The sequence below is a fragment of the Mesorhizobium sp. C264A genome (assembly GCF_040324515.1).
Lineage (GTDB): Bacteria > Pseudomonadota > Alphaproteobacteria > Rhizobiales > Rhizobiaceae > Mesorhizobium.
In genome coordinates this window covers 1188287-1301086 of sequence record NZ_JAMYVY010000001.1, presented here as the reverse complement: position 1 = coordinate 1301086, position 112800 = coordinate 1188287, and the positions used below count along the sequence as shown (strand labels likewise).

Here is a 112800-nt window from a genome sequence, read left to right as displayed (position 1 = left end):
TGGACAAGCCGGTCACCGACAGGCCGAGCGAAGCCGAGGTCGAGGCCGCCGTGCGCACGCTGTTGCGCTGGACCGGCGACAATCCGGACCGCGAGGGCCTGATCGACACGCCCAAGCGCGTCACCAAGGCCTTTCTCGAAATGTTCAACGGCTATGACATGTGCCCGGCCGAAGAGCTCGGCCGCACTTTCGAGGAAGTCGCCGGCTATGACGATCTCGTCATCGTCAGGGACATCCAGTTCCACTCGCATTGCGAGCACCACATGGTGCCGATCATCGGCAAGGCGCATGTCGGCTACCTCCCGGATGGCAAGGTCGTCGGCCTGTCCAAGATCGCCCGTGTGGTCGATATCTTCGCCCATCGCCTGCAGACTCAGGAGGCCATGACCGCACAGATCGCCGGCGTCATCCAGGACGTGCTCAATCCGCGCGGTGTCGCCGTCATGATCGAGGCCGAGCATATGTGCATGGCCATGCGCGGCATCCGCAAGCAGGGCTCCACCACGCTGACCTCGACCTTCACCGGCGTGTTCAAGGACACGCCCGAGGAACAGGTCCGTTTCGTCACCATGGTGCGCGGCCTCGGGGCGTAAGCCTCTCGCCGGCATCGCTAGATCAAGGACCGGCGATGTCGGCACTAACATTTCCCAAGGCTCCATCAGACAAGAAGGCTCTCGAAGAAGGCGCGGTGTTTTCCCCGCGCTTCGATGCTGCCGGGCTGGTCACCGTCGTCGTCACCGACGCCGCTGACGGTATGCTGCTGATGGTCGCGCATATGAATGCCGAGGCGCTGGCGCTGACGCTCGAAACCGGCATCGCGCACTACTGGTCGCGCTCGCGCAGCACGCTGTGGAAGAAGGGCGAAACATCAGGCAATTTTCAGACCGTCGTCGAGATGCTCACGGATTGTGACCAGGACGCCATATGGTTGCGCGTCAAAGTGTTGGGCCACGACGCAACTTGTCACACCGGCCGGCGTTCATGTTTTTATCGGACGGTGGGGCTAATCGGCGGCAAGGCAACGCTTGCCGACGATGGCAGCACGCCGCTGTTCGATGCGGAAAAAACCTATCGGAAGCCCGCGTGAACCATTCAACAGTCGCAAACCACTCATATTCACTATTCTCAAACGTCCTTCCTGTAGAACGGACGCGGGACAAGGGAGATCATGATGCTCGAGTGGGCGTCATTGCGTAGCAGACCGGACGTGCGGGAGGCCAATGGCCCCTCATCGTCCGGCGGGGTGCCTGACCCGCAACCCGCGGGCAAGACAGGCATTTCGCTCGCGCTGGGCGGCGGCTGCGCACGCGGCTGGGCGCACATTGGCGTGCTGCGCGCGCTCGACGAAGCCGGCATCGAAGTCTCAATGATCGCCGGCACCTCGATCGGCGCGCTGGTTGGCGGCTGCTATCTCGCCGGCAAGCTGGACGAACTCGAGGAGTTCGCCCGCAGCCTGACCAAGCGGCGCATCTTCGGCCTGCTCGATCTCAATCTGCGCGGCAGCGGCCTGTTCGGCGGCATGAAACTGGACGTCAGGCTGCGCGAGCACATGGCAGGCATCCGCTTCGAGGATCTGACGAAACCCTTCGTCGCCGTTGGCGCCGAAATTCGCACCGGCCATGAGATCTGGCTGTCCAGCGGTTCGCTGATCACCGCGATGCGGGCTTCCTATGCGCTGCCCGGCGTGTTCGAACCGGTGAATTGCAACGGCCGCATTCTGGTCGACGGCGCGCTGGTCAACCCGGTTCCGGTTTCGGTCTGCCGCGCCTACGAGCAGCCGCTGGTCGTCGCGGTCAACCTTCACTACGATCTGTTCGGCCGCGCCGCCGTCATCAAGCACAGCGCCGGCGAACTGCTCATCGAGAAGGACGCGCCCCGGCCAGGCCAGGCCAGCCCCGACCACCAGCCGCACCAGAGCCGTCTCGGCATCACCGGCGTCATGGTCGAAGCTTTCAACATCATCCAGGACCGGATTTCACGCGCAAGGCTGGCGGGCGATCCGCCCGACATGTCGCTGCAACCGAAACTCAGCCATATCGGCTTGACCGAATTCCACCGCGCGGATGAGGCGATCAGCGTCGGTTACCAGGCGACGATGGCGCAGATCAGCGAGTTGAAGCGGCTGCAGACGGTTCTCGCTTAAACCAATTCGGCAATGTCAGGCTTTGGCCGCATCGGTGATGCGGAACTGCACCGTGCGGTTGCCGTTCCAATAATTCCCCGACAGCGAGCCGGCTACATGGATCGTGTTGCCCCTGTTCTTGAACAGGAATTCGCCCAGCGCGGTATCGACGGATCGAAAGGCGATGCCCTGGATGCGGCCGCCGCTTTCCGACTGCAGATCGGCCCGGATGTGGTTGGTGCCGACGGCCCGCGCGTCGGCCAGCCGATGGCGCGGCAGCGCGAACACCGGCGCGACATGGCCGGCGCCGAAAGGCCCGGCCTTTTCCAGTGCATCGAGCAAAGCAATCGTCGCGCCCTCGGCGGCGAGCGCGCCGTCGACGGCCAGACTTTCTTCGTCCTGCAGCCGGAACACTTCGGCCGCCGCGCGCTCCTCGAAGAAAGCACGGAGTTCGCCGAGCTTGGCGCGTTCCACCGTGATGCCGGCGGCCATGCCGTGGCCGCCGCCCTTGACGATCAGCCCGGCATCGGCGGCTGCGCGCACCAGCCGTCCGAGATCGAAGCCCGACACCGAACGGCCGGATCCGGTGCCGATGCCATTGGCGTTGAAGGCGATGGCGAAGGCCGGCCGCCGCGCATGGTCCTTCAGCCGCGAGGCGATCAAGCCGACAATGCCGGGATGCCAATTGGTGCTGGCGGTGACGATGATGGCCGGCCCGTTGCCGCCGGCAAGTTCGGCGTCAGCCTCGGCGCGCGCCGCTGCCAGCATCTCCAGCTCCATCTGCTGGCGTTCCTGGTTGAGCCGGTCGAGTGTCTCGGCAATGGTCCTGGCCTCAACCGGATCGTCGGTGGCGAGCAGCCGGCTGCCAAGTGCTGCATCGCCGATGCGGCCGCCGGCATTGATGCGCGGCCCAATCAGATAGGCGAGATGAAAGGTGCTTATCGGCTCACCAATGCGGGACACCCGCGCCAGTGTGGCGAGCCCCTCATTCTTCTGCTGCCGCGCCATCTGTAGTCCCTTGACGACGAAAGCGCGGTTCACGCCGATGAGCGGCACCACATCGCAAACCGTGGCCAGCGCCGCCAAGTCGAGCAACGACAACAGGTCCGGTGGCGCTGCGTCGGGCAATCGGCTGCGCAGGACCCTCGCCGTCTGCACCAGAGTGAGGAAGACGACACCGGCGGCGCACAGATGGCCTTGCCCGGAAAGGTCGTCCTCGCGATTGGGATTGACGACCGCGGTCGCCTCCGGCAGCGGGCCGCCGACCTGATGGTGGTCGAGCACCACCACATCGGCGCCTGCGGCCTTGGCGGCATCAATGGAGACAGCGCTGTTGGTGCCGCAATCGACGGTGACGATCAGCGTCGCGCCGCGCGAGACCAGTTCGCGCATAGCCTCCGGATTGGGGCCGTAGCCCTCGAAGATGCGGTCGGGAATGTAGATCTCCGAAGGCACCAAGAAATGCGTCAGGAAGCGTTTGAGCAACGCCGAAGAGGCGGCGCCGTCGACATCGTAGTCGCCGAAGATTGCCACCTTCTCCTTGGCCATGACCGCTTCGGCGATGCGGGTCGCAGCCTTGCCCATGTCGGTCAGCGAAGCCGGATCCGGCAACAGATTGCGGATCGTCGGATCGAGGAAGCGCTCGGCCTGGTCCGCGGTCACGCCGCGCCCGGCGAGCACGCGCGCCACAATGTCGGGCACGCCGTGGCCCTGCGCTATGGCGAGCGCAGTCATGTCCTGCCGCTCGCTCAACCGGTGTTCCCAGGAAACACCGGTCGCCGACTGCCTGACATCGAGGAAGAAGCGTTTGTCGCCCGTCATAGGAGGCGTAATCTATAGATTGTCATTTCCGGCAATATGCGACGGCTAAACACGAAAGTCTCAAAACTTTTCCACATCCTGGTGACGCCTTGATCTCGCGACTCACGCCTCCGCCAGAGCCCGATGATGATTGGTGGGTTCGACCTGAAATCTCAATCCGGCTCCAAATCAAAGAGATAGAGCATTATGGCGTCTGAAACCACTTTTCAGCAGCAGCATCAATCGGTTAAAGGAGAAAAATGACTTGGCCTAGCCCGCACGCTCGATGCGGATAACCTGCGGCTTGTCTGTGAGGTGGCCGTCCTTGGTGATGCCGTCGACAGCCTTGCGCACCGCTGCTTCCGTCGTCTCGTGGGTGACCAGGATCACCGTCTTTTGCGCGTCGGTCTCACCGCTGACGGCATGCTGGACGATCGATTCCAGCGAAATGTCGTTGTCGGCCATGCGCTTGGCGATCGCGGCAAAGACGCCGATGCGATCATGCACGGTCAGTCGGATGAAATAGCCGCCGGCATGGCTGCGCATCTGCGCCTTCTTGTAGGGCCGCAGTTCCTTGGCCGGCAGGCCGAACACCGGACCGTGCTGGAAGCCCGGCCGGCTCTTGGCAATGTCGGCGATATCGCCGACCACGGCGGACGCGGTGGCGTTGCCGCCGGCGCCGGGGCCGGAGAGCAGCAGCTCGCCCAGAATGTCGGTTTCGATGGCCACCGCATTGGTCACGCCATGCACCTGTGCGATCACCGACGCGGTCGGCACCATGGTCGGGTGCACACGCTGTTCGATGCCGCTGTCGGTGCGCTGCGCGACGCCGAGCAATTTTATCCGGTAGCCAAGGTCGCCCGCGGCGCGGATATCGGCCTGGCTGATATTGGAAATGCCTTCCATGTAGATGTCGTTGGCGGCGATCCTGGTGCCGAAGGCCAGGCTGGTCAGGATCGACAATTTATGCGCCGTGTCATGGCCCTCGATATCGAAAGTCGGATCGGCTTCGGCGTAGCCCAGCCGTTGCGCGTCCTTCAGGCACTCGTCGAAGGAGATGCCCTCGGCCTCCATGCGGGTCAGGATGTAGTTGCAGGTGCCGTTGAGGATGCCGAAAACGCGGGTGACCGAATTGCCGGCCATCGCCTCGCGCATCGTCTTGATGACCGGGATGCCGCCGGCAACTGCCGCCTCGTAGTTGAGCAGCACGCCCCTCTTCTCGGCGATTTCGGCAAGCGCCACGCCGTGCTTGGCCAACAGCGCCTTGTTGGCGGTGACGACATGACGTCCGGCTTCAAGTGCTGCCTTGACCGACGCGCGCGCTGCCCCTTCGTCGCCGCCGATCAGTTCGACGAAGACGTCGATATCGGCGGCCTGCGCCATCTTGATCGGATCGTCGAACCATTTGGCGGCGCTGAGGTCGACGCCACGGTCGCGCTTGGGATCGCGCGCGGAAACGGTCGTGACGATGACATCGCGTCCGCACTGGCGCGTCAGCTCCGCTGCCTTGTCGCGCAGCACGCGCGCCACCGAGGCGCCGACCGTACCCAGACCCGCAATTCCAACACGCAACGCTTCAGCCATGCCCGGCGACGCCCCTCAAAAAATCTACTCGAATAAGATGTGCGGCGACTTTAGCGATGCGCGGCGAGCGGCACCACATTGTTCGGCTGCTTGGCGCTGGACGCCAGGAAGCGCTTGATGTTGCGCGCCGCCTGCCGGATCCGGTGCTCGTTCTCGACCAGCGCGATGCGGACGTGATCGTCGCCATGCTCGCCAAAGCCGATGCCCGGCGCCACCGCCACGTCGGCGTGCTCGATCAGGAGCTTGGAAAACTCAAGCGAGCCGAGATGCTTGAACGGCTCCGGGATCGGCGCCCAGGCGAACATCGAGGCAGCCGGTGCCGGAATGGTCCAGCCGGCGCGGCTGAAGGCATCGACCATGACGTCGCGGCGCTTCAAATAGACCTCGCGCACTTCGGCGATGTCGGCGCCGTCGCCATTCAGCGCATGCGCCGCCGCCACCTGGATCGGCGTGAAGGCGCCGTAGTCGAGATAGGACTTCACCCGCGTCAACGCCGAGATCAGCCGCTCATTGCCGACGGCAAAGCCCATGCGCCAGCCGGGCATGGAGAAGGTCTTCGACATCGAGGTGAACTCGACGCAGACATCGATGGCGCCCGGCACTTGCAGCACCGAAGGCGGCGGATTGCCGTCGAAATAGATCTCCGAATAGGCAAGGTCCGACAGGATGATGATGTCGTTCTTCTTGGCGAAGGCGACCACGTCCTTGTAGAAATCGAGCGAGGCGACCAGCGCCGTCGGGTTAGACGGATAGTTGAGGATCAATGCCAGTGGCTTCGGGATCGAATGACGGACACCGCGCTCGAGCGCCGGGATGAAGCCGTCATCCGGCTCGACCTGCAGCGAACGGATGACGCCGCCCGACATGATGAAGCCGAAAGCATGGATCGGATAGGTCGGGTTGGGGCACAGGATCACGTCGCCCGGCGCGGTGATCGCCTGCGCCATATTGGCGAAGCCTTCCTTCGAACCGAGCGTCGCCACCACCTGCGTGTCGGGATTGAGCTTCACGCCGAAACGGCGCTGATAATAGGCGGCCTGGGCGCGGCGCAGACCTGGGATGCCGCGCGAGGAGGAATAGCGATGCGTGCGCGGATCGCGCACCACTTCGCACAATTTGTCGACGATCGCCTTCGGAGTCGGCAGGTCGGGATTGCCCATGCCAAGGTCGATAATGTCAGCGCCGCGCGAACGGGCGCTGGCCTTCAGCCGGTTGACCTGCTCGAACACGTAGGGCGGAAGCCGGCGGACCTTGTGAAATTCTTCCATGTCAGTTCCAGACGATTTAAGATTGGCTTCAGCACAGTTGGCTTGGCTAGGCGCCCTTGGCAAAGACCGCTTTCGGCGCGCGATATAGCCTTATTTGCAGGTAGGGTCGAGGGCGGGATCGCATTTGGCTTCGATCTGCTTCAGCGTGTCCTTGCCATGGTTCTTCGCCAGCGAATTCAGCGCCGCCGGGCTGGTGGACGGGGCACCGCCGCCGCCCTTGGCCACTTGCCCCTGCTGTTCGCCCTTCAACTGGGCAAGCTTGGCCTGCGTCTCCTCAGGGGTGAGTTGCTTTGCCGCCACCTGCGGTGGGATGTTGAGATTGGGATAAGAGCCGGTGTCCTGCGCGCCCTGGGTCAGGCCGACATTCATCCCGTTGCCGGTGTTGGCGCTCGTGCAGCCACTTGCCGCCAGCAGCCCTGGCGCCAGACAGGCGATTGCAACCGCGATGCGGCAAAAGCGGCCTGCCCCCGAAAAAATGGTCTCGCCGGTGTTAATCGTCATATTGTTTTCCTGGCAGCCGGGGTACAGCGCATTGGACCCGGTCAGATGTCCCATGATAATATGTCAAGAAAACGCCTCGGGAGGAACCCCGCGAGCCATGTCCAAAACACCTGATTCGAGCAAAGCGGAAGATGATCAATCTTCGACCGTCGAGCAATATCTGGTGAAAGACCCGGAACGCTTCGCGTTGAACATGGCGCGCATGGTCGAGCAGGCCGGCAAAGCCGCCTCCGCCTGGGCCGAGCCGCGCGAAAAGGGCGAGGTGCGCGATCATGTCGCCGAACCCGTGGTCGACATGGTAAAAACCTTTTCCAAGCTCAGCGAATATTGGCTGGCCGACCCGCAACGCGCGCTGGAAGCGCAGACGCGACTGTTCGCCGGCTACATGACGGTCTGGGGCAACGCCATCCAGAAGGTTAGCCCGAATGCCGAGGCGCCCGAAGATGCGGTCAAGCCCGAGCGCGGCGACAAGCGTTTTCAAGACCCCGAATGGGGTCGCAACGCTTTCTTCGATTTCCTCAAACAGGCCTATCTCGTCACCTCGCGCTGGGCGGCCGACCTGGTCGAGCACGCCGAAGGCCTCGACGATCACACCCGCCATAAGGCCAGCTTCTACGTCAAGCAGGTGTCCAATGCCATCTCGCCGTCGAACTTCATCCTGACCAATCCGGAGCTGTTTCGAGAAACCGTTGCCTCGAATGGCGAAAACCTGGTGCGCGGCATGAAGATGCTGGCCGAAGACATCGCCGCCGGCAAGGGCGACCTGAAGCTGAGACAAGCTGACTATTCGCCCTTCGAGATCGGCAAGAACGTCGCGACATCTCCCGGCAAGGTGGTCGGGCGCAGCGATGTCGCCGAAATCATCCAGTACGATCCGACGACGGAGACGGTGCTCAAGCGCCCGCTGCTGATCTGCCCGCCCTGGATCAACAAGTTCTACATCCTCGATCTCAACCCGCAAAAGTCCTTCATCCGCTGGGCGATCGAGCAAGGCCATACCGTGTTCGTCATCTCCTGGATCAATCCCGACGAGCGGCACGGCGCCAAGGGCTGGGAAGCTTACATACGGGAAGGCCTGCAATACGGCCTCGACACGATCGAGAAGGCGACCGGCGAGAAAGAGGTCAACGCCATCGGCTATTGCGTCGGCGGCACGCTGCTGGCGGCCGCACTCGCACTGCTGGCACAGGAAGGCGACAACCGCATCAAATCGGCGACCTTCTTCACCACGCAGGTCGACTTCACCCATGCCGGCGACCTGAAAGTCTTCGTCGACGAGGACCAGGTGGCAGCGGTCGAGAAATCGATGAACGAAAAGGGCTACCTCGACGGCACCAAGATGGCGACCGCCTTCAACATGCTGCGCTCGGGCGACCTGATCTGGCCTTATGTCATCAACAATTACATGCGCGGCAAGGATCCCCTTCCCTTCGACCTGCTCTACTGGAACGCCGATTCCACCCGCATGGCGGCCGCCAACCACTCCTTCTACCTGCGCAACTGTTATCTCGAGAACAATCTGACGCGTGGCGTGATGGAACTCGCCGGCCGCACTTTGTCGCTGGCCGACGTCACCATCCCGGTTTACAACCTGGCGTCGAAGGAAGATCACATCGCGCCGGCCCTTTCGGTGTTTCTCGGCTCGCAATATTTCGGCGGCGACGTCGAGTTTGTGATGGCTGGTTCCGGCCACATTGCCGGTGTCGTCAACCCGCCGGCAGCCAAGAAATACCAGTACTGGACCGGCGGCAAACCGACAGGCGATTTTGACCAGTGGCTCGCCTCGGCGGTGGAGCATCCCGGCTCCTGGTGGACGCACTGGCAGCACTGGATCGAAACCCAGGACGACACCCTCGTTCCGGCCCGCAAACCGGGCAAGCATATGAAAACCCTGGGTGATGCCCCCGGCACCTATGTGAAGGTCCGCGTGTAACGGCCGGCACCTTTTGCAGGTGCCTGTGTGTAACGGAATGTAATGTCTGGTGAGTTGACGGGCCGGCAAAACGGGGCGAAATGGTGTCGTCAACCTTCAAGAAGCCTCAATTGGCCTCCAACGAGCAAATAATTCAGAGGCTTGCAGAATTGACACAAGTCTCGTTTCCGGTTTGGGAACACAAGGTTATTGGATGTGAACGTTTCAACGCCGCACCAATAGCAGGCCGACCGGACACCGAGGGGGAATTTAGTTTTGAAATCAGTAGGATCGCGTCTCGCGGGGAGAGAAGGTCGCACTATAGCGGCAGCGCTTTTCTCCGTGCTTCTGGCGTCCTGCACCTCCGCTGGCGACCCCACAATGTCCGCCGGCATGCCTGGCTACAACGCGACCGCTTCTGACATCGCCGCGGCTTCCGGCGCCAGCCCTGCGGCGCCGGGCGATTCGACCGTGCAGGTCACATCCACCGGGCCGCAGATGATGATGACGGCAGCGGGCGATGCGACACTGCCCGAGCAGGTCGCCTATGTGCCGGTGGCCAAGCCCGGCACCGGCTTCCCGGTCAATGTTCCCGCCGGCTCCGAAACCATTGTCGGCCAGACGCCGCAGTCGCTGCAGCAGTCAGCACAGACCGCGGCCGCAACGGACGCCGTGGCGCAGAAGATCGCCGCCGCCGATGCCGGCGTGACCGCACCGAAAGCGACGGCAGCGGCACCCGCGACCAACGAGGTCTACGTGACCGCCGCGCCCCAGCAGATCGACACGCCGAAGAAGGGCTTCCTGGCCTCACTGTTCAGCACCACGCCAACCTCGGCGGCACCTGCTCCGCTGGTCAACTCGCGCTCGGGCGAACAGCCTGCGGTTGCTTCCCAGAAGGCCGTCCCGGCAAAGCCGATCATCACGCTAGCGTCAGCCAATTCCGCCGACAAGCCCTTGCAGCTTGCCTCGCTTGGCAACGAGAGCAACCACATCACCGGCAGCGATGCCTTGCCCGGCGTGCGCCAGACGGCGCTGTTCGAGATCAAGCGCAAATCCGGCCTCGACGATGAAAGCGACGTCGACCTGAACGAGGACGAGGGTTCGGGCGGCGCCTATCAGGTGGCTTCCGCCGCCGGCCTCGCCCGGCTGGCGCCCAATGGCCTGTTGAAGCAAAACGAGAGCGTCGACGTCGCCTGCCTGAAGCCGTCGCTGGTGCGTGTGCTGAAGACCATCGAAGGCCATTACGGCCGCAAGATGATGGTTACATCAGGCTACCGCGACCCGGCCCGCAACCGGCGCGCCAACGGCGCCAAGAATTCGCTGCACATGTATTGCGCCGCCGCCGACATCCAGGTTCCCGGCGTCTCCAAATGGGAACTGGCGAGCTACATCCGAACCATGCCCGGCCGCGGCGGCGTCGGCACCTACTGCCATACCGAATCCGTTCACGTCGACGTCGGCCCCGAGCGCGACTGGAACTGGCGCTGCCGCCGGCGGGGTTAGCATCCCCATTCGACAAACGGGCCGAGGGGCCGTTAGCAGCCTGCCGTTTTTCCCGATTAGCTATCAGCGACGTTCGAGATTAGCCGAGGCACCCGCGACTTCGTCATCCTATGGCGAAGCAAGGCGCGCAGCGACGCAGCGCAGACCATAGGATGACGACTGCGCGGGGCGTTCAGGCTAATCTCCAAAGATGTGCAATGACGCGAGGGCAGAAAACCTGGGCTGGCTCACCAAACTGGCCCTTTTCGCCCCTCTTGAAAAAAGTTTCCGCATCTGGCGGCTGATGGGTTGCCGGTTGGCAACAACGCAATTATAAGCCGCTTCGTCTGAGCGCGCCCATCGTCTAGCGGTTAGGACACCGCCCTTTCACGGCGGTAACAGGGGTTCGATTCCCCTTGGGCGTACCAGATATTTCAAGCACTTAGCAGCAGACCTGCCGAATTCGTTGTCGAATTCGTTGATCGCACAGACCGGCCCCGGCGTCGTTTTGGCTTCATCGAGATTCGCAATGTGCTAAGATGAGCCCGGACAAACATGCGGACGGCATCGATTTGCGGCCAATTCTCAAAACAAAACGCACCAAGACGGGCAAACTGTCGGGTCGTCCGGTCAAGGCGCTCGAGCCTGACGACGGCGTGCGCGACATTCCTTCGAAAGAGCGTAGGCGCCGGGGCTCCAAACAGAGTGCCACCCTTGGCATCGTATACCGCGTTGTTGCCAAAAGAGCCGGCGACTCGCCGACGTCACGATCGGCGTGGTTGGTGATGAACGACCACGAACGGTTTCCGACATCGGCGGACAAATCGGCGGGATCCGTGGACAGGATGAAGCGCTTTCTGGTCGATCCAACTCGGTCGAAACCTCCTTCTGCAAATCGACCAAAGTAGGGATACTTTCGGCCAATTCTCTCGCTGTTTCAAAGCCTTGGGCTTGCCCTGGCAATTGATGGCGGTGACCCAATCTCACGCCGTATCATAAAGGCCTCAATCAGTCGCGAGGCCACTCAATGTCATCTAAGAACCCCACGCCAGTCACTCAGGCCGTCTTTTCGGTTGAGGAACTGGCCGACTATTTCCGCATCTCCCGTGCTGGTGTCTGGCGGCTGCTTCAAGACGGCCGGCTACCGAAAACGAAGATCGGCGGCCGGACCCTTATCCGGCGCATTGATGCCGACGCTTTTCTTGCCAGCTGCGTGAGCGCCGCGTGAGGTCCCATAGTCTCTCCGAACCGGAGCCTCGGTTTCGCGCCCGGTATCCGTTGCGATACGACGATCCCTGCTCATCGAGCTTGCTCGGTTTCCTAATCGAGAGCTTTCGCATCATCGGCGAAGCACCGAGCCTCTCGCCGTTCGGCGGGCATGCTGCTGTCGACCCTTCATACTCCCTACCGGTCCAGAACATGCTCAATGACCACAACTCGTTGGTCGCGGCCGTCGAGAGTTCGCTGCGGAGGCGAGCAACTGAACTGGTGACTGCCGCCGGGGTCGAAGTGGGCGCCGCCGGTGAGCCGCTGGTGGCCGAACTGGTGAGGGCGTGGCGAAATGAGAGCCTGGCGGTCGAGTTGCTGTCTGCCGAGCGAGTGCGCCACGATCTGACGTCTCCGGCCGCGCGCGCCATTGCAGGCGCATGCATCTTGCTCCGCGGTGAGTTGGATCCGATCCGGGATACCCCACTATACGCAGAAGTCGCGAAGCTGGTGAACCGAGGCGCAGCGACATCGTCGTTTCTAGCTGGCCGGCATATGCGCGCCGGCGCGAACCGATGGCGAGCAGACCTCGTGAGTGGTTTGCAGAGGCCGCGACGTGTTGCAATTCCTGTCGAAGAGCTGATGCGGTTCGAAGTCGACTACACAACACAGTTCACGCGTGCGCTCTTGGTGTTGTGGTCGCAAGCGCCCGGCGTCGACCGCCTCAAAAGCTATCGCGGCGCCGCCCTCGCCCAAGCGATCGACGATCAGGACGGCTTGATTTATCGGATTGGAAAAGCACACGATCAGCCGCTGAGCTTGCGACAGCTATACGATTTCCGGCGCTGAAATCGCACTCGCATCGTACGGCATCTCTCATCACAATTGCCCGACGACCAACCTCCCAGGAAAGAGAACCATGCGCAAATTGTCAGCAGTCGACCGCCCTGAATTCATCACTGTTCGCCAGGCAGCAATTCTGGCCCAACGATCGCCGTCATGGATCCGCGAGTGGGTGGCTTGCGGCCGGCTGGCGGCTGAGAGGCGCGACCGGCTGATCTTCGTTGATCAGGCAGATGTCGACGCCTTGATCGCCAAAACCATCAGGCGGCGCCCTGCGCGCCGGGGCGTGCCGCATCTGCGGCTCGTCGTCGACAACACTTAAAAGGAAAAGGCCGCCCGCCCCTGGCAGAGCGCGACGGCCGGAAAGTAAAGTGAACAGCTTGAATATACACCACACGCCGGACGGCCCGCAAGCTGGCAAGGCCCGTTGGGAGCAAGTCCGCGACCGCGCTCGAGCTACGCCAGCGACATCCGCCGCTACGATCGTGAAGTCGTCGGCGAGCACTTCGCCATTAGGAGAAGTGGCGTCGGCGATGGTGGCCGCCGGCTATCTACCTTTCCTACGGCCATGCCTGCCCGTCAAAGTCAGTTTCACGAGATGGGATCGGACGACGAAGCTTCTCGTCGAGAAGATATCGGATGGCAAAGTGCCGGGCGAGTTCGCCAACGGAAAGTGGAGGGCGATGGCGAACTGGCCGAACCGAACGCCAACCGAGACGGACGTTGCTGAGTGGCGCACTTGGCCAGACGCAGGGCTGTGTCTCGCCACCGGGACCGTGGCTGCGCTAGACATCGATGTCAAGATCGGGACAGCGGAAACGGGGCGTGAAGCCGATCGCGGCCGGACGCTGGTCGATGCAATCAAACGGCTGGCCGCCGATGCATTGAGCGTGCCCATCGCGCGCCTTCCGCTACGCTGGCGCGAAAACTCGACCAGCTGCATGGTCTTGGTGAAGCTCGCCGCGCCGCGGTCTAGACGGCAGCTGCATCTCGTCGACAACGAGACCGGGCGAGAACATGCGGTCGAGTTCTTGGCGAAGGGTCAGCAAATTGTCGTCGCCGGAATGCACGCATCCGGCGCCCGCGTTCAATCGTCGTTGCCACATGTTCCGTTTGATGCTTTGCCTACTCTGGACAGCGCCAAACTAGACGAACTCATTCCCGCCATCGTCGAAACTGCGCGGTCTTTGGGCTTTAGCCTGGCGGCATCCAAAGGCAGCTCTGGCCGGGAAATGAAACCGCCCTACCCGCCCGCCGTTGCGGTGCGCCGCGCAGTCATGGCACGACGCGCAGAGTGGGTGCCGCAAATCGTCCCGTGCACGCCAACCTCCGATCACGAATGGCGCGTCACGTCGGCAGAGTTCGACCGCGACCTCGAGGAAGATCTTGCAATATTTTCGGACGGAATTGAGGACTACGGAACGGAGCGAACCCACACGCCCGCCTCGCTGATCCAAGAGTTCGGGTCGTTCGCCGGCGACGGCGTAATACACTTCGGAGGGAGCCCTCTCTACGGGCCTAGGGATGGTCAGGCCTTCGCCGTAGTCGGCGAGCCAGATCGGTCGATTCGACGCCCTACTGGAGCTGAGGCGTTGACGTGGCTTTGCCGGACACTGGCGGGCGACCATTTCCCCGCGTTTGCCGAGGGCGCTACCTGGTCGTCCTCGCTGCCAACAATTGCTCGCGCCGTCGGGCTTCGCTGGCAGTCCTTGGTAACAGCCCGCTGGTTTGAATTTGCTGAAGACAACCGGCCCTGGTCCTGGCCGCCGGACGTGCTGAGCGAGAAGGCAGACGTTCTGGTCGCGTTGGAGGCGATTGATCCGGTTGACTTTGCACGAATCGAATTCGCGAATGAGATGAGACCCGACCCAGCAAACCTGCGGAAAACCATCGACGATCGACGGGCAGTCGTGGCCGCCACGTCACCTGAGCAAGGAGCCGCCGCTGTTGATTACGGTGGGGAACCGGAGCCCGTCGACATCTTCGCCCAAGACGACCCCGCCGAGCTCTCTGCACTGCCGGCAGATTGCCTGCCCCCGATGCTCCACCGATGGGTGCGAAGCGAAGCACGACGCAAAGGGGCGCCGGAGAGCTTCGCCGCCTTGGCCGCCGTTGCTGTCGCCTCCGCCGCTGTGGGAGCGTCGCTGCGGATTCAACCGAAGGCGCGCGACACCGACTTTGTGCAGCCGGCTGCTTTGTGGGCTGCAATCGTCGCCGAGCCAGGCCGTGGCAAATCACCAGTCATCAGCGCCGCTGAAAAGCCGCTACGGGAGCTCGACGCGGAATGGTACGCAGCAGGTAAAGATCGGCATGATCGCTGGGCGGCTGCGAGGGATGCGCACCGGAAGAGCCGAAGGAAAATCCCGACCCTGGCTCGGAGCCGATTATACGCCGCATTGTGGTCGACGACATTACGCTTGAGCAGCAAGTCCGCGTACACGCCCAAAATCCCCGAGGCCTGATGCGAGCGCCAGACGAGTTGCTGGGCTTTTTCGGTTCTCTTGGCCAATATAAAAAAGGTGCTGAAGGTGACAGGAGCCAGGCGCTGCGCCTTTTCGAAGGTCGCCCCATCACGGTGGACAGAGTCGGCAGCGGTTCTGTCCGCGCCGATCAGGCCCTGATGGGAGTGATCGCCGGAACGCAGCCGCAGAAGCTGACAGAGATCGCGCGCAACCTCGGCGCAGATGGAATGCTCCAGCGGTTCCTTTTCGTCGTCGATGACGGTGCGGAACGAGAGGCCGTTGACGAAGAGCCGGACGCAGAGGCGCTCGGCGCATACCGTCGCGCGCTCCGCAAGTTGGCGGCAACAGAGTTCCCGCACTCAGTGCCATTGAAGATGGCTCCCAGCGCACAAAAGGACTTTAGGGAAGCTATGGCTTCAATCTCCCGCCTAAGGAACGTGCCCGGCGGTTCCGTCGCGTGGCGCGGCCACCTGGACAAATGGGGGCTGTTCCTGCCGCGCATCGTGCTCACCTTCCACGCCCTGCAATTTGCCTTCGCGCTGGACGACGCCGATTTCAATGCGAACATTGAGGCGCCTACCGTTCGGCGTGCCGTCAATTTCGCCAGGTTCCTTCTGCGCCACGGGCTTCGGATTTACCAATCGTTTTTCGCTCCCGACCCCGCAGCCACCGAGGCAAGGGCGATCGCAGGCTATCTGCTGACGCGACCGGATCTCGAGACGCTGTCACCGCGGACCGTCTCGGACGCTCGGAAGGATCTTCGTTCCGACCGCCGAAAGCTTTTGGCGGCCATGGCGGAGCTTGAAGAAGCCGCTTGGTGTGTCGTGGCTGAACGCAACGCCGATGGGCCGGCTCGCTGGCGGGTCAACCCAAAGGTCCATGTTCGTTTTCAGGCCCAGGCCGCGAGGGAAACATCGGAGCGCTCGCGAAAGCGGCAAGCTATTGCGGAAGCCGGCGAGGCGCGAAAGTGGGTCAACACGGACAGATTGTCCGACGGAGGCAGCGATGAAGGTTGAAGGCGCGGCAAACGCGGCTTGCGTACGCGAAGAGATAGTTTGCATACCACCCTATTTTTACCAGTCTCCCTATCTGGTTTTGAAAATGTATCTCACACGCGCACAAGCCGCGTTTGCCGCAGTGGGCTCGGTCGGACAATTTGTCATCGATACGGGGCGGTGCCGATCAGGTGAGCTGACCGATTCGGGGGCGGCAAGAGTTGGAATAGCGATAACTCATAAGCGCCTTTCATGGGAGTGGCTGTGAGACGCGCCGGCACGCCCACGCCGCCCGACGGATGGCGGGGCAGCGCGGCTCAGATCGCTGTCGGGCGCGCGGCGATCAGGGCATATAACAAGCGGCGACATCTGGTGCCAAAATGCGGGGCCAAAGCTAAGAGCCATGGTGGCCCCTGCGGCCAGATCGCCATGGCCAATGGCCGCTGTTATTTACACGGCGGGCGGGTTCCAGCCGGTGACGGGTACCATCTGCCGGTGTGGCCAGACGGCAAGGCACCTGGCGCCGTAGCGAAGCTGAATCGCAAATTGAACGACCTCGACCGCGCCGCGGCGAAGCGAGCAAAGCGCGTTGCGGCGATGAGCGCGGACGAGCGCGCCGCTTACGAGGAGTGGAAGAAGACGCACAAGCCCGGCCCGGCGGCCGCACGGACTAGAGCGCGGCGGGCGCTGGAGCAGGCGAAGGCTCAGCGCGAGCTGATCGAAACCTTTCCTCCACGGCAGGTGCCGTCTGCGGAGTCAGCGGAGCTTGCACACGAAATCGAGGCGCTGCGCGCAGAGCTTAAGCGGCGGCGAGACGACGCACAAAAACCGAAGCCTATCGGAGCATTCGCATGAGCGACAACGACCGCAACGAACCAGACGATTTCGATGGCGACGAACGACTTCGGGCTGACATCATCAGGCAGGCGCGGACGGTGGGGATCCAGGTGGCGTTTGAAAGCGCCCTAGCGGTGTGCCGGGATCCCGAAGCGCCGGCAGCGGCAAAGGCATCGAGTCAGCGCACCTTGCTTATGGTGGGCGGACTTCTCGATCGCAACGACCGCAACGCCAGCGTAGAGAAGGCACCGTCGGAAATGGATGGCGCCGAACTCGAGAAGGCGACCCAGGACCTTATGCGCAGGCAGCGCCGCCCTACGACGGCTAAGCCGATCGGCGACGCTTTCGATTGAAGAAGGCGGCCCTGCTGGGCCCTACTTCGACACGACAACCTTCGCCTTGCCGGTCTTGGCTGCTATCACCGGCTCGCCCGCCCTCGCCTGCGCACTTTGCGGCTCAGGGATGCCGTCGAGCCTGTCTAGCATGCGCTTGATCGACATTGGCTTTAGGTTTGCGCGGCCCATCAACTGGTCGGCAATACCGCGATATGAACGCCCTTCGTCGCGCATTGCTTTCATATCCGCGAGAATTGCCTGCTGCTCGACGTTCACGACAAGTCGGTCGTCGGCCTTGTCATAACCGAAGGGAATTTTGCCGCCTCCATAGACGCCCTTTGCAGCAAGGTGGCGTTTGACTTCGCGGATGCGCTCACGGATGCGGTCGCGCTCATTCTCGGCGACGGCTGACAGAATGGTGAATACGAGTTTCGATATGCCGTTGCCGGTGACATCGCCGCCCAGGTCAATCATCACCAGGCCCGTGCCTTGCCCCTTCATCTCCTCGAGAGTACCCAGCGCGTCAGATGCGCTGCGAAACATGCGATCGAGTTTCGGCGTGATGATCATGTCGCCCTTGCCGACGGCAGCTAGCAGGCGCTCGCCTTGCGGCCGATCGGCGAGCGGCACCGAACCGGAAACGCCGGCCTCAACGAAGACTTCATCTACCGCCCAGCCCTGCATCATGGCGTAGCCGACGATCTTCGCCTTCTGTGTTTCGAGGCTGTCGCCGTTCGTTGCCTGCTCGGCGGTCGACACTCGCACGTAGCCAAAAACCTTCATTTCATCGGTCCTTTTGTAACCGTGCTTTAGCAATGTTACATTGTAGGCAATGTTACGCCATGAAAGCAAGGTAAAAAGTAGACGCAACGGGGCAGGCATCAGCAGCCGGCCCCTGCCCCCGGGCAACGACCCGGGGGCCGGTGGCACCCCCCGGTACGGTCCGAACAGCCCGGGCCGAGCGCCGGCGAACGCCGAAACAAAGTCGCCCCATTTTCAAACTTTTGGTCCCCATTTTGTTCGATTTAGCGGCTTTTAGAGGCCGTTGGTTCGTTCAACAGAAGCGGGCAAAATAGGTGCACTGAAACAACTGGACCCGCCCTGATGCCGAACGAATTCATTCCCTTCGCCACCGATGGCCATGAAGAAGGCGATCCGCCCACCCAGGGAGAAATCGCCTTCGATGGGCAAGTCGACAGCATTGGGTTTGGGCTGTGGAAGTCGACATTGCTGCACGTCAATATCGCCTTTGAATTGCCGCTCACGTTGGAGTCGATCCGAAAATTCAAGCCCGTCTACCAACTCGACGCAAAGCGTCGCGACCAGTTGGTTCTCGACGCGGCTGACGCCATGGCCTCCGCGGCAAGGCGCCTGCCCCCAAATTACAGCCGTGGCCAAATCGTCACTTCAATGTCGGCAGCGATAACCGTTATCCGCTCCTGGGCGGAAGATGACGTTGAAAAAGCTGCCCATCATCCGCATCGACTGACCGACGCCAAGGTGTGGATAAAGCTGTTTGAACGCGACCTGCGCAATCTTTCGGACTTCCAGTGGTTGCAGCAGCGAAAGGCTCAACGGCGCGAAGAAATCGTCGCAAGCATGCTCATTGGGAGCTCCATGGTTCCCGCCCTCGCCGGGGCTGCGTGATGCTGGCCTTTTCGATCCAAATTTCGTATAGTGATAGCGCTGGAACCGCGCGGGACTCGAGCATCCGCAAATCGCCGCAAGCAGTGCTTGCCAACTTCAACCCTTTCACAGCCATCAATTTGCGAAGCTCGCGCTTCGTCGCTGTTGATTTCGGGGTGATGCGATGACGGAACCCACGCTGCCAATCTCCCCACCTTCCGCCGAAGCTGTTCGTTCTCGACTGGAACGTGCAGCTGGCTACCTGGCCAACGTCACAGAGCCAGGCAAGACCGTACTCAACGCCTTGAGCGGCGTGCGCGAGATACTGTTCGCGGCATGCGAAACCGGCGATCTGCCCGGCGAATTTCCCGACCTGGTGCCAAGGCTCTCGCAGCTGATCGCCGACGCTTGCCCTATCCTCGCCAAAGATGGCGCCATGTCGCCGGAACGGGCCTATTGGGGCTTGGGTCGAACGAACGATCTCTTGCATCCCTGCAAGGCCGACGCCAAGACGGCCGGCATCAGTTACGTGGCCATATTCGTAGGGGAACTTTCGATCGCGTTCCATCGGACGCAGCTTTTGGCCGCCGGTTTCGAAATATTCGAAGACATCTTTGCCAAACGACTGCCGATCGACACCGGCAGCGCTGCACTCCACTGAGGGACCGCCGTGAGCATGAAATCGAGCCCCTACTTTAACTCGCCCCAGTTTGCCCAAGCGGCGAGCAACCTTTCCTCGCTGTTCGAACCGCCGAGCGGCGCGGATGCCGCCGGCTGGGCTGACGCGAATGCCAAGAAAGCTGCAGCTTCGCGGATCCAGCAGCTTTTCGATTACCGCAATTCGCCGGATTTCGATCAGCAGTCGTTCGATCGAGGCAACATCGCGGTCGGCAACTACGCTCCGACTAGCTCGTTTCAGGCGCTGGACATGAACGACGCGACCAAGCGTCGGGGTGACGACATCACGGCGGCCACGTCGCGCGCCAACAATGCCGCGGATAATGTCGGGGCGATGGATCGGACCCGATTGAGCGAGCTCGGCAATCTGTTCGTGCCGCTGAGTGAAGGCCAGGTGCGCCCCGAATTGCCATCCGATATCGCTGGCCAGTTCGGTGTGACGCACGATCTGCCTGCGGCGCAGGGCCGCGAGAAGCCGCTGACGGAAACCGAATTCAACGCCCACACCCTGGCCGGCATGTCGCCGGAGATGCAGCAGGCCGCAGCGTTCGGCAGCACGCCGATCGAGCCCGTTGTCACGCCAGACGGCCCACGCAACGTTACGCGCCCGAACGCGCTCGGCCAGGACCCATACGACAAACCGACGGCCGGCCTTTCCGTGTCGATGGATAAGGACGGCAACGTCACTTACACGCAGGGCGGATCCGGAGGGAAGACGACAGAATTCCAAGGAAAGCAGAATGCGTATGTGACCCGCATGCGCGGGATGGCGCCGATCATCGACACGCTCGGCAACGAACTGACCGACTTCAAACAGGCCGCCTACGACGCTCTTCCGACGGTAGGAACGATCAAAACCGGCAATGGCATGCTGAGCGAAAACTATCAGAAAGCCAACAACGCCGGCCGTGTGTTCCTTCAGTCAGTCCTTCGCCTGGACAGCGGCGCCGCGATCCCGCCCGCAGAAGAAGCGCAGTATGGCGACGTCTTCCTGCCGCGGCCTGGCGACAAGCCGGGAACCATCGCGCAGAAGAAACAGGCCCGCGACCTAGCCTTGAACGGTGTGGAAGCTGGGATGACGCCGGAACAGGTTCTGGCAACCGGCAGGGCCGTGCTGGCGTCTGGCGGTGACCCGAACGCGACAAGCGCCCCTTCAGCGCGAGCTCAGCAGCAAGGCGCGGCGGGTGGCCGCCCCTCGCAGAAGGCTGCCGATTTTCTGAGGTCCAATCCCGGTGCAGCGCAGCAGTTCGACGCGAAGTATGGCGCCGGTGCCGCTGCGGCCATTCTAGGAGGCCAGTGACTTGGCGAACATCTTCGATCAATTCGACGAACCGGCTCCGCTCCAGGGGCCGCCGCTGCTGCGTCCATTCAAGGCCGACGAGAAGCGGCCGAATGCCGATGGCTCTTATTCGACCGAGATCAGCACCACATGGCAGCAGCCCGATGGTCAATGGGTGAACATCCCCTCGCTTTGGATGAGCCCGCAAGGACCGAAGCAGTTCGAAGCCGGCGATGAAGATGGGATCAACACGGCCGCCAATAATTTCGAGCAGATCAACGGACCGACATTCCAGCGATTCCCCGATCTGGCATCCGCCGAGCAGGCCGCGAAGCTTCGGTCTTCCGAAGGCGGTGCTGCGGCGCCGGCCGGAAACGTCTTTGACCAGTTCGACGAGCCGGCCAATCCCGCATCCTCTGCGCCCGGCAACAACATCGAAAGCCTGATTCGCGGCACCGAGCCGGCTCCAGCGGCCCCGGAGATTTCAACAGCGAAGGACGTCGGCCTATCTGCATTGTCCGGCGTTCCGCGCGGCCTCGCTGAGACGGCCATGTTTCCGGTCACGTTGAGCCGCATGGTCGAAGGCGCAGGCAACTATCTCTACAACAAAGCCGAGAATGGTGTGCGCTACGTGGTTGGCGCCGACCCGCTCTCCGACGAGGAACTGGCTCGCCGGGCAGAGCCGATGGGCATCAACGGTTATCTCTACGACGCCCAGGACGCAGCGCGCCGCGGGATGGACAAGGTCTTGCACAAGCCAGTGACGACGCCCGGTAAGTTCGCCGGCACGATCGCTGAATTCGCTGCGCCTGGCGGCCTGCCGAGCAAGGGTGTTCGGCTCGCGGAGACGGGCATGGGCGCACTTCGCAAGTACGGTTCCGAACTGGTCGGGAACGTCGTTGCGCCGGCTGTGGCGTCGGAAGGCGCAGGGCAGTTGGCGGAAGGCACACCATACGAGGGCTTGATGCGCTTCCTTGGCGCGGCCTTCGGCAACGCAGGTGTGGCGGCTACTCGCTCCTACAACGCCCCGGGGGCGGCTGTTCGCCGTGCCACCGAAGGCACTACGGACGCAGAGTGGGCCGCAGCAAAGGCTCTTCAAGACAACAACACCGGCATTGCGCTTTCCGGCCCGGAGGCCCACGCCCAGGCCCGCGACGGCGCCAGCAAGCTTCTTGATCTCCAACGTGTCGTCGAAGGCTCGACCACGGCCGGCAACAAGACGGGGCCGTTCTATGCCCAGCGCCCTGCCCAAGTCGATGCTGCCGTCGGCAGGGAGCTGGATGAGATCGCCCCGCAGAGCCCGGATCCTTATGCTCTCGGGCCGCGAGCGGCCGAAGCTGCCGGGAATGTGATCGACAAGACGCGCCAGAACATCAATGCGCAGACTCGGCCGCTCTACGATGCCGCACAGCCGCAGCAGATCGCCACGGCAGAATTTGCGCCGATCGCCGCCGATCCTCGATTCGTCGCGGGGTTGAAGCGGTTGCGTGAAAACAAGGAACTAGCTCCCGATTACGCCAACATGCCCGACAATTCGGTCGGCGTCGTCGATGCGGTGACGAAAGACATGGCCGCCCGTGGCGAAGCTCTCAGCATCGTTGCCAATCCGCTCTATGGCCCGAGCTCGCAAGCAAGAGCACCGCGGGCGCAGCCAACGCGCGCAACATTGCGACGCAGGAGTCTCCGGAATACGCCCAGGCTCTGGCAGAACAAGAGGCCCTGCGTCGAACTCAGTTGAACCCGCTCGAGCAAGGCCCGGTCGGCAGTGTGGCAAAGGCAACGGACACCAGGACGGCCGGCGAGGCCATTCTGCCCCGCGACCCGCTCGCCGGCGCGGCGCCGTCGAACGCCGATGCGGTCAAGCGGCTCGCTGCTGAAGATCCGGAGACCACAGCCGCGCTTGTTCGGCAAAACCTCGCCGATCGCTATTCTGCGGCTCAGACTGAGACGCAGAGCGGCAGCCGCGAGACCGCCGGAGCGAAATTCCATAAGAGCGTGGCTGGCAATGACGAGCGTAGCGCGCTCCTCGACGCGGTGCTGCGCGCCCTGCCGAACAATCAAGCGTCGGTGACGATGCCCGAGCTTCTCGATGTCTTGCAGGCCACCATGAGGCGGCAGGGACCAGGCAGTGCCACAGAACCGAACCGCATGATCACGTCGGAACTCAGCGCCGCCTCTCCGGCAGCGGCCGTGTTCGATATCGTGAAGTCGGTCGGCGGCAGCATCATCAACAAGGCCGGCGACGCGACGAAGCGTGCGGCGCTGCGCGACGGACTGGAAACGCTCGCCGACATGTTCATCGCGCCCAATTCGATCGATCTCATCCGCAACGCTAGGAACAACAGCGGGGGTCGGATCGCGGGTACGGCAGCGGCTCGCACCGCGGCAGAAGCTGGCGGGACGTGGTTCGACCCGCGTGGGGCGCGCTAATTAGCTGGTTGCCAAGTCGAAATCTCTTGCATTGTTCGAGTCAACGGCCCGGCACTAACTTCGTATTATGACCTATCAACGCAGGCACCCCAGCGGCGCCGGCCGTATCTAATGCCACTGAGTGCGCGAGAGAATTCTTCGATCGCCTCCAGCTTGCTGGAATTTTGTTCGCGCCGAATGCTTCTTCGCCAAATCTTATGAACGGACGCTCTACATAGCGCTCAGAGAGTTGTGACAACGGGATCGTTATCGCCGTAACAACAGCTCCAAAAAACACACCGAAGACACCGTAGTTTGTTCCGATCCAGTCCCAGCCAAAGATCGTGACGACAAGAGGCAAAAGCGCCGACAACACCACCGGATGGATCAGATAAATTCCAAAGCTGATGCGGCCTAAGCTCGTCATTATCGGGTTGGCGAATGCGCGGTTGCTTTCGCCTCCACGGAAAAGAACCGAGACCGCTAAGAAAGAGAGAGCCAACTCAGCTATCAGAGCCTTGATATCTGCGACCGGGAATGCGAACCGGATACAAATCATCGCAAACAACGCCACGAGCACGACCCAACCCGGGAGCTTTCTCGGATCGTCGCTGATTGTCAGCGGAACGAGCATCCCCAGTGCAAAAGATGGTAGGGCTACGTTCATCAGAGCCGGCGCAAAAGGCGCACCGAGAAACAGACAGCTGGTAGCCCAAAACAGAAACAGGACCGAAGCGATGTTGCCAAACACCGATCGTCCGAACGCGGTCAACAAGATGAAAGGCACCATCAGCATTTCGGTTTGTAAGGTCCATGTGGCCCCATTGACATGGTTGGTAATGAGCAAGCTATTTTCGACGAGCTGTCGAATGGTGAACGGGCCAGGCGAATGGCTTGGCGGATACACCCAACTCAGCAGCCCGAACCCGACGACCATGACGATAAGGGCGGGGTAAATCCGAAGTATCCTCCGCGCCGTGAAGCTTACAGCAGTCCAAAAACTGAAAGTCGTTTCTCGCTGAAGCGACGCCATGAGAACGGCTCCGCTAAGGACGAAAAAGAGGTTCACCGCCATCCCGCCGGCAAATACAGAAAGCAAAGCTCTGCCAGCAATGTCCCCGGCAGGCAATGCGCTCAAAGGTGCGTTCAAGACGCGGGGAACGAGATGCGGGTCGGCGATATGGATACAATGATGGAATACAACGCACACCGCCGCGACACCGCGCAGGCTGTCTAGCTGAAGATTGCGATTTGACATGCGGAACAGTCCTTTGGGCGGCTCTCGCGAGTACGCTACCCGCCTTGAGCTTTATTAAGGAGACGGGCAGGAGTTCCAATGTACACACCAGATGCCGTGATGTGGTCGACTACGGTCGCTCCAGCCCCGATCATCACGTCATCGCAGATTGCGATTTTGTCGATAATGGTGGCGCCGGCCCCCACGAATACGTTCGACCCGAGGTGTGTACGGCCGGCGACCGTTGAATTTACGGAGATGTGACAAAAGTCTCCTACCCGGCACTCGTGTTCGACAATTGCCCCGGTATTTATGATCACGCCGCGGCCGACTACCGCTGCTGGCCCTACGTGCGCATGATGACCTACTAGCGTCCCCGCGCCCAGCTCAGCCAGGACGCCGATTGTGGCGTTTGGAGATATCAGTTTCGCGATTGGTGCAATTTGTTGATTGTACACTGCCTTTCGGCTGAGATTGTCTCCTATGGCAGGAAAGATGCTCCATCCTGGGGCCAACCTCACAGGCAAAGCGGTGATCGCCGGAAAGCCGGCGAAGGTCTCGGACGGTCGGGCTTGCACATCCACAAAAATTAGATTCTTCACTCCGGCTGCCAAGGCAACATCGGCTACGCTACGGGCATGACCACCAAAACCTAGAACGTAGATACCCGTTTCTGATGTCACTTTGCCGCCACCATCTCTCGGGCAGCCAGTCCGTCAAGGATCTCCAGATGCTCTCCGACTACATTCGCCCAAGACCGCTTTGCCAGCACATCGTCATAGAATCTCCGTTGTTGTTGGTAGAGCAACGAGCGGTTCTGAATGGCCCATTCTAATTTTTCGCCCAAAGCCTTCCAATCATAGGGATCGAAAAGAGACGCTTCGCGGAGTGCCGGGTCCTTTATTATTTCGCGGGTTACATCAATATCGGCCAAAATCGCCGGAGTGCCGACCGACAGCGCTTCTGTGAAGGTGAAAGGCATCCCGCCCTCAGAAAGGCTGGGACTCACCGCCACATCCGCGAGCTTATAGCAGGCGGCTAATTCCGGTTCGGTCAGTCCGTGAACGCACAACACATCCGAGCGTAAGTTGTGTTGGTCCAAGAAAATCCTGACGCTCTCGTAGTGGCTGAAGCCAGTCAAAATCAGTTTGTGACCTATCCGTCTCTTTCGGAGAAGCCACTCATAGGCGCGAAGCAGTGTGATCACGTTCTTAGATGGACGAAACTGGCTGGCATAGAAAAGAAACTTCACCTGCGGGTTGCTAAAAGTACTGGCATACCGCTCATTGCTGGCCTTCCGGACAGCGCCGAGCAGCAACATCTCGGCGTAAGCGCGCGCGGTTGCTTCGTTGTCGACAAAACCGGTGATCGAGATGGGACGACTTAGGTCGTTCGGGGCATGGGGTATAGTCCGGATTGCATCGGGATCGACGCCGAATTTTTCAACGAGGATCCTCTGTTTGATATGATCACTGTAAGTGACGAAATTCTTATTCCGGCGAATTGTGCTGGCCACCGTCTGGTATGCGTGCTGCATGGGAACGCCGCCGTGTCTCGCAAAGCCTACGGGGAATTCGGCGAGAACGACGTCAGGAACGCAGGTCAGCACAGGCGCCTTCAAATCCGATACTCTTGGCCAGAAGGCGGCTGGGGTGTACCAGGCGCTAATATCACTCTGTCTGTTCCCACTTTGGATCATCAGAGCGGTTTCCCGTTCCAGCATAACTTCGTAGAGTCTGAAACGGACGGTTGAGGGCGACACCAAGCTAAGCGAAGTAATGCTTTGCCATAGTACTCCAGCAGTATGCTTCAACCCGTGACGGGCTAGGGTCCGGCTCCTCCTTACGAGCCGTGTCCCGAGAACGATGGCGGCTAGGGGAACCGACAAGGACACGCAATACAAGGCGAAGGCCGTCAGGGCCGTAAGGCTTCTCGTACTTGCAATACGGCCCTTCAGCCATTCGGCATGGGCAAACGCCACAGGATAAAGTCTATCCCGGATCGCCTGAAAGCGCTTGCGGCGCTTCTTCGTCTCTCTGCCACGCTGGAAAAGTTGATAAACCCGATACAACAGCGGGGTTTCATCGGGGCCGACAAAACTGAAAGCCTGGGTGGGGATATCGGCTTCCTTGCATAGCTTTACTAGGGCTTCTCGAGACCAACTCGGGCAAAGAATCGCGAAATGAGCATCACCCCGGGCCGTGGCCGCCTTGAGAAACGAGGACAAATACCGCCCTAGCCCCTCTGTCCGAAGGTCAATAGTCGGGGCGTATGCGATGAAAATGCCGTACTTTCTCATATGAGTTCGCGTACGACGCGCCAGTAGCTAGACGCTAGGTGTTCCACACCTTGCTCTTCGAGATGTTTCTCGGTTGCCAAAGAGTGCCTTCGCTCCGCCAGATTGAGTTCCATTTCGTGCAACTGAGCAGCCATGTCTTCAGGATCTTCCTGATCCATGAAAGATAGGCCGAGCTGAAATTGACCATCCATCTCACGCATTGCCGGATAGTCGCTCGAGAGAGACGGAACACCGTAGTGCGCGGCCTCAATGACACTAAACGTACCGTTGTCCAATTCTGTCGGGTGCCATAGGAATGCGGCCGCAGCGAGTTCCCTTCGGTAGGCTTCGTCAGACAGCTCGCCCAGAAATCTCACTTTCTGCCGAAGCGCACGGCTACCGGCAACGACCCGGTTAAGGCCTTCAAGGTGTGGCAACTGGCTTTTAAGGATTTCGCTAGAGCCGAAACCCGTCACGTGACAGCTCAGTTTGCCTTGGTAGGTCTCATAGTAGAGCTGCAAAGCGGCCAGAGCTCTACGGTGGTTCTTGTGTGCCGCCAGATTGGTTGTCCAGATGAAGTGTGTACCTTCGTCACCCTCGTTTCGCTGCCGCGTAGCCTGGCCCCTTCCGGGCACCAGCATTGGCACTTTGGTGACACGGCGGGATCGATGCCCGCATATTGGAGAGCGTCCTGCCTGGTAAACTCTGTCGTGACCAGTACGTGTTTGGCCAACCGGTTAGCCAGCAAAATCTGCTCATCAAGATCAGAGACTCGATAGTGGCGCTGTAAATAGTCGAAGACAGTCAGCATCACAGGTCGCATGGGCAATATCGGCAATGACAGCCGATCCGAAATCACTACCCACAGGTCGCAGTCGCCAAGTTGCATTATTCCATCGTCGACCACCAGATATTTCTCATAGACCGGATTCCAGTCAGAGTGGCCGTCGAACATCATTGCCGTCTTTGCTTCGGCCTTGTCCAAGACCCACCAGTTGAAGGTCCTGGTGGTCACAGACGGAGGCAAATCAGACCAATCCTTTGCGGAATACGCGGAAGGTTGATCGAGATGGAGCAACACGACTTCCGCAGATTCCCCGGCTTGCTCGGAACCGCGCGAAACCGCCTCCGCGAGGAGCTTGGCAGCACGCAACGTTCCGCCGCGATAAACGATAGGTAATATAATCGCGATCCGCTTCTTTCGTGTCCGTACAGCGATTTGCGAAGCGCTGGAAACCTGCAACCGCTCAACGACGTGGGTTAGGTTTCTCCGCCATGTGTCCTCGAGTTTCTCCGGCCGCATAGGGTCTAGCAGCACGTGCTGACTTGTTCGGATCTCCTCAATCAGGCGATCGTCTCCCTGTAGCAGCCTCTGGATCTTGGACCTTGCCTCATCTCCTGTCCGCGCCCGGCCAGGGAGGCCAACGCCTCCGAGCTTGTCGAGCATACCGCCGGCCATAAAAACCAATGGCATGCCGGCTCGTACCGCCTCAAATGGATGATAGTGAATATGACGCGGCTCGCGGGAGTGATAGTACATCACCCGCATTTCCCGCATGTTGCGTTCGTGCTCCTCCTTGGAGACAAAGCCGAGGACATTTGGATCGGCGACAGTTATGGGTTGGCTCCCACCGACCGCATAGGGCAAACCGGCAAAATCACGACTGAATTCTTCGAAGATCCCTCGATAGTAGGGATTGAAACCGATGTCTGGGCAGACGAAAAAGACGCGACGATCCCTGCCCGTCCACCCATTTATTACGTCCGTCGCGGGTAGACCGAGCGGCAGGTAGACGGCTCGCCTTTGAATCAGCTCGCCTTCCACCTCACGTAAGTCCTCATAGGCTTCGCCGAACCAAAAACGATCCCCCATTTTCTCGACGGTTTTGACGCCATTCGTAAAATGCTTGCGAATGTTCGAGTAGCTATTCGTTCGCTCGAGCCCATAGGCCCGCCATATTGCAGCCCCCTGAAAATGGTCGGATATGCTACCCAGCGCTTCCGCCGTGTGAACAATGAAAAAGAGTAGCGAAAAATGGCGGTTGGCCACCGCCCAGGCATCACGTCCGGGATCCCCATACCAATCTGCCGCATTTAAGACAGCAAGATCCGCGGGGGGAATCGTCAGGTTTTTATCTTCTGAGAAGTCTACCGACGCGCTGCGGAAACTGGGATCGACCGGATGGATTTTCGGAAGAAAAATTTCATCAAATCCGCAAGCTCTAAGCATTGGGATTTCGAATCGGCGAGCCGAACTGTGGTTCAACAGCCACATGATGCGCGGCATTCCCGTTGCGCTTAGCGTCGCTCCGGAAACCGGATTGGCTTTAGGGGAGATAATAATATCGTTCAATTTCGGAGCACCTTGCGACACCGCTTTTCGAACAGCCTGCAGCCGAAGTCATAGAGCTCAAAATCGTTTGAACTTAAAGCGCGAACGCGGGCCTGTGCTGCCGCAGAGAGGTGCACGTCGATTTCCCTTGATCTGTTTTCACGGGTCGGAGCGACAGCGTATGGCAGGGAGTTCTTGAAGCTAGCCTGAAACAGCCTGATAGAGTCCTCGAAACGTTCGACAATTCCGCAAAAACGGAAGACGGCTTCAAGATTGCGTTTTGCGCTATCTAGCATACCGGGCCTGTCGGGAGCGTCAGCCAAATACCTGGTCTGCACGTCTCTAATGTGCCCCTCAATGTACGGATTTGAGGACATGATAAATTCTTCGAGCGTCGCATTCTGCGCGAAACGGAGCGCTTCGATCTGATAGGGCTCCATGACGTTCAACCAGGCTTCCGTCAGATTGTTGGGGTTCGACCACGACTTCCATTGGGAAATCGCCCTTGCCAGGGGGTGCCGTAGGAAGGTGACGAATGTGAATCTCCGGCCGGTTTCCTTTAGCAGGAAATAATCATAGTGTCCCCAGTAGAGCTGATACGAGCTTCGTCCATCTCTGGTCACTGCCATATCACCCATAAACGGCGGCGCTACTTTGGACTGATCACCAATATTCTCAATTAAATATTCGACGAACGCCGTCCCAGCCGTCTTGGGGATGTGTACGAAGGCGATGGGATATTTCAGATTCCGCAAGTCGTCCGGGGCAGGAGTTCGCAGAATGCTAGAGAGAGCTTTCATTTTGAGAAATTCTCTTCATAGAATTTAATCGCCTGCTCGATTGGTGCATCCAACACGATGTGCCCGTCGGCAAAAACAAGCCCCCGCTGGCACAATTGGCGCACCGTAGCTAGGTCATGGCTAGCCAGGATCATGATTTCAGACTGCTCGACCAGGCTCATGATCCGGGCTCGAGCCTTTCCCATGAAACGAGCATCGCCCGCTCCGACGACTTCGTCCAGAAGAAGAATGTCGCCACCGACAGACGTTGAGATCGCGAAGGCCAAGCGGACTTGCATGCCGACGGAATAGGTCTTGAGCGGGTAATCGATGAACTCACCAAGGTCGGCGAAATCGACGATCTCGGCTTCCATTGATCGCATCTTCTTTGGCGCAAGGCCAAGCAGCAGACCACGATAAAGAATATTCTCGCGTCCGGTAGCATCAGGTTCGAAGCCAAGACTCAAATCGAGCATCGATCTGACTGTTCCGCTAACTTCTCTGCACCCCGACGAAATCGGATAGAGACCCGCAACCATCTTTAGGAACGAACTCTTCCCGGCGCCATTGTGGCCAAGCAAGCCAATCCGCTCCCCTTGGTCGACGCTTAGTGAAATGTCTTTGAGTGCATGGATGTCGGTCAGGTCGCGCTTGCTCCGGCCTTGGCTAACCCAAGCGGCAACCAAGGACTTCAGAGAGCGCTCACGGAAGGCCACCGATGCGTAGTGCAAGTTGACGTTCTTGAGGTGAATGGCGTTTGTCATAGGTAGAAGATCACCCGCTTCTCAGACCGGCGCCCAACTAGGATGGCGATAGTCCCGAGAACAACTAACGTTCCGCCAGACCAGCCATAGTTCTCCATGGTCGGCCACTGCCCGTGCAAGAGCGGAGCCCGCGCGATCTGTAATAAGTGATATATCGGATTGAAGTCGACGAGCGCGTGTAGATCCCCGTTTCGAAACGTCGATGGCTCAAAGTAGATTGGGGAGACAAACCACATCGCTTGCATGATCAGGCCCAGGGCGTGAGGCAAATCGCGAAAGCGCGCTGCGATGTAGGCTGTAATCGTTGCCCCTGCCCAGGCGACGAGGCCAAGTATCGGAAATGCGGAAAGGGCGGCCAGCCAGCACCAGCCAAAATTGTGGGGCATAACGATAAGCACCCATCCAACCAACGCTACGCTTGCCGTCGCGAGAACGATTAAGCCCGACAAAGCATTGCGCAGTGTATAGATCGCAAGGGGGTGCCGTGTTTGCTTGATGTAGGCGTCAGCCTGCACGAAAGCTAGTGACCCTCCGATCACCGAGCCGACCACGTACTCCCACATAATCATCCCTGACAGGATGTAAGGGGCATATTCCGTAATCCGCATGCCGAAGATTCGGCTAAAAACCAGAGACAGCAGCAAAGTTAAGCCGAGAGGCTGGAGTATGGACCAAAACAGACCGAAGAAGGAGCGCCGCCACCGCGAACGCAAATCCGACATCGACAAGTGCCACCAGAAATAGCGGGCAGCCCAGATACCTCTAAGGTAATTCACGATTCATCCCTCTTGCGGCTGCGCCCGCACCGAATCCTGGAGGAGGTTATCTCCAAAACGAGCGTATCGCAGCGCAAATCCTATTGACCTGACCCTGGCTCAAACCGGGGTAGCTTGGTAGGTTGATGCCACGAGCGCTTAGGCTCGCAGCAACGGGGAATTCTCCCTCACCTCGACAATGGGGCATCGTGTGAGTCTGCGGAAAGAATGGTCGGGTTTCTATCCCGTGTTCCGCCAAATGCGCTCTAAGAGGGTCGCGGTCTTGAGGACGATCTACAATCACTGAACACATCCAATAGGAGTGGGTTGCGTTTCCCACAGGCTCGTGGGTGCATAAAGGCAAACCGGTCAGTCCCACGCGATAGGCATGCGCCAATCCAGCTTTCAGAGCGAGGATCTCGGGGGCCATTTCGAGTTGTGCCAATCCAATTGCCGCCTGGATATTCGTCATCCGGTAATTGTAAGCCAACATGTCGTGCCAGTACTCGCGAGTCGGTGATACCCCTTGGTTCTTGAGTCTGCGGCATCGATCCATAATCGCTGGGTCGCGCACCACCACCATTCCACCCTCGCCAGTTGTAATCGTCTTGTTGCCAAAAAAGCTGAACGTCGCTGCGTCTCCGAACGTTCCGACATGTCGCCCATTCCATTTGGATCCGAATGCTTCTGCGCAGTCCTCAATCAGCAGAAGGTCATACTTGCGGCAGATGGCTAAGAGTGAAGTCATGTCGCAAGGATGCCCATAAAGATGAACAGCCATTATTGCTTTTGTCCGGGGGGTTACAGCTAGCTCGGCGCCCTCGGGGTCCATCTGCAGAGTGTCTTCATTCGAATCCACGAAGACAGGCTTCGCTCCGGTCTGCAGAATGGTGTTCACGGTAGCGATGTATGTCAAAGTGGGAACTATTACCTCGTCGCCCGGCCCGATTCCCAACGCGTCCAGCGCCAGATGAATCGCAACGGTCCCGTTGGCAACGCTAGTGGCGCCGGTCCCTCCGATAAATTCCGCGAACCCCATTTCGAACTTGGAAACGAATTCGCCGCGGGATGAAATCCATCCCGAGTCCAAGCAATCGTTGACGTACCTCGATACATTACCCGCCAAATAGGGTTGATAAACGGGAATACGTTCTACTTCAGCTTCGCTGAATACACTCGGCAAAGTTGCGCTTTTCATCCAAATAGGCCCCGTGTACTTGATTCTCATCCTAGCGGGACGGCAGCGGGTACTCAACGGGTTAATAGAGAAACTGCCTATTTTTTGCGCATGTTGGCGTTTTCCGGGGAGCCAGCCAAAGGTCCCGCATATCGTTTATCGACAACAGCCAACGAACCGTTCCTTTCTCGACAATAGCGAGCTTAACTTGGCTTCCGGCCTCTCGATTTCGACGCAAAGCGTGAGTCGGCACAACCCTCCGTATACACCGCTCGTTCGAGTAGCTCCTCAGTGTGCCGGCGCGAAGTGGATTGCTCGCATCTTCCGCGCCGAACAACTCTACCTGATGCGTAGTCGTGAGGCGCGGGTGCTCTGTGGCAGAACTGTTTCCACGGTCGGTCCGCCGGTCGTAAACCGTGTAGTTCGATCCAATATAGGCCGCCAACTTGGCACGCCGTCCGGTGCGCCGCCGAGCCCGGCGTTCGAACTGCCTTATGCAATGCGATGTCTATGTCGACGGCGGATTTCAGTTTCGCTTAGAATAGCCTAGGTTTCCGAGCCCAAATCGGGTAATATTTCCACAGCCGGAACAGAGCAGAACTCGGGCATCTGCACCAACCGCTTCGGAATCCTGCCGGAGCTAACGTCAACGGACTTCCAACAAGCATCTGAAATCTGAGTGCGGAGCGCTGCTCCGGCCGCGATGCGATCTTGGAAGCGACGTTCTTGGTGCACCAAAATGCCCTCTCCGACGAAGCCCGTCCTCGATTATTCATACACGGCATATCAGCAAGAGCAGCAGGGTGTGTCGAACTTCCCCGGCACGAACATGGATGCTGATCTCACCGAGCTCGTGCGCAGCGCCGACGAAACGATCGATGCGCTCGCGGACGTTCGGAGAAGCGACGGCAAGCTCAAAAATCAGGTAGTCACGCCCGACGCGCTATCGCCGGCGACTTTGGCGTTGCTCCGCGGCGACGGCCCGACTGGACCTACAGGGCCGACCGGACCGGCTGGCGTCGGCGCAACAGGCCCGAGTGGCCCGGTTGGGTCTACGGGTCCGGCAGGAGCCACAGGACCGACGGGCGTTACCGGCGGTGTCGGTGCGACTGGTCCGACCGGAATTACCGGGCCGACAGGGGTGACGGGACCGACCGGAGTAACCGGGCCGACCGGTGTGACCGGCGGCGTCGGTGCGACAGGGCCAGTTGGCGCCACGGGTGTCACCGGGATCACGGGCGCGACAGGAGTGACGGGACCGACGGGACCGACAGGCATCACCGGGGCAACCGGACCGACCGGAGTAATCGGGCCAACGGGGGCGACGGGGCCGGGCCGAGAAGTCCTGACGGCCAATCGTACTTACTATGTGCGGGGCGACGGCAACGACAGCAACACCGGCCTCATCAACAGTTCTGGCGGTGCGTTTCTTACGCTGCAGAAAGCAATCGATGTTGTCGCTGCGCTCGACATCTCCATCTACAACGTCACCATTCAGGCCGCAATTGCCACATATACGGCCGGCATTGCCCTTCGCGGACCATGGGTCGGAACGGGGATTGTCACGCTTGCCGGCGACATCACAACACCCAGCAACTGCCTGATCTCAACGACCGCATCGTGTATCGATGTGTCGGGGCCGGGCGCGCGTCTCTCCATCCAAGGCTTCAAGCTTGTTTCAAGTGCCGATTCCGGCATCAAGGCAGCAAGTCTGGCCAATGTGACGATCCCCGGCAAGATGGAGTTTGGTGCTTGCGCCTGGGCATATTTCACATGCCTGTATGGCGGTGTTGTCAACGGCTCTTCGGTCACTCTGCTGTGCAGCGGTGGCGGCAATTTTGCATGGTATGCGGGCGGCGGCGGCATCCTGCAAATTCAGCTTTGTACGGTCACCTTCAGTGGAGCGCCTGCGTTCGTCTATTCCACGGTCTACTGCGAGTCGGGGGCGGTCATGCAGTGCAACGCCAATACCATATCGGGTGCGGCGACGGGTCCCAGATACACGGTAAGAGCAGGCGGCGTGGTCGACACGGGCGCCGCTGGCGTGAACTACTTTCCTGGCAATGCTGCCGGAAACTGTGTGGACGGAGGGCGATACATATAATGGGCGCTTTCAAATCAGACGACCTTTGCGGCTTCTGGACAAAATGTACCGTCTCGGCGGGCGTGCCTACCAACGCCGCCAGCTTCAACGTGACCAGCATCACCGATACCGGCCCAGGGATCCTGACCGTCACCATCGGCACCGACTTTGCCTCGGCAAACTGGATGTGCTCCTGCGCGGCGGAGATGACAGCCACAACCTACGCCGTGGCGAACGCTCGAAGGGCCAACATCCGCAATGGCTCGCAGGCGGCCGGTTCTGTCGCCATCGACTGCACTGACAACACGGCGACAACAAATCTGGCCGTCGATCCCGCCGCGTGGCACGTTTCAGGCTTTGGAGTGCAATGATGATGAAGGTCGACACCGTTGTGGCCGTGAGCTTCGATGATGGCTCAGTCGGGCGCATGCAGCTATTCGAGCGCGATGACATCGCCAGCCTGACCGACGGGCATATTCAAGCCGAGATCGGCAAGACCGGCCAAACATGGGCAGCGCTCGGCCTCACCGCCGTGTCATGGCGGCGCTGCAAGCTTGAAGATTTTCCGGCCGATCTGCACGAGTTTCGGGCCGCATGGGTCGACCGCAAGGGCAAGATCACGGTCGACATGAACAAGGCCAAGGACTGCACCAGGGACCGCCTGCGCGCCGAGCGAGCGCCATTATTGGAAGCGAAGGACGTTGACGCCCTGAGGGCGCTGGAAGCCGACGACAAAGCAGCACTGGCCGATGTCGCAGCAGAAAAGCAGCGTCTGCGAGACATCACCGAGCTTCCGGCGATCGATGCCGCCAAGACCCCGGACGACCTGAAGGCGTTGTCCTGCGAAAGCGTACTGCCTTAGCTGAGCTTGGTAGCCGCGATCGGCGGCGTGTTGCGCTGGATATCACTGCTCATTCGGCGCGTCGGCAACTCTACCAGATAATGAACGGCAGCGGCGATGACTGCGCCAAAACAGATCGCCGCTGCCACCGCGAATGTTCTTGACACCCCGCCACCGCCAACGATGATCAACATCAAGACATACCCTGGAATGGCGTGCACCAAGTAAAATGGATAGCTGATGTTCGCCATGAAATTGACCGCGCGCCCTTTTGGTACAAAGTTTGGGAACCGATAGGCGAGCGTAAAAATGGCTAACCCGACCAGATACGATACGGCGACCTCGGTCATATAGCTGACCTGCAGGACGCCAAAAGAGGCAACGGCCGTTGAGGCAATCGTCACCGAAAATACAGCTATGGCCGAAACTCCCGATATGGCACCGGTGTGTAGATAGTAGAAGCAAACACCGATGAACATGAATACCAGGTAGGGCGAGACCGAAACGACAAAGTCAGGTCTGATGTTCGGAATTGAGGCGGCAACCGCCAATGCAACCGGGATGGCGAAAACCAACACGGACTGCCTTCGGAACAGCGGTGCTGCCAAGGCGCACATCAGGTAGAAACAAAGCTCCACCTCCAGGGTCCAGACAACCCCGTCGATGTCTCTGCTTCCGAAAAGAGCGCGCAACCCAGGCAGAAAGTGAATGGCTATGTCGCTGTTGCTGATCGGCGGCCAAGACGTTCCAAAATACCATGAGCCCGCGCCGATGGCGGCAAGCACGATAGTGAAGCAGACCATATAGGTCGGAAAAAGCCTCATCACGCGAGCCGCGAGAAATCGGACTGTTGAACTCCGACCGATTGAAATCGGAATGACCAGCCCGCTGATCAGGAAAAAGGCCGCAACGCCGACGACCGCAACGTTGATTGGCCACAGCACAATGTTGCTGAACCAAGGCAATGGGTTTTGCGTGGGTAGGATCGGCGTACCTGTGAAATAGGAAATAACTTCCGGCTTTGTCCAGAACATGCCGCCAAAATGGCCGAGAGCCACGCCAAGGGCGGCAAAGCCACGTAGCGAGTTCGCAAATTCAATTCTGCTGTCTTTTGGGGCGGCCATCCTGGCTGCTGTTTCGTACATTTAGCAGCCCATTCTCAATCCACCACAATCTCAAAGCTACCTATGCCGGCACTTGGCGCCGGCGAGCAGGACAAAGCGCGCCCTGTTTTGGCAAGCACCTACCCTCGAAATCTCTCTGTATGCCACACGATCTTGCTGTCGATCTTCATCGGCTTGTGGACCATCAGCCGCTTCGGCAGGTGCTCGGGATGGACCTCGAGAAGCGTGATTTTGATCTGCGGCTTACACCGGTTGCAGTCGAACTTGAGCTTCAAGGGATCGACACCTCCGCCATAGACCATCATCAGGTCGGCGGATCGGCAGTAGCGGACATTGCCGCAGCTGCACTCTGCCTTCACAAGCATGTTGTGCCGGGTCGCCTTGCCCAGCGTGTCGATCGGATCGTGCGCCATGTGAACAAAAGAGGAACATTTTCCTTGCCCGTCAAGACGATTTGTGGAATCTTTTCAGCATGAGCGATGAACCATCACGGCTTGCCGAAGGCATGACAGCGGCACCGCGTGATCGACGGGTCGACAATCATGCGTGCGAGCACGCCGGCTGCGGCAAAGATGGAGGGTTCGGCTTTGCGAAGCCACGGGCGCCCTCGCACTGGTTCTGCATGGAGCACCGCGGCGAAGGAGAAACACGCTTATGATGGAGCTATTTACTTCGCCAAGGACCGGCAGGTCGAACTGACGTCGGTTTTGCATCCCTGAAGTGGCAAGGTGGACTCGGCGGTGATACCGTTGTTATTTGTCGTCCATGCTGATCAGCCCGCCCACAGGTTGGAAACGTCCCGGCAAGACGCTTATCATTGCGACCTTGCAGCGATCCGGCAGCACGCTTCTTTGCGAAAAGATGCGCAGCACGGGCGTGCTGGGAGATCCGAAAGAATACTTCAACCGAGAAGAGAAGACCCCGACGGTTGAGCGTTGCACCCGTATTGCCGCCAGCGCCACGCCAAACGGAGTAGCAGCTACCAAACTGTTCCCGTCCCATTTCTATGAGCTAAGCAGGGATATCAGGCTTACGGAGTGGTTTCCTGACCCGGGGTGGATATACCTTGAAAGGCGCGATCGGCTCGGCCAGGCAATTTCCTGGGCAAAAGCATCGCAGGATGGTGCTTGGACCAGCAAGACTGCTGCCGTGAAGAAGGCCGAGTACTCGGCGTATGGCATCGACTTCGCCCTTGCCCAGATTGCCATCGGCACCGGTCGCTGGAATTCGTTTTTTGCTAGGGCCGGGATCGAACCACTCCGCCTGTTTTACGAAGACACGCTTGACGATTTCGACAGCGTTAGCCCGCACATCGGCCTTCTGGCGGGGTTGGATGCTCCCGTGCCTCGTGAGGGCAAGCTGAGTCTCAGACGGCAGCGAAACGAGCAAAGCGATGAATGGCGGCGGCGGTTTCTTGCCGAGTGCGACCCGGACGACTTCGACAGGCCGATTGTGCGGCTTCGTAAGCGCAGAAGGTCCAAATGGATATTCTGGAGGAAATGGTTCCGCGGCTAGAGCATTTCACCAGTGCGACGCCGCGTTACCTCCAAAAGCGATTCAAATACGCTTTCGACCTCGCCGTTGATTTCGTCGGCAGGGATGCCGGCCTTCTCGGCTGCGGTCATCAGCTGATCTGCCAGCTCGCTGGCAGCGATCGGATCTCCCCGCGCCACAATAGGCAGTTGCTCGGCAGCAACCCACCTGTCGAGAAATCTTAGGCCACGTGTGCTCACTTTGTGCGGCGCTCGGGCGCGCATTAACCACCTCCAAGGATGTGATGCACCCTAAAGATCGCGCTAGGCGTTGTGCAGATATGGAAAATCATCAGCACAGATTTTACTGCCACATGGAAGCCAAGGGAACCTGGGGTGTTTGGGACTGCCTCGCCAATAGGCCTGCCAGGCTAGGAGGCGGTGACCTCCGCGGATGCACTGCTCAAAGGGCAGAAGCCGCAGAGCACGTCCTCACCAGAATTTACAAAAGCGGACTTGATGCAGTCGCCGTCCGGATCGCTGGAATTGTCCGTTAGGCATCAGTGCGGGCTGAGGCGGTAAAGGTCAGGGACATAACTAGGGCGTGCACGATAACCGTTGTGAGAACCCCTGCGACAATCCAGAACCGTTTTGACCTCGGCAAGGGGTGGTCATCCACCCTCGCCGCCGGCGCGGTTCTTCATCGCCTCGAGGATGACCTCGGCTGCCAACTTCTTCGCTGATCTCGTCGGAACTGATGCCCTCTACAAGAGCGTAGCCAGCCTTCGCAGGGTATCGTTCATCACTGGAAGCGGAATAGTTTCGGCCGAGGGGCTATGAACTCATATCGGGTGGAAGAGATTGAAAAACTCTAGGGTCCAGTTTCAGATGGGAGCGCCCTCCGTCACCACTTGACCCGCAACCCCAGTGAGCCGGTCAGCGCGTGACTATCACCGAAGTTTTTGAGGCCTGTCCGGGCGACGGCTTCGCCGAAGACCGAGAACCTGTCGTCGGCCCAATTGATCGTGCCGCCAATACCGACGCCGCCCCAGAGTTGCTCGTTGCGGTTCGAAAGGGTGCTGCCGGCGAGGTCGACAGAGGAGCCATCCTCAAAGTCGTAATAAAGGTTGGCCACGCCATAAAGATTAGTGTGGCCGGCGCGGCCAGTGCGGTCCTGCCACTGCGTCTGGTGGTCGAGCGAGAGACCGAGGCGGCCGAGCAGGCTGTCGTTGGTTCCGGGGGTAACCCTAGCGCCAAAGGCGTCGGTGAACGCGTCGAGATCGACCGACGACCAGGCAATCTGCGCTTGCGGCGTCAGCGACCAATTGGGATCGAGCATGATGCGCTTGCCCGCTTCGACACCGAGCGCGTAGCCGACGCCGTTGTTGCCGTCGACGAGCCGCTGTCCGGCGGTCGCCGAGTCGAGATTGCTGTCGTACCAGACCACCTGCGCCTGGCCGTCAAGGTAGAAGCCTTCCGCCCCGTACCAGGTCAACGAGCCGGAAACGCCGTAGCCGGTGGTATCGATGGACCCGCTGCCGAACACCGACGAGATGTCGGCGGATACCGTGCCATACTGGAAGGCGAGGCCGCCGATGAGCTGACCGGCCGCGCTATCGGAGACAAGCATGTCGGCGCCGGTCTGCAGCCTCCAGGTCGAGGTATCGTAAGTCATTGCGGTGGTGGAGCTTTCCGGATCGTAGGAGCCGCGGTTGCCTTCGATCCTGCCCCACAGCCCGATACCGGCCTCGGCCTTTACATCGTCGGAGATCCCGTCGGCGCCTTGCGCTTCTACGGTCCACGAGCGGTTGCCAAGCCGCTGCTGCAGCGTGCCGAGCTGGTTGAAGCTCTGCAACACGCCCGCATAGGCTTCGTACACAGGTGCACCGGCCTGAAAGAGCAGGCTGTTGTCGAGTTCGGAACGGAGATACCAGTCTCCATCGCCGGGGGTGTTCACGCCGCCCTGGTAGAGCCTGTAGGCATAGGCGCCCGCGACGACCGCCGCATCGCCTTCGAAGATATAATTGCCGTTGAGCGAGAAGGTGCCATTCGAGATGCCGCCGACGTCGACGATCTTGATGCCTCCGACCGTCTGATCGCCCGAGCCGCCGACATTGACGACCTGAAGCGTGCCTGTCCCTGATGTGTTGCCGCCGATCACCAGCATGTCTGTCAGCGAACCGTCACCAGCCAGCGCCGTGTTGAGAACGACGTTGCCGCCATTGCCGACGTAATCGCCGCCGATGGTCAGCGTTTTGCCGAGGCCGCCGCCCGCGATGCGCACCGTTCCGGCGTTGCTCAGCCCCGCAATCGACTGCGAGGTGCCGCCAAGATCGAGAGTGGCGCCCGAGGCGACGGAGAACTGCGAGGAGGAACTGAACGCGTTCGCAGCGCCTGCGGCAAGCGTGCCGCTGGCGACTGAAGTTCCGCCAGCAAAGGCAGAGTTGTCCGAGGCGAGCACCAGCGTGCCGTCGCCGCTCTTGATGAAATTGCCGGCGCCCGAGAGCACGCCGGCATAGCTGGCGTTGGCGACTTGGTCGAATGCGAAGGAGGCGCCGGCGCCGATCGCGACATCGCCGCCGAAGCGCTCGGCCGCCGAGACGAGGCTACCCTGGTCGACGGTCCAGTCGAGCAGCGAGGTGCCCGATATTGTCAGCGAGCCGGCGCCGCCCTTCACCATCGCGCCGGTGCCGGAGATATCGCCGGCAAAGGTGGCGTCCGCCGCCTGATCGAACACGACGGTGCCGGCATTGCCGATGTCGCCACGGATCGAAGCCGCATTGCCAACCAGCGTGCCGGCTGTGATCGTCGTGCCCCCCGCATAGGTGTTGACGCCCGTCAAAACCAGCGTGCCGCCTCCGGCTTTCGTGAGGCCGCCTGCGCCCGAGACGACATTGCTGAGCGTGAGGGTCGTGCTGTTGTCTGTCAGGAACGTTCCGTTGCCGGTCAGGGCGACGCTCCGGTCGCTGGTGATGTCGGCGGTCGTCTGCAGCGTGCCGCTATTGAAGGTCAAGCCGCCCGAAGGGGCTCCCAAATTGCCATCGCTTGAAATCTGCAGGACGCCGCCGGACAGCGTCCACGGCGTAACTGCAGTCGTTGTCCCCGTCAGTGTCCAGGTGCTGCTTCCTGTTTTTTCATAGAGTCCGAAGCCGTCGTATTTGGCGCCAGCGCCGATCTGGGACCCATCGAAACTGGCATTGGTATCACCGCCTAGCTTGAACGTATCGGCATTGCTGAAAGCAACCACATTGCAGTGATGTTCTAACCTGCCTGGATCTCTAGCGAATTGACGCCACCGGTGAACTGGATGGCTTTGCCGGCTAACGGGGTCCCACCACCTGCGCCGACGGCGCCACCTGTAATCGTGCCCGCATTGATGACGGCTATGTTGGCGCCCTTGATCCCCGAGCCACCATCGCCTGCCGTTCCAGCCTGACCACCGGCCCCGCCAATGATCGTAGCCCCCGTCCCGTTGATCACGGTTCCACCCGAAAGTAGAAGAACACCAGCTCCGCCGTCGCCACCGCCGCCGAGAATGGTTCTTCCGCCGGTGCCCCCGAGCAGATTCCCGCTGTTTGGACTGTGCCGCCAGAGGTTAGGACGATGGCAGCTGCGCCGCCGCCGCCGCCTGCTTGGACCCCAATTGTGAGGAGACTCGTGCCGCCGGTAACGCTGCCGCCCGCCTCTACAACAACATTTGCGGACGAAAATATGCCGACGCCGCCACCGCCGCTGCCGCTGTTGCCGCCGTTCCCGCCTCGACCGCCAGTACCACCAAGCACAGATCCTGTGCCAGTGACCGTTACGTCGGCCGTGGCACTGACGCCGACACCACCACCACCACCGCCACCGCTCCTGACGACGCCGTTCGTGCCAGGTGAGCCTGAAGCGCCGGCCCCGCCGCTGATGCTGGTTGCAATGGTCCCGTCCGTGGAGATGACCAGACCCGTAGCACCAGTCGCACCGGCAATGCCATTTGGGTTGTTGGCTGTGGTGCTTCCCGATCCCGACCCTCCGGGCGCACCGTTGCCCGTCGTGAGGTCAATGCCGCCACCGCCGCCGCCGGCGGTCGCGCCGTTGGGGACATTCTGGCCTGTGGCGCCCGCTAGTGCACCGTCGACACCCCCCTGTCCAGCACTCACGCCTGTGCCGTTGCCGCCATCGGCCCAAGCTGGCGCGGCGCTCAGCGCAAGGGCAACAGTTAGGATCGTCAAGGCAGAAGTGCTGGAGCGAAGCGACACGACTTGCTGCAAGCGCGCGAGATGCAAAACCCAATTCCCGTCGCGCGCCAAAATCCGCTCCGCCATGCCTAAGCTCCCTGATTCCTGAGTGCGCCGAAGGCAGCATGAAAGCTATTCGCCCGCAAGACGTTTATAGTCATGAGAGCTACCAAGAAGCTAACGGTGCTCAGTAAAATGAAGTCTGCAGCTGTTGAGTGACAGAAATACGTCACATTAGATTTCGCTTATTAAGAAAGACCTTACCCAAACGCGAGAACAATCTCGCTGTATGGATTTTGTGGGAAACGTTCGAAGCTCCAGGGCGCGGCCGATCCCATAGGGCGGGGGTAAGTTTCGCCTCTACGGGGGAGATGAGGCGCTACGCTGCCTCCCGGCGGCCACCACTATCCTGCAAGAAGTGTTTCTGTAATCGATTCCCACTCTGCGTCCAGCTTGCCAGTTGCCACCGGCTGCCCGGCACGGCGGTACCAGTAGGCTGCATTAGAAAGGTCGCCTTCCTTGCGGTGCAGATAGGCATGAACCCATGCAGAGCCGGATCAGATTCGTTGGCCTGCGCACACTCATGCGCCCGCTCCCAATCCCCTTGTCTATCCCACCATAGAGCTAGGAGGGCCATCCCAAGATTAGCCGGGGGCGCGACATCCTGAAGGGTCGCACGGAACTCATCGATGTCCATTGTTACCTCACGCAAAACCGGATGATTAGTAGCTTGGCATCTGAGCGCTACAGGTCACAAGGTCCTTTATGGACATGGGATCAGGCGAGAGACCCTAGCGCCATGCCGTCTATTCATTGATCGGACTGCTGGTGAGGGCGAGCTCTTCATCGCTTGCTGCTCGACCGATCAGCAACGCTTCATACCCTTCGGCGCCGGCCCAGCGTGCTCCTGGCCGCTGTGAATCGGGATCGAGGAAACCTTTTCAAAGCTTCGCTGTTAGGCCCAAGCGCCCGCCGTAACCAGCGCTGGGCGGAGAGAGAACTGGAATCTCTACAATCGACCATCCAAGAGACACGCCGCATCCTAGAGGCTTCACGGAAGCTCTTGGAAAGGTTGCCGAGCACGAACACCCCTACCCAGCCTTTTGGGAAGGGCTAGACCTCGACAGCCCGGCATGCCGAATTGATTCGCTAATCCCTGACTAAAGCGTAGAGAAGGGAAGTCGCCGGCCAATTGAACGGGCGCTGGCGTTTGGAAGAGTCGATCACGCTTTCGCCCTACTAGGAGGGAAAGCGATGTCATACGACACTTCAATTGATTCCGAGTTGCTTTCAATGCTCGCCAAGGTTCTCAACGACTATTGCACAGAGGCAGGAATTCCCGAAGGCCATCCGGCAAGGGACCATTTCGCACGAAGGCTTATGAGCCTGTTCCAACGCGGGGTAACTGACGCAGCCGACCTCAAAGCCAAGATGAACGATGGCTATGAGGAATGGCTTGGCGAGATTGGCGCAACTGGTCCTTTCCACCCGCCCAAGCTGTCTACCGAAGACCGTTTGTTAGGCGACAATATCTTGCCAGGATCGGATCGCAGAGGCAGACCAGCCGCCGGCAACAGCAATCGCGGCTAGCGCTACCCAGCCGTAGGGGCCGCGTGCCTCCTGATGGCTGCGCTGGCCTTTGTGTTGCTGGCTCTGCCGGCGCGACCCTAGCGTTTCTTCGGCTTCGGCGTGATGTCCTCGACCCGCGCCTTGTTGCCATTTTTCGCGAGAACACCAGATTTTGCCTTGTCCTTACTGGTCGGCAATTCTGGGGCCGCAGCGGCCTCAACCCGGTATGCATGCTCCGTCGCGATTTTGAGAAGAGTTGCAGCCGTTTCCTGTGGCGTCCAACCTTGCGCTTCTGACGCAGTCACCAAGGCCGCAAACGCGGCTTCTAATGCGACTTCACAGTTCACCTCACGGTCTGGGCTATCCTCTGGCAATATCGGGGGTTCGACGGATTGGGACATGGTGACTTCTTTCAAAGGGGAAAAACCCGCCGCCCCAGCCTTTTGCCACTCAAACATTTCAGCAAAGGATCACTCCAGCTATCAGCAGCGTGATTAGAACTGACAACGGCACGGCCAGAAGACCGACCAACTCAACATTTCTTGTGTTTTGTCGCTTGTCCATCTTCGTCGCCCGCATGTCGTTGGCTTTGGCATCTTGCCGTCAACGTGCAGCTGTTGAAACCAACCACAAGTGCCGCTGATCGGAGATTCAGTCGGTGCTGCATATTAGCAACACGTTGTGGAACGATCGGGCGGCGTTGGCCAATTGCTTTTGAATGCCTTGCAGTTGCTTCGTACGATTCCGTACAGTTTCCCCCATTGGGGGAGGCGGCCGATGGACCATGACGAGGAAGGCTACAGCATTAACGCCTTCGATTTCGATGTGGTGTGCGAGACCTTCAGGAGATCCGTTCGGGAGCTGAACCTGGCTGAAGAGCATTGGGTAGACCACGCGAAGGCGCTCCTACGGGAATTCACCGACAGCGCACCTGATGACGACATGATTAGCCGGATCGTCGGGCGCTAGTGGCCTATACAGCCCTAGTTTGTTAGAATCGTACCCCGGTCCTGCCACGGAAACCTTTTCCAAGGTTTGCCGCGTCATAGAGGCATCACAGAAGCTCTCGGAACAGATTGCCCAGCGCGGAGGCCTATTAACGAAAAAGCTCGCCACCTTGAGGCAACGGGCATCGCCAATGCCCTCAGAGTGCCCTGCCTGGACGTGTGGCGTCCTGTCCGGCCCTCGCCATTGATTTCGTCGGCAAGCTTGTCTTTGGCCTCGTGATAGGTCTTGAAGTTGGCATCGGGATCGCAATCGCCGGCTGCCAAGGATGCCGGGCCGCTGGCCGACCTATCAGTCAGGCGTCCGTAGCCAGAGCGTTATAAAGCAGCAAACACGCCAGGATAGAAACGGCGCTGCCTAGCAGCTGGTCTGCCGTCAGGCCGGAAAAATAGACAAGATGAACGTCACCATCGCTCTACCAATCACGGTTCGGAACACTGCCGAATTAACCGTTAGCCGACGCTAATGTTCCGCTCTGGACTCAGTACCGCCCTTTGGAGGAATCTTGCCGCAGCGATCAGCGCCCCGCCGACCTTGATCTCAACGTCGGTGCCACAAGGCTTTCCTTCGTTCGCATGGTTCGCAGAGATTAGCACGATCGCATACTCTCATCTCATCCGGCGTCGTCTCCCTCACAAAGCAGCGCCGGTAAGGCTCGGCGACCTTCTTGTTTGTCCCGTGTGCCAAAGGAGGTCGCCGGGCCTGCCGTTGCTCATCTTTGCTGGTGGTTGCTCCTGATGGCTGCGCTTGGCGCCGTCGCCCTACTGCTACCTGCGGGGTAAGGCGGCGAGCCCTCTTGTCAGGCAGTCTGGCATGTAGGATTATAGTCCTCGTTGCGGCGACCCCATCAAACGGAGATCGCCAAATGGCCAGAACCAAACCTTCCGAACAGCTTTCCCGGGCTGAAATCGAGCGCTTCCTGGCGGCAGCCGAAGCGCTGCACAAGAGCATCGTCGGGCCGCTCCTCGCGTACCACAGCGAACACTACCAATCTCTACGTGATGTCCACGGACCGCTGTTGAAGTCGATTGAGACCATTACCGGCAAGAGGGCGCCATTCATCCAGCAGAACATGACAGGGCCGGCACAGCCGCGAGAGCCGTGGTCGACCTCGCGGAAACCCTGACTTAGCGCAACCCCTGCATGATTAATTTGTAGATCGTGCCGATTTCCTCATCGATCTCCTGGCCGGGAATGCCTTGGGTTTCGGCCGCCCGTTTTGCTTCCGCAGTCATATCGATCACCAGCAGCACCGGGTCGATAATCGGATCGTCCGACAAATGATCCGAGATCCAATGGTAGAGAAAATCCCTACCCCGCTTGCTCATTCTTCTCGAAAGTCCTGCAGCGATGCATGCCGCAGGTCATCCTCGCCGCGCAGATGCTTCACGCGCCCGATCAGCCCCGGCTTGACCCATTGCGTGGCCGGCCGCTTCATGATGCCCTTGGGCGCCGTGCCTGAGTGCTCCTGGACGCGTTGCCATAGCCTCTCGCGCATTTCCCGGTTCAAGGTGACGAATGCGCTTCCGACATAACGCCCGGTGCCGCGCTCAGCCATCAGAGCGAAAGCCGGCTTGCCCGCTTCACGCTCGACGCCGAGCAGATCGAACTCGTCGATCGCATAGCACTTGGCCTTCAGCCAGTTGGTCGACGGACCGCTTCGGTATTTGCTGTCCTTCCGCTTCGACACCATGCCTTCAAGTCCGGCCTTGTCGAGCAAGTGAAAGATGGCCTGCGCTTCCCCCGGCAGCGGCTCGCTGAATTGAATGCGCCCGCCCGGCTCGATCATGCTGGCCAGGATCTCACGCCGCTCCTCCAGCGCCATGTCTCGCAGATCATGGCCGTTAAGATGAAGGAGATCAAAGGCAACAAAATACAAGTCGTGCTGCCGGCGGGTGATGGCTTTGCGCAGCGCTGCGAAGTCCGAAAGGCCCTTGTCGTTCAGAACGACGATCTCACCGTCGACAATGGCGCTTTCGGCACCAAGGCGCTTGGCCTCTCTCACCAGGTCACGATATTTCGCCGTCCAGTCGTGGCCGTTGCGCGTATAAATGCGTGTGCCGTCTTCATCGATGATCATCTGGGATCGGTAACCGTCGAACTTCACCTCATGAGTCCAGTCGCCGCCCTCGGGAGGCTTCTCCACTAAGGTCGGCATCAACGGTTCAATGAACTTCAAACGCATGCACTGACCCACCCTCCGGCGATTCAAGCTGGAAGCCCGAAATCGGTTCCGGAACATTTTAGACGAATTGCATGTTTCAATGGTTATGAGATTACATCATCTGTCTTGAAGATGGTAAGTGGTTCAAAACCCTTCGGCGACATCTGCCCGGGGATTTCGGTCTCACTCCTGACGCGTGACGAACGAAGTGGAACTTGCCATCCACCTATCCGATGGTCGCTCCCAACTATGCGGCCTCACGGTCTGCCATGGCGAAGTCGATCGGTCTGGGTAGGAAGGCACCGCAGCCCACGGCAGCTGTAACGGGCAAGGCAAGGCCGACGGCTAAGGCTCAAGCGTAGCTTCCGCGATCACACCATTACCACCGCGCCACGGATCGGCGATTATGCATAGCGGCGGACCTGTCCGCTCTTGGCCGGCGCCCGCCCAGGTTCCCCAAAACCACTGGCGCCGGCCATTCTGGCGGCACGTCAGCTTCGTATAGGAGCCCAAACTTTTCTTGTTGAAGACCGCTTTCCTCAGTACGGTCCCCGTTTGGCCTGATTGCTGGGGAGGCAACACCATGGCTGACGTAGTTCCAATTCGCAAAGCACACCCTCGTGTCGAAGTTGGCGAAGCCTGCGGCGAGTGGTTTGTCCGCGTGGTCGAGGAAGACCAGGAACTTACCCGATCATTCGAGATCGAATCCTATGCTTTGGCCTTTGCAGAAGGCCAAAGGATGCGTCTGCATCTCAACACGTTTTTGCGGCTGTAGAGCAAGCCTATGCAGAAGTCCGCAGGGTTACTGGCGAATTTGGGCGACAGCATCGAAGCCATCGCCGACCACATCGTGACCATGGAAACGCGGCAACTGCACCAATTGCTCAAGTTGTTGCCATCGAAATCGGAAATCGCCAGCGCGGAAATGGTGATGGGCATCCTCGTCTATCGCGAAATTGAACTGCGTCGCCGGCGGGGGACTGGCGGCGACGTGTCGCCCTTCCCCGGTCTCCGGACTCCACCTGTCCAGCACTAGGTAGCGACGCCGGACCTGTAAGATTCCATCGGATAAAGGCCGCATCCCTGCCGGCGATTTGCGTCAATGATTTGGGCTGATTGGCGGGTGCCGGACTGCCACTGCTCGACGGCGCATCACCTTCCAAGAGCAGTTCGAAGACGCTTGCGACCTCGCCAGCGATTTCATGCTCGCCGATACCCGCTTTCTCTGCTGCTGCCATCAAGTCCTCCGCCAAGTCGCTGGCGGCGATCGGATCGCCCCTCGCTATGATAGGCAGTTGCTTGGCCACCACTTGTCGAGAAACTTTAAGCCGCGTGTGCTCACATCAGTCCTTTCCTGCGCTCTCGCACTGATTAACCACCTCAACCGATATCACGTACCCCAAAGCTCGTGCCGCGCATTGTGAAGATATGGAAAAACACCAGCACAGATTTTACTGCCACATTGATGCCAAGGGAACGTGGAGTGTTTGGGACTGCCTCGCCAATAGGCCCGCCAGATTGGGTGGTGGTGACCTTATCGGGTGCACGGCTCAAAGAGCCGAAGCTGCGGAGCGCGTCCTGACTCGGATTTATAAAGGCGGACTTGATGCCATTGCTCTTCGAATCGGCGGAATTGTCCGTTAGCTGACCCTCGAACACGCTGCCACCCTCTTCGCTGATCTCGTGGCGCCCATGTCCTCCTTTTCGGCCGCCCGCATTGCCTGTCAGCAAAATCGGTGATGGCAGCCGCGATCATCGGTGAAGGCATTGGGGAGGTGCTCTGACATCCATTTGTCGAGGAAATTGGTTCCGCGAACGCGCATTCGGCGAATCTTCCCAGGTGGCAAAGGGGGTCGTATGTTGGGCTTCCAAACAAACCGGACGCCCCACTTTGCGCAGCGTTGATTTTACCGCTTTGAAGATTGCCAATCTCGTCCACCGAGATCAGGCCGCTCAAGCTGCGATTGAGTTCTATGGGCCGGAAGCGCCGACCGCCGTGGCGCACTGCGCTTGGGAGGCACATTTCGACGGCCGACCAGATGACTACCGCTTTTGGTGCGATGTCTTTCACCAACTGAGAAGACCAAACTGACGGAACTTTTGCCGCGGAATCGTGTTCGTTCGAGCATGACGAGAATAGCGGACCTTGGCCCACTCATCCCCGGCAAACCACATTCGCCGTCAGACGGGGACGATCGATTTCACGAATGCCCGATCTGCGGCCAGCAGGTCGACAAGCGCGATTTCCGCCAGGTGATGTGGCACGAGCAACCAGATCACGAGCCGCTTGAATTTGATGCCTAGGAACGCAGCACAAACCCAAGTGGGCCGTCTATCGAACCGGAGTTTGCGGACGGCCGCTTCTAGGAGCATGGTGCCTAAATGAGCCCTATCGAACGGAAGCTGGCCGAATTGCACGACATTCAGGAGCTCTTGACGGAACAGGCTACAATCCTGCGCTTGCGATGCGAGAGTTCGCGCCAAGAAGCGAGAGAGATATGCGAAGAGCTCCGCCAGATGGTAGGTGTGGCTCGCAGCACCAACAAATTCGCGTCTATCCTCACCGGCTCACGGGGTGGTTAGGCGACGGCCGCCCGCGCAGGCCATGGGACAATCAGCCTCAGCGCGAGTTTGAAGGGGCGATGAACTCCGAGCAGGAAGAAGCCCCTGCCGTGAGGCTAGCGCTTGATGGGATGGCCCGCGCCTGCTCCGAGGCTGCGCGGGCCGACCACGATGGGGACGCATCTTGGTCACCGGCACCACCGATGAAGAACGTGCCGGGTGTGCCCGAACAGCCTTGGAGCGAGGATGTTCCCGGCTGAGCAAAAAAGCCCGCGCCAGCATGAGCCTGCGGGCAATCGGTCTGGAGTAGCTGAAGCGAGCCAGCATAGGGTCAACGAGCGGCGAAGGGTTTGGTGCGCCGAGCACCGCTCCAGGCACTGGGTGAAACTCCTAGAAAAGTAGGAAACAAACCTCTGGACTCTTAAGTTGGATTCGCCCCAGTATTTGTCCGGGGGGAATTCAAATGAAAGTCGGAGCACTCATTGCAAGTGCAGCCCTGTTTGTCAGTGGTTGCTCTACGAGCCCTGTTGTATCAGACACCGATCTCACGGCCATGAATACCGTTGCGCTGTGTCACGTTCTCGCTAGCAGCACGGACGAACAGTATCGGAGCCGCGTCGCTGCCCTGCTAGTCCGCCGTGGGGCAACAGCAGAAAAATGCATGCGGCTGGTTCAGGCTGACAATGCTGTAGCGACGGGAATTGCGGTGGCCGCCGTGGGCGGTGTAGCCATTGGCGTTGCCGCCAACAACGGGGGTGGAGGGTATTACGTACCGCCGCCGCGGCCCCAAGCCTATGGCGTGGCCTGGGATCAGTTCTATGGCCCGAACTACAGCGTGATCTGGCGCTGCCGAGACCGGTCTACGGGGCGGTTCGTTGACGACGGCTATTGCCTTGGAATGCCCATGATCGACAGCGCATGGCCGGGCTGGTCGGCGTAAGGATGAGCAGGCCTTACCGGAAATATCCTTCCAATCGGTGGCGGAGACCCATCGGCCCTATGTGGCGACTCCAACTCGCCAGCATCCCGGTGGCGCTCGGGTTGTTGGCGGTGGCGGCAGTGACTGCCTTCCTGGCCCCGTCGAGCGCGCAACGCAGCGATGAAGCATCATGGGCCAGTCAGCCAAAAGCGGTGCAATCGGATGCCACGCAACTTGCCGGTATCGCCTCGGTCATCGACGGCGATACGATCGAGGTCCGCGGACAGCGGATCCGCTTCAACGGGATCGATGCGCCCGAGAGCCGGCAAATCTGCAAGAATGCGAAGGGCGTCAACTATCCGTGCGGCCGGCGATCGGCCCAAGCGCTGGATGCCTTCCTGGCCGCCTCGAGGCCGATCCACTGCACCTTCATAACTTGGGACCGCTACCACCGCTTTGTAGGCGACTGCCGGCGCGCCGACGGCACCAGCGTCGCCGCTTGGATGGTTGAGCACGGTCAGGCGCTGGATTGGCCTCGCTATAGCCAGGGCGCCTATGCAAAGCAGCAGGCGACCGCCGAAGCGGCAAAGGTCGGTTTGTGGGCCGGAACGTTTCAAGCGCCCTGGGAGTGGCGTGCGGCGCACGGCGAAGATGCGGCGCCGTCGAGCAAGCCGCTCGGCCTCGTCAGCCGCAAGCTGGTCGCGCAGAGCGGCTATTCGTGCGAGCAGCGGCGTACATGCAAACAGATAGGCTCCTGCGAGGAAGCCAACTGGTATCTGCAGAATTGCTTATGGGGCGGGAAGCTCGATCGCGATAAGGATGGAATTCCATGCGAAAGCCTGTGCTGAAGTCTGTCTTAGCGCTGTCTCTAATTTCAACGCAGTGCCTTGCTGGCACACCCAAGGGCGAATGCGCGAACCTCTGGAAGATGTACGGTGTATTTATGAGAGCTTCACTGATCTGCAATTTCCCGGAATCGAATGCGGTCAGAAAGACCCTTACCTTGCTGAAGAAGGATTGCCCTAAATCGACAGAAGCTCAAGCCCGACGGTATGTCGCCGACGGTTTCAAGGAGTTCGACAAGGGAGTGGCAAGCAAGGGGCACCCAAAGGCCTGTGGCGAAGCATTCACTTCATGGACACGGTTGGAGGGTCTTAGGTCGCAGCGGTAGAACTAGGCTGCCGCCAGTCTTTTTTCAATTAGGTAGCGAAATCCATGCATCCGATTACCTCGGCATGGCAGACCGGCGATTCGATTAATGCGCTGAAATAGTTCCCAACTGGCAAAGGTCGTCGTACGCTGACGGCTACGCTGAATTGCCGACGGCAAGACTTGGGAGGGGTAAACTGTGGGGAAGTTAATCGAAGGCGACGATGGATTGCCAGCTGAAATAGTAGGCAAATGGGCAAAAGACAAACACGATTTACTCCGCCGATATATCGATATCACGAAGTCAGCCCGCTCGAAGTACCTGCCGCCAGATAACAAGGGCGGCGCTGCATACATCGACCTATTTTGCGGGCCGGGTCGTTGTCAGATAGAAGATACTAGCGAATGGATCGATGGCAGCCCTATTGTCGCGTGGCGCCAAAGTGTCGCCAGCAACTCTCCCTTCACTCGAGTGATTGTCGGCGATTCTGATCAGAAGCGAGTTGATGCTTGTGTCACACGTCTCAAGGCGCTCGGTGCGCCAGTTCTTGGCCTTCATGGCACGGCCAAAGATACGGCCTTCCGAGCGCGCAAAAGCGCACCTGTCTATGGCTTAAACCTTGCTTTTCTCGACCCGTACAACTTGGAATCTCTCCACTTCGATATCATCGAGGCCCTGGCGAAAATCCCCCGCATAGACGTCTTGGTGCATTTCAGTGCGATGGATCTTCAGCGCAACCTCGACGTCCATCTGCTGGCAGAGGATTCGGCTTTTGACTCATTTGCCCCCGGATGGCGCGATGTGGTCCACCGGCGGTCTGTCGCAAGGACGCGAGAGGATTTTTTCGAGTACTGGCGCAATCTGGTGGGCACTACCGGCGCCTACACTTCGAAGGATGTCCGTTTGATAACCGGCTCGAAAAATCAGAGGCTCTATTGGCTTCTTTTGGCGGCAAAGCACGACCTCGCGCACAAGTTCTGGTCGGCGATCTCTCGCTCTACCGTTCAAGGCTCGTTGGACCTTTAGAGCGCAGCCATCGGCATCTCGTCATAGGTCCGGCCGTTGAGCGTGCGGCCGGTAGCCTTCTTGTTGCGCCCTCCCCACTGTTTGAAGAAGAAGGCTGTATTGCTACGCCGGCACATCGCCTCGATCTCGTCGACCCAGCATGGATCCATGTCACGGGCGCCCGGCCCCGATTCTCCTCCGACAATTGCCCACTGGATATGGCTGAGGTCAGCGCCGGCAACCGAGCCGATCAGGGGCTCTAGAGAAACAAAGCGGATCGCTGCCGGCACGCGGCGAAGATCATCAAGCCGTCCGAGAACGCGACTGTCCTCAACGCTTGTCCCGAGCCACACATTAGGCAGGACAGGGAAATCGCCGCGTGTCAGGACGCTCGCCATGACCCCCGGCCGCTTCGTCAAAATCTGATAGGTGTGCCGCGGCGTTTCCTCCATCACGGTCCAGACTTGGCGGATGAAGTCAGCCGGTACATCAATATGGAACAGGTCCGACATTGAGTTGACGAAAACCCGGCGCGGCTTCGACCAGGAAGCAGGGATCGTCAGAGACCTAGGGTCGGTCACCACCTTGCCCGTCCATTTCGCGCGGCCGCCTGTTTTGCGCGTCAGGCCCAGGTACTTCTCCATGCCCATCGCGTCCAGGCGCGCCGCCATGCGCATCGCGTAACAATTCGTGCATCCGGCAGTCAGGATTGTGCAGCCTGCCACCGGGTTCCACGTCGCGTCCGTCCATTCGATTGAAGTTTCAGCCATCAGACGATTCTCCTCGTTGAGAATGACTATTCTGTGAAGCTTTGGCCAACCTTTCGGTTCAGAATGCTGCGCGAGGCGCCTTCCGCAAGACGTGAGCGGCGGTTTCAGGCACTCGCAAACGCTGCCGCCAGTTGCGCGTTGTATCGATCGCAAACTGCCTTCATCTCCAGCGCGATTGCTGGCGGGACCAACGCGTCGACGACGACACGCCCCTTAGCGTCGCGAACCTCGTTGCGCATGATGGGGTCATCCCAAAGGAGAATTTCCAGGTCTGCCGTGTTCGTATCGGCGACAGGCGCACGCTTTTTGAAATCGTAGATGACTGCCATTTTGCTTCTCCAGAAGGTCGCTTCTCAGGCGACGGTTGAGCCGGGGTTGAGAAGACCGAAGCAAAGGTCCTCGCCGCTTTTAGGATTGCGCCTTGGACATGGCGGCGAACCCCGGACAACAGGTGACGAGTTACAGCATCAGGCTTCTCAGGCCAAATACATAATGCCGACCGTTTTCAATTATTGTCAATATGGTTTATAGAAAAGCATACACTTTCGTGTAGATATTGTTGATTCACGCCATCAACAAAATCAACTGTATTATAGATTCTTTACGTAGGTTTGACTTTTATTGATCCGTGTTCAACAATGGGGTCTGCCAACTCACGCTTCTAGCACCTCGGAATCGAGTCTCACGATGCTTTTGACCCAGGATGAAGTCGCCAAACGGCTGCGCTGCTCGACCCAAAAGGTGAAGCGGCTCCGGATCTCCGGGCAGATGGCCTATATCCCAGGTCGGCCCGTGCTGATTGAGGAAGCCGACCTCAAAAATATCTGGAGGGGGTGAAACGCCAGGCCAAGCCGGCCGCTCCGCAGAAGGAGAAGAGCAGCTCACCCGCGCTGGAAGACGCCGGTGTTCTCGCACGACGCATCTGGCTCGCACGGCGCAATTATCAACTCAGCAAGCCGAACCGGGGCAACCACAAATAGGAGGTTCGCAGAAAATGCGTGCAGCCAAATCGCGTTATGAGATCAATCAACTGGGTGCGGTGCAGTGGGAGTCGCTTCATCCGCACGAGGTTCCGGAAGCTGACGCGCCGATGATGTTGATGCAGATCGTCATTTCTCTGGAGCAGTTGCCGCGCTGGCTCGCTTGGTGCAGAAAACTTCGAAAAGAGCATGCGGGCAAACCGGGAATGGATTTCTTGGACATATGGAGCGTGCCCACCGAGCAAGCGAGCCAAAGATCGCGGCTTCAAGTTTTGAACATGCAATACCCTTCCTCATTAGGCTTGGCAGGCTTCGACCAATACTATCGGGAATGGCTTGAATTGATTGGCCAGGCGCCGCAGCCGCAACCGTCGCTGGACGCGGATTCAAACTCCGGTGATGGCACTGACGGCGGACGGAACAAATCGGCTGGACAGCATCGCCAGTCCCCAACCTAACGCGAGCCGCACGACCACCGGCCCAACTGCTGTCAGAACGCCGAATACCACATCGATCTGGCCGCCGGAGGATAGTTGGTCTCGCATCTTCAGGTCCTGATCGTGCAGACGAATGTCAGCAACGGCCAGCGCAGTTATCTCCTGCCAGTCGATGCGCACTGGCGAGCCGCCGGCGGAAGCCGCGGCTTCGATTCCAAGCCGCGTGGTGAGTTCGCCGAGCCAAAGCTGCTCGAGGGTCCGGCTCTTGGTTAGCAACATAGCAGCCTGCAAATGGTCGCTTATCGCCATTGCGAACCCTACGCCGAGCGCTAGCAACGCTGCCAAATAGGCGGGCAGCGGCAGAACGAAGATGAAGCCCGTCAGCAGGACTGAAAACAGTTGCAACATCAGCCCCGACATCCCTTCGGTTCTGATTTCGCTCGGTGTACAGCGCATGAAAATTCCCTCCCAATTTTTCAAATATCGGGTGCCAGCCGCCTGATCGTGTCCGCCACAAAGGATGGCGCCAAATGGGCATAGTGCTTCTCGGCCATCCTGGTATCGCTATGCCCGAGCGCTTCAGCTACCACGATCAGCGGCGCGCCGTTGCGAACCATTGTGCTGGCGTAGGTGTGTCGGATCTCGTGCAGGGTGACGTCTGACAGGTTGGCTTGGGCAAGCAGCGCCTTCCAGGGGCGGTGATAGGTCGCCGGCGCCCAGGCTGCGCCGCTATCCTGCCGAAGCAGCGGCTCGCCCCCTGGACGGTCTCGGGTAAGGCGTTCAAACAGATCGGCGCCGCCCGCCGGCAACGGGATATGCCGGGGCTTGCCGCTCTTGCTCTCAGCGACGAAAACAGACTTGTTCACTGCGTCATAGTCCGACACTCGCAGCCGGGCGAGCTCGCCGAACCGAGCACCGGTGACCAGGGCAGCCGACACTAGATCGCGAATCGCGCCGTTGCTGGCTGCGATCAGCGTTTTCTGCTCGGCCGGTGACAGGAAGCTGACACGGGCGGCCGTCGTGCCGCGGTATGGCTTCACGAGGCGCCACGCAGTGTCATCGGCAACGAGCCGATTGTTGAATGCCCAATTCAACGCGGCCTTCAATGTCGTGAGCGTCCGATTGGCTGTGTCGCGTCGGCGGCGGATCACTTCGGGGTCGGACAAGTCAACGGTGACGCTGTTGGCCTTCTCGGCAAATTTGCCGGTGCGCAGCCGTTTCTGAGCGGAGACCATCCCGTCGCGCCAGACGCGGATATTCTCGATCGTCAGATCGGTGAGTTTCACTGCGCCAAGCTTAGGCCGAATATGGAAGGCTGCTCGCGTCTTGGCGTCGTCGATCGACTTCATCCCTTCGGCAGCGCGCGCTTCGAAATATTTGTCGAGCGCGTCGTTCACCGACAAAGCTGCGGGAGCCTCGTTGCCAGCCTTCAGTGATTTCGCCCATTGCCTGGCAGCATCCTTCGCCTGCTCATGAGTGAGCACCTTGGCGCCGTCGGCCGGCAATTGATCGTCTGCATGGCCCAATCGTGCCTGAAGGCGCTTGCCGTCGACCGAGCGGGAGGCGGCCAGCCATGCGCCCCCTCGCCCGCGGCTACCACGGCCACGCCGATATCCAAGTCGAACGCCTGGGCTAATCACTTCCCATTCGGGCACGTCCGACGCCGGCAGCGATGCGCGACTGGTCTTGGTCGAGAGGGTGCTGCGGCGTTGCGCCATGTGTCGTCCTGAGTTTTCGTTGTCAATTTCGTTGCTTTGTGATCAACGAAACGGCTAGAACCTGGATGACACTATATGCGACAAAGCGTAACAAAATCAAATGTCTAATCCGGTATCAGGCAGTGTCATGTTGTGCCAGATGACGCCCTTTCACGGCGGTAACAGGGGTTCGATTCCCCTTGGGCGTACCAGATCTTTCAGGAAAACAAGAAGCCTCGTAGCAGCCGCCGAACTAGCAGCGGCTGGAACGGTGGCGCGGCGCATCGGTTGAACCGGCGCACGCGCTGCCGTGCCGAGTCCCCTGGCGCCTGCTCGCGGCAATCTCCGGCCACTCATCCCTGGTCGTGCGCCACCTGCGGCCAGCGCTGCAACGCCGCATGGCCACCCTCGGTCAGCGCGTAGACGCCGCGCTCGGCCCTGGCGAACCAGCCATAGACATTGTCCAGGAGGATGCTGGCCGCGCGCGGCGAAATCGCTTTCAGATCGCGCGGGCGTTTCGGCCCGTCGGTCATGGCTGCGGCGCAGGCCAGCGCATCCTGCCGGTAGGCGGTCATGATCGGCGCGCGCGAACCGCCGCCGACCACCGGATCGCCGCGCCGGCGCCGGTGTTCCTCCATCAGCCGCGAGCGCCGCTTTGGATCGCGACGCGGCGGCAGAGCGGCCGGGCTGAGCAGCAATTCGACCTCCCCCTTGCCGCTGACAGCCAGAAGCCCGAAGCCGAGCCGCCGGCACAGCGCGCGAAAACGGCGGTCGTGCTCGCGGCCTTTGCCACGCGCCGACATGCGCGCGGCCAGCCACACTTCGTCGCATGCCGCGGCGCGATCGACACCTTGCAGCACCAGTTCGAGGTTGAACTGCAATTTCAATTCGCAGATGACCAGCACAGGCGGCTCGCCGTCGCGCACCGCCACGATATCGCAGTGGCCGACTTCGCCCTTGACCGTGAATTCCAGGCTCTCGAGAAACCGCTTCACCGGGATGTAGAGAGACGTTTCCTGCATCGCGCAGGCATAGCCGATTCGGATCGGGTCGGCACAGGGATCGCCGAGAGGCCGACGCCTTGCGCTAAGCCGCGTTGAAACCCACTGTTTGCAAAGGTGGCCGTCAGGCAGGTCTCCGGCATGATAGTCCCGCCATAGCGCTCGACGATTTCCTTGGCGATGACCGACGTCGCCAGGGCCGAGCGCGACCAGTATTTCATCGCCTGTCTCGCGTTCAACAAGGCGCCCGCCGTGGCTGGGACGGCACAATCGACAGCGTAAGACCCGAGATCCGTCGACGCCAAGACCGGTCCACGGTTGGCCACACAATGATGAGCGCGTGTGTTTTGAGGCTAGGGGCGGGTGCGCGTCCGGCGCTGCCCTGGTGCGGTATCGTCCGCCTTGAAATGCATCTCGTCCTGGACCGCGGCAAAAAACCGGCGGACATCGTTGGCCGCCGAAGCCGCATCGCAGCCGGCCGCGACCGCCTTGTCGAGGAGTTCGCGCGCCGTGGCCTTCCAGAACGACGTGGCCGTGTCGCCGTGCAGTCTGCCCAGCCTTGCGGCGACCTCGCGCACCAGCACGGTCTGCCGATCTAGCGGGAAGGTACGCACATTGGCTGAAGACATGTTCTGCACCATGAAACCGACGCAACGAATCAGACGCTGCTCCATGGCCTCATGCCTAGCTGTGAAGTGGGAAACGGAACCTTAACGCCGCGGAGTCCGCGCCGATTGGAACGAGTCGGTTGGGTGGCCTCCAGGCCAAGCAGAACTCTAGACCCTCAGGCCCCTCGCCTCGCCGGCGCGCTTGGCCGTAACCATCATGTCCCTGGCCAGCAGGCCACTGACCCGGCAAAACGCCATGAAGGCGCGCCATGCGTCCTCAGTCCTGACCACATCCACCGTGGCGCCGAAACAGGCATTGAACGCCGCTTCATAGACCTTGCCCTGTCGCTTCTTTGGCCAGTCATGCAGGATATCCAGCGCCTGTTCGACGCTGTATATCTCCTCTACCGGCAGCCCGGGCGCGGGCGCGATGCGCACCGGCACCTCGAATTGCAATCTGTCCATTCTATATCTCCCGAACTGGCGTCGACCACAGCAACGCCGTTCGTCGTCAAAAGTTGCTTTGGCTGCTTTTGCGCGAAAATGTGTCGTCAGTGCGATCTCGGCATTCGGAGGAGATCGCGAACCTGGATGTCATCTGAGCGGCCGCGCAAGCCAGGAATATCGCCAGTATCGGTCCATTGCCGGCAGTTCTTCCTTGAACCTTGCGGCTTGCAGTGCCAAATCTGGGGAAATTTTCTAACGGGCTGATATGCGCCGCCCGCTTACAGGCAAACGGACACTATGGTCACCTATCTCGACGCCGCCACGGCACCCCTCAGGAACACCGGCCAGATCCGCCTCTACGGCGAAGAAGGATTTGCCGGCATGCGCAAGGCCTGCGATCTCACCGCGCGCTGCCTTGATGAACTGGTGCCGATGGTCCAGCCGGGTGTCACCACCGAGACCATCGACCGTTTCGTCTTCGAATTCGGCATGGACCAAGGCGCGCTACCGGCGACGCTCAACTACCGCGGCTACACCAAAGCGTCCTGCACCTCGATCAACCACGTCGTCTGCCACGGCATTCCAGACAACAAGCCGTTGAAGGATGGCGACATCGTCAACATCGACGTCACCTACATCCTCGACGGCTGGCACGGCGATTCCTCGCGCATGTATCCCGTCGGCACCATCAAGCGCGCCGCCGAACGCCTGCTTGAAGTCACTCATGAGTGCCTGATGCGCGGAATCGCGGCGGTCCGGCCCGGCGCCCGCACCGGCGCCATCGGCGCCGCCATCCAGACCTATGCCGAGGCAGAGCGCTGCTCGGTGGTGCGCGATTTCTGCGGCCACGGCGTTGGCCAGCTGTTCCACGACGCACCCAACATCCTGCACTATGGCACCGCCTCGGAAGGCGTCGAGATGCGGCCGGGCATGATCTTCACCATCGAGCCCATGATCAATCTTGGCCGGCCGCATGTGAAAGTGCTGTCGGACGGCTGGACGGCGGTGACGCGCGACCGCTCGCTGTCGGCGCAGTACGAACACACGATCGGCGTCACCGAAACTGGCTGCGAGATTTTCACCCTGTCGCCAAACAAGCTCGACCGCCCCGGCCTGCCGGCGGTCAGCTGAAAACAAGATCGCCTCAAGCCGCGGCTTTGAGGCGCCGTCGCCGAAAAAACTCGACCGCGCGCTGCTTACCGCTCTAATCTGCCGTCGAAGCCTTCGGGGAGTGTGGGGGTCGATGGGGAAGAGTGGCGACGACGAACGGGGGTTCTTCTCCGAGCGGTGGCTTGAACCACCGGCGAAGGACAAGGCACCAAGAGACAAATCGACGGAGAAGCCACACTATCACGGCCATCGCGACCGTTTGCGCGAGCGCTTCGTTGCCGGCGGCGCAGACGCCCTGCCCGACTACGAACTTCTCGAACTGCTGCTGTTTCGCCTGATCCCGCGCGTCGACACCAAGCCGATCGCCAAGGCGCTTTTGGCGCGCTTCGGCACTTTTGGCGAAGTGCTTGGCGCACCGGTGGCGCTGCTGCAGGAGGTGAAGGGCATCGGCCCCGCCGTGGCGGTCGACCTGAAGGTGATTGCCGCTGCCGCGCAGCGCATGGCGCGGACCGAGGTCCGCGACCGCGAGGTGCTGTCCAACTGGACGCAGCTTCTTGCGTACTGCCGCTCGGCGATGGCGTTCGAGAACCGCGAACATTTCCGCATCCTGTTCCTCGACAAGAAGAACGTGCTGATCGCCGACGAGGTACAGCAGGTCGGCACCGTGGACCACACGCCGGTCTATCCGCGCGAAGTGATCAAGCGCGCGCTCGAACTGTCGGCCAGCGCCGTCATCCTGGTGCATAATCACCCATCAGGTGATCCGACACCATCGCGTGCGGACATCGAAATGACCAAGCAGATCATCGACAGCGCCAAGCCGCTCGGCATCGCCGTCCACGACCACATCATCATCGGCAAGAAAGGCAACGCCTCGATGAAGGGCCTGCTGCTGATCTGAGCCTGATGGGCGCCGGTGCCGTCATCCCAAACGCCACCGCTCGCGAGCCAATCAGCAACATTCCGGCTTGGCTCAAACGCCCACGCTTGCGGTGTAGAAGTGATATTGCGACGGAAGCGCCCGCTTCGGCGACAATGTCGTAGACTCGCGAATACGAAGCAGCCAGTTCCCGTCAACCATTGCAGGAGATCTATTCAATGACGCTCGAATGCATAAATCCAAATGATCTGCCGATTCCGGAAATGTACTCCCAGGTCGTCGTTGCGACAGGAAGCAAGCTGGTGTTCGTCTCGGGCCAGCAGCCAGAAGACATACACGGCAAGCTCGTTGGCCATGGTGATTTCGCAGTCCAGGCGCGCCTGGCGTTCGGGAATCTCGGCCGAGCGCTTGCTGCCGCCGGCGCTCGGCCTGAGCAAGTCTGCAAGATGACGATCTACATCGTCGATTACAAACGCGACGAACACGTGCCGATCATCGAAGCGGCCCAGATCGAGCTGTTCGGCGATCACAAGCCAGCAAACGTGGTGGTCGGGATAGCTGTAATGTCTCCCGGCTACCTGATAGAGATCGATGCGATCGCGGTCATCGACCCGTAGGCCAAGCGAGGACGCGTCAAGTCGCCCAAACAAATCCCGGAACTCGCTGCGAGATTGCCACGACCTTGATCTCTCCATCCATCCACGATCACATCGTCATCGGCAGGAATTGCGATGTCTCGATGAAGAGCCTGCTGCTCACCTGATCAACGTCGGAAACAGGAAACACGCAATGCCCCAGCCCGGCGACGAACCATGGCCGTTCGACAAGCAACGCGCAGCCCTCCTGGTCATCGACATGCAAAGCGACTTCGTCGATGAGGGCGCCGTCATGGAAGTGGCCATGGCCCGCCATCGCATTCCGGCGATGCGGCAGGTGGTCGAGCTTTGCCGCGCGCAAGGCGTCCCGGTGATCTACACCCAGCATGTGCTCAGCGACCATTTCGATATCTCGCCGCTGGAAACCAGCTATCAGCCGAAGCTGAAAACCAAAGGCATGCGGGAAGGCACGCCGGCGCCGAAATCGTCGCCGCGCTTGCGCCCTTGCCTGGGGATGTCGTCATCAAGAAGCACCGCTACGATGCCTTCCACAACACGCAGCTCGAGACCGTGTTGCGCAACATCCGTGGCGCAGGCCGGGTCGACACGGTGATCATCATCGGCACCGTGACCAGCATCTGCTGCGAATCCACCGCGCGGAGCGCCTTCATGCGCGACTACAAGGTGGCTTTCATCAGCGACGCCAATGGCGGACTGGACGAGGCATCGCACAATGCAACCCTCGACATCATAGGCAAGGTGTTCGGGCGCGTGATGACGGTTGCCGAGCTTGGGAACCTGTTGCGGAGTTGAACCCCAGCGTCAGCTGGCGTGCGTCTCAAGCTCCGGCGCCGAGCCTGCCCTCAAGAAGGTCGCGCCGCTGCTGCAATTCGCCGGAGACGAATTTGGTGAAGGCGTGGACGCGCGCCGTGCGGCGCAAATCGTCGTGCACCAGCACCCACAGCGCCGAGCCGATCTCCTCGATCAGCCCTCCGACCCTTACAAGCCCGGGCAGGCTGTCGCCGAGATAACAGGGCAGCGCCGCAACCCCGATTCCGGCGCCCGCCGCATGCGACATCGTCACCAGGGAATCGGCGCGTATGGCGATCTCGACATCGGGCAGCGACGACCGCATCCAGCGGGCGACGCCGGTGTTGGCCAGGCTGTCGTCGGGCGCGATCCAGCGCAGCGCACCCAGTCTCGGCTCCGGGGGTAGCGTTTCGGCATAGGAACGTGTCGCGTAGGCGGCGAAGGCGACGCCCGAAATGCGCCGGCCGACCAGGATTTCCTGCGGTTGCGACACCGGCCTGATCGCCACGTCTGCATCCCTTTGCGTCAGGTTGGCGATGGAATTCTGCGTCATCGCCTCGACCCGTATGCCGGGATGGAGCTTATGAAACGCCGCCAGGATCGGCGGCAGCACCGATGCCATCAGCGTATCGGTGGTGGTGACCCGCAACCTGCCTTCGAACCTGAGATCCTGCCCCGACAGTTTGCGCGCCAGTTCATTGACCGTCTCGGCCATTGTGCGTGCCGCGCCCAGCAGCTCCTCGCCGCCCGCGGTGAGGGCATAGCCAGTCGGCAGCCGATCGAAAAGGCGGATACCCAGCCGCGCCTCGAAGGCGTTGACGCGCCGCAGCACAGTCGTGTGGTTCACGCCTAGGATCCGAGCCGCCGCCGCCAGCGAAGCGCCATCGGCGACGGCCAGCACCATGCGCAGATCTTCCCAGTCGATATCGCGTGAGCTGTGCATTCTTGCAGAAAGATAAAAGAAAGCGCTGCGCTCTGCGAGTCAAAATGACGCTTCGCTGTGCAAAAACGCAGAGCAAGCGGGCGAATCGGCATGTCGATCTGCGCATGCACGCACGCCATATGGAGTCCGACGACAAAAGAAACAGTCGCGGAGAAGAGCCATGACGCCGATAGAACTCTACACCTGCCAGACACCCAACGGGCACAAGGCCTCGATCATGCTGGAAGAGGTCGGCCTGCCCTACTCGGTCCGCTTGGTCGACATCGAAAGGGGCGACCAGACCAAGCCTGATTTCCTGGCGCTCAATCCCAACAACAAGATCCCGGTGATCGTCGACCGGGACGCCGGCCGCACGGTCTTCGAATCCGGCACCATCCTACACTACCTGGCGCGACGGTCGGGCAAGCTTCAGCCGGTGGGCGCGCAGGAGGCGGACGATACGCTGACCTGGACCTTGTTCCAGGCGGCCCATGTCGGCCCGACGCTTGGCCAATTGTGGAATTACAAAATCTTCGCGCCGGAAAAAATCCCTTATGTGATCGAGCGTTTTGAGCGCGAAACCGGACGCGTCTTCCGAGTGCTCAATAGCCGGCTCAAGAACTATGAGCACATCGTCGGCAAAAGCTACGGCATCGCCGATGTGATGACATGGCCATGGATCAACGCGGCCGTCACCAGGCTCGGCCTCAGCCTCGATGACGCGCCAGACCTGGCGCGTTGGTATGCCGCCATAGGCCGACGCTCCGCAGTTGTCAGAGGCATTGCCGTTCCCGCCCTGCCCGAAGCATCGGCTGCCGCTTAGATCATGATGAGATTTGGTTGAAATCTCATCATGATCTAACCCTTTGTTGGAGCATGATCTTTTCCAAAAACCGGCACCCACTTTTTGGGATCATGCCCTAGCCGCCGCACCCCGCATTCAAGGAATACGATCGTGGAAATCCTCTTCGTCCCTCTGGCGCTTGTCGCCGGTGGCCTGCTTGCGGTGCAAGCCGGCGCCAATGCCCAACTTTCAAAGGCGGTCGGCTCACCCTTTGCCGCGACCACGCTTCAGCTCGCGGTCGGCGCCATCGTGCTGTTGTCGATCACGGCCCTCACCGGAACGACACCGGCTCTGCTTGCCGTTCGGCAAGCCGAATGGTGGCATGCGATCGGCGGCATGGCTTCGGCCTTCTACGTTGTTTCGACCATTCTTCTGTTCCCTCGCCTTGGCGCCGTCGTGTCCGTCGGGCTCTTCATCGCTGGGCAGATGCTTGCATCCTTCGCCCTCGACACGTTCGGCTGGCTCGGGATCCCCGAAGCCGGACTGCGAGCCGGGCCTGCCTTCGGCATGCTCGTCTTGCTTGCCGGGGCTGCCCTCATCGTTCTGGGACAGAAGGGCGCGGCCGACAATACCGCATCCTCAAGACCAGGGTGGATCGGACTGGCGCTGCTGGCAGGCGCCGTGCTTCCGGTGCAAGGCGCTGTAAACGCCTTGCTTCGGCACGACCTTGGCGGCGCGCCGTTTGCGGTCGGCACCATCTCGTTCCTGGTGGCGATGCTGGCCATGGCCGCGGTGCTTCTGATCGCGCTTGCCCTGACGAAGACGCCCCGCCCTCGCCTCGCCGGCTTGTCGTCGATGCCCTGGTGGGGCTGGCTCGGAGGTTTTGCCGGCGCCACCTATGTCACGACCGTGTTCACCGCCATCCCCGTCATCGGAGCGGCAGCTGCCGTCAGCCTGACGGTGGCCGGCCAGCAGGTCGCCGGCATCTTCGTCGACACCTTCGGCTGGTTCCGCCTGCCGCAGCGGCTTGTCTCCGGCATGCGGCTCGCCGGCGTCGTGCTGCTTTTGGCCGGCTGCATCATCATCAAGGCGCTTTGATCCCGCTGGAACAAGGCAAGCCGAATCAAACCAGCCCCTACCCTCCCTGATTTGGGGGGTCAGGTGTCGCTCCGGCGTCACCAACGAAGCAAGGTCCGGGCGCCGCAGAAGCAATTTTTCGCTCCTTCCACAACCGGCTCTAGAATTTCGATCGCAAATCACGCATGATGCACTTGGTATTTTCCCGGGACGGCTTCGCGCCCCTGAAATACCGGGAGGAACGGGACATGCCCATAGTGGTTGTACTCGTTTTGATCGTCGTGGGCTCGGTGTTGTTCCACTTCCTGAGCCCATGGTGGTGGACTCCGATTGCCTCGAATTGGGACTATATCGACAACACCATCATCATCACCTTTTGGATTACCGGCGTCGTCTTCGCCGCAGTCGTCCTATTCATGGCCTATTGCGTTTTCCGCTTCCGTCACCGCGAAGGCAACCAGGCGGCCTACGAACCGGAGAACAAGCGGCTCGAATGGTGGCTGACGATCGTCACCGGAGTGGGTGTTACCGCCATGCTGGTTCCCGGCCTGTTTGTCTGGAGCCGGTTCGTCAACGTTCCAAGCGACGCAACCGTGGTCGAAGTCGTCGGCCAGCAATGGCAGTGGAGCTTCCGCTTGCCCGGCAAGGACGGCAAACTCGGCACATCCGACACCCGCGACGTCACCGCTGAAAATCCGCTGGGCGTGATCGCCAAGGATCCCAGCGGCCAGGACGACGTCGTGGTCGAAGCGGCCGACCTGCATCTGCCGGTCGGCAAGCCGGTCAAGATGCTGCTGCGCTCGATCGATGTGTTGCACGATTTCTACGTTCCGGAATTCCGCGCCAAGATGGACATGATACCGGGCTCGGTCACCTATTTCTGGTTCACCCCCACCAAGACCGGGACCTTCCAGGTTCTGTGCGCCGAACTGTGCGGCCAGGGGCACCCGATGATGCATGGCATCGTCATGGTCGATACCGAGCAGGACTATGTGGCCTGGCTCGACCAGCAGCAGACGTTCGCGCAGTTGTCGGCGCCGCAGCAGACGGGCTCGGTGGAACAGGCGCCGGGCAACGCGACGGCGTCAGCTCTAGAAGTTGCGGCAAAACTCGAAACTGTCGGGTCCCGCTGAAGGGCACGGAGGTGCTCCGCCTATGGTCGATATCACGCCTGCAGATGCCGTCCCGCCCGCCGAAGTCGCGGAAATGGAGCTTTACCATCCGCACAGCTGGTGGACGAAGTATGTCTTCTCGCAGGACGCCAAGGTCATCGCCATCCAGTATTCGGCGACCGCAACGGCCATCGGCCTGGTCGCGCTGGTGCTGTCCTGGCTGATGCGGCTGCAGCTCGGCTTCCCCGGCACGTTCGATTTCATCACCCCCGAGGCCTACTACCAGTTCATCACCATGCACGGCATGATCATGGTGATCTACCTGCTCACGGCACTCTTCCTCGGCGCCTTCGGCAACTACCTGATCCCGCTGATGGTCGGCGCCCGCGACATGGTCTTTCCCTATGTCAACATGCTGAGCTACTGGATCTACCTCCTTGCCGTGCTGGTGCTGGTGTCGAGCTTCTTTGCGCCCGGCGGACCGACCGGCGCCGGGTGGACGCTCTATCCGCCGCAAGCCATCATGACCGGCACACCTGGCGGCCAGGAATGGGGCATCATCCTGATGCTCGTTTCGCTGATCCTGTTCATCATCGGCTTCACCATGGGCGGTCTGAACTATGTCGTGACGGTGCTGCAGGCCCGCACGCGCGGCATGACGATGATGCGCCTGCCGCTGACCGTCTGGGGCATCTTCACCGCCACCGTCATGGCGCTGCTCGCCTTTCCGGCGCTGTTCGTCGCCTGCGTGATGATGCTGCTTGACCGCGCGCTTGGAACCTCCTTTTTCATGCCCGCGGTCGTCGAGATGGGGGAACAGCTACAGCACAATGGCGGCAGCCCGATCCTGTTCCAGCATCTGTTCTGGTTCTTCGGCCACCCGGAAGTCTACATCGTGGCGCTGCCGGCCTTCGGCATCGTCTCCGATCTGATCAGCACGCATGCGCGCAAGAACATTTTTGGCTACCGGATGATGGTCTGGGCCATCGTTGGCATCGGCGCGCTGAGCTTCGTGGTCTGGGCGCACCACATGTATGTCAGCGGAATGCACCCCTATTTCGGCTTCTTCTTCGCCACCACGACACTGATCATCGCCATCCCGACGGCGATCAAGGTCTACAATTGGGTGCTGACGCTGTGGCGGGGCGACATCCATCTCACCATACCGATGCTGTTTGCCATGGCTTTCATCGTCACCTTCGTCAATGGCGGGTTGACCGGGCTGTTTCTCGGCAACGTCGTCGTCGACGTCCCGCTGTCGGACACGATGTTCGTCGTCGCTCACTTCCATATGGTCATGGGTGTTGCTCCGATCGTCGTCATCTTCGGCGCGATCTACCACTGGTACCCGAAGGTCACCGGCCGGATGCTGAACGAGACGCTCGGGCGGTTCCATTTCTGGGTCACATTCCTCGGCGCCTACCTGATCTTCTTTCCCATGCATTACATCGGCCTGATGGGCGTGCCGCGGCGCTATGCCGAACTGACCGACGTGACGGTCATGACGGAGTCGGCGCATCACCTCAACTCGTTCATCAGCATCATGGCGTTCATCGTCGGCTTCGCCCAGATCGTGTTCCTGTTCAATCTTATCTGGAGCATCCGCCATGGGCGCGAGGCCGGTGGCAATCCATGGCGAGCCACGACACTCGAATGGCAAACGCCGCAGACGCCACCGGCGCATGGCAATTTCGGCAAGGATCTGCCGATCGTCTATCGCTGGGCCTATGACTACAGCGTGCCGGGCGCCAAGGAGGATTTCATTCCGCAAAACATGCCGGGCACCTTCGGCCCCTCCAGGGAGCCGGCATGAGCGTCATCCTGGTCTTCCTGCTCGTGATCGCCGGCTTTGCCGGCTGGTGGCTCTCGCATCAGCGGCTGATGACGAAACCATGGCTCGAGCAAGGTGTGGCAGGAGATTTTGTCGCCTTCGACCGATCGAGCCTGCCCACCGCCAAGATCGGCCTCGGTGTCTTCCTCGCCGTCGTCGGCTGCCTGTTTGCGCTGTTCACCAGCGCCTACTTCATGCGTATGGCGCTGTCGGACTGGCAGCCGCTGCCCATCCCACGCCTGCTCTGGCTCAACACCGGCATGCTGGTGCTGAGCAGCATCGCGCTGCAATGCGCCTCGATCGCGGCGCGCAAGCGCCAGATGGACACGGTCAGGCTCGGCCTTGCTGCGGCTGGGCTCACCGCGATCGCCTTCCTCATCGGGCAGCTCATGGCATGGCGGGACCTGACCGCCGATGGCTATTTTCTGGCCTCCAATCCGGCCAACAGTTTTTTCTACCTGATAACCGGGATGCACGGCCTGCATATAGTGGGAGGGCTGGTGGGCCTGGGCAGGACAACCGTCGGCGCCTGGAACGGGGCACGGCCGGAACGGCTTCGCCTCAGCGTCGAATTATGCGCCATGTACTGGCATTTCCTGCTTTTTGTCTGGCTCGCCATCTTCTCTCTTTTGGCCGGCTGGGCTGCGACGTTCATCGATATTTGCCGGCAGTTGCTGAGCTAGGAGGTCGAGTAGCATGGCAGAAACCACACTGACGCATACCGGCCAAACGGAGACGCGGCCCGCAGGCTGGCAAGGCATCGCCGCCGACTGGTCCTCGGATCAGCGCGCGTTCAAGAACGTGTCCTGGGGCAAGGCCATGATGTGGATCTTCCTGCTCAGCGACACCTTCATCTTCGGCTGCTTCCTGCTCTCCTACATGACAGCGCGCGTTTCCACGCGCGTGCCGTGGCCCAATCCGAGCGAGGTCTTTGCGCTTCGCATCGGCGGTTCGGACATTCCACTGATCCTGATCGCCATCATGACCTTCGTGCTGATATCGAGCAGCGGAACGATGGCCATGGCGGTCAATTTCGGCTATCGCCGAGACCGCCGCAAAACCGCAATCCTCATGCTTCTGACGGCAGCGCTAGGAGCCACCTTCGTCGGCATGCAAGCCTTCGAATGGACCAAGCTGATCACCGAAGGGGTACGGCCGTGGGGCAATCCCTGGGGCGCGGCACAATTCGGCTCGACTTTCTTCATGATCACCGGCTTCCACGGCACGCATGTGACGATCGGGGTGATCTTCCTCATCATCGTGGCGCGAAAGGTCTGGCGTGGAGACTACGACGTCGGTCGTCCCGGCTTCTTCACCAGCCGCAGGGGTCGCTACGAGAACGTCGAAATCATGGGGCTCTACTGGCATTTCGTCGACCTGGTCTGGGTGTTCATTTTCGCATTCTTCTATCTTTGGTGAGAGGCTGACATGGCTGAAGCAACCGCAAACGGCCTCGGGCAACACGCGCTGCACTCTGATCATGCGCATGAAGGGCCATCGACCGGCGTCGCGGAGGTTCATCAGGAACATCCGATCAAGCTCTATCTGGTGGTCTGGGCATGGCTGTTCATCCTCAGCGCCTGCTCCTACATGGTCGATTATCTCGGCATCCACGGCTATCTCAGATGGTCTCTGATCCTGATCTTCATGATCCTCAAGGCCGGGCTGATCGTCGCCGTGTTCATGCACATGGCCTGGGAGCGGCTGGCGCTTACCTATGCGATCATCCTGCCGCCGCTTCTGATACTGGTGTTCGTGGCGATGATGCTCTTCGAAGCGGACTACACGCTTCTCACCCGGTTGTCTTTCTTCGGACCGGGGCCCTGACGCACAGTCTTCATCTCCGGTCAAAGACCGGAGATGAAGCTTCCCATCAGCTGATCTGCAGGGTCAGAGGCCTACCCGCGTCGGGGACGATGGCGGCTCCACAACCTTGCGGTAGACATGCCAGGTGGCGTGACCCAGGATCGGCAGCACGACCGCCAGCCCGGCAAACACCGGCAGCGAGCCTATGATCAGGGCGACGGCGACAATCAGTCCCCAGACAGCCATGGGGATCGGGTTCGCCAGCACCGCTCGCACCGACGTGTGGATGGCTTCGTAGGCGCCGACGTCGCGGTCGAGCAGCAATGGGAAGGCGACAACCGTCGTGCACAACACCACCGCGGCGAAGACGAAGCCGATGGCGTGCCCCAGGACAATCAGAGACCAGCCGCGTCCGGTGGCAAATATTTCATTGATGAAGCCCGAAATCGATGCAGGCGGAGCCGGGCCGAAGAGATATTCGTAGAACACCTGCGCCGCCAAAAGCCAGGCGATGAAGATTGCAACCAGCATGATCCCGACTGCGGCGATGGCTGGCAGGGCCGGAGAATTCCTGACCTCGAAAGCGTGCGTCCAGGAGGTGTCGAGCCCGGCTTCTCGTCTGCGGCTGATCTCATAGAGGCCGATCGCCGCGAATGGACCGATCAGCGCAAAGCCAGACACCAGCGGAAACAACATCGGCAACGCATTGGCGCCCGAAGTCCAGGCAGCGAGCACCACGCCGACAAGCGGATAGATCAGGCAGAGAAAGACGATGTGCGACGGTTTGACCATAAAATCGTCAACACCGCGCTTGAGCGCATCGAAAAGATCGGAAACACTGATTTTTCGGATTTTGGTGTGTTCCAGCGTTTCGCTGGCGCCTGCAATCACGTGAAAACTTGTCATGCCCGTTCCTCCAGACCAGGTCCGGCAAGGTCGCGGTTTCACGGTGCTGCCGTTCTGCATGACTGGCCACGCGAACCGCGACCTGCACCGCAATCAATATACTCCATTGACTGGAGCTTGTCGCCCGTTCTTACAAAAGGCTCCCGGAAGGCGAGGTTTCCGAACACAGCGTCATGCCGTCACCCTCCGGCTGACATGAACGCGCGTATCGCTATGGTGTCGGCAAGCAGCACGGCAAAGATCGCGAAAAGATAGAAGATCGAATAGGCAAACAGCGCCTTGGCCGGCTTCATCTCCTTGTCGAGGATGACCAGGGCGTTCCAGGCATGCCAGATGAAACCCGCGCCCAATGCAGCCGAAACAATCCCATAGACCCCGCTCGTAAATCCGAACGCCCAGGGCAGCACTCCGATCGGTGCCAGGAGCAGTGAATAGGCGAAGATCTGCCTTCTGGTCGAGGCCTGGCCGGCCACGTTCGGCATCATCGGGATGCCGGCAGCGGCATAGTCGCCGGCCTTGAACAGTGCGAGCGCCCAGAAATGCGGCGGCGTCCACAGGAAAATGATCAGGAACAGGATGAGGCTTTCAATGCCGATGGCGCCGGTGGCCGCCGCCCAGCCGATCATCGGAGGAAGGGCACCCGCCGCGCCGCCGATGACGATGTTCTGCGGTGTCGAGCGCTTCAGCCACATCGTATAGATGACGACGTAGAAAAAGATGGTGAAGGCCAGCAGTGACGCGGCAAGCCAGCCCACCAGCACGCCGAGCGTCATGACCGAAAGTGCGGAAAGCACCAGGCCGAAGCCGAGCGCTTCGCCGGCCGTGACGCGGCCCGACGGAACCGGCCGCTTTGACGTGCGCGACATCAGCGCGTCGATGTCGGCGTCGTACCACATGTTGAGCGCGCCGGCCGCTCCCGCTCCAACCGCAATCGCACCTATGGCGATCACGGCGATGACCGGGTTCATCGCGCCGGGCGCCACCATCAGACCGACGAAGGCGGTAAAGACGGCAAGGGCCATGACCCGAGGCTTCAAGAGCGCAAAGAAATCACTGGCCGTCGCTTCCGAGAGGCGGACGCCGGTATCCTTAAGGCTTTCCTTGACCGACTTTGAGACGACCATCGATGGAAACCGGGCAGCCTAGAGCAATTCCAGAAAGAGCGTATGCGGTTTTCCGTCCGGAATTGCGTAAGAACAAAGAGATCGAGCGGATCGCCGTTTCCGTGAGACGGTGAAACGCTCTGGCCGGCCGACGAGCCAGGTTACGGGGAAAATTGCTTCAGATAGGCGATGACGTTGGCGACGTCCTCGTCCTTCTTGAGACCGGGAAACGCCATCTTCGTCCCTTTGACCATTGCCTTGGGGTCGTGAAGATACGTCGTCAGTGTCGGTTCATCCCATTTGACGCCGGATGTGCCGGCCGCGATCATGGCTTCGGAATATTTGAAATCCGGATGCGTGCCGGCCGTCCGGCCGATAACGCCATGCAACGAAGGGCCTATCTTGTTGGTATCTTGGTCTGCGACGTGGCAGACCTTGCATTTGGTGAAGACCTTCTCGCCCGCCGCGGCGTCCTGTGCCCGCGATGGATTGGCGATGAAAGTTGCAACGGAAACGACGGCGAAAAACGCAACCAAGCGCATGGCATTCCTCCCTGATCGTCAAATTTGCCTGAGACGGTCTGCACATGCCGGTAGCACCAGCATGCGCCCTGCACGGCAGAATAGATTCTCCGCTCCTCCCCAGATGGAATTGCGGCACTTGTGTACCACAGAATCTGGCCGGTAGGTAGAACAGGTCGACCGTACAAAGGTTCAGGTGGGCTGCGGTGGCTCAAGGCACATCCGCCACAACGAAAAAGGCCGCCTCGAGGGCGGCCTTTTCTGATCTTGTCGTCAGGCGCTTATTCGGCGTCCTTGGCGGCCTTCTTCTTCGGGGCTGCCTTCTTCTTCGGCTCTTCCGCGTCGTCGGCCTTTTCAGCCTTGTCGGCCTTCTTGGCAGCGGCCTTCTTCGCCGGCTTGGCCTTGGCTGTATCCTCTTCGTCGTCAGCCATCAGCTCTTCCTTGCTGACCTTGACGTCGGTGACCGAGATCTGGCTGAGCAGATGGTCGACGACCTTCTCCTCGAACATCGGCGCGCGCAGCGTGTTCAGGGCTTCCGGATTGCTGCGATAGAACTCGAAGGCTTCCTGCTGCTGGTTGGCCGGGTAGCGGCGCACCTGCTCGAACAGGCCGCGCTGCAGTTCCTCGTCGGAAACGGTGACGCCGGCCTTCTCGCCGATCTCGGCCAAAACCAGGCCGAGACGCACGCGGCGCTCGGCAAGCCGCAGATATTCGGCGCGTGCCTCTTCTTCCGTCGTCTCCTCGTCGGCGAAGGTACGGCCGGCGGCTTCGAGATCGCGGTTGACCTGGGTCCAGATGTTGTTGAACTCGGCATCGACGAGCTTCGACGGCGCCTCGAACGAATAGGCCGCGTCAAGCTGGTCGAGCAGCTGACGCTTGACCTTCTGGCGCGTCATCGAGCCGAACTGGTTCTCGATCTGGCCGCGCACCACGTCGCGCAGGCGCTCCAGCGATTCCAGGCCGAGGTTCTTGGCCATCTCGTCGTTGATTTCCAGCGCGCCGGGCTTGGACACTTCCTTGACGGTGACGTCGAAGGTGGCTTCCTTGCCGGCCAGATGCGCGGCCTGGTAGTTTTCCGGGAAAGTGACCGTGACCTGCTTCTCGTCGCCGGCCTTGGCGCCGATCAGTTGGTCCTCGAAGCCCGGAATGAATTCCTTGGACCCCAGAACCAGCGGCTGGTCGGTGCCGGCGCCGCCGGAAAAGGCCTCGCCGTCGATCTTGCCGACATAGTCGATCGAAACGCGATCGCCTTCGGCGGCCTTGCCGGTCTTCGGCTCGAAGCTTCGCGCCGATTCGGCAACGCGCTGGACCTGCTCGTCGATCTCGCTGTCCGGCACTTCGAATACCTGGCGCGTCACCTTGATGTCGGAGAAATCCTTGATCTCGATCGCCGGGATGACCTCGTAGTTGAGGCGGAATTCGAAGTCGGCGCCGCCGGCCAGGATCTTCTCGGCCTCTTTCTCGTCTTCCGTCATGATCACTTCAGGCTGCATGGCGGCCTTTTCGCCGCGCCCCGTGATGATCGAACGGGTCGAATCGTTGAGGATCTCGTTGACCACTTCGGCCATGAACGACTTGCCGTAGACCTTGCGCAAATGCTGCACAGGCACCTTGCCGGGACGGAAGCCGTTGATGCGGACCTTGTTCCTGGCGTCGGACAGCCGCGCCATCAGCTTGGCTTCCATATCACCGGCCGGCACGGTGATCTTGATCTCGCGCTTGAGACCGGAGTTGAGCGTTTCGGTGACCTGCATCGTAAAACCTTTATCTTCACCAAAGAGGCTGCCACGGCGTCTTGCCGTTCACAGCCTGCCGGTACAATCTTGCCGGGAATGGCTTTTGGCACGGAACCTGGTGATTTGACCGAAATTACGGCTCAAATTGTTCCAAACTGCGTTCCAAGATGTGAATAAGTTCTTGTTTTTCCTACTTCTTATCACATTCTGCAGAAGCGGATCGGCGCGTCCCGTCACATTTGACACGCCTTTTGTCACAGGCGAGGCCAATTTTCAACCATCTTCGCGTTGCAGCGAATGACCGCCCCAACGGCAGACATTTTCGCCCCGACATTGACAGAATGATGGCTACATGGGATTGCCGACAAATGCGGATGTGGCGGAACTGGTAGACGCCCTGGATTTAGGTTCCAGTGCCGAAAGGCGTGGGGGTTCGAGTCCCTTCATCCGCACCACCCTTCACTCTATCGAGCTTCGGGTGGCAGGCCACCTGAGAGCTTGTTAGAGCGAAAGGTGTCCTCCGAAGCCTTGGCGCAGCAGGACTGGCGGCGACGGCCTACACTTCAAACACCTTGCCGGTGAACCACTCGGCCAGCTTTGCCAGCTCCGGTCCCAGCACGCGGTCATCCTCGACCGGCGGCACGATCTTCCTGATATCCGCGACAAAATCCTGCAATGCCGGCGGCGCGGCGCGTTCAGTGACGTACAGGGCCTGCGAGGCGATCATGGCCAGCATCGCCATCGCCGCATCGAGGCAGCGTCCGGCGGTCGCCTCCTTGGTCCAGGCGAAGAATGCCGTCGTGGCGACGTCGTCCTGACCGGCGCCCGCCGATTCGGTGCCCGGGATGAAGGTGCGCTGCGCCGCGAGCTTGGCCTGCTCGAGATAGCCGGTGATCGCCATCGGGACATAGCCGACATTGCCGTGGCCGTCGCTGTCGGCCCAGTGGCGCCCGGTCATCAACAGATCGGGCAGCAGCGACACCTTGCCGTTCAGCAGCTTTGAGGCGTGGCGGTCGCAAAGCAGGCAGAGATCGGCCCAGATCGCCGCCAGATCGTCTAATGCCGGCGTCGCAATGGCATTGTGATAGCCGCCGGTGGAGATGCAGCGTCCGAGCGGGTGCGCGGCGTCGGGCGGGATATAGACCGGATTGTCCGAGACCGAGGCAAGCGAGACGGTGGCCGCCTGCTCGGCGCCCGCCAGCGCCCGATGCGCATGGCCGAGCACGCGCGGCACGATGCGGTAGCTGACCGGCGCCTGATAGTTGCGCCGGCCGTCGCCGGCGCCAACCAGGTATTGGCGCAACCCTTGCAAGGCGGCCGCTTCGTGCGCGTCACCCCAGAGCCCGTCGAGGGCCGCATCATAATGCTCGAGCGGCGCACGAAAGGCTTCGATCGACAGCGCAAACACCTTGTGCGCCATGGCGACGCGTCGGCGCGCGGCAAGTGCTGCGTCGGCCACGAGCGCCGCCGCGCAAGGTGAACCATTGATCAGCGAACCGCGCTCCTTCACCTCTAGCTCGAAACGCTGAGCGCGGCAAACAGCGGGTAGAGCGCCAGGATCTCGCCGGCGCCGCCCTGCCCCTGCGACGACACCACCGGCATCGGGCCGCCGTCGAGCATCGCCGCAACGGCTAGCGCGATGCGCGGCGTGGTGGCGGCATTGCCTTCGATGAAATTGGTCAGCCGTGCCAGCACGATCGCCCTGACCACGCGCTCGGGCAACGGCTCCCCGAAGGATGTGGCGGCGGCATACGCTTTGATGCGCGCATGGCGGTCGCGCTCGTCAAGTTCGAGCTTGCGGCTTGCCAGCTCGCCCATCGCGGTGGTGACGCCGTAGATGACCGGCGGCGGATCGGACTCAATGAGTTTCAGGAACGAGGCGCGGCATTCGGCAATGCGTTGCAAGGCCTTGTCGCCGATTTCGACCGTGTCGTTTCTCCAGGCGACGCGCAAAACGGCATCGAGATTGATATCTTCGCGCGTCGTCACCGTAATCGGCATTGTCTTCGCCCGTCTGGTTTGCATGAGGGCGAAGCGATCGATCGTTGCCGAAATCCATGCCCTGGGTAATGTCTTCTAGTAGAGCGGTTCCTCAAACAATGTCTTGTCGCCGTCCATCAGCGCCTTGATCTGTGCCTGGCCACTGGCGGCGAGCGCGACGCGCACGCCGAATGGCCGCACCCGCATGTCGTTCTGGATCGCCATGCCCTGGCCCTCAGGTAGGTAGAAGCGGTCGATGCCGTATTGCGGTGCGATCGTGGATTCAGGATCAAGCGTCCAGCCCGGCGCGACCTGGCCGACAATATCGGCTTCGTCGGCGGTCGCCGGCGTCGGAGCCCTGCCGAACCAGGCCGTGGTCGCATGCCAATAGCCGTCGGCGCCCGGCTTCAGCCGGACCACGATCGGCGTGTTCTCGCTCGCGAGCTGGCCGGCCGGGATGTTGGCGATCAGCTTCACCGGCAAGCGCGATATTTCATAGCCGAGGATAATATTCCGCGCAGCAGATCGCGCGGATCGACCGGCTCGACTTTCAGCAAGACCTCCTTGCCGTTGCGCAGGATCGCCGCGCGGCCGGCGATGATCCAGCTCAGGAAGCCGATCTGGACGAGCGCCAGGACCAGCGCCGAGATGACAAGTTTCTTTCCCGACATCATGCTGCCGCTCCTTCCGGGGCCTTCATGCGTTTTTCCACACGGATGATGACGAGAGCCAGGATGCCGAACAGCACTGCGGCAGCCAGGAAGAAGCCGGCCGTGCCGAGCATCGTCTGCAAGGTCACGACGTAGATAATGGCGAGCTCGAAGGCAAAGCCGGCATAGGCAACCCAGCGCAGCCCCCTGCTCTCGCGCCCGCCCAGCATGATCGCCGCGGCAATGCCGGCCAGCGCGATGACCGACGCAATGGCAAAGCCGTTGCTGAAGGCGTTGTCATCGCCCAGTTCGATCTGCATCATCGCCAGCCCGGTGAGAAAGCCGATCAAGGCGTGCAAAGGCAACCGCCCGCCGAGCTGCAAGATCCGGTCGGCCGGCCCGGCGGCGAAGATCGAAACCGCAAACAGCAGCGCCGACACCACGACGAGAGGAATAGCCAGGGCGAGCGTGTTCTGGTCCAGGCCGCGCACCGCGATATAGAAAATGACCGAGAGAATTATCAAGTGGCGTGCCGGCTGGCTACGCGTCCAGAACGAGACGACAAAAAGCACCGGCGCCATGATAACGAAGAAATCCGGAAATACGGGGCGGTCATAAAAGTCGAATGCGCGCACGAACAGCCAGGCAACGGATATGCCGACGGCAGCGACCGTCAGCGGGTTCGAGCGCAACGCCACCGCGGCAAATGCCGTGCCGATGCCCCAGGTGACGATGGCCGAGGCTTCGTCACCCGTGAGATGGTACATCTGGCCGATCAGCGCGATCGATCCGCCGAAGGCCGCGGCGGCCACGATCCACAGCGCCTCGCCGATCGCCGCATGGTCGCGCATCTTCAACACCGCGCCGCCGACATAGCCGGCGAGAATGACGGCAAACAGTGCCGCGACCCGCACCAGCCGTGGGATGGCGTCCCAGTTGGCGGCGACGAAGAGCAGGATCGCGGCGCCGAACAGCAGCGCCGCCATCATGGCCAATATAGTGCCGAAGCTCAGCGATTTGCGCTCGTTTGCGTCGATGTCGCGCTTAAGCGCATCGGCCGTCTTTGCGTCGATCAGGCCAGCCTGCAGCCACCGCCCGATATCGGCCCTCGCCCGCGACGAATAGCTCGCCATGCCGCTTCTCCCCCAGATTGGTCTTTCTGACAGCCGATCCGCTCAAATCGTTGACGCAACGTCATTTTCCGATTCGGGTTTCTTCATGACGAAGCGTGAATGCGCGTTAATGTTGCATTGCACAATTTGCATTGCTGCCATGCGCCAACAGCACTTTTAAATCGATATAACCCAGCCTATTTACTGTTCGTACACAAACGGAATGATCCGAAGAAAGACGAAACGAGCACTACCATGAACCTGATCCGCAACTACCGCAACTGGCGCCGCTACCGGGACACCGTCTCCGAGCTGAGCCGCCTGTCGAACCGTGAACTGACCGACCTCGGCATCAGCCGCAGCGACATCCACTACGTCGCCCGCAAGGCGGTCTAATCCTCTTCGGATCGCAAATGGTCCGAACCAGTTTTGAAAAAGAGAACGACAATGAACCTGATCCGCAACTATCGTAACTGGCGCGTTTACCGCGACACCGTTACCGAGCTGGGTCGCCTTTCGAACCGTCAGCTCCATGATCTCGGCATCGTCCGTGACGAGATCAAGATCATCGCCCGCAGGGCGACGATCTAACCAGAATTTCGCCAGGGTCGACCTCCTCCCCGACCCTGACGGATACGGTCAGCCTTCACCTCCTCCCGAGGGTTGACCACCAAAACGGCGCCCGCCGCACCTCCTCCCGCGGCGGGCGCTGTTTCCAAAGCGAACGCAGTTCGTCTTTCCGAAGCGAACGCTAGTTCGTCTTCAAAGTGAACGCAGGTCGTCTTCCAGGGATTTCGCCTCCCTCGATCCGGCGAAAAGAATTTCGTCAAAGCCGACCTCCTCCCCGGCGATGGCGAATACGGCCGATCCCCACCTCCTCCCGAGGATCGGCCCCAAAAACGACACCCGCCGCACCTCCTCCCGCGGCGGGTGTTGTTGTTTTTGGGCAGGCTTTTCAATTGCGCATGCAGTCGATCGAGGCGCTTTACGCCGCCATCAGACCGTCGCCGCGGACATAAGAAAGTCGAGCTCCGTCGCTGCACGACAATGACCCACGCTCGCACCGGCCAATTGCAAACGGCGCGCCAAGCGATTATTCCGACGCTCATGAGCAAAAATCCTATCCACGTCGTCGGCGGCGGCCTCGCCGGCTCCGAAGCCGCATGGCAGGCAGCGCAAGCCGGCGTTCCCGTCGTCCTGCATGAGATGCGCCCGGTGCGCGGCACCGATGCGCACAAGACCGATGGGCTTGCCGAACTTGTCTGTTCCAATTCCTTCCGCTCCGACGATGCCGAGAACAATGCCGTCGGCCTGCTGCATGCCGAAATGCGGTTGGCCGGCTCGCTGATCATGAGTGCCGGCGACGCCAACCAGGTGCCGGCCGGCGGCGCGCTGGCCGTCGATCGCGACGGCTTCTCCGACGCGGTGACGAAAAGGCTCGAAGCGCACCCGCTGATCACCATCGAGCGGGAGGAAGTGCCGGGCCTGCCGCCAACGGAATGGGACCAGGCGATCATCGCCACCGGCCCGTTGACCGCGCCGTCGCTCGCCCAGTCGATCGCCGAGGCAACCGGCGCCGACGCGCTGGCCTTCTTCGACGCCATCGCCCCGATCATCCATTTCGACACGATCGACATGGACATTTGCTGGTTCCAGTCGCGCTACGACAAGGTTGGGCCCGGCGGCACCGGCAAGGACTACATCAATTGCCCGATGGACAAGGACCAGTATCTCGCCTTCGTACAGGCGCTGGTCGACGGCCAGAAGACCGAATTCAAGCAGTGGGAAGGCACGCCCTATTTCGACGGCTGCCTGCCGATCGAGATCATGGCCGAGCGCGGCGTTGAGACGCTGCGCTACGGGCCGATGAAGCCGATGGGGCTGACCAATGCCTACAATCCGACGGTAAAAGCCTATGCCGTGGTGCAACTGCGTCAGGACAATGCGCTGGGCACGCTCTACAACATGGTCGGTTTCCAGACCAAGCTGAAGCATGCCGAGCAGGTGCGCGTGTTCCGCACCATTCCGGGTCTGGAAAACGCCGAGTTCGCCCGTCTCGGCGGCCTGCACCGCAACACCTACATCAACTCGCCGACCTTGCTCGACGCCTCGCTGCAGCTGAAGTCGCGGCCGGGCCTGCGCTTTGCCGGCCAGATCACCGGCTGCGAGGGCTATGTCGAGAGCGCGGCGATCGGCCTGCTCGCCGGCCGCTTCGCCGCCGCCGAGCGGCTCGGCCACGCGCCATCGCTGCCACCGCTCACCACCGCCTTCGGCGCGCTGCTCAACCACATCACCGGCGGCCACATCGTCTCAGACGACGAGCCGGGCAAACGCTCGTTCCAGCCGATGAACGTCAATTTCGGCCTTTTCCCGCCGGTGGAAGCACCGAAGACCGAAGGCAAACGCCTGCGCGGCAAGGACAAGACGGTGGCCAAGCGCCACGCGATCACCTCACGCGCGCGGGCAGATTGTCGGGAGTGGCTAGGGCTGCCGGCGCAAACAGCGGAAGCTGCTGAGTAGCCAAGTCTCAGAGTCCTAACGCGATTGACGTTTACGTCAACTCGCTGGCCATCCCCGCGTTGCGCGCCTGAGCAACAGCCAATGCCGGCGCAGAGCCGAAAGCCGGGCTGCGCCACCAAGCGGCGAGCGGCCATTGGCCATCTTGCCGAGATAGGCGCTGGTCAGCGCCAGCGGCAGGAACGCCGGACGCAGCGCTTCCGGAAGTGCGGACGCCCCTTGCTCGAAAGCGCGGAGATGCTCCTGCGCCAATGCAATCATCGCAGCCACCGCGCGCTGAGCGCCGGGGCCGCCGTCGCCGCTGACGAACTCCTCCGGCGACGAGCCGGCCGCGGCAAGGATATCCGCCGGCACGAAGCATTGCCCGCGTCGGCGATGCAGCGGCAACAGCAGCAACAGGCCGGTCATCGCCTGGGCGCAGCCGGCCCTGCCCGCCAGTTCGGCAAAGCGCGGCGCCTCATTGGGATCGAGCACCATCGCCGCCAGTTGGATCAGCGCGGCCGCCGTCTCGCCGCAATAGCCCTCGAGATCGGTGCGCGATGGCATCGGATCGTCATAGAGGTCGAAGATGCGGGCCTCCAGCATGTTGTCGAAGGCAGTTTTGGGCAGGCCATGGGCAGAAATCGTCGCCTTCAGCGCATCGGCGAGCGGGTTGCCTGTGGCTGCGGCTTCAGCAGCGATGACATCGCGCCACCATTGCAGCCTCACTTCGCCCGGCAATGCCTCGTGGATGCGGTCTCGGACAGACGCAATCTCGGCATTGAAGGCGTAAAGCGAAAACAGCGCCGCGCGCTTGTCGGCCGGTGCATAGAGTGCGCTGACATAGCGGTCATGGTCGCCGGCGCGCACCGTCTCCATGACGATGTCAGCTGTATCGGTCACGTCAGTCGACGGCGATCAGCGCCGCGGCCACGGCGCGGTCTTCGGCAAGCAGAACATTGTAGGTCCGCACCGCTGCCCCCGTCGACATCGGGTCGGAGCCAATGCCAGCCGCTTTCAGCGCCGCCCGAAGTGCTGTCGGCAAGGGCCGCAAATCCTTGCCTGTGCCGACCAGCAGGATCTCGACCTTGCTGGCCTCGGCCAGCAGCAGGTCGAAATCCGCCGCCGTCAGGGCCAGCGGATCGGCCGGCTCCCAGCCGTGGATGCCGGAGGGCAGGCACAGAAGCGAGCCGCGATGCGACATGTCGGCGAAGCGGAAGCCGCCATTGCCGTAGGCTTCGATCGGCGCCCGTCCGGGGAAATGCGCCTCGCGAATGACGATGCCTTTTGCCACCAGCGCGGCCGTCAGGTCGCCATGGCCTTGCCGCCACCAACCGGCTTCTCCTCATCGGCGCTCGCTCCCTGCGGCCTGAGCCTGAACAGGATCAGCAAGGGCGCTGCGATGAAGATCGACGAATAGGTGCCGAAGACGACGCCGAACAGCATCGCCATGGTGAACGAGCGGATCACCTCGCCGCCGAACAACACCAGCGCCAGCAGCGCCAGGATGGTCGTCACCGAAGTCAGCGTCGTTCTCGAAAGCGTCTCGTTGATGGCGTTGTTCAACAATTGCGGGAGCGGCATTCGCTTGTATTTTCGCAAATCTTCTCGAACACGGTCATAGACGACGATCGTATCATTGAGCGAATAGCCGATAATGGTCAGGATCGCAGCCAGCGAAGACTGGTTGAATTCGAGCCCGGTGATGACGAAGAAGCCCAGCGTCATCACCACATCGTGCACCGTCGCCACGATCGCGCCGACCGCGAACTGCCATTCGAAGCGGAACCAGACATAGACCAGGATGCCGATCAGCGCGATGATCATGGCGATCGTGCCTTGCTTGGCCAGCTCGCCCGAAACCGTCGGGCCCACCACCTCGACGCGGCGAAAATCGTAATTGTCCTGGAGCTCGCCGCGCACCTTGTCGATGACGGTCTGCTCGGCGTTCTCGCCGCCATCCTGGGTGCCGACGCGGATCAGCACGTCGTTCGGCGCGCCGAATTGCTGGACCTGCACTTCACCGATGTTTAGCTCCGACAGCCGGCTTCTGATATCGCCAATATCGGCGTCGCCTTGCTTGGACTGCACCTCGATGATCGAGCCGCCCTTGAAGTCGATGCCGTAGTTGATGTCGATGGTCAGGAATCCGATAACCGACGCGATCGACAGCAGGCTGGACAGTGCGAAGGTCCAGCGGCGGATGCCCATGAACGGGATTTTCGTGCCGGCCGGAACGAAGGTCACCGGCGCACGCGGCAATTCCTTCGGACGCGCGCGGCGCAGCCAGATCGACACCAGCAGACGGGTGAAGGTGAAGGCGGTGAACACCGTGGTCAGGATGCCGATGGCATAGGTGATGGCGAAGCCCTTCACCGGTCCGGTGCCGAGATAGAACAGCACGACCGTGGCAATCAGCGACGTCACGTTGGAATCCACGATGGTCGCCAACGCCTTGGTGAAGCCGGTGTCGATCGACTGGATGACCGAACGGCCGGCCCGTCGCTCCTCGCGGATGCGCTCATAGATCAGCACGTTGGAATCGACCGCCATGCCGATGGTCAGCACGATACCGGCAATGCCGGGCAAGGTCAGCGTCGCGCCAAGCAGCGACAAGACCCCGACGATCATCGCCACGTGCACGGCGAGCGCAATGTTGGCGAGGAAGCCGAGAAGTCCGTACGCGACGAACATGAAGGCGACGACGAGAATGGAGCCGATGATGCCGGCGACCTTGCCGGCATGGATCGAATCCTGGCCGAGGCCCGGGCCCACCGTGCGTTCTTCGATCACGGTCAGCTTTGCCGGCAACGCACCGGCGCGCAGCAGCACGGCGAGGTCGTTGGCGCTTTCGGCGGTGAAATTGCCTGAAATCTGGCCGCTGCCGCCGAGGATCGGTTCGCGGATCACCGGCGCTGAAATCACCTGATTGTCGAGGATGATGGCGAACGGCTTGCCGACATTCTGCTGCGTCGCCTGGCCGAACCGTGTCGCACCGCGCGAGTTGAAGACGAACGAAACCACTGGCTCGTTGTTTCGGGAATCATAAGTTGCGGTGGCCTTGGCAAGATCCTCGCCGGACACGATGACGCGATTTTCCACCAGATACGGAACCGGCGGATCGTCCTGCGAATAAAGCACCGAGGAGCCTGCCGGCGGGCGGCCGTTCAGCGCATCCTGCACCGACATCGAGGTATCGACCATCTGGAAGGTCATCTTGGCGGTCTGGCCAATGATCTCCTTCAGCCTTTGCGGATCCTGCAGGCCCGGCACCTGGACGAGCACACGGTCGTCGCCCTGCCGCTGCACGATCGGCTCGGTGGTGCCGAGTTCGTTGACGCGACGCTCGACGACTTCGATCGACTGCGCCAATGCGGCTGAGGTGCGGTATTTGATGCCGGCGTCGGTGACGGTGAATTTGAGCAGCCCGGCTTCGGAATCATCCAGGGACATTTCCTGGATGGAGCCACCGGTGAACAGGCCGGCGGCGACCGGATCGGTCAGCGGCTTAAGCGCCGCCTTGGCGGCATCGATCTGGGTTGGATCGGTGATGCGCACTTGTACGGTCCTGCCGGTGCCGCCAAGGCCGGTATAGCCCACCTTGGCATCGCGCAGCAGCGTGCGGATCTCGTCGCGCGTCGTTTCCAGCTGCGCCTTGACGAGATCATTCTGGTCCATCTGCAAGAGGATGTGCGAACCGCCCTGCAGATCGAGACCAAGCGTCATCTGCCGCTTCGGCACCCAGTTGGGCAATTGCGCCAATGTGCTGGCCGGGAAGAGATTTGGCGCGGCAAGGATGAATGTGACGGCCACGGCGATCCAGATCAGGATCATCTTCAGGCGCGAAAAATACAGCATATGGCGTTGTCCGTCAGGGCGTACTGGCGGATCGTTCCGCCGACATTCGGTTATTTCTTGGCGTTCTTATTTGCCACCGGCTCGCCCTTAACCCGCACTTCGCCGATTGTCGAGCGCGCTGAGGTCAATTTGGCGCTGCCGCCGGCAGCGGTTTCGGCGTCAATCGCCTCTGTCGGTTCCATTCTAATTCTGATCACCGCCGGGCGCTATCGTGCGCTACTCGACTATTTTCAATCGTGCAGGCATCGGTCCGGAACGCAAAAGCAAGGCCAGATCATCGGCGTTCTCCTTGGTGAGGTTGCCCGATATCTGGCCGCGGCCGTTAAGAATTGGCTCGCGGACGACTGGCACCGAAAGCACTTGGTTGTCGAGGATCATCGCAAATAGCTTGCCGACATTCTGCGAGGTCGCCTGCGCAACGCGTGCCGTTGCCCTGGAATCGAAGGTGAACGAAACCGCCGGCTCATTTGTGACGGAGTTGGGAGTCGCCTGAGCATTGACAATGTCGTCACTGGAAACGATCGTTCGGCTCTCAACCAGATAGGGAACCGGTGGATCGTCCTTCGAATAAACCACCACCGAGCCAGCGGGCGTCCGGCCATTGATCGCATCAGCGACCGGCATCGACTCATCAACCCACTGAAAAGTCAGCATTCCGGTTCGGGTGAGAATTCTCCTCAGCCTTTGCAAATCCGCAACGCCCGAGGTCCGGACCAGCATACCGTCTTCGCCCTCTGGCCGCACTACTGGGTCGGCTACACCAAGATCACGCAGGCGATTCTTAATGACCACGATCGACTGCGCAAGCGCGATCGACATCCGATACTTGATACCTGTGTCTGTTACCGTGAACTTGAGCAACGCTGCTCCGGTATCATCCAGGATCACTTCCTGGACCGGACCAGCGCTGCCAAGGACAGGATCAGTCACCGCCTCCAATTCCATCTTGGCCGCGCCGACCTGAGCGGCGTCGGTGATATGCACCTGAACGGCCCGACCCGACTTAGCAAGACCAGTATAGCCGATCCTTGCATCGCGCAGCAGCGTCCTGATTTCGTCACGCGTCGCCTCCAACCGGCGATCGATCACATCGGTCGCGTCCAATCGAAGCAGCACGTCCGCGCCGGCAGCGTGAAGACTGGGCGCGTCGACGAGCATTGTGGCCATAGCAAGCCAGATCAGGATCATTTTCAGGCGCGAAAAATGGACCATACGCCGTCTTTTGTCAGAGCTCTGCCCGCGGATCGCTCCGCTTGGGAAACTGGCTTACTTCTTGGCGTTCTGGTTGGCCACCGGCTCGCCCTTGACCCGAACATCGGCGATCGTCGAGCGCAGCGCCGTCACCTTGGTGCCGCCGCCAAGGTCGATCTCAAGCTCATTGTCGTCGATCACCTTGGTCACCTTGCCGACGAAGCCGCCGCCGGTGATGACCGTGTCGCCACGGCGCACGGCCGAGATCATCTCCTGGCGCTTCTTCAACTGGGCGCGCTGCGGCCGGATGATGAGGAAATACATGATCACGAAGATCAGAACGAACGGGAGTATCATGCCGATATCCCCGAACGGACCAAGCGGAGTTCCGGTAGCTTGGGCGTATGCCGGTGTGACGAACATCAAGAACTCCTGGTTACGAAGAAGGCCGTAGGGCGGCCTCGCCAAATTTGGCCGGAATATAGTGGGTAAAGTTACCAATGCAACTGCGCGGCCGGGCTTTCAGCTGCTTTTCCGGCCGGTTGACCCGTGTTAGAGCATGCTCCCGGAATACGGGCGTGGTTTTCGCAAAAGATCATGCCCAAACAAAAGCTTGGAACCAGTTTCTATCTCGCCCGGATCAAGACGATTTCGGCCCCTACGCACGTTCGTGCGGAAACATAAAAGACGAGACATGACCGACAGCACCATCGAGGCCCTGAACCAAAAGCTCGACCGCCTGATCGAGGCGGTCACCCGCCTCGCCCCGCCGCCGGTGCCGCAAACCGATCTTGCGGTTGCCGATTGCTTCGTCTGGCAGGCCGACCCCGGCTATCTCGAGCCGGTGCGCAAGGTCAACCGCGTCGACATCGGCCTGATCCGCGGCGTCGACCGCGTGCGCGACATTCTGGTCGAAAACACGGAACGTTTCGCCGCCGGCCATGCCGCCAACAATGTGTTGTTGTGGGGTGCGCGCGGCATGGGCAAATCCTCGCTGGTCAAGGCCGTGCATGCGCAGATCAACGCCCAGGCCAAATCCGACCTGCCGCTCAAGCTGATCGAGATCCATCGCGAGGATATCGACACGCTGCCCAGGCTGATGGGCCTGCTGAAGGCGGCGCCGTTTCGCTTCATCCTGTTTTGCGACGACCTCTCCTTCGACCATGACGACACCTCCTACAAGTCGCTGAAGGCAGCCCTTGAAGGCGGCGTCGAGGGCCGCCCGGCCAATGTCATCTTCTACGCCACGTCGAACCGCCGGCACCTGTTGCCGCGCGACATGATCGACAATGAGCGCTCGACCGCCATCAACCCGTCCGAGGCGGTCGAGGAAAAGGTTTCGCTGTCCGACCGCTTCGGCCTGTGGCTCGGCTTCCACAAATGTTCGCAGGACGAATATCTCGATATGGTCAACGGCTATGCCACCCATCATGGACTGAAGATCGACCCGGAGCAGCTGCGCGCCGACGCCCTGGAATGGGCAACGACACGCGGCAGCCGCTCGGGCCGCGTAGCCTGGCAATTCACTCAGGATCTGGCCGGCCGGCTCGGCAAGCCGCTGAACGACTGATTGATTTCCGTCAGGTCACTGAAAAAGCCCGCCCCTTGCGGAGCGGGCTGAGCCGGCGGCCGGACTGGAGGTCAGACGGCCTGCAAAACGTTTATTGTTCTATTCTCGACTATTCGAGATAACCTGAGGGATCGACCGGGGCCGAGTTCTTGCGCACTTCGAAGTGCAGTTTCGGCGAGTCGGTGGTGCCGCTCATGCCCGACAGCGCGATCTCCTGGCCGCGCTTGACCTTCTGGCCGCGCTGCACCTCGATCGACCTGGCGTGGCCATAGACGGTGACCAGCCCGTTTTCGTGGCGCACCAGCACCGTATTGCCGAATTCCTTGAGGCCGTCGCCGGCATAGATGACCACGCCGTTCTCGGCCGCCTTGACCGGCGTCCCCTCAGGCACGGCGATGTCGACGCCATCCTTGCCGCCACCAAAATTGGAGATGACGCGGCCACGCACCGGCCAACGCATCTTGCCGATGCCGGTGGCATCGGGCGCAACAGCATCGTCGTCCTCGGCCTGCTGGATGACCTTGGCGTCCTTCTTCGGCGGCGTGTAGGTGGCGAGCGTCTCCGTCGGCTTTGCCGCCGGTTGGGTGGTCGCGGTCGTCACCGGATCAACTTTGGCCGGCTTGGCGCTGGCGACCGTTGCGGTGCCACCTGCCGGAACCTTCAGCGTCTGGCCGATCTTGAGCAGGCCGTCTTGCATGCCGTTCGCCTGCTTCAGCGCCACGACGCCAACGCCGGTCTTCCTGGCGATGGAGGACAGGCTGTCGCCCGACTGGACCGTGTAGGTGCCCGCGCCGGCTTTTGGCGCGGCCGAGGCAGTCTGCGCCGGCTTGTCGGTCTTCGGCTTGTTCGCTGCCGAAGCGTCAACCTGCGCGGCGGACTTGCCGTCCTTGAGTTTCGGCTGCTGCGGCAGTACGGCGACCTTCTCCGGCGCCGGCGCCTTGGGGCTGTTTGCCGGCTTGCCGTCGGCAAGTTTCGGCTCTGTCCCCTTGCTTGAATAGGCATAGGCCGGGATGACCAGTTTCTGACCGGTCTTCAGCCCCTTGGTGGCGCTCAAGCCGTTGACCTTCATGATCACGTCGGCGGGCACATGATAGCGATGAGCGATGCCGGAAATGGTCTCGCCGTCGCTGACCACGATCTCGGTCGCATGCGGCGTACCAGCCGCAAGTGGTTTCGGATCGGAGTCACCGGCATTCTTGAACGGCCTCGCCGGCTGGACGGTGCCGGTAGTCGTTCTGTCGACATGCGGTGCCGGTGCAAGCGCCGGCGCGGAAGCGGTGCGCATCGGAGCAGCTTTGGGCGCGCTCGGCGGCGGCAGCTGCTGGACGGTGACTGGCTCCAGGCTGGAGCGGCTGACCGACTGGTTATGGCTGCCATCGACAGGTGCCGCAGCGATCGGCTCGGCCGCCACATCGCCCGGATAGGGCTGCGCAGTGCTCTGCTTGTCGATGATGGCGCGCTGATTGTTGGTCGAGGAGGTGAAGACGTCGTCGACACCATTGAACCGCGAGACTTGGGAGCTACACCCCGCCGCCACTCCGGCTAGCATGAGGACAGCGCAGCCCCGCGACAGAGTACGCCCGTTTGCCTTCAAAACACTGAATTGCATCGCACTAACCCGCACAGACCCGGTACACACTGGTCATGATTAAAGCGCGTTAATGTTACTGGCGGGTTAACCCCATAGAATCAGACGCAAATTTTCTTAAAACATTTTCGAATGCGCCGAAGCTGCGTTGATTCAGATCGGCCCGAGTCGAAAATGACAGGTTCTGAGAACCGGCCTACGCCGGCCGTAGCCTTCATAGAGCGGAGGCATTTATGACGGCTTCGGCCGGCGAAGGCCGGAGCGGAGCGTACTCAAACACGTGAGCATCGGATGCGCAGGAACCTGCCATTTGCAGGCCGGCCTCACCTGAATATCAGTGCACCTAAATAACCGCCGCGACGCTGCGCAGGATCGGCTGCAGGCGCACGGTGCCGATATCCTCGCGCTCGAAGCGGCTGCCGACCTTGGTCAGCTTGGCCAGCACCTGCTCGCCCTCCTCCGGCCCGATCGGGGCAATGACGATGCCGCCGCTCGACAATTGGTCGAGCAGGAAGCGCGGCAGGCTGTCGAAAGCCGCCCAGGCTACGATGCGGTCGAACGGCGCTTCGTTGGCAAGGCCGTTGGAACCATCGGCCTGGCGCACGATGACATTGCCGATGCCGAGCGCCTCGAAGCGTTGCCTGGCCTGCTCGGCCAGCGTCTTGTAGCGGTCGACGCTGACGATGCGAGCCGCGAGCCGCGACATCACCGCTGCCGTGTAGCCCGAGCCGGTGCCGATCTCGAGCACCCGGTTGCCGGGCTCTGTTGCCAAGGCCGCAATCACCGCCGCCTGCAGATCGGCGCCCTCGATCGCCTCGCCGCACTCGATCGGCAGCATCCCGTCCGACCAGGCGATCGAATGGAACTGGCCGTTGAGGAAGCCGCGCCGCGGCGTCGCCTCGAAGGCTGCGATCAGCGCCTTCGGCACCGCGCCTTGGCCGCGCAGGCGCAGCAGGAAAGCGGCAAAACCCTCGCGATCGTCGAGCGGCATGTTCATGCAGAAACCTTGTTCATGCCAAAACCTTAATCAGACAGCGCTTTGGTCAGTTGGTCACGGATTTCATGCGCGGTGAGGTCGAGCTGCAGCGGCGTCACCGACACCAGCCGGTTGTGCAGAGCATGGAGATCGGTGCCTTGCTTGCCCTCGACCGGCTCGCGGCCGAAGCGCAGCCAGTAATAAGGCAGGCCGCGCCCATCGCGGCGCTCGTCGACCCAAAGGCTGTGCACCAGCTTGCCCTGCGACGTCACGACGGTGCCGGCAACCTCGTCAGGCAGGCAGTTGGGAAAGTTGGCGTTGAGCAGCACGCCGTCCGGCAGCGGCATGGCGACGAGCTTTTTCAGCAACGCCGGCGCCAGCGCCTCGGTGGTCTCATAGGGAACGACGCGGTCCTCGCCGACATAGGAATAACCCTGGCTGAGTGCGATCGAGCGGATGCCGAGCAGCGCGCCTTCCATGGCGCCGGCGACGGTGCCGGAATAGGTGACGTCGTCAGCGATGTTGGCGCCGGAATTGACACCGGACAGGATCAGGTCCGGCGCGCCAGGCAGGATCTTCTTGACGCCCATGATGACGCAGTCGGTCGGCGTGCCGCGCACGGCGTAGTGTTTCTCGCCGATCTTGCGCAGCCGGAGCGGCTCCGAGATCGACAGCGAGTGCGCGTAGCCGGACTGGTCCTGCTCCGGCGCCACGACCCAGACATCGTCCGACAGCGTGCGGGCGATGCGTTCGAGCGACGCCAGGCCCTCGGCATGGATGCCGTCATCATTGGTCAGAAGGATGCGCATTACTTCGATTCGATCTTCGCCAGACCGCCCATATAAGGCCGCAGCACTTCAGGAATGGTTACGCTGCCATCCTCATTCTGGTAGTTTTCGATGACGGCAATCAGCGCACGGCCGACAGCGGTGCCCGAACCGTTCAGCGTGTGCACAAAGCGGTTGCCCTTGCCATCCCGGTCCTTGTAGCGGGCATCCATGCGCCTGGCCTGGAAGTCGCCGCAGACCGAGCAGGACGAGATTTCGCGATAGGCGTTCTGGCCGGGCAGCCAGACCTCGATGTCGTAGGTCTTGCGCGCGCCAAACCCCATGTCGCCCGTGCACAGGACCATGGTGCGGAACGGCAGCTCCAGTCGCTTCAGCACCTCTTCCGCGCACTGCGTCATCCGCTCGTGCTCGGCGAGCGAAGACTCCTGGTCGGTGACCGAGACCAGCTCGACCTTGTAGAACTGGTGCTGGCGCAACATGCCGCGCGTGTCGCGGCCGGCGGAGCCCGCTTCCGAGCGGAAACACGGCGTCAGCGCCGTATAGCGCAGCGGCAGCTTTTCATGGGCCGTGATTTCTTCGCGCACCAGGTTGGTGAGCGGGACCTCGGCGGTTGGAATCAACCCGAGCCGGCCATCGCCATGCTGCACGAAGAACAGGTCGTCCTCGAATTTCGGCAGCTGGTTGGTCCCGAAAAGCACTTCGTCGCGCACCATCAGTGGCGGGATGACTTCTTCATAGCCATGCTCGGTCGTGTGCAGATCGAGCATGAACTGGCCGATGGCGCGCTCCATCCGCGCCAGCCCGCTCTTCAGCACGGTGAAGCGTGATCCCGACAGCTTTGCCGCCCGCTCGAAATCCATCATGCCGAGCGCTTCGCCGATCTCGAAATGCTCCTTCACCCAGTTCGGCCGAGTCGGCACCTCGCCGACGATATGCTTGACGACATTGTCGTGCTCGTCCTTGCCGACCGGCACGTCGTCGAGCGGCACATTCGGCAGCACCGCCAGCGCATCGTTCAGCGTCTTGTCGAGCTCGCGCTCGCGCGCCTCGCCATTCTGGATGAAGGTCTTGATATCGCCGACTTCGGCCTTGAGCTTTTCGGCAAGTGCCGTGTCGCCCGAACGCATGGCGTTGCCGATCTCCTTCGAGGCGGCGTTGCGGCGTTCCTGCTTGGTCTGCAGCTCGGTGACGTGCTCGCGCCGCGCTTCGTCCTTCTTGATCAGCTCATCGACCGTGGACTGCGCCTCGTCAACCGACCACGAGCGCTTGGCCAGCGCCTCGACAAGGGCCTTCGGGTTGTCGCGAATCCATTTGATATCAAGCATGGTTGGTTCGTCCTCAGAATAAGGCTGAGGGGGTAAACCGCATCCTTCATCGATGCAAGATGAGGGTCAGCGGCTGTCGCGTTTTTCCGCTAACGCGGATACCCGAACGCGACAGCCTATGAACGAGCCTGCTTTGAGGACGCGTCCGCCGCCTTTTCGGCCACGGCTTCGGCGGCTTCCTGCTTCTCGCGCGCCAGCTTCTGCTTGACCTGATCGCGCTCGATCAGCCGGGCCGCCCAGATCGACACCTCGTAGAGCAGGATGGTCGGGATGGCCAAACCGATCTGGCTCATCGGATCAGGCGGCGTCAGCACCGCCGCGACGACGAAGGCGATGACGATCGCCCATTTGCGCTTCTCGGCCAGCGCCTTCGACGACAGCATGCCGACGCGCGTCATCAGGCTGGTCACCACCGGCAGCTGGAACACCAGGCCGAAAGAGAAGATCAGCGTCATGATCAGGCTGAGATATTCCGACACTTTCGGCAGCAGCGAAATCTGCACCTGGTCGTCGGTGCCGGCCTGCTGCATGGCGAGGAAGAACCACATCACCATCGGCGTGAAGAAGAAATAGACCAGCGACGCTCCCATCAGGAACAGGATCGGCGATGCGATCAGGAACGGCAGGAAGGCGTTGCGTTCGTTCTTGTAGAGGCCTGGCGCGATGAATTTGTAGATCTGCGTGGCGATCAGCGGAAAGGCGATGACCATGCCGCCGAACATGGCGAGCTTGACTTGGGTGAAGAAGAATTCCTGCGGCGCCGTATAGATCAGCTCGACCTTGTGCGGATCGAGCCCGGCCCACTGCGTGGCCCATTTGAACGGAACGACCAAAAGATTGAACAGCTTCTTGGCAAAGAAGAAGCAGACGAGGAAGGCGACGAAGAAACCGCCGATCGACCAGATCAGCCGCCGGCGCAGTTCGATCAGATGCTCCATCAGCGGAGCCGACGACTTCTCGATCTCGTCCTTTTCGCTGTCCGTAATGCTCACTTGGCGGCCCCCGCCGTCTTCTTGGACGCGGGCTTCGTGGCCGGCGCAGGCTTCGGCTCAGCCTTTGTGACTGCCTTCGGTGCAGCAGCCGGCTTGGTGGCGGCTTTTCCGGGTGCAGCCTTGGCGGGCGCCGCTGACGGCTTGGCCGCAACCTTCACCGCAGGCGCCGGCTTTGCCGGTGCTGCCTTGGCTGCCGCTGTTTTGGTTGCCGGGGCCTTTGATATCGCAGCCCCCTTGGCGCGCGCGTTTCGTGGCGCTGCTGTTGCTGCAGCCGGTGTCACCACCGCCTCGTCGGTCATCGCCGGAAGGATCGGCGCCGCCGGCGCTGTTTCCGGTCCGTTGACGCCGGGCATCACCGTCGCGCCGTTCTTGAGCGGCTCGGCCGCCTGTGGTGTTTCTGCCGCCGGCGTTGCGGGGTCGACGGCGGGCTTCGGCTTCATCACCGCATCGACGCCGGAGCGAACCTCTGCTGCCGCCTGTTCGAACGGATTGAGCTGCTTGCGGATCTCGGCCGCCGGATTGAGGCCGCGCAGCGTATCGACCGACTTCTTGACGTCGTCGAGCTCGGCTTCCTTCAACGCCTCGTTGAACTGCTTCTGGAAGTCAGAGGCCATGGCACGCAGCTTCGCCGTCGTGCGGCCGAAGGTGCGCAGCATATTGGGCAAATCCTTGGGTCCGACGACCACGATCATGACGATCGCGATCACCAGCATTTCGGTCCAGCCGACTTCAAACATGGCAATCAGTTCCGACTAGTGCTTGTCGCCCAAAAGTGCGAAGCGGTTTTGGGACAACGACTTGCACAAAAGCAACAACCTTCGGCTCAGCTCTTGCTGGCCTTTTCCTTCACTGCCGAAACGGTCTCGTCCGGGCGGTGCTCGACGGTGCGCTTGTCTTCGGCGGTATCGTCATCGGCCATGCCCTTCTTGAAGCTCTTGATGCCCTTGGCCATGTCGCCCATCAGCTCGGGTATCTTGCCGCGGCCGAACACCAGCAGCACGATCACCAGCACGATCATCCAGTGCCAAATCGAAAATGAACCCATTGTAACTCTCTCTCGAATGTTTTCCCTGGCGATGATCTATGCGTTTTCGCGTTGGGATTCAAACACAACAGCGACAAAGTTTATGAAGGCGCGGCTTATGTCACGCATTTTCGGCAAAGCTGCCCGCTACCAATCGGCGCATCTACCGCAGCAATGCAGCTTTTTGACAGCGGCTTGCGGTCAATCTTCCGTGACGCGCGGCGTCAGCAGGCCGAGTTCCTCGAGATCGATGTCGGTCAACGCATCCTCGTCCTCGGTCAGCGCGTCCGGATCGGCCGGCGGCAACGGGATGGCGAAATTCGACGGCATGCGGCCGGAGAGCAGCCCTGCCCCCTTCAGTTCGTCCATCCCGGGAAGATCGCGGATCTCCTCCAGTGCGAAATGGTCGAGGAAAGTGTCTGTCGTGCCGTAGGTGACGGGACGGCCGGGCGTGCGGCGGCGGCCGCGCATGCGCACCCATTCCGTTTCGAGCAGCGTATCCAGCGTGCCCTTCGAGGTCTCGACGCCTCTGATGTCCTCGATCTCGGCGCGCGTCACCGGCTGGTGGTAGGCGATGATCGCCAGCACTTCGAGCGCGGCGCGCGACAGCTTGCGCTGCTGCACCGTGTCGCGGCTCATCAGGAAGGCGAGATCGCCGGCGGTACGGAACGCCCAGGCATCGCCGACCCGAACCAGATTGACGCCGCGCCGCGCATAGATCTGCTGCAGCTCAGCCATGGCAGCGGCAATGCTGATGCCATCGGGCAATCTGGCTGCGAGCTGCTTTTCGCTGACCGGCTCGGCGCTGGCGAACACGATCGCCTCGGCCATGCGTATGGCTTCGGCCATATGCAGCCGTTCGCCAGGATTCAGAAGCAGGGTATCAGTCGGGTCCTGGGCGATAATGCCCTCCTCGGTCTCTTCTTCGACCTTGAACGGAATGACCGAAGCGTTGGCGCGTTCGCTCATGATGCCACCTCGACTGCCTTGATTGGTTGCGCGCGGCCGCGCAGATAGAGCGGCGCGAACACCTGGTCCTGTCGCATCTCGATGCTGCCTTCGCGCACCAGTTCCAGCGACGCCGCGAACGAGCTGGCAATCGCGGTACGCCGTTCGTCCGGGCTGGTCAGGTAATTGATCAGATAGCTGTCCAGCGCCGTCCAGTCGCGCAGCGAGCCGATCAGCCGGGTCAGGATATCGCGCGCATCCTTGAGCGACCACACGCCACGCCGGGCAATTGTCACATTGGTGATCGCCTGTTTCTGGCGCTGCTGCGCATAGGCGGTGAGCAAATCGTAGAGCGAGGCCGAATAGGCGTTACGCTTCTCGACGATGACCATTTCAGGCATGCCGCGTGCAAACACGTCGCGGCCGAGCCGGTTGCGGTTGACCAGCCTTGCCGAGGCGTCGCGCATGGCCTCCAGACGCTTCAGCCGGAACTGCAGCACCGCGGCCAGTTCCTCGCCGCTTTCGCCTTCCTCGCCGGGCTGCTTGGGGATGAGGAGCTTCGACTTGAGGAAGGCCAGCCACGCCGCCATCACCAGGTAGTCGGCGGCAAGCTCAAGCCTTAGCGCCCTCGCCGTCTCGACGAAGGTCAGATACTGCTCGACCAGCGCCAAGATGGAAATCCGCGACAGATCGACCTTTTGGTTGCGGGCGAGATGCAGCAAGAGGTCGAGCGGACCTTCGAACCCGGCGACGTCGACGACAAGCGACGGGTCGCCGGTGACCCGTGAATCGTCGTTCTCGGCCCACAGACGGTCCATCGGTGCGGCCTTCGCAGCCTTGCTGTCCAATGTCTCCGCCACTTGTTCCTTTACCTCTGGTTAGAGCATGATGCCGAAAAGTGTGAAGCAGTTTTCGGACGACATCATGCTCTCTCTATCTAATTTAGAGACGGATTCAGATTTCAGGTCGAACAGACCTGAAATCATCCGTCTCTAGGCCACCGCATCGAAATAGGTGGCAAACTCGGCGCGTATCTCGGTTTCGTCGGCCCGGTCGCGATCCCTTATATAGGTCAGCGCCCGCTTGGCGCGCTCCAGCGATGTCCCTTCAAGTCCCGTGGTTCGCGATGCGATGCCCGCCATCTCCTCGAAAACGCCATTGCAGTGAAGGACCAGATCGCAGCCCGCCGCAAGGATCGAGGCCGCCTTTGTCGGGAAATCCCCAGAAAGTGCCTTCATCGAGGTGTCGTCGCTCATCAACAGCCCGTCGAAGCCGATCTCGCGGCGGATGATCTCGTCGATGACCTTACCTGACGTGGTCGCCGGGTTGTTCGGATCGATGGCGCTATAGACGACATGCGCCGTCATCGCCATCGGCAGATGGCTAAGCTCGCGGAAAGGGGCGAAATCATGCCGCTGCAGGTCGCTCAGCGAGGCGTCGACCACAGGCAGCTCGAAATGCGTGTCGGCGAAGGCGCGTCCATGGCCCGGAATGTGCTTCATGACCGGCAGCACGCCGCCCGACATCAGCCCTTCCGCTGCCGCCCGGCCGAGTTCGATGACCGGGCGCGGCTCCTTGCCATAGGCGCGCGCGCCGATGACGTCGCTAGCGCCCTCGATCGGCACGTCCAGCACCGGCAGGCAATCGGCCGAGATACCGTAGCGCAACAGGTCGAAGGCGTGCAGCCGCGCCATCAGCCAGGCAGCCCGGGTGCCGGCATCATGGTCCTTGCGCCACAATGCGCCGAGCGCGCCGCCGGCGGGATAGTTCGGCGCCAGCGGCGGCCGCAGGCGCTGCACCCGGCCACCTTCCTGGTCGATGAACACCAGCGCATCGGGGCGCCCGATACAGTCGCGCATTTCGGCAACCAGATCGCGGATCTGCTCCGTTTCGCCGATGTTGCGGGCAAACAGGATGAAGCCCCACGGGCATTCATTGCGATAGAAACGGATTTCTTCGCGGGTCAGCGATTTCCCGGCACAGCCGAGGATCATGGATTTTGATTCGGTCATTCCGCCAGTTTAGGGCTTCGCGCCGGCAAAGGGAATCTCCCCGGACGGCAAGCGCCTCAACCTCTCGCCCATCCACATGAAAAAGCCGGCGCGACCCTTGGGAACGCGCCGGCTCTGATAATTGGATCCGGCCTTACCGCGACACGAAGCAGTTGCCGCCGGCAGCCTTGTAGCTGGTGCACAGATTGATCGCATCGTTGCGCGATTGCGCAGGCACCCGGACACGGTAGAAGGTGCCCTTGCCGGCGATCTCCGCCTTGACGATGTTGGCGGTGCGACCGGCGAGCACATTTCCATAGCGGCGCTGCAGGTCGGCGTAGTTGGCCTGGGCGCTTTCGACCGTCGGCTGCGAAGCGATCTGCATCGACCACGAACCGCCAGATGTCGAAGCCGTCGCCGGGATGGAGGCAACCTGGTCGGGCTTGACCTCGCCGACCACGTCGACCGGCTGGTCGGACGGGCGCTGCGGCGCTACGGCAACCGTCTGCGGCGTGTTGGCGGACTGGGTCTCAGCCTTCGGCGTGGCCGCCGGCTTCACCGGCTGGACCGGCTTGGCGGTCTCGGCACTTGCCTGGTCGCTATTTGCCTGATCGGCAGGCGCCACGGTGCCGGTCTGCTCGGCATCGGCCGAAGGGGCGACGTGCTGCGGCGCCGGGTCAAGCGGCTCAGTCGCCGCAACCTGTGGCGCGGCCGGCGTCGAGTCCTCGCGGGCCACCAACGAGCCGTCGGGCTTGACCACCATGGTCCGCACCTTGCGCGGGGCGACGGCGACGGTATCGGGGTTCTTCTCGGCTTCCTGCAGCACCTGCGCGATGCGGTCCTCGGACTTTGGCGCCGGCGCGACAGCCGCGTCGGGGTTGCCGGCAGCGTCGGGGTTGACGGCAGCTTCGGGGTTGCCGGCAGCGTCGGGGCCTGGGGCAGTATCGTCGGGCGACAGATCGACGACGCGGCTTTCAGGCTCCTGCGCCTTCACATCGACCGGCTCTTCGGTGTTGGTGACCAGCTTCTCCTGAACCGGCTCGGCCGGCTTGGTGCCCTTGGCGACCGCATCATAAACCTTGTTGTCCTGGTTCGGCACCACGGCGCCGCCCGGATTTTCGGGCTTGACCTTGATCGGCCTGTTGTCGGCTTTGACAATGACCGGCGCATCGCTGCCGCCCTTGCCGCCGAACGACAAGGCGAAGGCGCCAAGGCCGCCGGCAATCGCAACCGCAGCAACGACCCCCGCGACCAGCAGCCCGCTCCTGCGCGGCCGTGCGGCTTCCTGCTCGGCGAGGCCCGGCACCGCCATTGCCTCGTCCAGATCCGGATCGTAGTCGAGTTCGTCGACCGCGAAATCGTCGGCCTGCGAAACCGGCTGGCTGCCGGGCAGATCGTCCATGTCGAAGCCGCCGGCGGCATCGGCGTGGTGAGCTTGCGTGCCTGCAAGCACTTCGGCTGGCCGCGCCGCATAGGCGCGCTGGTCGAGCTCGTGGCCCGAACTGAAGCTGGAACTGTAGGAATCGTCATCATAGCCGGCACTGCGTGCGGCAGTGGGCGGCGCCACTTCCACCGCGTTCATGTCGTTGAGCATGCCGGCGAATTCGGCGTCGATGTCGTCATAGGCGGCCGGCTCGTCTTGCTCGAAGCTGAGTTCTGGAATGTCGAGGTCGTCGGCAATCGCCACCACACGCTCCGGCACATCGACCGTCTCGACATCCGGCATCTCGTCATAGGCCTGAGGCGGCGCCTGGCGCGATGGCGTCGGCGCCACATAGGCAGCAGCGGCAACCGGCTGGTCGCGATAGCTTGGCGCTGCCGCCGGCGGCATGGACGGCTTTTCTGCAAAAGAAGCTTGCGGCTGCGCTGCAAAAGAAGGTTGCGGCTGCGCTGCAAAGGAAGGCTGGGCCGGGGTGGGAGTCACGCGGCTCCACGAACGCGCCGGCTCCGGCGGCGTCGAGCGCCAATCGCCAGCGACCGGTGCTGCCGTATCGTCATGACCGAGATCGATGCCCTTGGCCAGCGCCGCGTCGAAGGCGTGATCATCGAACTCGATCTCGGGCACATGGCCTTCAAGTTCGCCGGCAAGCAGATCGTCGAAATCGGCATCGTCCGCCTGGGCCTCCTGAGGAGCAGGCGCGTGTTCGTCTAGGTCCCAGTCGAGATTATCGACCGGAGCGACCGGCGTCGCGACGGACCGCTGCACCGGGGCAACCGGCTCATAAGTCCTGGTGGGCTCGATGGCGGCAGCCCTGGTGGGCTCGGTGACCACCGGAATCGGGGCGACTGGCGCCGGGCGTGGTGTGGTCATGGCGCCAAGCAGCGCGTTGAGTTCATCTTCCAACGTCCGTTCGTCAGCGACCGGAGCGGCCGGGGTCGCCATATTGGTAGGCGCCACATAGGTTGGTGCGACCGGAGTTGGCTGAACCGGAGCGGGTGCGGTCTCGGCCACCGGCTCGTGATCGGCAAGCGCATCATCGATGCTCAGATCGAAATCGTCGAATGCTTCGTGCGCAGTCTCATGAGAGGGGCTGGCCTCCACGGTCCAGGCCGGCGTCTCGTCCACTTCCGGCGCATCCATCTCAACCGGCGCGCTGGCCTGCAGATCGCTGACATCCAGATCGCGCTCTTCCGGATCCTCGGCCTCAACAGGCTGAGCCTCGAAAGCCTGAGGCTCGAAATGCTCGGCCGCAAAATCCTGGGCTGCAAAATCCTGGGCTGCAAAATCCTGGGCCGCAAAGTCCATGTCGACATCGGCCATCGCGTCATCGAAATGACCCCCAAAATCCTCGTCGGCAACAGCGTGGTCGGCGGAGCCGACGGCGTCGAAGGTATGGATCGGCGCCTCGGCTACTGGCGCGGCATACTGGTCCTGCGCCGGCGCAGGACCGTCCAGCGTCAGCTCGTCTTCCAGCGACATCGAGACGGCATTGTCGAAATCATCGTCGAACGCGAGATCGTCGGCAGGCGCAGCAGCAACCTGCGCGACATCTGCGGCATGGGCGACGGTCGCATCGTCATCGAGCAGCAACCCCTGCTCGAGCGAAGCGGCAAGCTCGTCATCCATCGGCAGGTCGTCTTCGAGCGGCGATACGTTTTCCAGCGAGCTGGCGACGGCATTGTCGAAATCATCGTCGAATGCAGCTTCGTCGAATGCGGGCTCGGCAAACGAAGGTTCGGCAAACGAGGGTTCAACGGGAGCAGCCGCAGCCTGCGGGGCAGCGCCGAAATCCAGATCGGCGGCATCGTCGAAGACGAAATCATATTCCAGCGAAGCAGCCAGCGCATCGTCCATCGCGGCATCGGTGGTTTCGAAAGCCGGCTCGCGAATCTCGGCAGCAGGTTCGTAGGGCTCAGCGGCAGGCTGGTGAACCTCGGGAGCTGGCTGGCTGGCCTCCATGGAACCGACTTCATCGCCGAATTCGCCCATCAACTCCTTCTCGAGGTCGATGTCGAAATCGCCCTCGTCCGCAGCCGTCTCGACGGCTGGCGCCTGCGGCTTGACCGGCTGGCGCGGATCGAAACCCATGATCCTGGTCAGTTCAGCGAACGGATCATCTTCGGCGATGTCGTTGTTGTCGGCTACTCTCAGCTGGGTTCTGTCTGCCATTATTGTTCCCGAACTCGCACTCATTCGGACGCCATGGACGTCGCGTAGGGTTGGCCCTTACCAGCGCAATGTGGGCAAATGGTGACAGGTGTTTTAGTTAAACCTAACGCATCTCAGTGGGCGCATCAGCCCCAATCAGCGTCAGGCCGGAGGTCAAAACATCCGAAACAGCCTGCACCAGCCCTAGTCTGGCATGAGTCAATTGTCGGTCGTTAACCTTAACAAAACGTAAGTCGGCATTCTCGGTGCCCCGATTCCAGTGTCCATGGAAGCTGGAAGCCAGATCGTAGAGGTAGAATGCCAGCCGGTGCGGCTCCAGCGCAAGGGCCGCAGATTCGACCAGCCGGGGATATTCAGCCAGCTTCCGGATCAGGCCGATCTCGCCCTCATCGGTGAGCGACGCCGAGGCCGCGGCCAGGCTGTTGCGGTCGAAATTGGCCTCGCCCAGTTGCTCGCTCGCCTGCCGGAACACCGAATGACAGCGCGCCGAAGCGTACTGCACGTAGAACACGGGATTGTCCTTGGACTGTTCGGTGACCTTGGCGAAATCGAAGTCGAGCGGCGCGTCGCTCTTGCGGTAGAGCATCATGAAGCGGATCGCATCGCGGCCCACCTCCTCCACCGCTTCGCGCAAGGTCACGAAGTCGCCCGACCGCTTCGACATCCGAACCGGTTCGCCATCGCGAAACAGCTTCACCAGATTGCACAGCAGCACCGTGAGTTGCAGCTTCAGATCATCGCCTGCAATCGCCCGCGCCAGCGCTTCCAGCCGCTTGACGTAGCCGCCATGGTCGGCGCCCAGCACATAGATCAGGCCGACGAAACCGCGGTCGACCTTGTCCTTGAGATAGGCGACGTCGGCGGCGAAATAGGTGAACGAGCCGTCGGACTTGACCAGCGCCCGGTCCATGTCGTCGCCGACCGCCGTCGAGCGAAACAGCGTCTGCTCGCGGTCTTCCCAGTCGTCCGGCTTCTCGCCCTTGGGCGGCGGTAGCTTGCCCTTGTAGATATGGCCTTTCAGCGTCAGATCGTTGATCGCCGAGCGGATTTTTTTGGCATTGTCGGCATGCAGCGTGCGCTCGGAGAAGAAAACGTCGTGATGCACATTGAGCAACGCCAGATCCTCGCGGATCATCACCATCATGGCGTCGATCGTGCGGTCCTTGACGATTGCCAGCGACTCATCGTCGGGCATCTGCAAGAGCTTGCGGCCAAATTCGGCAGCCAGCGCCTGACCGACCGGCACAAGGTAATCGCCGGGATAGAGGCCGGCCGGTATCTCGCCAATGTCGTCGCCCAGCGCTTCGCGGTAGCGCAGGAAGGCCGAACGCCCGAGCACGTCGATCTGCGCGCCGGCGTCGTTGATGATGTATTCCTTGGTGACGTCATAGCCGGCGAAGGCCATCAGATTGGCGAGCGTGTCGCCGACAACCGCGCCCCGGCAATGGCCGACATGCATCGGCCCGGTCGGATTGGCCGAGACATATTCGACATTGGTCTTCTTGCCGCCACCAATGGTCGAGCGGCCGTAGTTTTGCCCCTCGCCGAGCACCGCGGTCAGATGTGCCTGCCAGAAAGCGTCCTTGAGCCGGAGATTGACGAAGCCGGGACCGGCGGCGTCGGCTTCGGCAACATCGGCGTCGCTGCGCAGCACTTCCACCAGCCGCTCGGCCAGCGCCCGCGGGTTGTGCCCTGTCGGCTTGGCCAGTACCATCGCCGCATTGGTGGCGAGATCGCCATGGCTGGCGTCGCGCGGCGGCTCGACGGCGATGCGCGACAGGTCGGGCGAAACGCCATTACTGTCTTTCAAATCAAGCGCTTCGACGGCTTTTGTGATTCGCGCGCTGAAATCGGCGAAGATGTTCATGGGTCTTGCTCTGGCGGACTGTGCAGGGGAACCGGCTCATTGGCCGGCAAATCGCGCCCGCCCTAGCTTAAATCGGGCGTATGGTCAAACAGACGGCGGTGTTCCTTCAAGGCGTAGGTATCCGTCATCCCCGCCAGGAAATCGGCGACGCTGCGCGCCTTGATGCGGTCCTCCGCCCGGTCGAGCCCCTCCCGCCAGCCGTCCGGCATTGCGCGCGGATCGGCGAAATAGACATCGAACAGGTCGCGCACGATCTGCTCGGCCTCAGTGCGAACGCGCATCACCTCGTCATGCCGGTAGAGATGCTTGTAAAGAAAGGTCTTCAAATCCTTCTCGGTCGCCGCCATGTCTGCGGAAAAGGTCACCATCGTCTCGCCCGCCGCCCGCACCGCTTCGGCGCTGTCAGGCTTGATGCGCTCAAGATTGGCGGTGGTGGAAACAATGACATCCTCGACCATCATCGTGATCTGCCGGCGCATCAGCTCATGGCCGGTGCGCACATCGTCCAGGCCCGGATAGCGCGCGCGCACGCTTGCCAGGATCGATCCCGGCAGCGCCACCGTTTCCAGCATGTCCAAGGTCAGGAAGCCGGAGCGCAGGCCGTCGTCGATGTCATGGGTGTTGTAGGCGATATCGTCGGCGATCGCAGCACATTGCGCCTCGATGCCGGCGAAACGGTCGAGTTCGAGGTCGTGCAGTTCGGAATAGTCGCGGATCGCTTGCGGCACCGGACCCTTGAGGCCCTTTCCCTTGGCATCGGTCAGCGGGCCATTGTGCTTGACCAGGCCTTCCAGCGTTTCCCAGGTCAGGTTTAGCCCATCGAACTCGGCGTAGCGCCGCTCCAGCCGCGTCACCACGCGCAGCGACTGCGCATTGTGGTCGAAGCCGCCCCATTGGGCCATCCGCTCGTTCAGCGCGTCCTCGCCGGTATGGCCGAACGGCGTGTGGCCGAAATCGTGCACCAGCGCGACCGCCTCGGCCAGATCCTCGTCGCCGCGCAATGCCCGCGCCAGAGCCCGCGCAATCTGCGCCACCTCGATCGAATGCGTCAGCCGAGTGCGATAGTGGTCGCCTTCATGGGCGACGAACACCTGCGTCTTGTGCTTCAGGCGGCGAAACGCTGTCGAATGGATGATGCGGTCGCGGTCGCGCTGGAACGGCGTTCGCGTCGGGCTCTCGACCTCTTCATAAAGCCGCCCGCGCGACCTGGCCGGGTCGCTGGCATAGGCCGCGCGCGGCCGATAGCCGAACCCAATGTCGCCAAGCTCATTTGTCATGGCTGATGCCGCCGCAGTTGACTTGCCCCTTCCCGCTTCATACCTATCATGTGAAACCGAAAGCAAGGTGACGCCCATGGGCGCTGATGCCAAGACTGCCATGAAAGTCGAGATGACCGAGTCCGCCGCCAGGCGGATCGCGAAAATCGTCTCGGGCGATGCCGGCAAGACGGCGCTGCGCGTCTCCGTCGAAGGCGGCGGCTGCTCCGGCTTTTCCTACAAGTTCGACCTGGTCGGTACGCGCAACGACGACGACGTCGCCATCGAAAAGGACGGCGCCACCGTGCTGATCGACGATTTGTCGCTGGTCTATATGGGCGGCTCGGTGATCGACTTCGTCGACGATCTGATGGGTCAATCGTTCCAGATCCGCAACCCCAATGCTGTCGCCTCCTGCGGCTGCGGCACCAGTTTCTCCATCTAGGCAGATGTCCGGCGTCGGCCCGGTCCGTCAGGTCGCACTGTCGGCCGGGCGCGATCTCGAAGTGACGCTGGCCTTCTGGCGCGATGTGCTCGGCCTCAACGTTCACGCCCGCTACGATCCGCCGGGCATCGCCTTCATCATGGCCGGTGATATCAGGTTGCTGTTCACCGATGGCGTTCCGGCCGGCACCGTCTATCTCGATATAGCCGGGCTCGAAGCCTTCCACGCCGAGGCGAAAGCGTCCGGCGTTCCCTTCACCGCACCGCCGGCGCTCGTCCACAACGACACCGAAGGCACGTTCGGAACGGCGGGGGAAAGCGAGTGGATGGCCTTTCTAAAGGACCCGGCAGGCAATACGATCGGGCTTGTCGAACGTCTTTCGCCCGAACATCCCTGAGGCCGCCCATGAAAATCGTCACCTGGAACATAAACGGCATTCGCGCCCGCATCGGCAACCTCACCCACTGGCTGAGCGAAAGCCAGCCCGACATCGTCTGCCTGCAGGAGATCAAGTCGGTCGACGAGCAGTTCCCGCGCGCCGAGATCGAGGCGCTTGGCTACAACGTGGAAACCCATGGCCAGAAGGGCTTTAACGGCGTCGCCCTGCTGTCGAAGCTTCCCTTCGACGAGGTTATCAGGGGCCTGCCCGGTGATGACACCGACGAGCAGGCGCGCTTCATCGAGGGCGTGTTCTCGACCGACCAGGGCGCGCTGCGCGTCGCCTCGCTCTATCTGCCCAACGGCAATCCCATCGATGACGAGAAGAAATTTCCCTACAAGCTGGCCTGGATGGAGCGGCTGCATCGCTGGGCCGAGCAGCGGCTGCTTCTGGAGGAGGCGCTGGTGCTGGCCGGCGACTACAATGTCATCCCCGAGCCGATCGATGCGCGCTTCCCCGAGAACTGGCTTGGCGATGCGCTGTTCCAGCCGCAGACCCGGCAAGCCTTCCGGCGACTGAAGAATCTCGGCTTTACCGAGGCGGTGCGCGCCGTCACCGATGCGGCCGACGTCTACACCTTCTGGGACTACCAGGCCGGCGCCTGGCAGAAGAACAACGGCATCCGCATCGACCATCTGCTGTTGTCGCCCGAAGCGGCCAACCGCTTTTCCTCGGCCTCGATCGAAAAGCATGTGCGCGCCTGGGAAAAGCCTTCCGATCATGTGCCGGTGGCGATCGATCTGGCGCTGCTGCCGGCCTGATATCAGCCGAAACCCTGATATCGCCACAATCGCGCCATTCAGTCAGAGATCAGCATGGCGGCTGGGGTTCCATGGCACTACGATTCCTCTTTTGCCCGATCGGCCTGGCATTTGCCATGGCCTCCCCTGCAGCGGCACTTGCCGACCAGCAGTGCCTGGCCAATGGCAAGTCCTACCAGGTCGGCCAGGTCACCTGCCTGACGGTTTCAGACAAGAGCCATATGGCCCGCTGCGACCTGGTGCTCAACAACACCTCATGGACCAAGATCGGCGACAGCTGCCCCGACAGCACGATGAAGCCGCATCTGCACGTCACGCCGATCTCGATGCCGGTACACAGAGCGGCGCCGGCGGAACTCACCGAGAACTGATGGATGTGAGCTAATCTCCCCCCTTGAGGGGGAGATGGCCGGCAAGCCAGAGGGGGGCGCGAAGAAACGCGACCTTTCGGTCAAACAAGCTCACCCTCTCAGTCCAACCCGGGCAAACTTTAGTCAACTGAAATGCCAGCGGGACAGCGCCCCCCTCTGTCCTGCCGGGCATCTCCCCCTCAAGGGGGGAGATTGGCAATTTCACTGGTCGCCGCCGCCCTTGGTCAGGATGTCGTCGGCAAGCGAAATGGCAGTGCGACGGTCGGCTTCGCCGGCGGCGGCAAATGCCTCTTCCTGCATGCCGCGGATCCACGGCTGGTCGCTCGGCGAGGCGCGTTCGAGCGCGGCGGTCATCATGGCCAGACCGCGCACGATCTTGCCGCTCTGGAACAGAAGATTGCCAAGCGTCGCCTGGGCGCCGGCATGGCCTTTTTCGGCGGCGAGTTGGAACCAGCGGCCGGCCTGCTTGACGCTGGCCTTGACGCCGCCCTCGCCCTTCAAAAACATCTGGCCCATCTCGAACTGGGCGTTCGGGTTGCGGTAATTGGCGGCCGCGCGCATGTAATATTCCTGCGCCGCGACCTCGTTTTCCTCGACCGGGCTGCCGGGGATACCTGTCCGGAGATAGTCGCCCAGCGCCACCAGCGCGTCGGAGACATAGCTTTCCTCCGGCGATCCAGGCTCGACATCCTGATCGACGATCTCGGAGAAGAATTTGAAGGCCGCATAGTCGTCGCGCGTCACGCCGTCGCCTTCGGCGTACATGCGCGCGAGCTTCCAGGTGGCGCCGATCTGGCCGTTCTCGGCGGCGTATTTATAGGCCTCGACCGCCTGTTCCTTGTGGCCGCTCTTGTAAGCGGAGAAGCCGAACTGGAACACGGCCCATGGGCTCGATTGCGGCTTCACGCCGGTCTTGTCGTCGAACACCTTGTCGTCGAAGGCCATGGCCTGGCCCACGGCGCCAAAGATCGCAACAGCGACCAGTGCCGGAAGGACAGACGACCTCAACAACTCAGATATCCGCATAGCAATGTGTTTCTTTGGCACCGCCCGGATGGGTGACCGCGCCGTCGCGGGCAGGCCCTACCGTCTGTGCGTATTTCCAGATCGCGCCCGACTGATAGTCGGTCGTGCGCGCCTTCCAGGCCTTCGCCCGCGTTGCCAGTTCGGCCTCGGACAAATCGACCTCGATCGTGCCTTTGGTTGCATCGATCGAAATCACATCGCCGTCTTTCAAGAGCCCGATCGGGCCGCCCACGGCAGCTTCGGGCCCGACATGGCCGATGCAGAAACCGCGCGTCGCGCCCGAAAAACGACCGTCGGTGATGAGAGCGACCTTGCCGCCCATGCCCTGGCCGTAAAGCGCCGCCGTCGTCGACAGCATCTCGCGCATGCCCGGGCCGCCGCGCGGACCTTCGTAACGGATGACGAGAACCTCGCCTTCCCGGTAGTTGCGGTGCGTGACCGCCTCGAAACATTCCTCTTCCGAATCGAAACACCGTGCCGGACCTGAGAATTTCAGCTCCGTCATGCCCGCGACCTTCACGATCGCGCCTTCGGGGGCAAGGTTGCCCTTCAAGCCCACGACACCGCCGGTTTGAGTGATTGGTCGGTTGGCGGGACGGACCACATCCTGGCTATCATTCCAGGCAACATGCTCCATGTTTTCGGCCAAAGTACGGCCAGTCACGGTCATGCAGTCGCCATGGAGATAGCCGTGGTCGAGCAGCGTCTTCATCAACAGCGGAATGCCGCCGGCCTCGAACATGTCCTTGGCGACATATTTGCCGCCCGGCTTGAGGTCGGCGATGTAGGGCGTCTTCTCGAAAATCGCGGCAACGTCGAACAGGTCGAACTTGATGCCTGCCTCATGCGCGATCGCCGGCAGGTGCAAAGCCGCATTGGTCGAGCCGCCGGTGGCCGAAACCACGGTCGCCGCATTCTCCAGCGCCTTCAGCGTGACGACGTCGCGCGGCCGGATGTTCTTGGCGATCAGCTCCATGATCTTTTCGCCGGAGGCGAAATTGAAGCGGTCGCGCATCTCGTAAGGCGCCGGCGCGCCGCAGGAGTACGGCAGCGCCAGGCCGATCGCCTCGGCGACGGTGGCCATGGTGTTGGCTGTGAACTGGGCCCCGCAGGAGCCGGCGGACGGACACGCCGCCTGCTCGATCTCGAGCAGTTCGGCATCGCTGACCGTGCCGACCGAATGCTGGCCGACAGCCTCGAACACATCCTGCACGGTGATCTGGCGGCCGCGATAGGAGCCCGGCAGGATCGAGCCGCCATAGATGAAGATCGACGGCACGTTGAGCCGCACCATGGCCATCATCATGCCGGGCAGCGACTTGTCGCAGCCGGCAAGGCCGACCAGCGCATCGTAGCAATGGCCGCGCATGGTGAGTTCGACCGAATCGGCGATGACATCGCGCGACACCAGCGACGACTTCATGCCCTGGTGGCCCATGGCGATGCCGTCGGTGACGGTGATGGTGCAGAATTCGCGCGGCGTGCCGTTGGCTGCGGCGACGCCCTTCTTGACCACTTGCGCCTGGCGCATCAGCGAGATGTTGCAAGGCGCCGCCTCGTTCCAGCAGGAAGCAACGCCAACCAGCGGCTGCGCGATCTCGGCCGCAGACAGGCCCATGGCATAGAGATACGAACGGTGCGGCGCACGCGCCGGACCGACGGTCACATGGCGGCTCGGCAGCTTGGCCTTGGAAATGACTCTGGCGTCCATTCTCTTCCTTGCCGCAGGCGGCGCGGCCTGCCTCATGGCCGAGCCTTTTGGCGCGTGTCCCGAGACGAATTCGAGGTGCGCCGGGTTTATGGCGGGAAATGGGCAATTTCTTCGGACAGGACCGTAGCGCGGGGGTTGGCCGGGAACTGTTGCCAAAACGTCACAATTCCGAGAGACGACACAGGTGCGGCGGATTTGCAACACCAAGTTTTCCGTCATCGCTCGATGGTCCACCCACAAAACAAAAAGGCCGGGCTATACCCGGCCTTTCGTTATAATTTTCAGAGCCTTAGAACTTGATCTTGACGCCGCCCGAAATTGCCGTGACCAGATCGTTGCCGAAGTCGTAGCTGACGTCGGTACCGGCCTCATAGCCATTCTCGTCAGTCAACGTGCCTGAGTGACCACTGGTCAGTACACCAACCGCGCCGGCCAACCGCACTTCGATGTTGGCGGTTGGCGTGTAAGCGACGCCGCCACCGAGCGTCCAGGTATCGGTCTGCGAGCCAACACCGTGCGACGTGCCGCGATCCCAAGATAGCTGGGCGGCACCACTCCACTGCTCATTGAACTTGTGGCCGATGCCGGAGGTCACCGTCCAGCCATCGCGGTACATCAGGTCGAGCGAGGTTAGCCTAACTGGAAATGGGGAAATCGTCGTGCAAGGTGCAAGGCCCTTGGTTGCTTGCGAGCAGATCGGAATGCTCTGCAGCACACTCCAGTTGACCCATTTGATCGAGCCGAAAGCGAGCCAGCCAGGCGCGATGCCTGACTGAAGCTTCAATTCCACCGAATCCGGCATAGACGCGGAACCGTAGATGTCAGGTTTACCCTGGCCGACTTGCGATAGGTCGAGCGTACCCTCAAGATTGTCCAACTTGACCTGCGAGTTATAAACGAGGCTGGCACGCAGCGCGATTTCGGGGATCTCATAAGCAAGGCCGGCGCGCCAGCCCCAGCCGGTACCCTTTAGGTCAACGCGGCCAACGGCGCCAGGCGCCAGCGGCGTGATGAAGCTTTCCTTGAAACCATAGACTTCTTGGTAAAAGACGCCGCCGATAAAACGTAGCTGGCCCTTGCCGGCATCCATTTTGTAGGAGCAGGTGGCTGCGTAATTATTGCTCTTGATATCGGTTTCGATGTTGGAGAAAGAGCCGTTCCAGATGCCAGGATTCGTATGCGCGCCCCAAGGCTGCGAATAGTCAGCCATGCAGTCGACGTCTTTAACCACCTCGGCCTTGAAGCCTATGCGCGGCACCCAGTAGCCTTCGCTGTCATCAGCTGTGCTTTTGAAGTTGAGCGTCGCGTTGCCGTCGACGGCATTCTTGAGCTTGCGCTCAGGCATCACGTAGGTCGCCTCGGCTTCGGTGGCGAAGCGCGCCGGATCGAACAGAAGGTCGATGTCGTAGCCACCGCGCTCGATGCCGCCGGCATGTACGGAACCGATCAAGCCCAGCGAAAAACACCCCGCCCCCAGCAGTGTTTTAAAACGCAGATTGTTCATGGATATCCTCCCCGAAATACTAGTGGGTCAAGCTAGAACCAATTCGGGTTAACGGCGCAACAATGAATTCACATAGCGTACATGTACACCTGAGCCGGCTGCCTTTCCGGCACAGCGGCTGGTTCCGAAGCAAGGCCGAAAAACGGCTTTCCGGGGGCAGATCAGCGAAAGAATTCTGTGAAACCCGTCACAAAAAGCTCAAAAACAAGCCCTTTCGGAGCTATTTGGCCCGATTGTCACATTATGGCAACAATGGGGCTGAAACTTTCCGTTTACGTCAATATTAACCGTACGGAATGCCTGTTGTTCGAGCAAAAGAACCTTCGCGAAGCGCTGCAAGCGTCTCGCGAATCCGGCGCTCAATCGGCGTCGCGCACCCTGGTCAGCGCCACCGAAAGCTTCTCCTGCTGATCGCGGTATTCGTCGAGTTTTTCGCGCTCGGCTGCGACGATCTCTTCCGGCGCGCTGGCGACGAATCTCTCGTTCGACAGCTTCTTGTGCAACCGCGCGATTTCCTCGGTCACCTTGGCCAGCTCCTTCTGCAGCCGCGCCGCCTCGGCTGAGAGATCGATCAGGCTGCCGAGCGGCAGGCAGATCGTCGCCTCGTTGAGCACGATCTGGGCCGAGCCCTTGGGTGCCGCGTCCTGCAGCGAGATATCGCCGACCCGCGCCAGCCGCTTGATGGCGGACGCATGGCGGTCGAGCCTCTGCCGGGTCTCGACGCTGGCGCCAACCACCACCAACGGTGCGATCGCCGCCGGCGGCACGTTCATTTCGGAGCGCACTGAGCGGATGCCGGACACCAGATCGACCAGCCAGTTGATGTCGGCGGCCGCGTCCGCGTCCTCGAAGTCCGGCGACGGCCAGGCGGCGTGGCAAAGCAGCGTTGCGCGCGTCCGGCCCTCGCCCGCCGTCTGCGCCCACAACTCCTCGGTCATGAACGGCATCATCGGGTGAAGCAGCTTGTAGATCTCGTCGAGCACGAAGGCGACGCAGGCGCGGCTTTCGGCTTTGGCCGCCTCGTCAGTGCCCATGAACACCGGCTTGAGCAGTTCGAGATACCAGTCGCAAAACAGGTTCCAGACGAAGCGGTAGGCAGCCCCTGCCGCCTCGTTGAAGCGGTATGAGGTGATGCCCTCGGTGATCGCGTGCGACGCCCGGGTCAATTCGGTCAGGATCCAGCGGTTGACCGGCAACTTGGCGTCGTTCAGCCAAAAATCGTCATTGCGCGCGACCTCGTTCATCTCGGCAAAGCGTGTCGCGTTCCACAGCTTGGTACCGAAATTGCGGTAGCCGGCGATGCGCGCCGGATCGAGTTTCACGTCGCGCCCCTGCGCCGCCATGACCGTTAGCGTGAAGCGCAGTGCATCGGCGCCAAACTCGTCGATGAGGTCGAGCGGATCGATGACGTTGCCTTTCGACTTCGACATCTTCTGCCCGTTCTTGTCGCGCACCAGCGCATGCACATAGACGGTGTGGAACGGCTCCTCGTGCATGAAATGCAGGCCCATCATCATCATCCGGGCGACCCAGAAGAAGATGATGTCGAAACCGGTCACCAGCACGTCGGTCTGGTAATAGGTCTTCAGCTCCGGCGTGTGATCCGGCCAGCCCAGTGTCGAGAACGGCCACAGTGCGGACGAGAACCAGGTGTCGAGCACATCCTCGTCGCGGCTCAGGATTTCGCCCGGCTTGAAGGTCTCGAGCTTCTCCTCGACCCAGGCCTTCCACGGGCCTTCCAGCGCCAGATAATATTCGATCGCGGCGCCCAGCGCCTCTTCCTCGGTCTTCTCGACGAAGACGCGGCCGTCCGGCCCGTACCAGGCCGGGATCTGATGACCCCACCACAGCTGGCGTGAAATACACCAGGGCTGAATGTTCTCCATCCAGTCGAAATAGGTCTTTTCCCAGTTCTTCGGCACGAAGTTGGTACGGCCTTCGCGCACCGATGCGATCGCCGGCTTGGCCAGCTCGGCGGCGTTTGCATACCACTGCTCGGTCAGAAACGGCTCGATCGGCACGCCGCCGCGGTCGCCATGCGGCACGGCGTGGCGATGCGGCTCGATCTTGTCGAGGAAACCGCCGGCCTCCATCAGCTCGACGATTTTCTTGCGCGCGACGAAACGGTCGAGACCGTCGAGCTCATCCCAGACGGCCTGGCGCTCCGGCGTCACGTCGAGCCCGGCGAGGAAATCCTCATTATCCCTGAGCGTTATTGCCGCCTCGATGGTCAGGATGTTGATCGCCGGCAGCTTGTGGCGCTTGCCGACTTCGAAATCGTTGAAGTCGTGCGCCGGCGTGATCTTGACCGCGCCGGAGCCCTTTTCGGGATCGGAATACTCGTCAGCCACAACCGGAATTTTCCGGCCGACGATCGGCAACACGACATTCTTGCCGACCAGATGCCGGTAGCGCTCGTCGTCCGGGTGCACGGCGACTGCCGTATCGCCCAGCATCGTCTCGGGCCGTGTCGTCGCCACGGTGATGAATGTCCCAGGATTTTCCGGATCGAAAATCTCGCCCTCGATCGGATAGCGGAAGTGCCAGAGATTGCCATTGACCTCCTGCGGCTCGACCTCCAGGTCGGAGATCGCCGTCAACAGCTTCGGGTCCCAGTTCACAAGGCGCTTGTCCTTGTAGATCAGCCCTTCCTTGTAGAGGCTGACGAAAACTTCGAGCACGGCCTTGGACAGGCCTTCATCCATGGTGAAGCGTTCGCGCGACCAGTCCGCCGAGGCGCCGAGCCGCTTCAGCTGGTTGAAAATGGCGCCGCCGGACTCGGCCTTCCACTCCCAGACCTTCTCGATGAACTCCTCGCGGGTGAGATCGCGGCGATGGATCTGTTTCTCCATCAGCTGGCGCTCGACCACCATCTGCGTGGCGATGCCGGCATGGTCCATGCCCGGCTGCCACAGCACGTTCTTGCCGCGCATGCGCTCAAAGCGCACGAGTATGTCCTGCAGCGTGTTGTTGAGTGCGTGGCCCATATGCAGCGAGCCGGTGACGTTGGGCGGCGGGATGACGATGGTAAAGGCCTCGGCCCCCTCTTCCGCACCTGCGCCGGCGCGAAATGCGTCCGCCTCTTCCCAGATTTTGGCGATCTTGGGTTCGACGGTCTTGGCGTCGTAGGTCTTTTCAAGCATGGGAAAGTGGTCCGCGCGGTCGGGAGTTTTGCTGACCCGGTGTAAATCGGAAGGTTTTGGCCGAGTCAACCGCGAGGGCTGCCTCAGTCCTTCAACGCAGATAGGCGGGGCCCTGGTCATTTCAACGGGAAGGCCATGCCCGCACCTTCATCGTCAGCGATCCCGACGGGAAGCTGATCGCATTCGCGACATCAGCCGGACGCTGGCCTGCAGCGAGAAAGCGCCGCCCGAAGGCGGCGCTTTAATCAGGAACGGGCTGTGGTGATGCC

At 61.2% G+C, this 112800-nt stretch carries 110 protein-coding genes, 2 tRNA genes and 6 pseudogenes (2 of these 118 only partly in view); 55 read left to right on the top strand and 63 right to left on the bottom strand.

The features are described 5' to 3' along the window. The 3 genes from folE to NKL04_RS06300 all read left to right on the top strand — a co-directional run. On the top strand, positions 1-593 hold the 3' portion of the coding sequence (gene folE / locus NKL04_RS06310) for a GTP cyclohydrolase I FolE (protein ID WP_023667622.1). 43 nt of this gene lie to the left of the window's left edge; only the last 593 of its 636 coding nucleotides appear in the window; its start codon lies beyond the left edge, outside the window; it ends in the stop codon at positions 591-593. Between the two features lie 35 nt (positions 594-628). Continuing rightward, complete coding sequence (gene hisI, locus NKL04_RS06305) at positions 629-1087, top strand: phosphoribosyl-AMP cyclohydrolase (RefSeq protein WP_023695458.1); 459 nt, start codon at positions 629-631, stop codon at positions 1085-1087. 84 nt (positions 1088-1171) lie between these two features. Then, positions 1172-2143 carry a patatin family protein gene (locus NKL04_RS06300; protein WP_023667624.1) on the top strand — a complete coding sequence of 324 codons (972 nt, stop codon included), beginning with the start codon at positions 1172-1174 and terminating at the stop codon, positions 2141-2143. A 15-nt stretch (positions 2144-2158) separates the two neighbouring features. Here NKL04_RS06300 and recJ read toward each other — a convergent pair whose 3' ends face one another. From recJ to NKL04_RS06280, 4 genes are all read right to left on the bottom strand, one after another. Beyond that, a complete protein-coding gene (gene recJ / locus NKL04_RS06295) occupies positions 2159-3943 on the bottom strand; it encodes a single-stranded-DNA-specific exonuclease RecJ (RefSeq protein ID WP_023701219.1) in 1785 nt (594 codons plus the stop codon). 249 nt (positions 3944-4192) lie between these two features. Then, positions 4193-5506 carry a homoserine dehydrogenase gene (locus tag NKL04_RS06290; RefSeq protein ID WP_023695460.1) on the bottom strand — a complete coding sequence of 438 codons (1314 nt, stop codon included), beginning with the start codon at positions 5504-5506 and terminating at the stop codon, positions 4193-4195. Positions 5507-5556: 50 nt separating this feature from the next. After that, positions 5557-6774 (bottom strand): LL-diaminopimelate aminotransferase, encoded by a 1218-nt coding sequence (locus tag NKL04_RS06285; protein ID WP_023681615.1) that lies wholly within the window; start codon positions 6772-6774, stop codon positions 5557-5559. Between the two features lie 90 nt (positions 6775-6864). Further along, on the bottom strand, positions 6865-7275 hold the full coding sequence (locus tag NKL04_RS06280; RefSeq protein WP_023667627.1) for a hypothetical protein: 411 nt from the start codon (positions 7273-7275) through the stop codon (positions 6865-6867). 97 nt (positions 7276-7372) lie between these two features. Here NKL04_RS06280 and phaC point away from each other — a divergent pair, with 97 nt between their 5' ends. The 10 genes and pseudogenes from phaC to NKL04_RS06230 all read left to right on the top strand — a co-directional run bounded on the left by phaC (position 7373) and on the right by NKL04_RS06230 (position 17365). Next, on the top strand, positions 7373-9208 hold the full coding sequence (gene phaC, locus NKL04_RS06275) for a class I poly(R)-hydroxyalkanoic acid synthase (RefSeq protein ID WP_023701220.1): 1836 nt from the start codon (positions 7373-7375) through the stop codon (positions 9206-9208). A gap of 360 nt (positions 9209-9568) precedes the next feature. Then, the gene (locus tag NKL04_RS06270) at positions 9569-10690 is read left to right on the top strand and encodes a D-Ala-D-Ala carboxypeptidase family metallohydrolase (RefSeq protein ID WP_245261858.1); all 1122 of its coding nucleotides are present in this window, start codon (positions 9569-9571) and stop codon (positions 10688-10690) included. Positions 10691-11022: 332 nt separating this feature from the next. Next, positions 11023-11097 (top strand) — tRNA-Glu (locus tag NKL04_RS06265). 111 nt (positions 11098-11208) lie between these two features. Further along, on the top strand, positions 11209-11577 hold the full coding sequence (locus NKL04_RS06260) for a hypothetical protein (protein WP_023701222.1): 369 nt from the start codon (positions 11209-11211) through the stop codon (positions 11575-11577). 119 nt (positions 11578-11696) lie between these two features. Further along, positions 11697-11897 carry a helix-turn-helix domain-containing protein gene (locus NKL04_RS06255; RefSeq protein ID WP_023701223.1) on the top strand — a complete coding sequence of 67 codons (201 nt, stop codon included), beginning with the start codon at positions 11697-11699 and terminating at the stop codon, positions 11895-11897. A gap of 50 nt (positions 11898-11947) precedes the next feature. Then, complete coding sequence (locus NKL04_RS06250; protein WP_156951476.1) at positions 11948-12724, top strand: hypothetical protein; 777 nt, start codon at positions 11948-11950, stop codon at positions 12722-12724. 70 nt (positions 12725-12794) lie between these two features. Beyond that, positions 12795-13040 carry a helix-turn-helix domain-containing protein gene (locus tag NKL04_RS06245; RefSeq protein WP_023701225.1) on the top strand — a complete coding sequence of 82 codons (246 nt, stop codon included), beginning with the start codon at positions 12795-12797 and terminating at the stop codon, positions 13038-13040. A gap of 211 nt (positions 13041-13251) precedes the next feature. After that, positions 13252-16196 (top strand): annotated as a pseudogene (locus tag NKL04_RS06240) (DUF3987 domain-containing protein). Positions 16197-16721: 525 nt separating this feature from the next. Next, positions 16722-17030, top strand: coding sequence for a hypothetical protein (locus NKL04_RS06235; protein WP_156951478.1), 309 nt, complete (start codon positions 16722-16724; stop codon positions 17028-17030). After that, positions 17027-17365, top strand: coding sequence for a hypothetical protein (locus NKL04_RS06230; protein ID WP_023701229.1), 339 nt, complete (start codon positions 17027-17029; stop codon positions 17363-17365). Before NKL04_RS06235 ends, NKL04_RS06230 begins: the two co-directional genes overlap by 4 nt. Before the next feature lie 21 nt (positions 17366-17386). On the opposite strand, the gene NKL04_RS06225 is transcribed toward NKL04_RS06230, so the two are convergent. Next, positions 17387-18229 (bottom strand): recombinase family protein, encoded by an 843-nt coding sequence (locus NKL04_RS06225; protein WP_245271410.1) that lies wholly within the window; start codon positions 18227-18229, stop codon positions 17387-17389. A gap of 222 nt (positions 18230-18451) precedes the next feature. Here NKL04_RS06225 and NKL04_RS06220 point away from each other — a divergent pair, with 222 nt between their 5' ends. The 5 genes from NKL04_RS06220 to NKL04_RS06200 all read left to right on the top strand — a co-directional run bounded on the left by NKL04_RS06220 (position 18452) and on the right by NKL04_RS06200 (position 23360). Then, the gene (locus NKL04_RS06220) at positions 18452-18994 is read left to right on the top strand and encodes a hypothetical protein (RefSeq protein ID WP_023701231.1); all 543 of its coding nucleotides are present in this window, start codon (positions 18452-18454) and stop codon (positions 18992-18994) included. Between the two features lie 163 nt (positions 18995-19157). Next, positions 19158-19634, top strand: a complete 477-nt coding sequence (locus NKL04_RS06215) for a hypothetical protein (protein ID WP_023701233.1) — start codon at positions 19158-19160, stop codon at positions 19632-19634. 9 nt (positions 19635-19643) lie between these two features. After that, positions 19644-20951: a hypothetical protein gene (locus tag NKL04_RS06210; protein WP_031209418.1), complete on the top strand. Its 1308-nt coding sequence runs from the start codon at positions 19644-19646 to the stop codon at positions 20949-20951. Position 20952: 1 nt separating this feature from the next. Further along, entirely contained in the window at positions 20953-22668 is a 1716-nt protein-coding gene (locus NKL04_RS06205; RefSeq protein WP_352723448.1) for a hypothetical protein, read from the top strand. Continuing rightward, positions 22665-23360, top strand: a complete 696-nt coding sequence (locus NKL04_RS06200; protein ID WP_352723446.1) for a hypothetical protein — start codon at positions 22665-22667, stop codon at positions 23358-23360. The genes NKL04_RS06205 and NKL04_RS06200 overlap by 4 nt, the downstream gene beginning before the upstream one ends. A 40-nt stretch (positions 23361-23400) precedes the next feature. Here NKL04_RS06200 and NKL04_RS06195 read toward each other — a convergent pair whose 3' ends face one another. Genes NKL04_RS06195 through NKL04_RS06155 form a run of 9 tightly spaced genes read right to left on the bottom strand, consistent with a single transcriptional unit; the run spans position 23401 to position 32682 of the window. Continuing rightward, positions 23401-24597, bottom strand: coding sequence for an acyltransferase family protein (locus tag NKL04_RS06195; RefSeq protein ID WP_084568539.1), 1197 nt, complete (start codon positions 24595-24597; stop codon positions 23401-23403). A 35-nt stretch (positions 24598-24632) separates the two neighbouring features. Beyond that, entirely contained in the window at positions 24633-25259 is a 627-nt protein-coding gene (locus NKL04_RS06190) for a NeuD/PglB/VioB family sugar acetyltransferase (RefSeq protein ID WP_031209420.1), read from the bottom strand. Beyond that, the gene (locus tag NKL04_RS06185) at positions 25256-26875 is read right to left on the bottom strand and encodes a glycosyltransferase (RefSeq protein WP_023701238.1); all 1620 of its coding nucleotides are present in this window, start codon (positions 26873-26875) and stop codon (positions 25256-25258) included. Before NKL04_RS06185 ends, NKL04_RS06190 begins: the two co-directional genes overlap by 4 nt. Next, complete coding sequence (locus NKL04_RS06180; RefSeq protein ID WP_352724041.1) at positions 26872-27414, bottom strand: glycosyltransferase; 543 nt, start codon at positions 27412-27414, stop codon at positions 26872-26874. The genes NKL04_RS06185 and NKL04_RS06180 overlap by 4 nt, the downstream gene beginning before the upstream one ends. Next, positions 27339-29207: a glycosytransferase gene (locus NKL04_RS06175; protein ID WP_352723442.1), complete on the bottom strand. Its 1869-nt coding sequence runs from the start codon at positions 29205-29207 to the stop codon at positions 27339-27341. The genes NKL04_RS06180 and NKL04_RS06175 overlap by 76 nt, the downstream gene beginning before the upstream one ends. After that, on the bottom strand, positions 29204-29986 hold the full coding sequence (locus NKL04_RS06170; RefSeq protein WP_023701240.1) for a sulfotransferase family 2 domain-containing protein: 783 nt from the start codon (positions 29984-29986) through the stop codon (positions 29204-29206). Before NKL04_RS06170 ends, NKL04_RS06175 begins: the two co-directional genes overlap by 4 nt. After that, positions 29983-30729 (bottom strand): ABC transporter ATP-binding protein, encoded by a 747-nt coding sequence (locus NKL04_RS06165; RefSeq protein ID WP_023701241.1) that lies wholly within the window; start codon positions 30727-30729, stop codon positions 29983-29985. Before NKL04_RS06165 ends, NKL04_RS06170 begins: the two co-directional genes overlap by 4 nt. Then, positions 30726-31508, bottom strand: coding sequence for an ABC transporter permease (locus NKL04_RS06160; protein WP_023701242.1), 783 nt, complete (start codon positions 31506-31508; stop codon positions 30726-30728). The genes NKL04_RS06165 and NKL04_RS06160 overlap by 4 nt, the downstream gene beginning before the upstream one ends. Before the next feature lie 43 nt (positions 31509-31551). Beyond that, the gene (locus NKL04_RS06155) at positions 31552-32682 is read right to left on the bottom strand and encodes a DegT/DnrJ/EryC1/StrS family aminotransferase (RefSeq protein WP_050593571.1); all 1131 of its coding nucleotides are present in this window, start codon (positions 32680-32682) and stop codon (positions 31552-31554) included. A gap of 1228 nt (positions 32683-33910) precedes the next feature. On the opposite strand from NKL04_RS06155, the gene NKL04_RS06150 reads away from it, so the two are divergent. The 3 genes from NKL04_RS06150 to NKL04_RS06140 are packed head-to-tail and all read left to right on the top strand — an operon-like array spanning position 33911 to position 35606. Further along, positions 33911-34765 carry a hypothetical protein gene (locus NKL04_RS06150; RefSeq protein ID WP_245271420.1) on the top strand — a complete coding sequence of 285 codons (855 nt, stop codon included), beginning with the start codon at positions 33911-33913 and terminating at the stop codon, positions 34763-34765. Next, positions 34765-35115: a hypothetical protein gene (locus NKL04_RS06145; protein ID WP_023701245.1), complete on the top strand. Its 351-nt coding sequence runs from the start codon at positions 34765-34767 to the stop codon at positions 35113-35115. The genes NKL04_RS06150 and NKL04_RS06145 overlap by 1 nt, the downstream gene beginning before the upstream one ends. Continuing rightward, positions 35115-35606, top strand: coding sequence for a hypothetical protein (locus tag NKL04_RS06140; protein WP_352723440.1), 492 nt, complete (start codon positions 35115-35117; stop codon positions 35604-35606). Before NKL04_RS06145 ends, NKL04_RS06140 begins: the two co-directional genes overlap by 1 nt. On the opposite strand, the gene NKL04_RS06135 is transcribed toward NKL04_RS06140, so the two are convergent. Then, the gene (locus NKL04_RS06135; RefSeq protein WP_023701247.1) at positions 35603-36730 is read right to left on the bottom strand and encodes an acyltransferase family protein; all 1128 of its coding nucleotides are present in this window, start codon (positions 36728-36730) and stop codon (positions 35603-35605) included. The two genes, NKL04_RS06140 and NKL04_RS06135, sit on opposite strands and share 4 nt — an antisense overlap. A 188-nt stretch (positions 36731-36918) precedes the next feature. Between NKL04_RS06135 and NKL04_RS06130 the strand changes: the two genes are divergently transcribed. Together NKL04_RS06130 and NKL04_RS06125 are read left to right on the top strand one after the other, a co-directional pair. Then, positions 36919-37185 (top strand): hypothetical protein, encoded by a 267-nt coding sequence (locus tag NKL04_RS06130; protein WP_198029309.1) that lies wholly within the window; start codon positions 36919-36921, stop codon positions 37183-37185. Positions 37186-37474: 289 nt separating this feature from the next. Further along, on the top strand, positions 37475-38224 hold the full coding sequence (locus NKL04_RS06125) for a Stf0 family sulfotransferase (RefSeq protein ID WP_023701249.1): 750 nt from the start codon (positions 37475-37477) through the stop codon (positions 38222-38224). Here the strand turns inward: NKL04_RS06125 and NKL04_RS06120 are convergent. From NKL04_RS06120 to NKL04_RS06100, 5 genes and pseudogenes are all read right to left on the bottom strand, one after another. Beyond that, a complete protein-coding gene (locus NKL04_RS06120) occupies positions 38221-38466 on the bottom strand; it encodes a DUF768 domain-containing protein (protein ID WP_084568541.1) in 246 nt (81 codons plus the stop codon). The genes NKL04_RS06125 and NKL04_RS06120 overlap by 4 nt on opposite strands. Positions 38467-39085: 619 nt before the next feature. Further along, positions 39086-41428, bottom strand: coding sequence for an autotransporter family protein (locus NKL04_RS06115; protein WP_352723437.1), 2343 nt, complete (start codon positions 41426-41428; stop codon positions 39086-39088). A gap of 14 nt (positions 41429-41442) precedes the next feature. After that, entirely contained in the window at positions 41443-41661 is a 219-nt protein-coding gene (locus tag NKL04_RS06110; RefSeq protein ID WP_352723435.1) for a hypothetical protein, read from the bottom strand. Then, entirely contained in the window at positions 41658-42488 is an 831-nt protein-coding gene (locus NKL04_RS06105) for a hypothetical protein (RefSeq protein ID WP_352723433.1), read from the bottom strand. Before NKL04_RS06105 ends, NKL04_RS06110 begins: the two co-directional genes overlap by 4 nt. Before the next feature lie 317 nt (positions 42489-42805). Continuing rightward, positions 42806-43098: pseudogene (locus NKL04_RS06100) on the bottom strand (hypothetical protein). Between the two features lie 557 nt (positions 43099-43655). On the opposite strand from NKL04_RS06100, the gene NKL04_RS06095 reads away from it, so the two are divergent. Beyond that, entirely contained in the window at positions 43656-43991 is a 336-nt protein-coding gene (locus NKL04_RS06095; protein ID WP_156951480.1) for a hypothetical protein, read from the top strand. 77 nt (positions 43992-44068) lie between these two features. Here the strand turns inward: NKL04_RS06095 and NKL04_RS06090 are convergent, their stop codons facing one another. Continuing rightward, positions 44069-44428 (bottom strand): hypothetical protein, encoded by a 360-nt coding sequence (locus NKL04_RS06090; protein WP_352723430.1) that lies wholly within the window; start codon positions 44426-44428, stop codon positions 44069-44071. Positions 44429-44747: 319 nt separating this feature from the next. Between NKL04_RS06090 and NKL04_RS06085 the strand changes: the two genes are divergently transcribed. Together NKL04_RS06085 and NKL04_RS06080 are read left to right on the top strand one after the other, a co-directional pair. Then, positions 44748-44939: a hypothetical protein gene (locus NKL04_RS06085; protein ID WP_023701163.1), complete on the top strand. Its 192-nt coding sequence runs from the start codon at positions 44748-44750 to the stop codon at positions 44937-44939. 901 nt (positions 44940-45840) lie between these two features. After that, positions 45841-46101, top strand: a complete 261-nt coding sequence (locus NKL04_RS06080; RefSeq protein WP_352723427.1) for a hypothetical protein — start codon at positions 45841-45843, stop codon at positions 46099-46101. Position 46102: 1 nt separating this feature from the next. Here NKL04_RS06080 and NKL04_RS06075 read toward each other — a convergent pair whose 3' ends face one another. Both NKL04_RS06075 and NKL04_RS06070 read right to left on the bottom strand, forming a co-directional pair. Continuing rightward, a complete protein-coding gene (locus NKL04_RS06075) occupies positions 46103-46303 on the bottom strand; it encodes a DUF768 domain-containing protein (RefSeq protein WP_023702893.1) in 201 nt (66 codons plus the stop codon). Further along, positions 46300-47160, bottom strand: a complete 861-nt coding sequence (locus NKL04_RS06070) for an ATP-dependent DNA ligase (RefSeq protein WP_352723425.1) — start codon at positions 47158-47160, stop codon at positions 46300-46302. The genes NKL04_RS06075 and NKL04_RS06070 overlap by 4 nt, the downstream gene beginning before the upstream one ends. Before the next feature lie 89 nt (positions 47161-47249). On the opposite strand from NKL04_RS06070, the pseudogene NKL04_RS06065 reads away from it, so the two are divergent. The 3 genes and pseudogenes from NKL04_RS06065 to NKL04_RS06055 form a co-directional block, all read left to right on the top strand. Continuing rightward, positions 47250-47501: pseudogene (locus tag NKL04_RS06065) on the top strand (MucR family transcriptional regulator); the annotation flags it as partial. 221 nt (positions 47502-47722) lie between these two features. Further along, entirely contained in the window at positions 47723-47914 is a 192-nt protein-coding gene (locus tag NKL04_RS06060) for a hypothetical protein (protein WP_031209876.1), read from the top strand. Between the two features lie 9 nt (positions 47915-47923). Continuing rightward, positions 47924-48175: a hypothetical protein gene (locus NKL04_RS06055; protein WP_023702889.1), complete on the top strand. Its 252-nt coding sequence runs from the start codon at positions 47924-47926 to the stop codon at positions 48173-48175. A 344-nt stretch (positions 48176-48519) separates the two neighbouring features. Here NKL04_RS06055 and NKL04_RS06050 read toward each other — a convergent pair whose 3' ends face one another. Further along, a complete protein-coding gene (locus tag NKL04_RS06050; RefSeq protein ID WP_156951520.1) occupies positions 48520-48798 on the bottom strand; it encodes a hypothetical protein in 279 nt (92 codons plus the stop codon). 181 nt (positions 48799-48979) lie between these two features. Here NKL04_RS06050 and NKL04_RS32055 point away from each other — a divergent pair, with 181 nt between their 5' ends. From NKL04_RS32055 to NKL04_RS06035, 4 genes are all read left to right on the top strand, one after another. Beyond that, positions 48980-49231 carry a Y4oE-related protein gene (locus NKL04_RS32055; protein ID WP_502903337.1) on the top strand — a complete coding sequence of 84 codons (252 nt, stop codon included), beginning with the start codon at positions 48980-48982 and terminating at the stop codon, positions 49229-49231. A 1131-nt stretch (positions 49232-50362) separates the two neighbouring features. After that, a complete protein-coding gene (locus NKL04_RS06045; protein ID WP_352723421.1) occupies positions 50363-50641 on the top strand; it encodes a hypothetical protein in 279 nt (92 codons plus the stop codon). Continuing rightward, positions 50620-51468, top strand: coding sequence for a thermonuclease family protein (locus tag NKL04_RS06040; protein WP_245271436.1), 849 nt, complete (start codon positions 50620-50622; stop codon positions 51466-51468). Before NKL04_RS06045 ends, NKL04_RS06040 begins: the two co-directional genes overlap by 22 nt. A 500-nt stretch (positions 51469-51968) precedes the next feature. Next, a complete protein-coding gene (locus tag NKL04_RS06035; RefSeq protein WP_023701649.1) occupies positions 51969-52796 on the top strand; it encodes a three-Cys-motif partner protein TcmP in 828 nt (275 codons plus the stop codon). Here the strand turns inward: NKL04_RS06035 and NKL04_RS06030 are convergent. Then, the gene (locus NKL04_RS06030; RefSeq protein ID WP_023701650.1) at positions 52793-53545 is read right to left on the bottom strand and encodes a DUF5131 family protein; all 753 of its coding nucleotides are present in this window, start codon (positions 53543-53545) and stop codon (positions 52793-52795) included. The two genes, NKL04_RS06035 and NKL04_RS06030, sit on opposite strands and share 4 nt — an antisense overlap. A 104-nt stretch (positions 53546-53649) precedes the next feature. Continuing rightward, entirely contained in the window at positions 53650-53874 is a 225-nt protein-coding gene (locus NKL04_RS06025; RefSeq protein WP_023701651.1) for a hypothetical protein, read from the bottom strand. 358 nt (positions 53875-54232) lie between these two features. Here NKL04_RS06025 and NKL04_RS06020 point away from each other — a divergent pair, with 358 nt between their 5' ends. Both NKL04_RS06020 and NKL04_RS06015 read left to right on the top strand, forming a co-directional pair. Next, the gene (locus tag NKL04_RS06020) at positions 54233-54382 is read left to right on the top strand and encodes a helix-turn-helix domain-containing protein (RefSeq protein ID WP_023701652.1); all 150 of its coding nucleotides are present in this window, start codon (positions 54233-54235) and stop codon (positions 54380-54382) included. A gap of 157 nt (positions 54383-54539) precedes the next feature. Continuing rightward, positions 54540-54983 (top strand): hypothetical protein, encoded by a 444-nt coding sequence (locus tag NKL04_RS06015; protein ID WP_156951489.1) that lies wholly within the window; start codon positions 54540-54542, stop codon positions 54981-54983. On the opposite strand, the gene NKL04_RS06010 is transcribed toward NKL04_RS06015, so the two are convergent. The 5 genes from NKL04_RS06010 to NKL04_RS05990 all read right to left on the bottom strand — a co-directional run bounded on the left by NKL04_RS06010 (position 54912) and on the right by NKL04_RS05990 (position 58733). Then, positions 54912-55418 (bottom strand): hypothetical protein, encoded by a 507-nt coding sequence (locus tag NKL04_RS06010; protein ID WP_031209520.1) that lies wholly within the window; start codon positions 55416-55418, stop codon positions 54912-54914. The genes NKL04_RS06015 and NKL04_RS06010 overlap by 72 nt on opposite strands. A 20-nt stretch (positions 55419-55438) precedes the next feature. Continuing rightward, positions 55439-56680 (bottom strand): tyrosine-type recombinase/integrase, encoded by a 1242-nt coding sequence (locus tag NKL04_RS06005; RefSeq protein ID WP_023701655.1) that lies wholly within the window; start codon positions 56678-56680, stop codon positions 55439-55441. A gap of 332 nt (positions 56681-57012) precedes the next feature. Then, entirely contained in the window at positions 57013-57681 is a 669-nt protein-coding gene (locus NKL04_RS06000; RefSeq protein ID WP_023688243.1) for a DUF2161 domain-containing phosphodiesterase, read from the bottom strand. 332 nt (positions 57682-58013) lie between these two features. Next, the gene (locus tag NKL04_RS05995; protein WP_245271437.1) at positions 58014-58334 is read right to left on the bottom strand and encodes a DUF6074 family protein; all 321 of its coding nucleotides are present in this window, start codon (positions 58332-58334) and stop codon (positions 58014-58016) included. 102 nt (positions 58335-58436) lie between these two features. Continuing rightward, on the bottom strand, positions 58437-58733 hold the full coding sequence (locus NKL04_RS05990) for a DUF982 domain-containing protein (protein WP_023688240.1): 297 nt from the start codon (positions 58731-58733) through the stop codon (positions 58437-58439). A 279-nt stretch (positions 58734-59012) separates the two neighbouring features. Between NKL04_RS05990 and map the strand changes: the two genes are divergently transcribed. The 3 genes from map to NKL04_RS05975 all read left to right on the top strand — a co-directional run bounded on the left by map (position 59013) and on the right by NKL04_RS05975 (position 61322). Then, positions 59013-59846, top strand: coding sequence for a type I methionyl aminopeptidase (map, locus tag NKL04_RS05985; RefSeq protein WP_023701657.1), 834 nt, complete (start codon positions 59013-59015; stop codon positions 59844-59846). A 112-nt stretch (positions 59847-59958) separates the two neighbouring features. Beyond that, positions 59959-60726 (top strand): RadC family protein, encoded by a 768-nt coding sequence (radC, locus tag NKL04_RS05980; protein WP_023688238.1) that lies wholly within the window; start codon positions 59959-59961, stop codon positions 60724-60726. A gap of 197 nt (positions 60727-60923) precedes the next feature. Further along, positions 60924-61322 (top strand): RidA family protein, encoded by a 399-nt coding sequence (locus NKL04_RS05975; RefSeq protein WP_023701658.1) that lies wholly within the window; start codon positions 60924-60926, stop codon positions 61320-61322. A gap of 88 nt (positions 61323-61410) precedes the next feature. Here the strand turns inward: NKL04_RS05975 and NKL04_RS05970 are convergent, their stop codons facing one another. Then, a complete protein-coding gene (locus NKL04_RS05970; RefSeq protein ID WP_023701659.1) occupies positions 61411-61704 on the bottom strand; it encodes a hypothetical protein in 294 nt (97 codons plus the stop codon). On the opposite strand from NKL04_RS05970, the pseudogene NKL04_RS05965 reads away from it, so the two are divergent. After that, positions 61594-62114 (top strand): annotated as a pseudogene (locus tag NKL04_RS05965) (isochorismatase family protein). The gene NKL04_RS05970 and the pseudogene NKL04_RS05965 overlap by 111 nt on opposite strands. Before the next feature lie 25 nt (positions 62115-62139). Here NKL04_RS05965 and NKL04_RS05960 read toward each other — a convergent pair. Further along, complete coding sequence (locus tag NKL04_RS05960; RefSeq protein ID WP_023701662.1) at positions 62140-63054, bottom strand: LysR family transcriptional regulator; 915 nt, start codon at positions 63052-63054, stop codon at positions 62140-62142. 160 nt (positions 63055-63214) lie between these two features. On the opposite strand from NKL04_RS05960, the gene NKL04_RS05955 reads away from it, so the two are divergent. The 7 genes from NKL04_RS05955 to NKL04_RS05925 all read left to right on the top strand — a co-directional run bounded on the left by NKL04_RS05955 (position 63215) and on the right by NKL04_RS05925 (position 69664). Next, positions 63215-63856 (top strand): glutathione S-transferase family protein, encoded by a 642-nt coding sequence (locus tag NKL04_RS05955; protein WP_031209523.1) that lies wholly within the window; start codon positions 63215-63217, stop codon positions 63854-63856. Between the two features lie 132 nt (positions 63857-63988). Continuing rightward, positions 63989-64915 (top strand): DMT family transporter, encoded by a 927-nt coding sequence (locus tag NKL04_RS05950; RefSeq protein WP_023667660.1) that lies wholly within the window; start codon positions 63989-63991, stop codon positions 64913-64915. Positions 64916-65142: 227 nt separating this feature from the next. Next, positions 65143-66027 carry a cytochrome c oxidase subunit II gene (locus tag NKL04_RS05945; RefSeq protein ID WP_023667661.1) on the top strand — a complete coding sequence of 295 codons (885 nt, stop codon included), beginning with the start codon at positions 65143-65145 and terminating at the stop codon, positions 66025-66027. Positions 66028-66049: 22 nt separating this feature from the next. After that, positions 66050-67819, top strand: a complete 1770-nt coding sequence (gene ctaD / locus NKL04_RS05940; RefSeq protein WP_023701664.1) for a cytochrome c oxidase subunit I — start codon at positions 66050-66052, stop codon at positions 67817-67819. Further along, entirely contained in the window at positions 67816-68520 is a 705-nt protein-coding gene (locus NKL04_RS05935; RefSeq protein WP_023701665.1) for a cytochrome c oxidase subunit 3, read from the top strand. The genes ctaD and NKL04_RS05935 overlap by 4 nt, the downstream gene beginning before the upstream one ends. A 13-nt stretch (positions 68521-68533) precedes the next feature. Then, positions 68534-69256, top strand: coding sequence for a heme-copper oxidase subunit III family protein (locus NKL04_RS05930; RefSeq protein ID WP_023667664.1), 723 nt, complete (start codon positions 68534-68536; stop codon positions 69254-69256). Between the two features lie 9 nt (positions 69257-69265). Next, positions 69266-69664, top strand: coding sequence for a cytochrome C oxidase subunit IV family protein (locus tag NKL04_RS05925; protein ID WP_023667665.1), 399 nt, complete (start codon positions 69266-69268; stop codon positions 69662-69664). A gap of 63 nt (positions 69665-69727) precedes the next feature. Here the strand turns inward: NKL04_RS05925 and NKL04_RS05920 are convergent, their stop codons facing one another. The 4 genes from NKL04_RS05920 to tig form a co-directional block, all read right to left on the bottom strand. Next, complete coding sequence (locus NKL04_RS05920; RefSeq protein WP_023691119.1) at positions 69728-70549, bottom strand: DUF2189 domain-containing protein; 822 nt, start codon at positions 70547-70549, stop codon at positions 69728-69730. A gap of 179 nt (positions 70550-70728) precedes the next feature. Further along, on the bottom strand, positions 70729-71673 hold the full coding sequence (locus NKL04_RS05915) for a heme o synthase (RefSeq protein ID WP_352723414.1): 945 nt from the start codon (positions 71671-71673) through the stop codon (positions 70729-70731). Positions 71674-71813: 140 nt separating this feature from the next. Next, positions 71814-72194, bottom strand: a complete 381-nt coding sequence (locus tag NKL04_RS05910) for a c-type cytochrome (RefSeq protein ID WP_023667668.1) — start codon at positions 72192-72194, stop codon at positions 71814-71816. A gap of 260 nt (positions 72195-72454) precedes the next feature. After that, positions 72455-73927, bottom strand: coding sequence for a trigger factor (tig, locus tag NKL04_RS05905; RefSeq protein ID WP_023667669.1), 1473 nt, complete (start codon positions 73925-73927; stop codon positions 72455-72457). A 352-nt stretch (positions 73928-74279) separates the two neighbouring features. On the opposite strand from tig, the gene NKL04_RS05900 reads away from it, so the two are divergent. Further along, positions 74280-74364: transfer RNA gene (locus NKL04_RS05900), tRNA-Leu, on the top strand. 101 nt (positions 74365-74465) lie between these two features. Here the strand turns inward: NKL04_RS05900 and NKL04_RS05895 are convergent. From NKL04_RS05895 to NKL04_RS05880, 3 genes and pseudogenes are all read right to left on the bottom strand, one after another. Further along, positions 74466-75910 (bottom strand): annotated as a pseudogene (locus NKL04_RS05895) (aromatic amino acid lyase). Positions 75911-75985: 75 nt separating this feature from the next. Continuing rightward, positions 75986-76563, bottom strand: a pseudogene (locus NKL04_RS05885) (GDYXXLXY domain-containing protein). Then, positions 76560-77672 carry a DUF2157 domain-containing protein gene (locus NKL04_RS05880; RefSeq protein WP_023701668.1) on the bottom strand — a complete coding sequence of 371 codons (1113 nt, stop codon included), beginning with the start codon at positions 77670-77672 and terminating at the stop codon, positions 76560-76562. The pseudogene NKL04_RS05885 and the gene NKL04_RS05880 overlap by 4 nt, the downstream one beginning before the upstream one ends. Positions 77673-77906: 234 nt before the next feature. Here NKL04_RS05880 and NKL04_RS05875 point away from each other — a divergent pair, with 234 nt between their 5' ends. The 3 genes from NKL04_RS05875 (at position 77907) to trmFO (ending at position 80171) form a co-directional block, all read left to right on the top strand. Next, positions 77907-78047, top strand: coding sequence for a DUF1127 domain-containing protein (locus tag NKL04_RS05875; protein WP_006335194.1), 141 nt, complete (start codon positions 77907-77909; stop codon positions 78045-78047). Positions 78048-78098: 51 nt separating this feature from the next. After that, on the top strand, positions 78099-78242 hold the full coding sequence (locus NKL04_RS05870) for a DUF1127 domain-containing protein (protein WP_023667673.1): 144 nt from the start codon (positions 78099-78101) through the stop codon (positions 78240-78242). 516 nt (positions 78243-78758) lie between these two features. After that, complete coding sequence (gene trmFO / locus NKL04_RS05865; protein WP_023701669.1) at positions 78759-80171, top strand: methylenetetrahydrofolate--tRNA-(uracil(54)-C(5))-methyltransferase (FADH(2)-oxidizing) TrmFO; 1413 nt, start codon at positions 78759-78761, stop codon at positions 80169-80171. Positions 80172-80207: 36 nt separating this feature from the next. On the opposite strand, the gene NKL04_RS05860 is transcribed toward trmFO, so the two are convergent. The 5 genes from NKL04_RS05860 to yajC form a co-directional block, all read right to left on the bottom strand. Beyond that, positions 80208-81026, bottom strand: coding sequence for a phytoene/squalene synthase family protein (locus NKL04_RS05860; RefSeq protein WP_023701670.1), 819 nt, complete (start codon positions 81024-81026; stop codon positions 80208-80210). Between the two features lie 25 nt (positions 81027-81051). Further along, complete coding sequence (locus NKL04_RS05855; protein WP_023701671.1) at positions 81052-81441, bottom strand: Mth938-like domain-containing protein; 390 nt, start codon at positions 81439-81441, stop codon at positions 81052-81054. An 11-nt stretch (positions 81442-81452) separates the two neighbouring features. After that, complete coding sequence (gene secDF / locus NKL04_RS05850; protein WP_023667677.1) at positions 81453-84005, bottom strand: protein translocase subunit SecDF; 2553 nt, start codon at positions 84003-84005, stop codon at positions 81453-81455. A gap of 216 nt (positions 84006-84221) precedes the next feature. Continuing rightward, the gene (locus NKL04_RS05845; protein WP_023701672.1) at positions 84222-85217 is read right to left on the bottom strand and encodes a SecDF P1 head subdomain-containing protein; all 996 of its coding nucleotides are present in this window, start codon (positions 85215-85217) and stop codon (positions 84222-84224) included. 54 nt (positions 85218-85271) lie between these two features. Beyond that, complete coding sequence (gene yajC / locus NKL04_RS05840) at positions 85272-85619, bottom strand: preprotein translocase subunit YajC (RefSeq protein WP_023667680.1); 348 nt, start codon at positions 85617-85619, stop codon at positions 85272-85274. A 271-nt stretch (positions 85620-85890) separates the two neighbouring features. On the opposite strand from yajC, the gene NKL04_RS05835 reads away from it, so the two are divergent. After that, positions 85891-86766, top strand: coding sequence for an ATP-binding protein (locus tag NKL04_RS05835; protein ID WP_023667681.1), 876 nt, complete (start codon positions 85891-85893; stop codon positions 86764-86766). Positions 86767-86875: 109 nt separating this feature from the next. On the opposite strand, the gene NKL04_RS05830 is transcribed toward NKL04_RS05835, so the two are convergent. From NKL04_RS05830 to NKL04_RS05770, 13 genes are all read right to left on the bottom strand, one after another. Continuing rightward, a complete protein-coding gene (locus NKL04_RS05830; protein ID WP_023667682.1) occupies positions 86876-88375 on the bottom strand; it encodes a peptidoglycan DD-metalloendopeptidase family protein in 1500 nt (499 codons plus the stop codon). A 322-nt stretch (positions 88376-88697) separates the two neighbouring features. Then, positions 88698-89351: a protein-L-isoaspartate(D-aspartate) O-methyltransferase gene (locus NKL04_RS05825; protein ID WP_023701673.1), complete on the bottom strand. Its 654-nt coding sequence runs from the start codon at positions 89349-89351 to the stop codon at positions 88698-88700. A 26-nt stretch (positions 89352-89377) separates the two neighbouring features. Then, positions 89378-90139, bottom strand: a complete 762-nt coding sequence (gene surE, locus NKL04_RS05820; RefSeq protein ID WP_023688221.1) for a 5'/3'-nucleotidase SurE — start codon at positions 90137-90139, stop codon at positions 89378-89380. Then, entirely contained in the window at positions 90139-91443 is a 1305-nt protein-coding gene (gene serS, locus NKL04_RS05815; protein ID WP_352459112.1) for a serine--tRNA ligase, read from the bottom strand. The genes surE and serS overlap by 1 nt, the downstream gene beginning before the upstream one ends. 116 nt (positions 91444-91559) lie before the next feature. Further along, positions 91560-92435 (bottom strand): twin-arginine translocase subunit TatC, encoded by an 876-nt coding sequence (gene tatC / locus NKL04_RS05810; RefSeq protein ID WP_023667686.1) that lies wholly within the window; start codon positions 92433-92435, stop codon positions 91560-91562. Further along, positions 92432-93172 carry a Sec-independent protein translocase protein TatB gene (tatB, locus tag NKL04_RS05805; protein ID WP_023701674.1) on the bottom strand — a complete coding sequence of 247 codons (741 nt, stop codon included), beginning with the start codon at positions 93170-93172 and terminating at the stop codon, positions 92432-92434. The genes tatC and tatB overlap by 4 nt, the downstream gene beginning before the upstream one ends. Before the next feature lie 86 nt (positions 93173-93258). Continuing rightward, complete coding sequence (locus tag NKL04_RS05800; protein WP_023681650.1) at positions 93259-93480, bottom strand: twin-arginine translocase TatA/TatE family subunit; 222 nt, start codon at positions 93478-93480, stop codon at positions 93259-93261. 180 nt (positions 93481-93660) lie between these two features. After that, on the bottom strand, positions 93661-94428 hold the full coding sequence (gene scpB / locus NKL04_RS05795; protein WP_023667689.1) for an SMC-Scp complex subunit ScpB: 768 nt from the start codon (positions 94426-94428) through the stop codon (positions 93661-93663). Beyond that, on the bottom strand, positions 94425-95225 hold the full coding sequence (locus NKL04_RS05790) for a segregation and condensation protein A (protein ID WP_023667690.1): 801 nt from the start codon (positions 95223-95225) through the stop codon (positions 94425-94427). Before NKL04_RS05790 ends, scpB begins: the two co-directional genes overlap by 4 nt. Before the next feature lie 174 nt (positions 95226-95399). Then, positions 95400-96419: a beta-N-acetylhexosaminidase gene (gene nagZ / locus NKL04_RS05785; RefSeq protein ID WP_023681654.1), complete on the bottom strand. Its 1020-nt coding sequence runs from the start codon at positions 96417-96419 to the stop codon at positions 95400-95402. Positions 96420-96552: 133 nt separating this feature from the next. Beyond that, positions 96553-100008: an SPOR domain-containing protein gene (locus NKL04_RS05780; protein WP_023701675.1), complete on the bottom strand. Its 3456-nt coding sequence runs from the start codon at positions 100006-100008 to the stop codon at positions 96553-96555. Positions 100009-100111: 103 nt separating this feature from the next. Then, positions 100112-101875, bottom strand: a complete 1764-nt coding sequence (gene argS, locus NKL04_RS05775) for an arginine--tRNA ligase (protein WP_023701676.1) — start codon at positions 101873-101875, stop codon at positions 100112-100114. Between the two features lie 62 nt (positions 101876-101937). Further along, positions 101938-103152: a deoxyguanosinetriphosphate triphosphohydrolase gene (locus NKL04_RS05770; protein ID WP_023701677.1), complete on the bottom strand. Its 1215-nt coding sequence runs from the start codon at positions 103150-103152 to the stop codon at positions 101938-101940. A gap of 76 nt (positions 103153-103228) precedes the next feature. On the opposite strand from NKL04_RS05770, the gene erpA reads away from it, so the two are divergent. The 4 genes from erpA to NKL04_RS05750 all read left to right on the top strand — a co-directional run bounded on the left by erpA (position 103229) and on the right by NKL04_RS05750 (position 105147). Next, complete coding sequence (gene erpA, locus NKL04_RS05765; protein ID WP_031209525.1) at positions 103229-103576, top strand: iron-sulfur cluster insertion protein ErpA; 348 nt, start codon at positions 103229-103231, stop codon at positions 103574-103576. A gap of 4 nt (positions 103577-103580) precedes the next feature. Then, entirely contained in the window at positions 103581-103973 is a 393-nt protein-coding gene (locus NKL04_RS05760; protein ID WP_023701679.1) for a VOC family protein, read from the top strand. 8 nt (positions 103974-103981) lie between these two features. Further along, on the top strand, positions 103982-104776 hold the full coding sequence (xth, locus tag NKL04_RS05755) for an exodeoxyribonuclease III (protein ID WP_023681659.1): 795 nt from the start codon (positions 103982-103984) through the stop codon (positions 104774-104776). Positions 104777-104892: 116 nt separating this feature from the next. Continuing rightward, positions 104893-105147, top strand: coding sequence for a hypothetical protein (locus NKL04_RS05750; RefSeq protein ID WP_245260192.1), 255 nt, complete (start codon positions 104893-104895; stop codon positions 105145-105147). A gap of 201 nt (positions 105148-105348) precedes the next feature. Here the strand turns inward: NKL04_RS05750 and NKL04_RS05745 are convergent, their stop codons facing one another. From NKL04_RS05745 to NKL04_RS05725, 5 genes are all read right to left on the bottom strand, one after another. After that, complete coding sequence (locus tag NKL04_RS05745; protein ID WP_023667701.1) at positions 105349-106173, bottom strand: tetratricopeptide repeat protein; 825 nt, start codon at positions 106171-106173, stop codon at positions 105349-105351. Then, on the bottom strand, positions 106160-107884 hold the full coding sequence (ilvD, locus tag NKL04_RS05740; RefSeq protein ID WP_023681661.1) for a dihydroxy-acid dehydratase: 1725 nt from the start codon (positions 107882-107884) through the stop codon (positions 106160-106162). Before ilvD ends, NKL04_RS05745 begins: the two co-directional genes overlap by 14 nt. 289 nt (positions 107885-108173) lie before the next feature. Continuing rightward, positions 108174-109388 (bottom strand): OmpP1/FadL family transporter, encoded by a 1215-nt coding sequence (locus NKL04_RS05735; protein ID WP_023701680.1) that lies wholly within the window; start codon positions 109386-109388, stop codon positions 108174-108176. A gap of 359 nt (positions 109389-109747) precedes the next feature. Beyond that, positions 109748-112531 (bottom strand): valine--tRNA ligase, encoded by a 2784-nt coding sequence (locus tag NKL04_RS05730; RefSeq protein ID WP_023701681.1) that lies wholly within the window; start codon positions 112529-112531, stop codon positions 109748-109750. Positions 112532-112799: 268 nt separating this feature from the next. Further along, position 112800, bottom strand: a 1-nt sliver of a protein-coding gene (locus NKL04_RS05725; RefSeq protein WP_023681664.1) for a PopZ family protein. The gene runs 875 nt beyond the window's last position; a 1-nt sliver of its 876-nt coding sequence is all that appears in the window; its start codon lies off the right edge, out of view — the gene reads right to left on this strand; its stop codon straddles the right edge of the window (only 1 of its three bases is visible, at position 112800).

Bases quoted from the DNA above. Each gene is read 5' to 3' on its own strand.
- hisI (WP_023695458.1), top strand. From the start codon at position 629: ATGTCGGCACTAACATTTCCCAAGGCTCCATCAGACAAGAAGGCTCTC.
- NKL04_RS06300 (WP_023667624.1), top strand. From the start codon at position 1,172: ATGCTCGAGTGGGCGTCATTGCGTAGCAGACCGGACGTGCGGGAGGCC.
- recJ (WP_023701219.1), bottom strand. From the start codon at position 3,943: ATGACGGGCGACAAACGCTTCTTCCTCGATGTCAGGCAGTCGGCGACC.
- NKL04_RS06290 (WP_023695460.1), bottom strand. From the start codon at position 5,506: ATGGCTGAAGCGTTGCGTGTTGGAATTGCGGGTCTGGGTACGGTCGGC.
- NKL04_RS06285 (WP_023681615.1), bottom strand. From the start codon at position 6,774: ATGGAAGAATTTCACAAGGTCCGCCGGCTTCCGCCCTACGTGTTCGAG.
- NKL04_RS06280 (WP_023667627.1), bottom strand. From the start codon at position 7,275: ATGACGATTAACACCGGCGAGACCATTTTTTCGGGGGCAGGCCGCTTT.
- phaC (WP_023701220.1), top strand. From the start codon at position 7,373: ATGTCCAAAACACCTGATTCGAGCAAAGCGGAAGATGATCAATCTTCG.
- NKL04_RS06270 (WP_245261858.1), top strand. From the start codon at position 9,569: ATGTCCGCCGGCATGCCTGGCTACAACGCGACCGCTTCTGACATCGCC.
- NKL04_RS06260 (WP_023701222.1), top strand. From the start codon at position 11,209: ATGAGCCCGGACAAACATGCGGACGGCATCGATTTGCGGCCAATTCTC.
- NKL04_RS06255 (WP_023701223.1), top strand. From the start codon at position 11,697: ATGTCATCTAAGAACCCCACGCCAGTCACTCAGGCCGTCTTTTCGGTT.
- NKL04_RS06245 (WP_023701225.1), top strand. From the start codon at position 12,795: ATGCGCAAATTGTCAGCAGTCGACCGCCCTGAATTCATCACTGTTCGC.
- NKL04_RS06230 (WP_023701229.1), top strand. From the start codon at position 17,027: ATGAGCGACAACGACCGCAACGAACCAGACGATTTCGATGGCGACGAA.
- NKL04_RS06225 (WP_245271410.1), bottom strand. From the start codon at position 18,229: ATGCCTGCCCCGTTGCGTCTACTTTTTACCTTGCTTTCATGGCGTAAC.
- NKL04_RS06220 (WP_023701231.1), top strand. From the start codon at position 18,452: ATGCCGAACGAATTCATTCCCTTCGCCACCGATGGCCATGAAGAAGGC.
- NKL04_RS06215 (WP_023701233.1), top strand. From the start codon at position 19,158: ATGACGGAACCCACGCTGCCAATCTCCCCACCTTCCGCCGAAGCTGTT.
- NKL04_RS06195 (WP_084568539.1), bottom strand. From the start codon at position 24,597: ATGTCAAATCGCAATCTTCAGCTAGACAGCCTGCGCGGTGTCGCGGCG.
- NKL04_RS06185 (WP_023701238.1), bottom strand. From the start codon at position 26,875: ATGAGAAAGTACGGCATTTTCATCGCATACGCCCCGACTATTGACCTT.
- NKL04_RS06170 (WP_023701240.1), bottom strand. From the start codon at position 29,986: ATGAAAGCTCTCTCTAGCATTCTGCGAACTCCTGCCCCGGACGACTTG.
- NKL04_RS06165 (WP_023701241.1), bottom strand. From the start codon at position 30,729: ATGACAAACGCCATTCACCTCAAGAACGTCAACTTGCACTACGCATCG.
- NKL04_RS06155 (WP_050593571.1), bottom strand. From the start codon at position 32,682: ATGAAAAGCGCAACTTTGCCGAGTGTATTCAGCGAAGCTGAAGTAGAA.
- NKL04_RS06145 (WP_023701245.1), top strand. From the start codon at position 34,765: ATGGGCGCTTTCAAATCAGACGACCTTTGCGGCTTCTGGACAAAATGT.
- NKL04_RS06140 (WP_352723440.1), top strand. From the start codon at position 35,115: ATGATGAAGGTCGACACCGTTGTGGCCGTGAGCTTCGATGATGGCTCA.
- NKL04_RS06135 (WP_023701247.1), bottom strand. From the start codon at position 36,730: ATGTACGAAACAGCAGCCAGGATGGCCGCCCCAAAAGACAGCAGAATT.
- NKL04_RS06130 (WP_198029309.1), top strand. From the start codon at position 36,919: ATGGACCTCGAGAAGCGTGATTTTGATCTGCGGCTTACACCGGTTGCA.
- NKL04_RS06125 (WP_023701249.1), top strand. From the start codon at position 37,475: ATGCTGATCAGCCCGCCCACAGGTTGGAAACGTCCCGGCAAGACGCTT.
- NKL04_RS06120 (WP_084568541.1), bottom strand. From the start codon at position 38,466: ATGCGCGCCCGAGCGCCGCACAAAGTGAGCACACGTGGCCTAAGATTT.
- NKL04_RS06105 (WP_352723433.1), bottom strand. From the start codon at position 42,488: ATGGCGGAGCGGATTTTGGCGCGCGACGGGAATTGGGTTTTGCATCTC.
- NKL04_RS06095 (WP_156951480.1), top strand. From the start codon at position 43,656: ATGTCATACGACACTTCAATTGATTCCGAGTTGCTTTCAATGCTCGCC.
- NKL04_RS06090 (WP_352723430.1), bottom strand. From the start codon at position 44,428: ATGTTTGAGTGGCAAAAGGCTGGGGCGGCGGGTTTTTCCCCTTTGAAA.
- NKL04_RS06085 (WP_023701163.1), top strand. From the start codon at position 44,748: ATGGACCATGACGAGGAAGGCTACAGCATTAACGCCTTCGATTTCGAT.
- NKL04_RS06080 (WP_352723427.1), top strand. From the start codon at position 45,841: ATGGCCAGAACCAAACCTTCCGAACAGCTTTCCCGGGCTGAAATCGAG.
- NKL04_RS06075 (WP_023702893.1), bottom strand. From the start codon at position 46,303: ATGAGCAAGCGGGGTAGGGATTTTCTCTACCATTGGATCTCGGATCAT.
- NKL04_RS06070 (WP_352723425.1), bottom strand. From the start codon at position 47,160: ATGCGTTTGAAGTTCATTGAACCGTTGATGCCGACCTTAGTGGAGAAG.
- NKL04_RS06060 (WP_031209876.1), top strand. From the start codon at position 47,723: ATGGCTGACGTAGTTCCAATTCGCAAAGCACACCCTCGTGTCGAAGTT.
- NKL04_RS06055 (WP_023702889.1), top strand. From the start codon at position 47,924: ATGCAGAAGTCCGCAGGGTTACTGGCGAATTTGGGCGACAGCATCGAA.
- NKL04_RS06045 (WP_352723421.1), top strand. From the start codon at position 50,363: ATGCGGCTGGTTCAGGCTGACAATGCTGTAGCGACGGGAATTGCGGTG.
- NKL04_RS06040 (WP_245271436.1), top strand. From the start codon at position 50,620: ATGGCCGGGCTGGTCGGCGTAAGGATGAGCAGGCCTTACCGGAAATAT.
- NKL04_RS06030 (WP_023701650.1), bottom strand. From the start codon at position 53,545: ATGGCTGAAACTTCAATCGAATGGACGGACGCGACGTGGAACCCGGTG.
- NKL04_RS06025 (WP_023701651.1), bottom strand. From the start codon at position 53,874: ATGGCAGTCATCTACGATTTCAAAAAGCGTGCGCCTGTCGCCGATACG.
- NKL04_RS06020 (WP_023701652.1), top strand. From the start codon at position 54,233: ATGCTTTTGACCCAGGATGAAGTCGCCAAACGGCTGCGCTGCTCGACC.
- NKL04_RS06015 (WP_156951489.1), top strand. From the start codon at position 54,540: ATGCGTGCAGCCAAATCGCGTTATGAGATCAATCAACTGGGTGCGGTG.
- NKL04_RS06010 (WP_031209520.1), bottom strand. From the start codon at position 55,418: ATGCGCTGTACACCGAGCGAAATCAGAACCGAAGGGATGTCGGGGCTG.
- NKL04_RS06005 (WP_023701655.1), bottom strand. From the start codon at position 56,680: ATGGCGCAACGCCGCAGCACCCTCTCGACCAAGACCAGTCGCGCATCG.
- NKL04_RS06000 (WP_023688243.1), bottom strand. From the start codon at position 57,681: ATGCAGGAAACGTCTCTCTACATCCCGGTGAAGCGGTTTCTCGAGAGC.
- NKL04_RS05995 (WP_245271437.1), bottom strand. From the start codon at position 58,334: ATGGAGCAGCGTCTGATTCGTTGCGTCGGTTTCATGGTGCAGAACATG.
- NKL04_RS05990 (WP_023688240.1), bottom strand. From the start codon at position 58,733: ATGGACAGATTGCAATTCGAGGTGCCGGTGCGCATCGCGCCCGCGCCC.
- map (WP_023701657.1), top strand. From the start codon at position 59,013: ATGGTCACCTATCTCGACGCCGCCACGGCACCCCTCAGGAACACCGGC.
- radC (WP_023688238.1), top strand. From the start codon at position 59,959: ATGGGGAAGAGTGGCGACGACGAACGGGGGTTCTTCTCCGAGCGGTGG.
- NKL04_RS05975 (WP_023701658.1), top strand. From the start codon at position 60,924: ATGACGCTCGAATGCATAAATCCAAATGATCTGCCGATTCCGGAAATG.
- NKL04_RS05970 (WP_023701659.1), bottom strand. From the start codon at position 61,704: ATGGTCGCTGAGCACATGCTGGGTGTAGATCACCGGGACGCCTTGCGC.
- NKL04_RS05960 (WP_023701662.1), bottom strand. From the start codon at position 63,054: ATGCACAGCTCACGCGATATCGACTGGGAAGATCTGCGCATGGTGCTG.
- NKL04_RS05955 (WP_031209523.1), top strand. From the start codon at position 63,215: ATGACGCCGATAGAACTCTACACCTGCCAGACACCCAACGGGCACAAG.
- NKL04_RS05945 (WP_023667661.1), top strand. From the start codon at position 65,143: ATGCCCATAGTGGTTGTACTCGTTTTGATCGTCGTGGGCTCGGTGTTG.
- ctaD (WP_023701664.1), top strand. From the start codon at position 66,050: ATGGTCGATATCACGCCTGCAGATGCCGTCCCGCCCGCCGAAGTCGCG.
- NKL04_RS05935 (WP_023701665.1), top strand. From the start codon at position 67,816: ATGAGCGTCATCCTGGTCTTCCTGCTCGTGATCGCCGGCTTTGCCGGC.
- NKL04_RS05930 (WP_023667664.1), top strand. From the start codon at position 68,534: ATGGCAGAAACCACACTGACGCATACCGGCCAAACGGAGACGCGGCCC.
- NKL04_RS05925 (WP_023667665.1), top strand. From the start codon at position 69,266: ATGGCTGAAGCAACCGCAAACGGCCTCGGGCAACACGCGCTGCACTCT.
- NKL04_RS05920 (WP_023691119.1), bottom strand. From the start codon at position 70,549: ATGACAAGTTTTCACGTGATTGCAGGCGCCAGCGAAACGCTGGAACAC.
- NKL04_RS05915 (WP_352723414.1), bottom strand. From the start codon at position 71,673: ATGGTCGTCTCAAAGTCGGTCAAGGAAAGCCTTAAGGATACCGGCGTC.
- NKL04_RS05910 (WP_023667668.1), bottom strand. From the start codon at position 72,194: ATGCGCTTGGTTGCGTTTTTCGCCGTCGTTTCCGTTGCAACTTTCATC.
- tig (WP_023667669.1), bottom strand. From the start codon at position 73,927: ATGCAGGTCACCGAAACGCTCAACTCCGGTCTCAAGCGCGAGATCAAG.
- NKL04_RS05880 (WP_023701668.1), bottom strand. From the start codon at position 77,672: ATGGCGAGCTATTCGTCGCGGGCGAGGGCCGATATCGGGCGGTGGCTG.
- NKL04_RS05875 (WP_006335194.1), top strand. From the start codon at position 77,907: ATGAACCTGATCCGCAACTACCGCAACTGGCGCCGCTACCGGGACACC.
- NKL04_RS05870 (WP_023667673.1), top strand. From the start codon at position 78,099: ATGAACCTGATCCGCAACTATCGTAACTGGCGCGTTTACCGCGACACC.
- trmFO (WP_023701669.1), top strand. From the start codon at position 78,759: ATGAGCAAAAATCCTATCCACGTCGTCGGCGGCGGCCTCGCCGGCTCC.
- NKL04_RS05860 (WP_023701670.1), bottom strand. From the start codon at position 81,026: ATGGAGACGGTGCGCGCCGGCGACCATGACCGCTATGTCAGCGCACTC.
- secDF (WP_023667677.1), bottom strand. From the start codon at position 84,005: ATGCTGTATTTTTCGCGCCTGAAGATGATCCTGATCTGGATCGCCGTG.
- NKL04_RS05845 (WP_023701672.1), bottom strand. From the start codon at position 85,217: ATGGTCCATTTTTCGCGCCTGAAAATGATCCTGATCTGGCTTGCTATG.
- yajC (WP_023667680.1), bottom strand. From the start codon at position 85,619: ATGTTCGTCACACCGGCATACGCCCAAGCTACCGGAACTCCGCTTGGT.
- NKL04_RS05835 (WP_023667681.1), top strand. From the start codon at position 85,891: ATGACCGACAGCACCATCGAGGCCCTGAACCAAAAGCTCGACCGCCTG.
- NKL04_RS05830 (WP_023667682.1), bottom strand. From the start codon at position 88,375: ATGCAATTCAGTGTTTTGAAGGCAAACGGGCGTACTCTGTCGCGGGGC.
- NKL04_RS05825 (WP_023701673.1), bottom strand. From the start codon at position 89,351: ATGAACATGCCGCTCGACGATCGCGAGGGTTTTGCCGCTTTCCTGCTG.
- surE (WP_023688221.1), bottom strand. From the start codon at position 90,139: ATGCGCATCCTTCTGACCAATGATGACGGCATCCATGCCGAGGGCCTG.
- serS (WP_352459112.1), bottom strand. From the start codon at position 91,443: ATGCTTGATATCAAATGGATTCGCGACAACCCGAAGGCCCTTGTCGAG.
- tatB (WP_023701674.1), bottom strand. From the start codon at position 93,172: ATGTTTGAAGTCGGCTGGACCGAAATGCTGGTGATCGCGATCGTCATG.
- NKL04_RS05800 (WP_023681650.1), bottom strand. From the start codon at position 93,480: ATGGGTTCATTTTCGATTTGGCACTGGATGATCGTGCTGGTGATCGTG.
- scpB (WP_023667689.1), bottom strand. From the start codon at position 94,428: ATGAGCGAACGCGCCAACGCTTCGGTCATTCCGTTCAAGGTCGAAGAA.
- NKL04_RS05790 (WP_023667690.1), bottom strand. From the start codon at position 95,225: ATGGACCGTCTGTGGGCCGAGAACGACGATTCACGGGTCACCGGCGAC.
- nagZ (WP_023681654.1), bottom strand. From the start codon at position 96,419: ATGACCGAATCAAAATCCATGATCCTCGGCTGTGCCGGGAAATCGCTG.
- NKL04_RS05780 (WP_023701675.1), bottom strand. From the start codon at position 100,008: ATGGCAGACAGAACCCAGCTGAGAGTAGCCGACAACAACGACATCGCC.
- argS (WP_023701676.1), bottom strand. From the start codon at position 101,875: ATGAACATCTTCGCCGATTTCAGCGCGCGAATCACAAAAGCCGTCGAA.
- NKL04_RS05770 (WP_023701677.1), bottom strand. From the start codon at position 103,152: ATGACAAATGAGCTTGGCGACATTGGGTTCGGCTATCGGCCGCGCGCG.
- erpA (WP_031209525.1), top strand. From the start codon at position 103,229: ATGGGCGCTGATGCCAAGACTGCCATGAAAGTCGAGATGACCGAGTCC.
- NKL04_RS05760 (WP_023701679.1), top strand. From the start codon at position 103,581: ATGTCCGGCGTCGGCCCGGTCCGTCAGGTCGCACTGTCGGCCGGGCGC.
- xth (WP_023681659.1), top strand. From the start codon at position 103,982: ATGAAAATCGTCACCTGGAACATAAACGGCATTCGCGCCCGCATCGGC.
- NKL04_RS05750 (WP_245260192.1), top strand. From the start codon at position 104,893: ATGGCCTCCCCTGCAGCGGCACTTGCCGACCAGCAGTGCCTGGCCAAT.
- NKL04_RS05745 (WP_023667701.1), bottom strand. From the start codon at position 106,173: ATGCGGATATCTGAGTTGTTGAGGTCGTCTGTCCTTCCGGCACTGGTC.
- ilvD (WP_023681661.1), bottom strand. From the start codon at position 107,884: ATGGACGCCAGAGTCATTTCCAAGGCCAAGCTGCCGAGCCGCCATGTG.
- NKL04_RS05735 (WP_023701680.1), bottom strand. From the start codon at position 109,388: ATGAACAATCTGCGTTTTAAAACACTGCTGGGGGCGGGGTGTTTTTCG.
- NKL04_RS05730 (WP_023701681.1), bottom strand. From the start codon at position 112,531: ATGCTTGAAAAGACCTACGACGCCAAGACCGTCGAACCCAAGATCGCC.